The following is a 112,223-nucleotide window of genomic DNA, read 5'->3' as shown; positions in this document are numbered from 1 at the left end:
ACCTGAGCGCGCTCACCGTCGGAGAGATCGAGAGGGGGATAACGAAACTCAGGAATCGAGGAGACCGGGACCGCGAACGGGCGGACGCCTTGGCCGACTGGCTGGCCGGGCTCACCGCGCAGTTCTCGGAACGGATCCTTCCGGTGACCGCCGAAATCGCGGCCGAATGGGGCAGGCAGTACGCGCCGCGGAAAGTGCCGTCCATCGACGGACTGATCGCCGCGACCGCCCGGGTCCACGAGCTGACCCTGGTCACCAGGAACCTGGCCGATATGGCCGGGCTCGGCGCGCAGGTGCACAACCCGTTCGACTGAGCTGTATTCGACCGAGCTGTACAGGCTTCAGCCGGGTTCGGCCCCGGCCTCAGCTGAGCGGTGCCGCCGGGGTCCCCTTGCTCTCCGTGACGTCCGGCTTCTTCCAGCGGCGGTCGCCGCGGGCGTCGTCGAAGTCGACGACGAAGGCGCCGGCGGCCATGGCCACCAAGAGTGCGAGACCGAGAATCGAGCCGACCCAGGTCAAGATGATCGAGAGCATCATGACCCTCCTCCCTGCTCAAGGTCCGTTTAGAGACCTCTTGTTCCCCTGACACAAGGGTCACCTCGGGGGGCTGTAGCCGGTATCGGCCAACCGGTTACACGTACTGAGCGTGGATCGGCCGATCGGCCGAGGAAATCCGGCCATCGGTCGCGGCGTGCGACCGGACGGCGTCGGCGCCTCGCCGGTGGTGCGAAGGCTGCTGCTTGTGAGGGAACGGCCGGAATTCGTCCGGGTGATCGGCTTCCGGTGAAATGATCTTGGATGTCGTCGTGAAACGCTCGCCGTGAGTAGAGATTCCGTGAGTATCCGGTTACCCAGCGTCCATGCGCGGAGCTTGCCTCAGAGTTTGCGCAGCCGGACCCGGTTGATCGTGTGATCGGCGTCCTTGCGGAGAACGAGGGTCGCGCGGGGCCGTGTCGGCTTGATGTTCTCCATCAGGTTCGGCTCGTTGATCGTGCGCCACAGGTGGCGCGCCTCGGCTCGTGCCTCGTCGTCCGGGAGGCCGGCGAAGTGGTGGAAGTGTGACGCAGGGTCCGCGAAGGCGGTGTGCCGCAGTTTGAGGAAGCGCTCGATGTACCAGCGCTCGATGTCGGTCGTCGGCGCGTCCACGTAGATCGAGAAGTCGAACAGATCGGAGACGGTGAGCCGAGGGCCGGGCTGGAGGACGTTGAGCCCCTCGAGGATCAGGATGTCGGGACGCTGAACGACCTGTTCCTCGCCGGGAAGGATGTCGTAGGCGAGGTGTGAGTACACCGGCGCGCTGACCCGTTCCGCCCCGGACTTCACCTCGGTGACGAAGCGCAGCAGGGCCCGGCGGTCGTAGCTCTCCGGGAAGCCCTTGCGATGCATGATCCCGCGCCGGACCAGTTCCGCCCGCGGGTGGAGGAACCCGTCGGTGGTGACCAGGTCGACCCTGGGGTGATCCGGCCAGCGGGCGAGCAGTGTCCGCAGGATGCGCGCGGTGGTCGATTTGCCGACGGCGACGCTTCCGGCGATCCCGATGATGTACGGCACCTTGGTGCCCCGACTGTCTTCACCGAGAAAGGTGGTGGTGGCTTCGTGTAACCGTTGCCGGGCGGCGACCTGGAGATTGATCAGCCGGGACAGCGGAAGATAGACCTCAGCGACCTCGGCCAGATCCACCTGCTCGCCCAGACCACGCAGCCGCAGCAGTTCCGCGGCCGTCAGCGGCAGTGGGGTCGACCTGCGCAGCTCGCGCCACTGTTCACGGTGCAGCTCCACATAGGGACTGAGCTCACGGACCCGCGGCATCGCACACTCCTCGCCCGTCGCCTGCGCTGGCGCCGTACAAAACCGTGTTGACGAGTTCTCGGCGGGAAATGAGCCTCGAACCGGATGAATCCGCTTTAACGGTAGGGCTTACGGCTCGTGAACGCGCTGCGATGTGATGTAGCCCGCGTCGGGGCGTTACCGTCCGTTACGGGGGCGGGGAGTCGAAAAGACCTCGTCCCAGGCCGCGGCGACCTGCCGGGCGCAGGTGGCGGGTGCGACACCGCCGACACCGGTGCCGAGCCCGGGCATCGCGATCGTGTGCACCAGGTCACGGACCCGGCCCTGATCGACGCTGCCGTCGCGCCACTGCCGGAACACGGCGCGGGCGGCCAGGTACGGGTGCACGGTGTCGCGCGGGAGACGTTCGCCGGGTTCCCGCATCGTCGGAGCGCTGATCAGCCAGGCGGGTTCCGCCTCGCCGGTGGGCACGATCACCGTTTCCCCGATCGGGAGCTCCCCGCCGTGGTAGGCGAGTACGGCGCTGCGCACGTTCTGCTCGACCTCGGGGTAGGCGCGGGCGTAGACGGCGTCGATGCCACCGCGCATCCAGCCGTAGGAGTTCGCGGGGCTGACGACGGCCTGCGCGACGACGTCGAGCACCGACCCGCGGTGCACGAAGACCCGTCCGTCCACAGTGTCCGCGACGGTGGTCCAGGCTTGCGCGAGCAGGTCATCGACGGCGCACAGCACCAGCTCGGGGGTGGGATGGTCCGGCAGGGGAGCACGAGAGGAGCCGACATCCGCGTGGCTGGTGTGCGTGCCCGATTCGGCGGTCACGCGCTAAGCATGGCAAAAAAAGCCACCCGGCGTAACCGGTTCGCGTACCGGCTGTCCGAGTGAATGTCGCCACTCGCGGCGTGCGTAATCTGGCGAGGTGTCACGGATCGCTTACTTCGGCCCACAAGGAACCTTCACCGAACAGGCCGCACGCCGGCTCGCCCCCGGCGAGGAGCTGACCCCGGCGGAGACCATCCCGGCGGCGTTGGCCGCGGTGCGCGCCGGCGAGGCCGACGCGGCCTGCGTCCCGATCGAGAACTCGGTGGAGGGCGCGGTCACCGCCACCCTCGACAGCCTGAGCGACGCCGAGCCGCTCGTCGCGGTGGCGGAGGTGCTGCTGCCGGTCCACTTCAGCGTGCTGACCCGGCCCGGGACGACTGATATCCGCACCGTCGCCAGCCACCCGCACGCGCTCGCGCAGGTCCGTCACTGGGTCGAGGCGAACCTCCCCGGCGCCCGTCCGGTCGCGACGTCGTCCACCGCCGCCGCCGCGGTCGCGGTCGACGCGGGCGAGTTCGACGCCGCCGTCACCGCGCCGGTCGCCGTCGAGCACTATCCGCTGGAGGTGCTGGCCACGGAGGTCGCCGACGTTCGCGACGCCAAGACCCGGTTCCTGCTGGTCCGTCCGCCCGGCGAACTGCCGTCGCCGACCGGCGCCGACCGCACGTCGATCGTCGCCGCGGCGACGAACCGCACCGGCGCGCTGGCGGAACTGCTCACCGAACTGGCCGTCCGCGGAATCAACCTGACCAAGCTGGACGCTCGTCCGACCAGGAACAACTTCGGCGAGTACCGCTTCTTCATCGACTTCGAAGGGCATGTGACCGAGCCCCGGATCGGCGACGCGCTGGCCGCGTTGCGCCGCCGGTGCCGCAACGTGCGGTTCCTCGGGTCGCACCCGCGCGCGGACGGCGGCACGACCGAAGTCGAACAAGGCGCCGCCAATGAGGACTTCACCGACGCGATCGACTGGGTCGAGTCGGTCCGGAATGGAGTACAGGCGTGAAACTTCTCCTCGTCCGCCATGGCCAGACCGACGGCAACGTCCGGGGCGCGCTCGACACCGCTCTGCCCGGCCCGCCGCTCACCGAACTGGGCCGCGAGCAGGCCCGTGACCTCGCGACGAGGCTCGGCGGGGAGCCGATCGTCGCGGTCTACGCTTCGCAGGCGGTTCGCGCCCAGCAGACGGCCGCGCCGTTGGCCGCCAAGCTCGGCCTCGACGTCCAGGTCGTCGACGGTGTGCACGAGGTCGCCGCGGGTGATCTCGAGGGCAAGACCGACAAGGACTCGGTCGCGGTCTACATGAGCGTCGTGCGCCGGTGGACGCTCGGCGAACTCGACCCGCCGATCCCCGGCGGCGAGACCGGCGCGCAGGTGCGCGCCCGATTGCTCGACGCGGTCGCCCGGCTGCGCGCCAAGCACGAGCAGGCCGACCCCGACGGCACGGTCGTCTTGGTGAGCCATGGCGGCGCGATCCGGCTCGGCGGCGAGTGGCTCGCCGGGAACGTCACCGCCGAGGTCGCCAACCAGGGCCTCGTCCCGAACACCGGCATCGTCGAACTCGTCGCGACCGACGGTGGCTGGAATTGCCTGACCTGGGCGGACGTCCCTCTCGACCGCTGACCCGGGGCTCATGCGGTAATCCCGTTTGCCTCCGCTCCCGCCGGGGAATACACCCCACGAGATCAATTAACACCTTGTGGGGAATTAACCGGGGGAGCGCAACCCCGGTGCCGGACAAGACGTCTACTGATCGGTGGGTCACCCGGCTACAGGGAGGCGAATGACCATGGTTCGTTCGAAGACGATCTCCATCGGCGGTCTCATCGCGGGTACCGCCGGGCTCCTGCTGATCAGCGCGTGCGGTTCGGAAACCGCCCCGGTCGCGCAGAGTTCGTCCGCGTCGCCGTCCAGTTCGGCACCGGACACCTCGGCCGCGCCCAGCGCGAGCCCGTCGAGTTCCACACCGGCCCCGCAGCCCGCACAGGGCGGGGATCCGGCGCCGAAGAACGACGGGCTGTGCAAAGCGGGAGACGTGAAGCTGTCCGTCGCGGGCGGTGACGGGGCGGCGGGGACGGTGTACCGGCAGCTCGTCATCACCAACACCAGCGGACACGCGTGCACCATCCAGGGCTTCCCCGGCATCTCCTACGTGACCGGCGCGGACGGCCACCAGGTCGGTGAGGCCGCGTTCCGCGACGGCACCAAGGGCGAGCCGGTCAAGTTGAACACCGGCGAGAGCGCGTCCGCCGACATCGGTTTCGTGAACGTCCGCAACTACGACGAGGCGGTCTGCAAGCCCACCGAGACCCGGGGACTGCGGGTGTACTTGCCGCAGGAGACGGCGTCGAACTTCGTGCCGGTGCCTGGGCTCGGCTGCGCGGGGAAGATCCCCGGCAACCAGCTGACCGTCAAGACGGTCCACAAGGGATCCTGACGGGTCAGAGCTGGGTGCAGAGCTGTTCGGCCTGCGCCAGATGCCGCTGGCCGGAGATCTGGTTGAAGTGCAGGCTGAACACCATCCGGCTGACGCCGTCGATGTGCTCGGCCAGCGGCCGGTAGGTGTCGTTGGCGGCGGCCGCCGCCGCCGAGAGTTCGCGGGCGGCCGCCATCCGGTGCAGGATTTCGGGGGCCAGTACCGCCACGGGCCGCTGTCCCGGCGCCGAGTCGGTGGTGTCGGGGATGGTGCCGACCCTGGCCAGGGCCTGGCAGGCGTCTTGAGCGTCTTCGAGCGCTCCCGCGTTGACGCCCGAGAGCGCCCACAGCATGCCGATCACGCCGGCGCCGATGACGAACCCGGCGACCGCGGTGAGCACTTGCGGGCGTCTGGAAGGTCCTGCTGTTCCCACGCCGCCCTCCGGCACCAGTGTCTGCTGCATCGCGGACCTCCCTCACCAGCTGGCGGTGATGGGCTATTTCAGCACCAAAGGCCCCGGTTTTCACCGGTCTTGCTGGAGTACTCGCAAGGCCGTGGCCGATTCGTCATCGAAGGCGCCGGGGCGTAACGAGACGAACGCGAAACCGGCTACGCCGAACAGCAAGACCCCGGACGTCAGGAACGTCCGGGCCGGGGAACCCAGCGCGTGGGTGAGGACGCCGCCGAGCAGGGCCCCCACCGGAATCGCACCCCAGACCACGGTGCGCCACACACCGAGGACCCGGCCGAGCAGTTCCCCGGGGACGAGCGTGTGCCGCGCCGTCCCCAGCACGATGTTCACCGCGACCACGGCCGCCGCGAACAGGCCGAACAGTGCCGCTCCCGCCACCGCCGAACTCGTCAGGCCCATCCCGGCGAACGCCACGCCGCAGCAGGCCGTGCCCCCGAGGAGGACCGCGCGACGGCTGGACGTCTTCACCAGCCGCGGGGCGATGCCCGCGCCCAGTAACCCGCCGATGCCGCCCACGAACGCGAAGAGCCCGAAGGCCGCTTCGCTGAGACCCAGGTGCTCGATCGCGTACAGCACCAACTGCGCCTGTGCGAGTTCGCTGACCAGGCTGATCAGCCCGGCGACCACGACCAGGCGCGACACCAGCCGGTGGTTCTTCAGCCACCGGAAACCCTCCGCCAGTTCGGCGCGTAGCTCGGTCGACGCCCTTTCCGCGGGCCTCGGTCGATAGCTCCCGGCCAGTCCGAGCAGTACGGCCGCCGCGATTGCGAAGCCCACCGAGTTGAGCAGGAACGGGAACGTCGCGAAGAGCGCGAAGGTGGCGCTACCGACCGGCCCGCCGAGGAAGGTCTGGCCGACGATCTCGCAGGCCTGGAGTTTGCTGTTCGCGCTGTCGAGCGAACCCTTGTCGACGACCGCCGGGATGAGCACGTTCGCGGCGCTGTCGGCGACCACCTCCGCGAAGCCGATGAGCAGAGCGGCGGTGTAGACCACCCAGATCGTCACCCCGCCTGCCGCGACCAGGACGGCCATCCCGCCGACGACCACCGCGCGGGCGCCGTTCGCGAAGATCATCGCGCGTTTGCGGTCGATCCGGTCCAGCAGCGCGCCCGCCGGGAGCGCGAACAGCAGCCACGGCAGGAACTGGGTCGCCGAAAGCCCGGCGATGAGCAGCGGATCGCGGGTGAGGGTGACCGCGAGCAGCGGAAAGGCGACCTTGCCGATCCCGTCGCCGAGATTCGACGCCGCACTGGACGCGAGCAACCAGCGCAACCGCCGGTCACCCCTGCTGCGCGCCGTCGACTCGGCCATTGCACGCCTCCCCAGGCATTCGCCGGCGCCGGCCGACGACAACGTGGCGAAAAGTTTAGCGGGGTTGTCGCCCAAAGTGGCGGGCTTGTTACGCCCAGTTAAGAATCCGAAGAACCCGTGGTGTCCGGCGCACAAAAATCACCGACTACGCGGCCCTCGGCACGAAATCCGCCGAAAGGGAGCAAGGGACCTTTGCTATCGCCTGTGCCGCGGTTCAGCCCCAGCCGAGTTCGTGTAGCCGCGCGTCGTCGATGCCGAAATGGTGCCCGACCTCGTGGACCACCGTGATCAGCACCTCTTCGACGACGTCCTCCTCGGTGTCGCACATCTCGAGCAGCGGCCGCCGGTAGATCGAGATCCGGTCCGGCAGCACTCCGCCGTACTCGTGGGTCCGCTCCGTCAGCGCGACACCGTGGTAGAGCCCGAGGATCGTGGGGGATTCCTCGTTGTACTCCTCCACGAGGACCACGACGTTGTCCATCGCGTCCGCGAATTCGGGCGGGAGCTCGTCCAGCGCCTCCGACACCAGTTCCTCGAACCGCTGCTGGGTCATCTCGACGGGCACGCGCTCATCCTCCGGTCTTCGGGGCCGAAGAAGACGATGGCGGAGTCGACTGCCCGCCGTCGGACGGCGGGGCTTCGCCGTTGCCGACCTTGACGCTCCCGGTGACCGGTGCCAGCCCCTTGTTGTCCGGCAGGACCGCCGCCGCCTTGCAGTTCACCAGCGTCGACCCGGCGTCCCAGCTCTCCTGCTCACGGACGTCCCAGCTGAGGATGAGCTTCTTCGCCGCCAGGTCCGCGTTGCCGGAGTACTCCTGCGCCGCCGTCGAGCATTCGGTGTCCAGCCAGGTGTTCTGCTGCTCCTGTGACGGGTAGCCGTCCTTGAACTTCGTCTTGAGGTCGAGCATCGCGATGATCTCGTAGGAGTGCGGCTTGGCGCAGTCGATCGGGTCACCGAAGCTGTTGTTGAGCAGCGCGAGGCAGGTGCCCGCCTCCCACACCATGGACTGGTTCTGTTCCTTCGCCGGTCCGGTGGTCGGCTGCAGCTTGCCGCCGGGGCCCGCCCACTGCAGACCGCATCGCAGCTGCCGGTCGCCGTCCTCCCACTGCGCGGGCGTCGGCCGGAGCAGGTTCATGCTCAGCCTGCCGTAGGGATCCAGCGTGCGGCCGAGGTACGGCTTGACGTCGACGGTGCAGCGTGACCGGGCGATCTCCTGCCACTGGTCCAGGTTCGGGCTAGGCACGCCCGCCGGGTACTGCGCGCCGATGTCGACGACGCTGGTGACCTCGAACAGGTGGGACTCCGTGCACGGCACGCGCCGCGCGTCGGTGGCATCCGGGTTGTTCCAGGTCAGACAGGTGCCAGGGGGAGATTGGAACGCTTCGGTCGCGGCGGGCGACAGCTTGGGGGCACCGCCACCCACGCCGCCCTCCGGGCCGACATTCCACGAGAACGCCACACTCAGCGAAAGCGCGATGATCGCGCCCACGAACACACCGGCCATGATGAGCCGGGTGCGCAGGGTGCTCAGCGCGTTTCGCGGGTCACGGAACCGCTCGGCCTGTTGAGACATCCACTCCATGATGCCCGCGCCGCACGTAAGGTGCGCGTACCGGGTGGTTAGTGTTGGACACGGGTTCGTGCTGGCGGGCGATTACGGAGCTTCGATGACGCAGGATGACAACCGAGGGGGACAACCTCCCCAGGAGCCGCCGAAGCGCGGCTCGATGCGGTTCCAGGACGAGACGACGCAGGCGCGTCAGCCGTCGCTGGCTGAGCAGCGCGCGCGGCAGCAGGCGCTGGCGGAGCAGGAGCGGCAGGAGGCTCTTGCCGCCGAGGCCTCTCGTGCTGCCGAGAAGAAGTCGTCGACCAAGAAGAAGATCTTGATCGGCACCGGGGTGACCGTCGGGCTGGTCGGGCTGGTCGCGACGTTCTACACCGTCGCGAAGCCGGAGAACGTCACGGCCGTCTGCACCACCAAGGACGAGATCGTCGACAACGACCAGAACTGCGACGAGAACTACGTGCGGTCGCACGGGGGTCACGTCAGCGGCGGCTTCTTCTTCATCCCGATCGGCGGTTTCGGCGGGCCGATGCAGAGCTACCGCTACAACTACGGCGGCAGCGGCGCGATCGGGCAGCGCGTGTCCGGCGGTTCGTACACGGCGCCGCCGAACGCGAACGTCAGCACCAAATCGGGCAAGACCGTCCAGCGCGGCGGTTTCGGCATCAGCGGCAAGAGCGGCTCCGGCGGCAGCGGCAAGAGCGGGGGCTCGTAGGTGTACCGGGATTCCAAGCCGCCCCGGCGGGACTGGCAGAACATCGTCGAGGAGCAGGGCCTGGTCTTCGGCACGCCCGCCCGTGACGGGGCAGGCAAGTCCAGGCCGTACTGGGACGAGTCGGTCCACTACGTCTTCGAGATGGACGAGATCCTGTCCGTCGAGGCGGACGTGGAACTGCTGCACTCGATGTGCCTCGAAGCCGTCGACAACGTGGTGACCACCGAGCAGTACCACCGCTTCGGCATCCCAGAGTGGGTCTGGCCGCATATCGCCGAGTCGTGGAAGCGACAGGATCCGCACGTCTACGGCCGGTTCGACCTGCGCTACGACGGCAAGAGCCCGGCGAAGCTGCTCGAATACAACGCCGACACCCCGACCTCGTTGCTCGAGGCCGCGGTCCTGCAGTGGCACTGGAAGACCGCGGTCTTCCCGGAGAACGACCAGTGGAATTCGATCCACGAGAAGCTGGTCGAGCGTTGGGGCGAACTCGCCGACAAGCTGCCCTCCAACGAACTGCACTTCACCTGGTCGTCCGCGGATCCCTCCGGTGAGGACCACGTGACGACGGCGTATCTGCAGGAGACCGCCGCCGAGGCCGGACTCGACACCGTCGGGTTGTCGATCGAGGAGATCGGCTGGGATCCGGTGCTCAAGCGGTTCGTCGACCTCGAAGAGGCGCAGATGGCGACCGTGGTGAAGCTCTACCCGTGGGAATGGGTGGTCGACGAGGAGTTCGGCCGCTTCGCCGTCGAGACCATGCCGCGCACGCTGTGGGTCGAGCCGCTGTGGAAGATGATCCTCTCCAACAAGACGCTGCTCGCGATCCTGTGGGAGAACTACCCCGGGCATCCGAACCTGCTGCCCGCCTTCGCCGACGACCCCGGCCTGCTGACCGAGTACGTCCGCAAGCCGAAACTCGGTCGCGAGGGCGCGAACGTGCAGATCGTCGCCACCGGCTACGAGACGCAGACCGACGGCGTCTACGGCGCCGAAGGCTACGTCTACCAGGCGTTCGACCCGCTCCCGGAGTTCCAGGGTTACCGGCCCGCGCTCGGTGCGTGGATCGTCGGCGACCAGGCCGCCGGCCTCGGCATCCGCGAGACGGCAGGACTCGTCACAGACGACGGCGCGGCGTTCGTCCCGCACCGCATCGTCGAGTCGTGATAGAAGCAACCGCACAAACCTGACATTCCTGACCAGCTCGTACTTCTGGGAGAACCCTGTGACCACCACCCTTGCGCTGTCCGACACGTTCGGCTCCGACCTCGTGCGAGGGATCGGCGCGATCCTGTTGTACGGCGTCGTCGGCCTGCTGCTGATGTTCGCCGGCTTCTGGGCGATCGACTGGACCACGCCCGGCAAGCTTTCCCAGCTGGTCTCGCGCGGCCTGCCGAACGCGGTGATCGTCACCGCGTCGGGTCTGCTGTCGATGGCGTTCATCGTCGTCGTGGCGATCGCGAACTCCGCCAGCGACCTGACCGAGGGCCTCATCACGTCGCTCGTCTACGGCCTGCTCGGCATCGTGGTGCAGGTGCTGGCCGTCCGGCTGCTCGAGTGGGCGACGCGGATCGACGTCCGCTCGACCATCGAGAGCGAGAAGTTCGCCCCGGTCAGCGTCGTGGTCGCCGCCGCGCACCTCGCCCTCGGCCTCGTCGTGGCCGTCGGTATTTCGTAAATCCTTGTCGCACTGAAAACGGCATAGGCGCACGATTCCCACTACCGTGGGAGCCGTGCGCCTTTTGAGGACACCGGACGACCGGTTCTCGAACCTGCCCGACTTCGACTTCGAACCGCGCTACGCGGAACTCGTCGACCTTCACGGCGGCGTGATCAGAGTGGGCTACGTGGAGGCCGGACCCGAAAACGGGCCGCCTGTGCTGCTGCTGCACGGCGAGCCCACCTGGTCCTACCTCTATCGCAAGGTCATCCCGGTGCTCGCCGATGCCGGGCTGCGGGTCATCGCGCCCGACCTGGTCGGCTTCGGCCGCTCCGACAAACCCGGCGACATGGTCGACCACACCTACCAGCGGCACGTCGAGTGGATGCGCGCGTTCGCCTTCGACGTCCTCGATCTGACCGAGGTCACGATGGTCGGCCAGGACTGGGGTGGCCTGATCGGCCTCCGGCTGGTCGCCGAGAACCCCGACCGCTTCTCCCGCGTCGTCGCGGCCAACACCGGCCTCCCCACCGGCGACACCGACATGCCGGAGATCTGGCACAAGTTCCGCGAGACGGTCGAGAAAGCCCAGGTCCTCGACGTCGGCCGCTTCGTGCAGGGGGGATGCCAATCCCAGCTGCCGCCCGAGGTCCGCGCCGCCTACGACGCGCCGTTCCCGAACGAGATGTACAAGGCCGCGCCGCGCGCGATGCCGTCGCTGGTGCCGACCACCCCGGACGATCCGGCCTCGGCCGCCAACCGGGCCGCGCTGAAGGTGCTCGCCGAACTGGACAAGCCGTTCCTGGTCTCGTTCTCCGACGGCGACCCGATCACCGCGCCGTGGGGCCTCGAACTGCGGGGCGCGATGCGCGGGGCCCGCGAACTGGAGCATCCGACGATCACCGGTGCCGGTCACTTCCTGCAGGAGGACGCCGGCGGGCGACTGGGCGAGGTCATCGCGCGCTTCGTGAAGTCCTGACGCGCGCCAGGAAAGGCTCTTTCCTTGCAAAATTTGCAAGGAAAGAGCCTTTCCTGGCATCGGGCGGAGCTCGGAGAGGGCGTGGGTCAGGACACGGCCGCCAGCGCGTCCACGACGATCTCCAGCCCCTCCGCGGCCTCCTCCGCGGTGAGCGTCATCGGCGGCGCGATCCGCAGCACGTTGCCGTGCAGTCCGCCCTTGCCGATCAGCAGCCCCCGCGCCTTGGTCTCCTCCATCACCCGCGCCGCCGCCCGCGGGTTCGGCTCCATGCCGCCCGGCTCGACCAGCTCCACGCCGATCATCAGGCCCTTGCCGCGCACGTCCCCGACGAGCGGGTTCCCCGCCGCGCGCAGCCCGGCCAGCAGTTCGTTGCCCCGCGCCAGCGCGTTGGCCTGGAGATCGTGGTCGGCGATGTGGTCGAGCACCGCGGCCGCGCCCGCCATCGCGACCGGGTTGCCGCCGAAGGTCGAGATCGAGTTCGCGGTCAAGCAGTCGACGAGGTCACCGCGTGCCACGAGACCGCCGATCGCGAGCCCGTTGCCGAGGCCCTTCGCGAAGGTCATCGCGTCGGGGACGACGTCGTGCGCCTGGATCCCCCAGTAGTGTTCCCCGGTCCGTCCCCAGCCGGTCTGGACCTCGTCGGAGATGAACAGGATCCCGTACTGGTCGAGGACCTCCTTCATCGCCTTGAACAGGCCGTCCGGCGGTGAGCTGAAGCCGCCGACGCCCTGGATCGGCTCGGCGATCATGCAGGCGACATCACCAGAGGTGCCCGTCTCCAGGACGTCGACCAGGTCCGCGACGCAAGCGTCGATGTACTCCGTGTCCGACAGTGCGCGGAACGGGCTGCGGTATCGGTAGCCGCCGTGGACGTAGCTCACCTTCACCGGGCTGAGCGACGACGCCGACCAGCCGCGGTTGCCCGTTATGCCGACCGTCGCGAACGAACGCCCGTGATACGAGTTCCGCATCGCCAGCACCTGGTTGCTGCGCCGGTACTGCGTGGCGAGCATCAGCGCGGTGTCGTTGGCCTCGGTCCCGGAGTTGGTGAAGAACACCTTCGCGTCCGGGATGCCGGAGAGCTTCGCGATGCGCTCGGCCAGCTCGACCTGCGAGCGGATCAGGTACAGCGTCGACGTGTGGAGGATCCCGGTGTCGAGTTGCTTGCGTACGGCGTCGCTGATCGCCGAGACGTCGTAGCCCATCGAGTTCGTCAGGATGCCCGCGAAGAAGTCGAGATAGGTGCGTCCGGTCGAGTCGATGACCCGGCGGTCCTGCGCGTGCACGATCTCGATCGGCTCGTCGTAGTAGAGCGCCAGCCAGGACGGGAGTACCGCCTTGTGCCGCGCCAGCAGGTCCGCATCGGTCATCGGGTTTCTCCGTCCGCAGCAGGGAGATCTCAGTATGGGGACGGCCCGAAACGGGCGGCAACGATCAGACTGTCGGGTTATCCGCGCGGACCCGCACATTTTGTGCGGCTCGCACGGACTACTCTCAGCACTCGTGATTGACCCCAGGACTCTGCGCGATGACCCGGACGTCGTGCGCGCTTCTCAGCGCGCCCGTGGCGAGGACGAAGGAGTGGTCGACAAGCTGCTCTCCCTCGACTCCCGGCGCCGGTCTTCGATCGCCGCCGCCGACAAGCTGCGCGCCGAGCAGAAGTCGCTGGGCAAGCTCATCCCGAAGGCACAGGGTGACGAGCGGGCCGAACTGCTCGCCAAGGCGAAGGAGCTCGCCGCCCAGGTCAAGACCGCCGAGGTCGAGCAGACCGAAGCGTCGGAGGAGTTCGACCAGCTGCACCGCCTGGTGCCGAACCTGGTCCACCCCGACGCGCCCGAAGGCGGCGAGGACGACTACGCCGTGCTCAAGCACGTCGGCGAGCCGAAGAAGTTCGACTTCACGCCGAAGGATCACCTCGAACTCTGTGAGGGTCTCGGCGCGCTCGACATGGAGCGCGGCGCGAAGGTCTCGGGTTCGCGGTTCTACTTCCTCACCGGCATCGGCGCCCAGTTGCAGCTCGGGCTGCTGAACATGGCCGTCGCGCAGGCCACGGCGAACGGCTTCACGCCGATGATCACGCCGACCCTCGTGCGCCCGGAGATCATGGCGGGCACCGGCTTCCTCGGCGCGCACTCGTCGGAGGTCTACCGGCTGCGCGACGACGACCTGTACCTCGTCGGCACCTCCGAGGTCCCGCTCGCCGGCTACCACGCCGACGAGATCCTCGACCTGACGAAGGGGCCGAAGCGCTACGCGGGCTGGTCGTCCTGCTACCGCCGCGAGGCCGGTTCGTACGGCAAGGACACCCGCGGCATCATCCGCGTCCACCAGTTCGACAAGGTCGAGATGTTCGTCTACACGCGTCCCGAGGACGCCGAAGCCGAGCACGCGCGCCTGCTGGACTGGGAAGAGCAGATGCTCGCCAAGATCGAGGTCCCGTACCGGGTGATCGACACCGCCACGGGCGACCTCGGCACCTCCGCGTACCGGAAGTTCGACTGCGAGGCGTGGGTGCCTTCGCAGGAGACCTACCGCGAGCTGACCTCGACCTCGAACTGCACGACGTTCCAGGCCCGTCGCCTCGGCATCCGCTACCGCGACGACGACGGCCGTCCGCAGACCGTCGCCACGCTGAACGGCACGCTCGCCACCACCCGGTGGATCGTCGCGATCCTGGAGAACCACCAGCTCGAAGACGGTTCGGTCCGGGTGCCGGAAGCGCTGCGTCCCTTCCTCGGCGGAACCGAGCTGCTCGAACCGACATCGAAGTAGCGTTTCGCGCGGAAGGGCGGAGGGACAGGGGACGCATGCGGTTTCGGAATTCGCTCGCGATCGGACTGGCGGTGCTGGCGCTCGGCGGCTGCACGTCGACGATCGGCGGCTCCGCCTCGCCGGTGCCGGGACAGGGGCCGGTGATCACGAAGGCCGACCCCTGCGCACTGCTTTCGCAGCAGCAGGCGGACGAGCTGGGCGTCATGTACCCCGGCAAGGAGCGTCCGGCGAAACCCGAACAGAAGGTCCCCGCCGTCTGCCGGTTCAGCGAACTGGAGGACGCGCCCGACGGTGTCGCGCTCGAAGTGTCGCAGAGCCTGAACCTGTCGGCTGTCGACTACTACGCGGGCGCCCTGCCCGGTGAGAAGTTCGGCATCGGCGGGTTCACCTGGACGCGGTACGCGACCATCCTCGGCCCGAGCTACTGCTCGCTGGCCACGGAACTGGACGCGAAGACGTTCGTCGAGATTTCGAGCGACGCCCCGGGCGACGACAACAGCAAGGCGTGCGACCTGGCGAAGGCCGCCGCACCCGCGATCGCGTCGCATCTGCCCGGTGGTCAGCAGGATCCGCAGATCACCGCGCCGCCAGGGCAGAAGCCGATCGAACCGTCCGGGCCGCTGGTGAACGTCGACCCGTGCACCCTGCTCAAACCGGAGCAGGTGGCCCCGTTCAACCTGCAGCCCGCGCGGCCGATGAACGGCTCGTCGAGGGACCCCAAGAACGGCTGCCAGTGGGACGATACGGACGGCGACGCGGGCAAGAAGGCCCTCGACCTGTGGGTGTACACCGCGACCAAGACCGAGGACGTCCCGGGACTGGAAGGCACTCCGGCCGAACAGGTCGTGAACGGCAGGAAGTGGATCGTCTACTCGGCCGCGGACAGCCCGATCTGCGTCGCGCTCTTGCCGGTCACGGAGACGTCGTCGATCAAGATCGACACCGGTGACCTCACCGACAAGGCCAAGGCCTGCGAGATCTCTCAGGCCGTGATGCCGCTGGTGACCGCGAACGCTCCCGCGTCCTAGCCGACTTCCAGCTGGGTCGTGAGTGGCGGTTCGGGTTCTAACCCGAATCGCCACTCACGACTGTGCGTCAGGCCACCTCGTCGGCGATGTGCTTGGCGATCTCCAGTGCGCTGGTCGCCGCCGGTGAGGGCGCGTTGAGGACGTGCACCTGGTTACGCGCGGTTTCGATCAGGAAGTCGTCGACGAGCGCGCCGTCCGGGCGCAGCGCCTGTGCGCGGACCCCGGAGCCGTGCCGCACGATGTCGTCCTCGGTGACGGCGGGGACGAGCCGCGCGAGGCTTTCGGCGAAGCGGCGGCGGGAGAAAGAGCGGCGGACCTCGTCGAGTCCGGTCGGGTAGGCGTACTTGCGGGCGAGCCGCCAGACGCCGGGGAAGCGGGCGACTTCGGCGAGGTCCTTCGCGGAGATGTCGCGCCAGGTGTAACCCTCGCGGCGCAGCGCGAGCACGGCGTTGGGGCCGGCGTGCACGCTGCCGTCGAGCATGCGGGTCAGGTGCACGCCGAGGAACGGCAGCGACGCGTCCGGGACCGGGTAGATCAGGCCGCGGACGAGGTGACGGCGTTCGGGCTTCAGTTCGTAGTACTCGCCGCGGAAGGGCACGATCCGCGCGCTCGGGGTGAGCCCGGCGAGCCGCGCGACGCGGTCGGCGTGCAGGCCCGCGCAGTTGACGAGGGCGTCCGCGTGGATCACCTCGTCGCCGGTCGCCACCTCGACGCCGCCGGTGCGGCCCGCGCGGATGCCCAGGGCGGGTGTGCCGAGGCGCAGGTCGGCGTCGGACTCGTCGAGCAGGCGCACCAGCGCGGTGCAGACGGCGGGGAAGTCGATGATGCCGGTGGACTCCACGCGCAGCGCGGCGACGCACGACACCTCGGGTTCGTATTCGCGGGCTTCGCTCAGGGTGATCAGCTTGGCCGGGACGCCGTTGGCTTCGGCTCGTTCGGCGAGCATCTTCAGCGCCGGAAGCTCGGCTTCGGAGGTCGCGACGACCAGTTTGCCGCAGACCTCCACCGGCACTCCGTACTGCCGCGCGAAGTCCACAATGGACCGATTGCCGGCGGTGGACATCCTGGCTTTGAAGGAACCCGGCTTGTAGTAGAGCCCCGCGTGCACGACGTTGGAGTTGTGCCCGGTCTGGTGGGCCGCCCAGCGGTCCTCCTTTTCGAGCACCGTGACGTCCAGGCCCCGTTTGGTCAGTTCCCACGCCACGGCGAGACCGACGATCCCGCCCCCGATGACTACGACTGTACGCACGATCGACCAGGCTACCCGGAGCCTAACCTGACAACTGTCAGGTTAGGTGGTAGCGTACCTAACCGATGTCAGGTAAGCGGCTCAGCAAAGACGAACGCCGGGAGCGGATCCTCGCCGCGGCGGCGCGGGTGTTCGCCGCGTCCGGCTACGACGGGGCCGGGATGCGGGAGGTCGCGACGGCGGCCGGGATCAGCACTCCCGTGCTCTACGACCACTTCCCGTCCAAGGCGGAGCTGTACGCCGGGCTGCTGGAGTCCGAAGTGGACAGTCTGCTGGCCGGCTGGGCCGAACTTCCGCCGTCGGACACCGCCGAGGAATTGCTGCGTGGCCGGGTCGAGGCGATCTTCGCCTGGATGGAGACGAACGAACGCGGCTGGCGGATGATCTTCGCCGAGACGCCGTCCGACGAGGGCGTCGCCGAGGTGCACCGGCGCGGGCAGGCCAGGGCCACCGGACAGCTCACCGAGGTGTTCGCGCGGGTCCCCGGTCTGGCGCTGACCGCGGACCTGCCGCGCGAACGCGCGAACGAGGTACTCGCCGAAGCGGCGAAAAGCGCACTGAACGCCATCGCCACCTGGTGGTGGAGCAACCGCGACATCCCGCGGGAGCAAGTCGTCGCGATCACGGCCGATCTGTTGTGGCGCGGTCTGGGAGCCCTGATCCAGGAGGACACATGAGCATCGAAACCATCGAGCGGTACCGCCGGGCCCTGGAGACACGAGACGTCGAACTCGGGCTGAGCGCCTACGCGCCGGACGCGGTGGTGCGGTCACCGCTGACCAGCCGGGTCCGGTTCACCGGGCACGCGGAACTCCGGCCGCTGCTGGAAGTCGCCTTCTCGCATCTGCGCGACGTCCGCTTCAGCACCGACACCGGCGACGCGTCGACGCGCGTGGTCGTCTACTCCGCGCGCATCGGTGATGAAGAGATCGAAGAGGCGGCGGTGCTGAAGCTCGACGAGGACGGGCTCATCGCCGAAGCGACGTTGTTCGTGCGGCCGTTGCCCGGCCTCGTCGCGCTCATGGACGCCTTCGGCCCCGACATCGCGCGCCGCAACGGCCGCACCTTCGCGGCCCGGCTGTTGAGTGTGGCCACCAAACCGTTGCTGGCCATGGTGCGGTCGGGCGACCGCCGCGCCGTCCCCCTGGCCGGGCCCCGCCCCTGACCGCATTCAGAGGACTAAACGCGGTGGCATTTAGAGGACTAAACGCGGTGTGAGGCGTGCGGCGCTTCCGCATTTAGAGGACTAAATGCGGGAGTGGGGGCGGTGTCGTCGGGATCTTCGAGCACCTTCGGCACACCGCGCAGCGTGAACAACGCGCTGATCGCCAGCAGTGCCATGAGCCCCGCCGAACACAGCATCGTCAGCTGCAGCCCGTCGACGAACGCCAGTTTCGCGTTGGTGAGGACCAGCGCTCCTTGCTCGGGCGGCAGCTGCGCCGCGACCTGGACGGCACCACCGAGAGTGTCCGAGACCGCCTCGGGCGGCACCCCGGCCGGGACGACGAGTTCGCTCCGGTAGAGCGCGCCGAGCACACTGCCCAGCACCGCGATCCCCAGCGCTCCGCCGAGTTCCGTCGCCGTCTCGGAGATCGCCGACGCCGCACCGGCCCTGGCCTTCGGGACGACACCGAGCACCGTGTCCGTCGCGACCGAGAGGATCAGCGCCAGCCCGACGCCGAAGATGATCATCGCGGCGAGCAGTTCGGAGTAGACGATCGTCACGCCGATACCCGAGTACAACGCGAAGCCGACCGCCGAAAGACCGCATCCCAGCGCGATGGTGACCGCCCGGCCGAAGAGTTTGATCCCCAGCGGGGCGAGTACGCCGCCGAGGATCGCGCCGCCCATCCCCGGCAGCCCGGCGAGCCCGGACTTCAGCGGCGACCAGCCCGCCACCAGCTGCAGATACTGCGCGAACATCACGGAGACCGCGAGCTGCGCGAACATCGCCAGGATGGTGGTGCCGATCGTCGCCGAGAACGCGCGCTGCGCGAACAGTTTCAGGTCCATCAGCGGTTCGGCCAGCCGCGGTTGCCGCACCAGGAACGTCAGCAGAGCGCCGAGACCGACCACCGCGGCGACGGCGATGTCCCAGTGCCACCAGCCCTTGTACGCGATTTCCTTGATCGTGTAGACGATCCCGACCAGACCGGCGACGGACAGCAGCACGCTGAGCACGTCGATCCGGCCGGGTGCCGGATTCTTCGACTCGGGCAGGATCAGCGCGCCGGCGATCACCAGGACCACCACCACCGGAACGTTGACCAGGAACACCGAACCCCACCAGAAGTGGTCGAGCAGGACCCCGCCGACGAGCGGCCCCAGCCCGAAACCGAGGATCGTCAACCCGCTCGAAACCCCGATGGCGGCCGCGCGTTCCTTGCCGGTGAACACGTTCCGCACAATCGACAGCGTCGAGGGCATCAGCGTCGCGGCCGCGATCCCGAGCAGCACGCGGGCGGCGATCAGGAGTTCCGCGGTCGGCGCGTACGCCGTGATCACCGAAGCGGCCCCGAACAGCGCCGCTCCGATCAGCAGCAGCTTCTTCCGCCCGATCCGGTCGCCGACGTTCCCCATCGTGATGAGCAGCCCGGCGAGCGCGAAGCCGTACGCGTCGGCGATCCACAGCATTTCCGTCGCCGACGGACGCAGTTGTTCCGACAAGGACGGCAGCACCAGATGCAGCACGGTGAGATCGATCGCGATCAGCAGTTGCGCGAGGACGCAGACCACGAGCGTGCCGATCTTGCGGCCGCGGCCGATGGTCATCGCGTCACCCCGAAGGTGAGTTCCGGCGAGTGACGCGCGGTGCCGTTCTCCCCGTCACCGAGGTAGAACCGGGTGCTCATGGTGCGGGCCGCCGGGTCGAGGACGCTGCGCCACAAAGTCCGCCACGGCGCGCCCGGCTCGATCGCGAAGGACACCGCGTCGAGCGCGCCACGCGGTCCGGCGTCCGCCTCCTTGGTGAGGGTGCGCAGACGCTGGTAGGTGCGGAAGCTGTCCGGGGTGTCCTCCGGCAGCGCGTCGAGGTCCGGATGCCGGTGCAGCGGGTGGTTCGTGACGCACAGCGGCCCGTCGGCGACCTCGACGAAGTACTCGACGTCGTGCTCGCCGCGCTCGTAGACGAAACCGCGGCCGGAGGCGTCGGCGACGATGTAGTGACACGGCGCGCCGTGCGCGTACTGCTTGGCGAGCATCAGGGCTTCTTTGGCCTGGTCGACGTTCTCGCACGTGTCCAGCAGGTACCGGCACACCTGCGTCACCGAAAGACCCGCCTGCGGGCCGGGGTCGTCCCTCAGCGGCGCGGCCGTTTCGACGTCGGCCATCAGCAACGCGACGACGAGCCCTGCCTCGTTGACACCTTCCATCGCGCCGTCCATTGTGGACATCGAAAGCGACGTCGACGCGATGCCGTCGCCGGGGATCGTGGTCAGGACGTAGGGTCGCGAAGCCATCGGCACGGTTCCGTCGTCGACGGGTTCCTCGCCCGCCATCACCGCGCCCAGCTGGCTCCAGCTCAGGGTGAAGAAGTCGTAGTTCCGGCCGAGCGCGCTGCCCGTCCACAGCGCCGAACAACCCGAACCGGCGGGCAAGGCGCTGGCGTCGTCGAAGGAGACCGCCGCGTCGGCCGGGAACCCGTAGGCCTCGGCGAACCCGGTCGTGCGTTCGGCGTACTGCGGCCAGTTCCTGGCGAACCAGGTCCGCCGTGCCTTGGCGGTGATCGGGTCGATCGGCGGCGGCGTCCACTCCGAAAGAGCCTTCGTTTCGGCGCCGAGGGCGTGGCCGATCTCGGCCTGCGTGCCGCGCAACGTCAACTGCCGCACGGCGAGGAAGTCATCGGGAGATCCCGCTAGGTAGGTCATGGCCGGGAGCGTGACCGCCACCGCTGACCGGCCGCGCACCGAACGCTGACGGCTCGTGCTTGTCATCGGAATGTCATGTGCTCCGCGCGAAGCTTTCGGCACACAGGAACGAAAGCGAGGGATTCCATGCTCGGCAACAAGGTGTACATGATCGCCGGAGGCGTGTTCAGCGTCCTCTTCGTCGCGCTCGCGATGATCGAGTTCTCCACCGGCTACCCCGAGGACGGTCTGCAGGACCTGTTCTACGCCGCCCTGAGCGCGGGCGCGGGCGTGCTGCTGTACGTCCTCGACCGCCGTCAGCGTGAGCGCCGCGCAGCTGCCGAAGCACAGCGTGATGCCCGATGAGGAACATCGACGGCGGCTTTCTCGCCGCCCCGGACCAGGCCGTGCTCGAACAGCGGGACCGCGACATCCGCAAGGCCAAGCTCGCGCTGGCTTTGACCGTCGTCGGCGGCTTCGTCACGCTGATCGCCGGTTACCAGGTCTTCGTGGACTTCTCCCCGGGCGCGCTCGTGGTGACGTTGATCGCGCTGGCCGTCGCCGTCGGCGGCGGGATGCTCACCAAACAGCTGAACCGCACCGTTCGATTCCGGGTGCACAAGCCGAACGCGGGGCTGGTCGCCGCCGCGAAGCTGACCGGAATCCTGGTGGTCTTCTTCGCGATCGCCGCCCTGCTCGGCTCGATCGACGCTCCCGGTCCGCTGCGCCTCGTCCTGATCGCCGGAGTCTGCGGTGTCCTCGCCTACGTGCGGTCGCTGCACGACCAGCAGTGGGTGCTCTTCGAACTGGACGCGGTCGGCGTCCGGGTCGAGCGGACGGTCGTGCCGTGGCGCGACGTCACCCGGCTCACCATCGATCCGGTCGGCCCCGGCATGACCCGGCTGGGCGCCGTCCCGGTCAACGCGGAGCCGCTGTACGTCGCGGTGCAGGACAGCGAGCTGGACTCGCGGCTCCTGACCGAGGCCGTCGCCCGGTTCGCGCCGAGGGGAGTCCTGCTGACCGGCGTTCAAAAACCCGTCAGTTGAGCGGCGTTCCGCAGGCCGAGGCCCCGGCGGTAGGCCCGGTCGAAGTCGTCCCCGAGCCGCTCCCGAACGGTCGCCCGGAGCAGGGCGGCGTCCAGATCGACGGCGAACGGGGTGCCCCGCACGGTCACCGCGGCGCCGATCAGGACCGCCGCCCGCTCGGGATCGCCCCGGAGCAGCGCGACCCCGGCGAGTCCTTCGACGGCGCAGGCCATGGTGGTGCTGTCGTGCCACCGGTCCGCCGAGACGAGCGCCGACCGGTGCAGTTCCTCGGCACCGTCCGCGTCACCTTCGGCGGCCGATACCCAGCCCAGCGAGATCCTCGCTCCGGCGCGGACCCCTTCGGCCGCGAACGAGCCGCCAGTGCACTCCGAAAGCGCGAGTTCGCTCAGCGCGCGGGCCGTGGCCAGGTCACCTTCGTGCCGGGCGAGGAAGGCGAGCCCGATGTACCCGGCCGCTCGGCTTTCCGGCATCCCGGCGCGACGCGCGATCTCGACGGCGAGTTCGAAATCCGCCCGCGCCCCCGCCGCGTCGCCGTACAGCAGCTTGCTGCCGCCGCGACGGCACAGCAGGTCCGCGTTGTCGTCCGCGGCCCCGAGTTCCCGCATCAGCCGGAGCGCCTCGTTCATCGTTTCGAGTGCTTCGGCCTGCCTGTCCGTCCAGATCAGGATCTGTGCCAGGTGATCGAGCGCCATCGAGAGCCCCCAGCGTTCCCCGAGCCGTCGGAACGCCGCCGCCCCCTGGCGCAGGAACTCTTCCGCCGGCTCGAGATCGCCCCGCATCAGCGCGCGGAGGCCGTACCCCGTCGGCGCGAGGGCGAGACTCCAGGCGTCGCTGTGCGCCAGCAGGGCCTGACTGCGTCTGATCAGCGAGTCGTCGTCACCGGGCGGACCGGTCACGACTCCCATCAACAGCAGGAGTGCCGGATTCCGCGGCGCCTTGGCCAGGTCGCGCACGAGATCGTCCACCGCCGGGAAATGGCGGTCGAGGGCTTCGTGGCCGCGGAGACCGGCGGCGGCGTTGAGCACGCAGAGCTGGTACTCCTCTTCGAGCCCTTCCGGCGGTCGTGAACCGAGCTGTTTGACCACTTCCAGGCACAGCGTCGAGCCTTCGAACCGGCGCCCGCGCATCCACCAATACAGCACCATCGAGGCCGAAAGCCGCAGCGCGATCCGCGCGTCCGCCTCGGCCGACCACCGCAACGCGGCCAGGAGGTCGTCGTAGGCGTCGTCGACGCGGTCCAGCCAGATCAGCTGCTCTCCGGTGCGGATGAGCGGCTCGGCCTTTTCGGCGAGGGTGAGGAAGTGTTCGGCGTGCGCGAGTCGCATCCGCTCGGTCTCGTCGGCTTCGGCGAGCTTCTCCGCGAAAAAGGCTCGGATGGTTTCGAGCATCCGGTACCGGTTCCCGGTGCGTTCGACGAGTGATCTGTCCACAAGGGACGGAAGCAGCTCCTCGGTGTCCGGCACGGCGCAGACCGCATCGGCGTCGGCAAGGGTGGCGCCGCCCGCGAAAACGGTCAGCCGCCTGCCGAGCCGTCGTTCGTCCTCGTCGAGCAGATCCCAGCTCCATTCGACGACGCCGCGCAGCGTGCGATGCCGGTTCTCGGCGACGCGGCTGCCACGGGAGAGAAGGGCGAAGCGGTCATCCAACCGGGTGGCGATCTCGCCGACCGGCAGGGCCCGGACGCGCGCCGCGGCGAGTTCGATGGCCAGCGGCAGCCCGTCGAGCGCGGCGCAGACGCGCTGGACGTCGCCCGCGGTGGTGTCGTCGACGGCGAAGCCCGGATCGTTGGCCCGCGCGCGCTCGGCGAACAGCCGTACCGCGGCGAACTCCATCGAACGCGCGGGCGGCGTCCCCGGCGGCGGTACGGCGAGCCGCGGCACCGGGGAGACGACTTCGCCGGTGATGCCGAGCGGTTCGCGACTGGTGGCGAGCACGCGCAGTCCCGCGGCCGCGCCGAGCAGCCGCGCGGCCAGCTTCGCGGCGGCGTCGACCAGGTGCTCGCAGTTGTCGAGCACCAGCAGCAGCGCCCGGTCGGCCAGCGCGTCGATCAGCCGCTCGACGGGTTCGTTCTCCACCGGCGCGGTCGCCACGCCGAGCGGGGTGGTCCGCAGGCCGAGCCCGGTCAGCACGGCCTGGGCGACGTCGGCGTCCTCGGTGTAGGGCGCGAGTTCGACGAACACCACGGGCAGGTCCACGACGGCCGCGACCTCGATGGCCAGCCGGGTCTTGCCGGTCCCGCCGGGCCCGGTGAGCGTCACCAGCCGGGAGCGGTCCAGCGTGCCGAGTAGGTGCCGGAGGTCGTCTTCGCGCCCGATAAGGCTGGTGAGCTGCGCCGGGAGCGGCGTCGTCGTTTCTTTGGCGGGAGGCGCCTCGCCGCGCAGCACGGCCAAATGCGCGGCCGCGAGCTCCGGCCCCGGATCCGCGCCGAGTTCGTCGGCGAGGACCCGGCGGGCGTCCTCGAACGCGGTGAGCGCGTCGGCGTGGCGTCCGGAGGCGTGCAGCGCGCGGATCAGCAGCGCGCGCGGCCGTTCGCGCAGCGGCTGGGCGGTGACGATCTCGCGAAGGTCGGTGAGGACGTCTTCGTGTCGTCCCAGCTTGAGATCCGCTTCGGCGCGGTCCTCGATAGCCGACATCTTCAGTTCGACGAGCCGCGTGATCTGCGGCTCGCGGAACGGCGCGTCGGTGATGTCCGCGAACGCAGGGCCACGCCAGAGACCGAGAGCGTCGCGAAGCAGTTCAGCCGCCTTCGTGGCGTCTCCGGCCGCGAGGACACGACGTCCTTCGGCGGCGAGCTGTTCGAACCGGTGGACGTCGACGTCGGCCGGGTCCACGGCCAGCCGATAACCCGCCGGAGTGAATTCGACCGGCGCGAGATCCTTCAGCGCACCGCGCAGCCGGGAAACCTGCGATTGCAGCGCGTTCGCCACTCCTTCGGGTGGTCGTTCGCCGTAGAGACCGTCGATGAGCCGCTCGGCCGGGACGACCCGGCCCGCCTCCAGCGCGAGCAGCGCGAACAGCGTCCGGACCCTGGGCCCGCCGATCGGCACGAGAGCGCCGTCCGCACGGCGTACCTCCGTCGCCCCCAGAACGCCGAATCGCATGGGTCAGAGATTAGGGCGTCACTGACCTGGGTGGATCCAGCCCGCCCGAACTACGCCGATCGGCGTCTATACACTTCGCCGGGTCCCCACGCAACGGGAGTGGTATGTCTGAGCTCGAACCTGTGGTCCTCGGTCAGCCGACCGTCGGCGACGAAGAACTCGCCGCGGTGGCGGAGGTGTTCCGGTCCGGCTGGCTGGCCGGCGCCGGTCCCGCGTGCCGCCGTTTCGAGGAACGCTTCGCGAAGACCGTCGGCACCGCGCACGCCCTGACCACCAGCAACTGTGGCTCCGCACTCTTCCTCGGGCTGCGTGTACTCGGTGTGAAGCCGGGTGACGAGGTCATCGTCGGCGACTACACCTTCCCCGCCACCGGCCACGCCGTGCTGCAGGCGGGCGCGACGCCGGTGTTCGCGGACATTCGCCCGGACGTGTGGAGCGCCGACCCGGCGTCGATCGAAGCGCTGATCACCCCGCGCACGGTCGGCATCCTCGCCGTCGACGTCGCCGGGCAGCCCGGTGACTTCGACGAATACCGCGCCATCGCCGACAAGCACGGCCTGTGGCTTTTCGAAGACGCCGCCTGCGCCGCGGGCGCGACCTACAAGACCCGGCCGGCGGGCAGCCTCGCCGACCTGGCCGCGTTCTCCTTCCACGGCCGCAAAGGCATCACCGCGGGTGAAGGCGGCGCGCTGGTCTCGGACCGCGAAGACCTCATCGCGCACGCGCGCAAACTGCACACCTACGGCATCGAGCCCGCCATCACCCGTGAGGGTTCCCCGGAGGCGGGGGTGGGCCCCCGAAGGGGGGCTGGAATCAACACAGCCCTGCCGATCCCGGAGTTCCACGAGCTGGGCTACAACTTCCGGCTCTCGGACGTGCAGGCCGCGATCATGAACGTCCAGCTGGACCGGCTCCCGGATCTGCTCTCGGCCCGCCGGTCGGTGGCCAAGCGCTACCACGAGGCGTTCGAGAATTTGCCCGGCCTCGACGTCCCGGTGGAACTGCCGGACCGGGAGCACCCGTGGCAGGCCTACATCCTCACCGTGGCCCCGGAAATCGACCGCGACGCGCTCGCGCTGCGAATCCGCGAGCAGGGCGTGCAGTGCAACTTCGGCACCTACGCCTCGCACCTCCAGCCCATCTACGGCAAGAAGCAGACCTTGCCGGTCTCGGCGGACCTCTTCGCCCGTCATCTCGCCATCCCGATGCACGCCAACCTCACCGATACTCACGTAGACCGGGTCATCGAGACCGTCAGCGCCGCGTGGGCGAACTAGGAGAGAAATGCCCGACAAGAAGGTCCTCTTCACCGGGGGCGGCGGTTTCATCGCCGCGCACGTGATCCCGATGCTGATCGAAGGCGGCTACACCGTCCGTATCTTCGACAACATGACGCGCGGCGACCGCGCCCGGGTGAACGACTTCATCGCCACCGGCAAGGTCGAACTCGTCGAGAAGGACGTGCGCTACGGCGGGGCGGTGCGCGAGGCCATGCGCGGTTGCACGCACGTGATCCACTTCGCCACCGTGTCGATCAACAAGTCGGTCGCGGATCCGCACGAGTCCATCGACATCAACATGGTCGGCAATCACAACGTCTTCGCCGCCGCGGCGGACGAAGGTGTCGAGCGGGTCGTGTTCGCGTCGACCGCGTCCGTCTACGGCGACCCGAAGCGGCTGCCGATGCACGAGGACGACGAGCTCAAGCCGCTCACGCCGTACTGCATCTCGAAGCGCGCCGGCGAAGACATGCTGGGCTTCTACGAGCGCACCAAGGGACTGTCCTGGAACGCGCTGCGGTTCTTCAACGTGTACGGCCCCGGCCAGAAGATCGAGGCCTACTACACGTCGGTGATCAACCACTTCATCCAGCGCCTGCGCGCCGGTCAGCCGCCGGTCATCGACGGCCGCGGCGACCAGTCGATGGACTTCGTACACGTCACCGACCTGGCCCGTGCCGTCGTCGCGGCGCTCGAATCGGAGCAGGGATGCGTGCCGATCAACATCGGCACCGGCATCGACACCTCGATCGCGACGCTGGCGAAGATCCTCATCGATGCCGTCGGGGTCAACGTCGAGCCGCTGTTCAACGAGCGCGACGTGCTGGTTTCGCGCCGGGCGGCGGACATCACCCGCGCCCGCGAGATCCTCGGCTGGGAGCCGAAGATCTCCGTCGAAGAGGGAATGTACGAACTGGTGAAGGCTTCGGAGTGACTTCCGCCGGGCCAGGGGAGAGCCGCCCCATGCGCATCGCGGTCGTCAACAACTTCTTCCCGCCGAGGGTGGGCGGAAGCGCGCACATGGCGGCGTCCCTGGCCGAGCAGTACGCGGCGCGCGGGCACGAGGTGCTCGCGATCACCGCGGCCTACGCCGACGCCCCGGCCGACGAGACGAAGGACGGCTACCGCGTCGTCCGCCTGCCCGCGGTGAAGATGCCGCAGCTGGGCCTGTCGATCGACTTCGACATGAGCTTCGCCTCGCTGCGGCCGGGGAACTGGCGTCGGCTGTGGAAGCTGCTGAACGAGTTCAAGCCGGACGCCATCCACTTGCACGGCCAGTTCTTCGATCTGTCGTGGCTCGCCGGGCTGTACGCGCGGCGGCACAAGCTACCGATGCTGCTGACCATCCACACCCTGCTGATCAGCGACAACAAGGTGTACGGCGGCGTGTTCCGGTTCCTGGACACCGTGCTGGTGAACCCGATCCTGCGCTACCTCAAGCCGCGGTACGTCATCCTCGACAAGCTCGGGGTCGATTACTGCGTCGAGCGCTACGGAACCAGCGACGCGAACTCGGACTACTTCCCGATCGCCGTCGACACCGGGAACTTCGAGAAGCCGCTCACGCTCGACGTGCGTGCGGAACACGAGCTGGGCGACGGTCCGGTGATCGTGTCGCTCGGGCACGTGATCCCGCTGCGCAACCGGCTGCCGCTGGTCGAGGCGCTTCCGTCCATTTTGGACAAGCACCCTGACGTGAAGGTGGTCGTCGTCGGCCGGGTCTACCACGACGTCTTCCTGAAGCGGGCCGAAGAACTCGGCGTCGCCGACGCCATCATCGTCACCGGCGCCGTGCCGAAGGCGGACGTGCCCGCGTACTTCGCCGCGGCCGACATCGTCACGCACGACCTCAACGGCGGCTGCGGCACCGCGTCGCTGGAGGCGATGCTGTCGGGCACCGCCACCATCGCGTCGGTCACCGAGGACAACTACCCGGGCATCGAACTGCGCAACGGCGAGAACATCCTGCTGGTGCGGCCGGACGACAGCGAGGCGGTGGCGGAAACCGTCATCGAACTGCTCGACGACCCCGAGAAGCGGGCTTTGGTGGCACAGCGGGAAAGCGCGATGGTGCGGGCCAACTTCGGTCTCGACGTCGTCGCCGACGAACACCTGCGCACCTTCGAGAAACTGGTGACCGAGGCCGATGTTCTTCGATGACGAGCGCAGCAACCGGCTGCGCCCGCAGATCCTGACCGAACTCGTTTCGCAGTACATGAACGACGCCGAGCGCGCGAAGTTCTATGGCCTGCCGGAGACGACACGGGTCCGCGAACGGGTCAAGATCATCAGCCCGGAGAACCTGAAGATCGGCGAGCACTGCTGGATCGGCGAAGGCGCCGCGCTCGACGCGAGCGGCGGACTGGAGATCGGCGAGCACACCAGCATCGGCCTGAACACGCTGATCTTCACGCATTCCAGCTGGCTCGCGAACATGACGCTGCAGAACCACTCCGGCAGCGACCTCATCGAACGCAAACCCGTGAAGATCGGCAAAGGCTGTTTCATCGGCGGCCTCGTCGTGATCATGGCGGGCGTCACGATCGGCGACTTCGCCACCGTGCAGCCGAATTCCGTGGTCGCCAAGGACGTCCCGCCGCGGACACTGGTCGCGGGCAACCCGGCGCGCGTGTTCCAGAAGTACGACGACGACTACATCCAGTCCGAAGTGGAGCGTGTGCGCGGCGAGAACGCGCGGCGGCGCGCGCTGGCGGAAGAGCGCGGGGACACCCCCGGGTCTTGGGGCGCCCCGGCAGGGGACTTCACGGAGTAGTCAGAGGCGCTGCGCGAGGAGTTTCGCGATCGTCTCGTAGGTCTCGGGCCGGGTTTTGACGATGTCGAGGACGGCGAGCCGGACTTCTCCTCGACTGAGCTTGCCGACGAGCAGGACGGCCTTGGTCGGGTCCTTGCCCGATTCGCAGTACACCGTCTTGTCTCCGACACCACCGACAACGGTCAACGGTTCGCGGCAACTCGCCTTCGCCGTTTCGTCCACGGACGCGACGCTGGTCGAACCGGGCTTCAGCGGAATGACGATCTGCAGATGTGGTGCGACGGCGGCCGATTGATCGGCGTTTTCGTACAGGCAGCCGTATCGCTTTTCCACGGACCCACCTACGTGCGCTTCCTGTTCCAGTGGCTTGATCTCGGCGGAGATACCGGTGAACTGAGCGACCTCGGCGACCGCGAGGAACGGGCAGGCGTCGAGAACGAGGGCGGGCGACGCGGGCAGCGGGGTCGTGGGAACGGTGGTCTCGTACGGAGCGGGCGACGGCGAACGGGCGGGCAACGTGATGGTGACGGTACAGGCGGTGACCGAAAAGAGCAGGCCGACGACCAGGAACCCCCAGGTTCTCTTCATCGCCACAATGTATCCGACCTGCGGAAACTTACGTAGTGGCAACTTGGCCCATCGACTTCTCGCTACCGTGTGTAGCGCTACCGTTTCGGCGAAACCGTGGGAAGATGGTCTGGCGATCACCGGCGAAGGAGGAGTTCGATGAGTGTCGTGCAGTGGCCTCACCGCCTCCTGACCCTCGACGACTGGGCCGCGTTGCCGGAAGACCCGGAACACCGCGCAGAAGTCGTCGAAGGAGTCTTGGTCGTGGCCCCTCGGCCGATGTCGTTCCATCAGCTCGCGGTCACCCGCCTGGGATACGTGCTCAACGAGCAACTGCCTGAGTCCCTCATGGCTCTCTCGGAAGCCGAGTTCGTCGTCGCGGAACTCCCGTTGACGGTTCGCGTCCCGGACGTCCTCGTCGCGGCGACCGAGCTGGTGGAAGGGAATCCGGCTCGTTATGCCGCTCAAGACGTGCGTCTCGTCATCGAGGTCCTTTCCGAAGGCTCGGTCCGCACCGACCGGGTCACCAAGTTCTCGGAGTACGCCGAAGTCGGCATCGAGCACTACTGGATCGTCGACCTCGACGACCCGCCGAGCATGATCACCTACCGTTTGGTCGACGGCGAGTACGAGAACTTCGGCGAGCACACCGGCAAGGTGTCACTCGACTTCGAGGGCACCCCGGTCACCCTCGACCTCGACGCCCTCACCACCCGCCACGCGCAGCGCCCCTGAGCACCCCTCGCGAGTGGTAATGACGGTTATTGAGAAGAAAGACAAAGGTGTCGTGGTTGCGGGCGGGCCTGTTCGCCGAGGTGAGGGGCTAGGCGAAGGCGTAACGCGCGTGCTCAGAGACGTAACTCGCGTGCCTGAATTCCGCACTCGGGTGTTACGTCTCCAAGCACGCGAGATCCGGCTCCAAGCACGCGAGTACGGCGCCACGTCACCCAAGCCACCATCCCGCCCGAACACGCCACGTTTGCCTTAACCCTCGTTAGAACCGTCATTACCCCTCACGAGGCTCGTGAGCTGCCGCGTCCGGCCACTAGGCTCACCGTGGGAATTTCCGCGTGAAGGGTGTCTGATGAGGTTCAAGCGGTTCGGTGCGTCCCTGCTGGTCGCCGGGGTTGCTCTGCTGGGTGCCGCGACCCCGGCGATGGCCCACACGGAGCTGAAGAGCAGCGATCCGGAGAGCGGCGCTTCGCTCGCGACGCCGCCGACGCAGGTCCAGCTGACGTTCTCCGGCCCGGTCACCCTCACCGACGACCCGATCCAGATCACCGGGCCCGAGAACGCTTCGTGGACGGTCGGCCGGGCGGAAGTCGCCGGAACCGTCGTCACCGCGCCGGTACAGGCCGTCGGGCCCGCGGGCGAGTACACCCTGCGCTACCAGGTGGCCTCCGAGGATTCGCACGTCGCGAGCGGTTCGGTGAAGTTCAACCTCAGCTTCCCCGCGTCCTCGCCGTCGTCCAGCAGCGCGGCGGCTCCGGCGAGCAGCGCGGCCCCCGCGACCAGCGCCACCCCGGCCCCGCAAGCAGAGGAGACCACTCCCGAAGGCCTGTTGCCGGTCTGGGTGTGGATCGTGCTCGCGGTCGCCGTGGTGCTCGCCGGTCTCGTCGTCGCGTTGCGCCTCACTCGACGCAAGAACTGACCTCAGCCGTGGCCGACATCGGGGTTGCCGGCGGGCAGCTTCTTGCCGGAGGCGTCGAAGGCGGCCAGCTTCAGCGGGTCCGCGGCGGAGTCGAACCAGAACACGACGATGTTCGGGTCCACGCTCCAGGCGGCCTGGTGCGCGGTGACGGTCTTGCCGTTCACCTTCGCGGTGATCTTCGCGGCCGGGCCCGCGTAGTAGCCGAAGGACGGGATGCCGTTCAATCCGCCGGACACCGCGTGGAAACCAGGTGACTTGTCGGGGCCGGAGTACTCGTTGGTGACGGTGCCGGCGGTCACCTTGCCGTCGGCCGACCGGTGCCCGGCCATGATCCCGAAGGTCGTCTGCGGGAGCTGCTCGATGTCGATCTTCACGCCGTAGAACACCAGCTCACCGCCGTCGCCCTGGACGCCGGTGCCGATGACGTCACCCCACGGTGTGTTGGCCGGTTCCTCGGCGTCCCGCACCGGAACGGGTGCCTCCACGACCTCCGCCGCCGGTGCGGGCGCGGGTGCCGGTGCGGGTGCCGCGTTCGCGGTCAAGGTGGTCGAAAGGACGACCGCGAGGCCGACGGCGGCGATTCCGCCGCCTGCCAGCGTCGTCCGCTTCCCGGGTGATTTCATTTGCGGTGCCTCCCAGTGGTCGAAGATCATGCGAAGACCTCTACGGGGGAGCGGCCGAAAAGGTTGAGGCAACCTTTCGGGTGGTCAACCGTCGAACGGAGATGAGGACCAGCGTGGCTCGCGGCGATGACGAGTTCGTCGAGTTCGTGCGGAACTCGTCGACCCGTCTGCAGCATGCCGCCTACCTGCTGACCAGCGATCGGCATCAGGCCGAGGACGCCGCTCAGACCGCGCTCGCCAAGACGTACGCCGCCTGGTCGCGGGTACGCCGCAAGGACGCCTACGCCTACGCGAGGCAGGTCCTGGTCAACCACATCATCGATGGCTGGCGGCGCCCGATGCGCGAGAACGCCACCGAGGAGGTTCCCGAACGGCCGAGCGGCGCGGACGTCGCCGGGGCCGTTGTCCAGCGGAAATGGTTGCTTGACGCGTTGCGTACGCTCACAGACCGGGAAAGAGCGGTTGTGGTGCTCCGGCACTTCTTCGACCTGAAGGAGTCCGATGTGGCCGGCGAGCTGGGGGTCTCGGTGGGCACGGTGAAGAGCACCAACTCCCGCGCACTGACGAAGCTGCGGATCACCGCGGAGGACGGAACGGAACTGATCGGGGGGCTGGGACGATGACCGACCTCGAGACGCTGCGCTCGGCTCTGCGGGAACCGCCCGCCGAGGAGTTCGCCGCGCCCGACCTCGCCGCGATCATGACGAAGGGCAGGCGCATCCGCCGCCGTCGCCGTCTCGCGACGGGCGCGGGCGGGGTCGCCGCCGCCATGGTGACGGTGCTGGTCATCGTCGGCGCGGTCGCGCTGAAGGAACCACCGCCCGACCGGCAACCGCTTCCACCCGCCGCGAGCGCGACCGTCCCGGCGTCAGCGCCGGTTCCGGCGCCGACTTCGCCGGCACCGTCGGCCACCACGGCGCCGGCGGACCTGCCCATGGGCGACGTGATCTCGCTCGGCACGCGCGGTGAGGGCGGCCGGGAACTGGTGATCTACGCGTCCGCGCTCGACGAGCCGGTTCTGCCGGACATCCGGTTCAGCCTGCAGGTCGCCTACCGGAACGGCGACGGCACCTTCGAAGCGATCATGAGCACCAACGAGTACAAGGGATCCGACCGGTCCTTCGGCTTCCACGCCACGGACGGCGGCGAGGTGGTCGGGGGCACGTTCGTCCCCGTGTTCGGCTACTTCTCCGGTGCCGCGGCGCGGATCACCAGCACCGTGCGGGGAAAGTCGGTCGAAGCGAAGACGGCCGTCTGGTCCGAAGACCCGGCGGTCGTGATCTTCTGGTTCGACCCGGCCGACGTGGAGTCGGCGAGCGTCCTGAGCCCGCTCGCCGCCTACAACGTGAAGGGCCAGCGCCTCACGAAATAACGCGTTCAGTCCTCTAAACGCGGTAGTTGCGCTGGGCAACTACCGCATTTAGAGGACTGAACGCGAGAGATCAGGCAGCGGCCTGGGTCAGCACCTGGTCGACGACGGTGTGCGACGGCAGGATCAGGTCACGCTCGGTGTCGGCGTCGACCTTGCCTTCGAGCAGTTCCAGGAACCGGTCCAGCTGGGTCGCGAGCGGCTCGCGCGCGGTGACCAGTTCCGGGATCTCGATGACGGTCTGCTGCCGGTAGCCGAGGCCGTCGGGGGTGACCGAGTCGTGCGAGACGTGCCGGTAGATGGTGACGTCGCGGCGGAGCAGGTCGATCTCGATCATGCGGTCCAGTTCGGACACCCACAGCGAGCGGACCTTGCGCTGGCCGAGGCGGGACGCGGAAACCGTGGCCAGCCCGGACTCGAACGACAGCACCGTCTCGATGGTGTCTTCGGCGCCCTCGACCGAATTCGGGTGGAAGTAGCCGGCACCGGAGGCGACCCGCGCCGGGGTCGCGCCGCCGAAGAACTGGATCGCCAGGTCGACGTCGTGCACCAGCAGGTCCCACGCCACACCGGTCTTGATCCGCGGCGCGTACGGGCCGTGGCGGCGGGCCATCAGGTGGATCGGCTCGTTGATCAGCGCCCGCGCGGTCATCACGGCCGGGTTGTAGCGCTCCAGGAGCCCGCACATCAGCGGGATGTCCTTCTTCGCCGACAGCGCGACGATCTCCTGGGAGAATTCGAGGCTGTTGCAGACCGGCTTCTCGACCAGCAACGGCTTGTCCTGGCTCAGGATCTCCTGCGCCAGCTCGTAATGCGCCTCGGTGGCCGAAGCGAGCACGACGGCGTCCACATCGGACAGTGAGCCGATTTCGGGCGTCCACTGGGTTTCGTAGCGTTCGGCGACCTTGCGGCCGGCCTCTTCGCGCGGGTCGATCACGCGCACGAGGTCCACGCGCTCGTTCGCGGCGAGGACACGGGCGTGCAGCGAGCCCATGTTCCCGGTGCCGATGAGAGCGATCTTGTGCGTCGTCATGCGCCGAGTACCTCGCGAACCGTTTCGATGATGGTGTCCAGGTCGGACTCGGAAAGGTGCGGGTGCACCGGCAGGGAAAGCGCCTGCGCGGCGACGGAGGCGGCCACCGGGAAGTCCTCGACGCGCGCGTCGGGGATCAGCGGGTTGTTCCGGTAGCAGTCGTAGTCGAAGACGATCTTCGGGTAGTAGATCCCGTTGCCGATGCCCCGCTCGGTGAGCGCGGCGGCGAGTTCGTCACGGGAGAGGAAGGCGTGCGGGCCGACCAGCACGGTGTACTGGTGCCACACGTGCTCGCGGCCCGGGAGGACCTGCGGGAGGTCGAGACCCGGGGTGCCGGCGAGGCCTTCGGTCAGGCGCTTCGCGTTGGCCTGGCGGGCGGCGGTGAGCTGGTCCAGCTTCTCCAGCTGCGGGATGCCGACCGCGGCGTGCAGATCGGTCATCCGGTAGTTGTGCCCGGCGACCTCGTACTGGTACCGGGCGCGCATGCCCTGGTTGCGGAGCACGCGCAGGCTGTCCGCGAGCCCATCGTCATCCGTCGTGATGACGCCGCCCTCGGCGGTGGTGACGTTCTTGGTGGCATACAAGGAGAAGCAGCCGATCCCGAAGGATCCCGACGGCTTGCCCCCGAACGACGCGCCGACGGCCTGCGCGGAGTCCTCGATGACCTGGAGACCGTGCTCGGCGGCCAGCGGCGCGAGCTTGCCCATGTCCGCGGTCTGCCCGTACAGATGCACCGGCATGAGGACCTTGGTGCGGTCGGTGATCACGGCGCCGACGGCGTCCGGGTCGATCGCGAAGTCGTCGCGCCGGATGTCGGCGAAGCGGACGGTCGCGCCTGCCTCCAGGATCGCGTTCAGCGTCGCCACGAAGGTGAACGGCGAGGTGATGACCTCGTCACCCGGCTGGAGGTCGAGCGCCTGGATGGCGGCGACCAGCGCGGTGGTGCCGTTGTTGACGGCGATCGCGTGCTTCGTGCCGGAAACGTTCGCGAACGCGTCCTCGAAGCGCTTGACCATCGGTCCCTGTGCGATGGCGCCGGATCGCAGCACCTCGACGACGAGGTCCTCCGCGTCACGGACGTCGACCACGGTAATGGGGATCATCTGCAAGTCTCTCTCGACTGGGCATTCGTGAATCAGGCACTGCGGTGCGTCCGGTACAGTGAACCGCCGGTTCTGCGCCCGGCCGCCCTCTCTGGCGCGGGCCACACGTTACCGGGACCGCCGAAGCGCCCAATACCCCAGGCTGCCTCCAGCAACGACGAACGGATCTTCACGTGGCGAACCGCATCCACCCGACAGCGATCATCGGCGAGGGTGTCGAGCTCGGCGACGACAACGTCATCGGACCGTTCACCCTCATCGTGGGGCCCACGCGGATCGGCGACGGCAACTGGATCGGCCCGCACGTCACCATCGGCACCCCCGGTGAGGACCGCGGCCGCGAGCACCCCGCCGCCTGGGAAGCCGCGCCGAACGGTGATCCCGATCACGACGGCCACGGTGTCGTCATCGGCAGCCGGAACCGGATCCGCGAGTACGTCAGCGTCCACCAGGGCACCTGGCGCCCGACCACCGTCGGCGACGGGGGCTACTTCCTCCGCGGCTCCCACATCGCCCACGACTGCCTGGTCGAGGATGCCGTCACGGTCGCGTCGAACGTCGTCACCGGTGGCCATTGCCACCTCTGGTCCGGGGCGAACCTCGGCATGGGCGTGATCCTGCACCAGCGGGTCGTGATCGGCCCCGGCGCGATGGTCGGGATGAGCTCCGCGGTCCGCAAGGAGGTGGGCGCGTTCACCATCGCGGTCGGCAACCCCGCCCGCGTGACCGGCGTCAACACCGTGGGCCTGTCCCGCCGAGGGCTGGACGAGGCCACCATCGAGGCACTGGGACCGTGGCTGAAGGGTAAGGCCGGTCTCCCTGAGGACGGGCTGACCGACCGGCTGCCCGGCGACCTCTCTACCTTGGTGAAGGCGTGGGACGCCCGTCCACGCGACGATCATTAGGAGTACGGACATGGCGGAAGTCGCCGGCAAGCTGCGTGAGGTCTTCGTCGAGGCGCTGGACCTCGATGGTGACGTCGACGTCGAAAACCTGAAGTACCGCGACATCGAGGCGTGGGATTCGGTCGGTCACATGGCGCTGGTCGCGGCCATCGAGGACGAGTTCGACGTCGAGTTCGACACCGACCAGGTGATCGACATGTCGAGCTTCAAGGTCGCCGTGGACATGGTGACCGACCTCCAGTCCAAGTGATGCTGGACGGTAAGACAGCCCTGGTCACCGGGGGTACCCGGGGCATCGGGCTCGCCACCGCGCGGGCGCTCGCCGAGGCGGGCGCCACCGTCGTGCTGACCGGCCGCGACGAGTCGAAGGCCAAGGAAGCGGCGGCCGCGGCGGGTGCCGCGAGCGGGCTCGCGCTGGACGTCACCGACGCCAAGGCCGTGTCGACGCTGATCCGCGGCGTGGCCAAGGAGCACGGCAAGCTCGACATCGTGGTCGCCAACGCCGGGATCATGGAGGACGCGCTCCTCGGCATGATCCGCGAGGAACTGGTCGACACCACGCTGAGCACGAACGTCGCCGGCACGCTGCACACCGTCCAGGCCGCGGCCAGGGCGATGATGCGCAAGAAGACCGGCGCCATCGTGGTGCTGGCGTCGATCGTCGGCGAGCACGGAAGCGCCGGTCAGACGGTGTACGCGGCCTCGAAGGCGGCGGTGGCGAACATCGCCCGTTCGGCGGCGAAGGAACTCGGCCGGTCCGGGATCCGGGTCAACGCGGTGGCGCCCGGCGTCATCGACACCGATCTGACCTCGGGGCTGAGCGAGGACGCCAAGGCCGAGAACATCGGCAAGACGCCGCTCGGACGGCTCGGTACGCCCGAAGACGTGGCGAACGCGATCCGGTTCCTCGTCAGTGATGACGCTTCGTTCATCACCGGGCAGGTGCTGGGCATCGACGGAGGCTTGGTTCTCTGATGACCCTCTTGGGTGTGGGTGCACGGCTCATCGACGTCACGAGCGGCAAGACGCTCGCGGGCGAAGAACTCGACACCGAGGTCACCCGTGTGGGGGCCGCGTTGTCGGAGCTGCCGCCGGGCGCGCTGTTCGCCCGGATGTCGGTGGACCTCGACAGCGTGCTGAACTACCTCGGCGCGTTCGAGGCAGGCCGCGCGATCGCGCTGATCGACCCGGCGCTGGACGCCGACGTCCTGTCGGGGCTCATCGAGCGCTTCCGCCCGGCCGCCGTGCTGTCGGCGCCCGACGCGCCCGCGCCCGAGGGGTACGGCGTCACTGACGGACACTGGGTCCGGAAGTCCGCCGAAGGTGTCGAGCCCCATCCTCAGCTGGCTGTCCTGCTGCCGACCAGCGGATCCACCGGCAATCCCAAGCTGGTCCGGCTCTCGCGCGGGGCGGTGCTGTCGAACGCCGACGCGATCGCGGAGGTGCTCGGCATCGACCGCGACGAGGTCGCGCCGACCAGCCTGCCGCTGCACTACAGCTACGGCCTGTCCGTGCTGAACTCGCATCTCGTCCGCGGCGCGACCGTGGTCATCGAGCCTTCCGGCGTCCTCGGGCGCGGGTTCTGGGACGCGGTCAACGAGCACGAGGTCACCTCGCTCGCGGGCGTGCCGTACCACTACGAGATGCTGCGGCGGCTCAAGTTCGACCCGGCGAAGTACCCGTCGCTGCGCACGCTGACCCAAGCGGGCGGCAAGCTCCGCGACGACCTCGTCGCCCAGTTCAACGACAAGATCCGCGCGGTCGGCGGACGGATGTTCGTGATGTACGGGCAGACCGAGGCCGCGCCGCGGATGACCACCGTCCCGGCGGAGCGGCTCGCGGAGAAGCTCGGTTCCGCCGGTCCCGCGCTGCCCGGCGGCTCGTTCGCCGTCCGGCGCGAGGACGGCTCCGAGACCACGCACCCGAAGATCGTCGGCGAGGTCGTCTACCGGGGGCCCAACGTGATGATGGGCTACGCCGACGACGAGACCGGGCTGGCCGCGGGCGACGAATGCGGCGGCGTGCTGCCCACCGGCGACCTCGGCTACCTCGACGAGGACGGGTTCCTCTACATCACCGGACGGCTCAAGCGGATCGGCAAGGTCTTCGGCAACCGGGTCAGCCTGGATGATCTCGAGCACGCCGTGCGTTCCGCTTCGGTGGGGATCGACGTCGTGGCCGCCGTCCCGGCCGGGGACAAGGTCGTCCTGTTCGCCGAGGCGGCCGACAAGGAGATCTGCAAGGACGCCGCGAAGGCGCTGTCCGAACGGCTGCACCTGCACACCAGCGGGTTCGACGTCCGCCCCATCGACACCGTGCCGCTGCTGGCCAGCGGCAAGATCGACTACCGGTCGCTGGAGGCCCAGGTATGAGTGTGTTCACGCTTTCGCAGGCTGAGCGCGAGAAGCAGTTGCTTCCGCAGCTCGCCGAACTGACCGCGCACCATCGCGAGAACTCCGTGGGTTACGACCGCATCCTGTCCTCGCTGGGCATCGCGCGGGACGCGGAGTTCGCGTCCATCGCGGACCTGCCCTGGCTGCCGGTGCGGATGTTCAAGACGCACGACCTGCGCAGCATCCCCGAGTCCGAGATCTTCAAGACGCTGACGTCCTCGGGCACCACCGGAGCGGGCGCGTCGCGGATCTACCTGGACAAGGCCGCCGCCGGGGCGCAGACCAAGCAGCTCGGCGCGACGCTGCAGGAGGTCCTCGGCGGTGAGCGGCTGCCGATGCTGATGGTGGACACCATCGGCATCATCAAGAACCGCCGTTCGTTCTCCGCTCGCGGCGCGGGTGTGCTCGGCATGGCGAACTTCGGCCGCAAGCACACCTACGTGCTCGACGAGAACGACCAGCCGGACGTCGAGGCCGTCAAGCAGTTCCTCGCCACCTACGGCGACAAGCCGTTCCTGATCTTCGGCTTCACCTTCATGGTTTGGCAGTACCTCTACGAGGTCGCGCGCGAGCACGAGCTGGACCTGTCCAACGGGATCCTGATCCACTCCGGCGGCTGGAAGAAACTGATCGACCGCGCGGTCGACAACACCGAGTTCCGCCGCCGGTTCAAAGAGGACACCGGCCTCACCCGGATCCACAACTACTACGGGATGATCGAGCAGATCGGCACCGTGTTCCTCGAAGGACCTTCCGGGAACTCCCTGTACTGCCCCGATTTCGCGGACGTCGTGATCCGGAATCCGGAGACCTGGGAAGAGCAGCCGGTCGGCGAACCCGGCGTGATCGAGGTCGTCAGCACGTTGCCGCACTCGTATCCGGGGCACGTCCTCCTCACCGAGGATCTGGGCGTGTACAACGGGATCGACGACGGCGACTGGCCGGGCAAGCATTTCTCCGTGCACGGCAGGCTGCCCAAGGCCGAGGCCCGCGGCTGCTCGGACACCTTCCAGGGGGCGGCGGCATGAGCATGCTGAACCAGCGTTTCCCGCTCGGCGACGGCATCGAGGTCTCCTCGTTGGTCGAAGAGCTGCGTGCCGAGCCCGTCGGTGGACGGCTTCGCGTCGGTGACCCGCGTGTCGTCGAGTTCCTGACGAAGTTCGCGCGCAAGCTCCTCGCGCCCGCCATCGCGCGCCGGTTCCCGGAACTGGCGTCGCTCGGTTTCTTCCTGCGCAAGGGAGAGATCGCCAAGGCACTGTCCACTTTGGAGACATCGGGTGACGCGCTCCGCTTCCCGCGCGGGCTGGTCTTCCACGTCCCGCCCGCCAACGTCGACACGATCTTCGTGTACTCGTGGGCACTTTCCGCACTGGCGGGCAACCACAACGTCGTCCGCGTGTCGTCACGTTCGGCCGGCGCCGCCGAAACGGTGCTGGAGGCGCTGAACGCGGCACTGTCCGAAGTGGACGCCGACACCGCCGCCGCCATCACCGCGACACAGCGCATGGTCACCTACGACCGCAGTGACGCGATCAGCGGTGCGCTGTCGGTCGCCGCGGACCTGCGGGTCATCTGGGGCGGCGACGCCTCGGTCGCGGCCCTGCGCAAGTACCCGCTGGCGCCGCACGCGCGCGACCTGACCTTCCCGGACCGGTCGTCGTTCGCGGTCGCGTCGGTACGCGGCTGGCGGAACGCCTCCGAAGCCGAACGTCGCGGCGCCGCCGAGGGCTTCTACAACGACTCGTACTGGTTCGATCAGGCCGCCTGCTCGTCACCGCGCGCGGTGTTCTGGGTCGGCGACGAGGACGGCGCTCGCGAAGCCGGACAGGAGTTCCGAAAGCTGCTCGCCGAGGTCTTGGCGACCAAACAGCACGTCACCGAGCCCGCGATGGCCGTCCAGAAGCGGGTTTCGGCATACGGCGCGGCCGTTGACGGGCTCGTCAACGGCATCGAGTTCCAGGGCAACGGCATCGCGACCCTCGAACTGGCCGACCCCGCGATCTTGCCGCGCGAGTGGCTCGGCGCGGGTACTTTCGCCAACGCGCGGGTCGACACGCTTTCCGACCTCGTCCCGATCGTGCTCCGCAAAGATCAAACCGTCGGTCAATTCGGGTTCACCAAAGAAGAATTGACGGAATTCGTGACGGAATTGGCGGGCCGTGGTGTCGACCGTGTCGTTCCCTTCGGATCGGCCCTGACGTTCTCCGCGATTTGGGACGGCTACGATCTGCTGACCGAGTTCAGCCGACTGGTGACCGTACAGGTCTGACCAGCGGCGACAGCAGTACAGCGGAGGAGGTTCAGTGACGACCGTCGAAACGCCCGAGGAGGAGTCTCCGGTTGCGGTAAAGCAACCGAAATCCACCAAAGCGAAGATCCTCGACGTCGTCCGCTGGATCGCCATCATCGCGGTAGTCGGTTTCGCCGCGAAGACGCTGGTCGTCAATTGGGGCGAATTCTGGCGGACGTTGTCCGACGTCGCCTGGGAATCCTCCACGTTGAGCCTGCTCGCGCTGATCGCCGCGATCATGGTGTCGACCTACGGCTGGCAGGTCATGGTCGACGACCTCGGGAAGCCGATCGGCTACGCCCGCGGCGCGCAGATCTGCCTCGTCGGTTCGCTCGGCAAGTACGTGCCGGGTTCGGTGTGGGCGTACCTGCTGCAGATGGAACTGGGCCGCAAGGCCGGGCTCGCCAGGGCCCGGATCTTCACCGGTTCGCTGATCCAGCTCGGCGTCGGCGTGGTCTCCGCGTTGGTCGTCTCGCTGCTCGCGGCTCCCGCCGTGTTCAGCAACAGCCCGCGGGCGCTGTGGTTGTTCGTGCTGATCCCGGTCGGCCTGGCGATGCTGCATCCGCGCGTGCTCACCTGGGGCACGTCACTGGTGCTGCGGATCCTGCGCCGCCCGCCGCTGGACCACCGGCTGAGCTGGTCGGTCGTCGGCAAGGTCTTCGGCTCGTCGACGGCGGCGTGGGCGCTGCAGGGCGTGCACCTGTGGCTGCTGGCGAACTCCGTCGGCACGCCCGGCTTCAGCGGCTTCGTGCTGTGTGTCGGCGCGATGGCCGTCGCGATGACCGTCGGGACGTTCGCGTTCATCCTGCCCAGCGGGGTCGGTGTCCGCGAGGTCGCCCAGGTCGCCGTCCTCACCGCGTCGGGGCTCACCGTCGTCCAGGCGACGGCGTTCGCCATCGCTTCGCGCGTCATGTTCACCGTCGCCGACCTGATCACCGCCGGCGCCGCCGCCCTCTCGGCCCGCCTCGCCACTCGCTCCACCCCACGCGTTTAGTCCTCTGAATGCGGTAGTTGCACGCGCAAGGACCGCATTCAGAGGACGAAACGCATCAGGGGGTCAGCCGGTAGATGACGGCGTCAGCGTTGCGGTAGACCTCGGTCACGAAGTTCAGGCCGTCCAGATCGCGTAGCCCGGCCTGGCGCGGCGCGCCCGGCGGGTAGCCGTACTGCCCGAGGATCACCCAGCGCACGTTCAGCCGCTGGACGGCCGCCCGGACGTCGGGATTCGCCGGGTACTCGCGGAAGTGCCACTCCAGCAGCCGTGCGTCCGACGGCGACAGCGTCTCGTCGAAATGCGCGGAAGTGGTGCGGACGCCGGAGAGCGCGTAGGTCCACACCGTCCCGTCCAGCCGGTCGTTCACCGCGCGCTCGCCGGGCTTCACGAACTCGGCGAGCTTCTCCATCGCCACGACCTCGTCCGGGCTCACCGGCAGCTTGTGCTGGTTGATGCCGGGCGTGTTCGCGTAGCCGGGCGCGACCATCGCCGCGTTCGACCGCGCGTAGAAACCGTTGCTCACGAACGCGAACCCGACGAAGACCACCACCGCGACGACGAACGCGGGCATCTTCCGGTGCGCCACGGTGTCCCGCAGCCACGCCTGCGTCTCGGCGAGCCCGTGCGCCGCGATGACGGACAAGGGGATCGCCGCCATCGCCATGAACCGGTACGGGTCGTTCCACCATGGCCGGGACAGCGTCAGCACGACCGGCTGCTCCGACGACGTCACCGCGATGTAGGCGAACCCGGTGAGCAACGCCGTCACGCCGATCCACCGCAGCGTGCCGGCCCGCGCGAAGAAGATGAAGCCCAGCAGCAAGGCCGCCGAAAGCCAGATCTGCGGATAGGGCGAGTGATGCTGGAAGCCCAGCAGCGCGCCGAGCGCCGTCGTCGCCCGCCACTCGACCGGCCAGCCGCGGTAGGGCACCTCGCCATTCGCGAGCCCGAGTGCCCCGAACAGCTGCGGCCAGGCCACGACGATCGCGAGGACACCGACGATCGCCAGCGCGCGCAGGTCCAGCCCGATCCGGTGCCACCGCTCGCCGGGCGCGACCCAGCGTTGAAGCAGCAGCGGGCCGGCGAACAGGAACGCGCCGAACAGCGCCGACGAGTGCACGCACAGCAGCCCGGCCGCGCCGAGCAACAGCACGAAACCGGTGTCGGGCGCGGGGCGGTCGAGGTACCGCTTCACCGCGACGGCGGCCAGCGGGGTCAGCGCGAGCCCGAGCAGGAACGGCAGCAGCGGTCCCCGGTTCATCGATTCGTACAGGCCCATCGACGGCGCGATGGAGACAAGCGCGACCGCGCCGGCGAAGACCGCCCGCCCCCGGAACACCCGCACCATCGTGACCAGCGACAACGCCAGCAACGCCGGGAGCAGCGCGGTGTGCACGTCCAGCGTCAGCGGGATGCTCGCCGGGCTGAGCAGGTACACCACGGACGCGAGCAGGTGATAGGCGTTGGGGTAGAACACCGGTGCCGCGTCGCCGTACCAGTTGACCTTGCCGGTGCCGAACAGGCCGCCGTCACCGGTTTCGGCGAGTTCCCGGACGCCGTTCGCGTGATAGACCGCGTCGAAACCCTGTGGAATGGCGTCCAACCTGCCCATGCCGCGCACGACTGCGTACATCCCGATGGCGGCCGCGACCAGCAGACACGCTACGACGGCGAGGTGGCCGGTCCGCTCCCACAGCGGTTCCTCCGGCGCGGGAGGCCACCGTCGCAGGGTGAGCCGTCGCAGACCGTAGGCGACACCGGCGAACAAGGCCGTCGCCACCGCGTACGTCACCGGGGTGAACGGGATCCCGAGCGCGGCCGCCCACGGTCCGGCGAGACCGCCGACGGCGTAGCTCAGCAGGGGCGCCATCCCGGCCAGCACCCAGCCGCGCAGCCCGGCGGCGAGGCCGGTGAGCACGCCGGGGAGGCCGATGACGAGCAAGGCGACGCAGACCGTGACGACGTCGGTCAGTGCGGAGGTCTGGGTGGGCACGAGCTTCCTCGGGGCTGGGGAAACCGCACAGAACCCCCGAGGTGCGGAACGGAATGGACAGCCAGATTAACCCGCGGGGACCGTTACTCGAACAGGTCACATCAGGATGGGGAAATCGCGGGCGAAATCGCCTACTCCCGGCAGACTCCACTCGCCCATTCGTGTCGAGTCACTGCGCCAAAAGAAACACCTTGGCGCGGTGATCGATACTTCACCGTAGTCTTTTCGCCAGGGGAGACGCTCGGCCCGGAAGGGTGGGGATCAGGTGGTGGTCGCGGTCGTCGGCGCCTGGCTTGTGGTCGCCGCCTTCGTCATCGTGGCCTGGCCCAAGATCAGCGTCGACGAGAACTGGCGCGCCGCCGCGCTGGCATTGACTCTCGGGTTCTCACTCGTGCACCAGCTGGTGTACTCGACCGTCGCGGAAGACGCGTACATCACCTTCCGTTACGCGCAGAACATCGCCGACGGCAACGGTCCGGTGTTCAACACCGGCGAACGGATCGACGGTTACGCGAATTTCCTCTGGATGATCGCGATCGCGTTGCCGAAGGCCGCTTTCGGGGCCGATATCGAGACGTCGGCGATCGTGCTCGGAATCCTCGCCACGCTCGGCGCCGTCCTGCTCGCGTACGTGACGGTGAACCGGGTGGTCGCGCGGGCGGCAGGCGAGCCCCGTCCGGCCTGTGGCGTGGCCGCCGCGGTGCTCGTCGCGGCCGCCGGAGGGCTCGCCGCGTACGGCGGATCCGGCACCGAGACGCCGCTGTTCGTCCTTCTCCTGCTCGGCGTCTTCGCGTCGCTCGCGGCACGGCGTCCGGTGGTCGCGGGCGTGCTCGTCGCCTTCGCGATGATGACGCGCCCGTCGGGAACGTTGCTCGCGGTGCTCGTCGGCTGCTGGCTGGTCATCGCCGCGCTGCGCGGCCGGTACACCTGGTGGTCGCCGGTGGGCTGGCTGCTCGGCGGGCTCGTCTTCGTCGCACCGTGGACGGCGTGGCGGGCCACCTACTACGACCACGTCCTGCCGACCTCGGTCCTCATCCCCTTCGACATCGGCATCCCGGCGCGGATCGACCGCGGCTGGCAGTACCTGTCGGGATTCTCGGTGGTCCACCAGGGATTCCTGTTGCTCGGCCTGGTCGCGGCGGTGGCGCTGCCGCTGCGTCGCAACGGCCGTCCGCCCCACGAGGCCGAGGCCAGAGCACTGATCTGGCTGATGTTCGTCACCGCCGTCGTGTTCACCGGGTTCGTGGTCTTCTTCGGCGGTGACGCCGCCCCGGCGTGGCGCCTGCTGGCACCGATCCCACCGCTGCTGGCGGTGGCGGCGGTCTCGGTCTACGGCGTGCTCACCGCGGCTCTGAAACCGAGCCCTCGCCCGAGGCTGTCCGGACGGCGGCTGATGCCCGCCGCCGCGGTGACGTTGTCCGGGCTCGCGGTGCTGGCCTCCGTTTTCAGCCCGGACATGCTGGCCGGCGTGCGCGCCTGGCACGACCACGGCGCGCAGATGGAGGAGATCGGCCGCTGGCTCGGCGTCTATTTGCCGCCCGGTTCGGTCGTGAGCACGTCCGAACCAGGGGCGTTGTCGTATCACGCCGGGACGCAGCTGCAGATCGTCGGCGTCCGCGGGCAGTCCGAGGAAGCGGGCGAGGCCGTCGTCTCCCGGCGGCATCCGACGATCGCCGTCATCACCGACAGCGGTTACTCGGCGACGCAGTTCTGCGTGATCGACCCGGCGTACGCGGCGAGGTACCGCGTCGCGACCTTCGTGCGCGAAGGCACGTCGTCATGGCTCACGGTGTTCTTGCGGGCCGATGTCGAGCGATCGGTCACGCCCGCCCTCGACTTCTCGCCCGAATTTCGCCACGTACCGTGCCCTTCGTGAGTGTCGACGAACGCGTTTCCCCCGGCCGTCCAGCAGCGCTCGAAGCGTCCTCGCGGCTGTTCGGCTTCGGCGTGTTCGCCGCGGCTCTCACCGTGCTGCTGGTCCGCTTCCTCGTGCCGAGGCCGGTGGCGATGTCCGACAACGGCGACGGCTTCCGGGTGCTGTGTGGCGCGGGCATCCCGTGGAAGGGGAAACCGGAGCCGTTCGTGCGGCTCGAGTACACCGTCCCGGCGGGCGAATGCGACGCGACGTATCTGCTGAGCCAGAGCTGGTTCGCGAGGATCGCCCGCTCACTCGGCGGACTGCTCGGGCTGGATTCGACACTCAGCCTGGTCGTGCTCGGTGTGCTCATGAGCGTCCTCGCCGCGGCGGCGGTCGCGCTGATCGTCGTCGGCCTGCCGTACTCGCGGCGCGTCCGCGCCTTCGCGACCGCCGGGCTCTTGGTGGTCGTCGCGGACTCCGCGTTCTTCGGCTACTTCGCGTCCGTACTGGGCGAAGGTGCCGCGTTCCTCGGTCTTCTGCTCGCCGTCGGTGGCCTGCTGGTGGCCGCGCGGCCAGGTTGGTGGCGCTACGCGGGACTGGCCGTACTGCTGTTCGGCGGCATCATCGCGGTCAACGCCAAGGTGCAGACGCTGATGATCCTGCCGTTGCTGGCGCTCGCCGCCCTGCTCGTCCGCCCGGCGGGCGTACGAGGCCTGAAGCGGTGGCTGCCCGTGGTCTTCGCCATCGGCGCGCTCGCCGGAGGAACGGCCTACGCGCAGCAGACCGTCGAACCGGCGAAGCTGCCCGACGGCTCGATCGCCGAGCGCCCCGGTGACGATTCACGCGAGATCAACATGTTCAACACGATCTTTCTGACCATTGTGGACGGTCAGCACGACACCGAAGCCGACCTCGCCGCCTTGGGGCTGCCCGCCTCGTTCGGTCAGTACGCGGGCAACGGCTGGTGGCATCCGCGGCCCGCCACGCTCGATCCCGAGTACCCGAAGTATCGCGAACAGATCAGCAGGCGCAACGTCGTCGAGTACTTCGCGACGCATCCCCTGCGCACCATCGGCATCCTGCACCGCGCGGCGGGCGACCTGCTCACCGCGCGACCGCCCTACCTCGGCAGCTTCGACCGCTCGGCCGGATTCGCGCCCGAAGCACAGGAATACCGGGTCCCGGTGGCGTCCACCCTCACGAAACTCTTGGCGCCCTTGGGTTTCTTCGCGCTGTTGCCGACCTGGTCCCTGATCGCCGCACAGGGCTGGAAGACCCGGCGCGACGCGGTGGGCGTCGCGCTCGGGTTCCTGCTCGCCGTCGCCGCCGGGCAGTTCGCGCTGGCGGCGCTGGGTGACGGCCTGGAGAACGTCAAGCACCAGGTGATCGCGCTGTACTGCACGCTGCTCGGCGTCGTCCTGGCGCTGGTGACCTTCGCGCGTCAGAAGGACTTGCGTTCCCCGACGTCCAATGTCCCTTGATGCGGCCGGAAACCGTTGAAGCCCTTGCCCCCTGCCCAGCGCGGTGTTGCCGGGAACGACACCAACGCGGCGAAGATCAGTAGTGCGACGGCGTCGACCCAGAACACCGCGGCACCCCCGACGAGCCGCAGGTTCACCGCGATGTAGAGGAAGAACAGCGCGCCCACCCAGAGCCGCCGTCCCTCTCCTCGCTGCTGGTCGAGCACGACGGCGGTGAGCGCGACGATCAGCGGCGCCATCATCACGAACACCCGCGAGGTATCGGTCGCGACGAGCCGCCCCGCCAGACAGCAGGCGAACAGCCAAACGCTGGAGGTCAGCAATTCCGCGCGCAGGCCATGGCGACGGTACTGCTGGTAGAGGCCGTAGCCGAAGATCAGCCAGAAGAAGTGGAACGTGGTGAACAGTTCGACCTGGCCGGTGCCCTTGCTCGCGTTGAGCGCGAAGCGGATGTTGTCGAGCAGGCCGCTGTTGGACTGGCCCGCGCCGAAGCCGTAGTCGCCGCCGATGAGGTTCTGCGCCCAGATCCGGTAACCGACGTAGATACCGGTGGCGACCACGAACACGCCGATGCCCCCGAGGACGTCGCGATCGCGGAAGGACCGGCCGCGCGTCCACGCGATCAGCGGGTACAGCGGCGCCAGCAGAAGCGTCGTCTCCTTGTTGATCGCGCCCAGCACGATGACGACCGCGAACGGGATCAGCTTGCGCTTGAGGATGAACCAGATCGCGAGCAGGTAGAGCAGGTTGTTGAGCGGGTCCACCAGCCACGGGTTGCTGAAGGCGTACGGCGCGTACCAGAACGTGCAGGCCAGCGCGACGGAAGCGAGTACGGCGGTGAACAGCTGCAGCTTCAGCTGCGAGCGCAGGAATTCGAAGAAGACGATGATCGTGGCGAGCGTGAGCACGAAGGTGAAGCCGACCCAGAGGACATCGAGGGAGAGCCCGGTCAGCAAGTTGCCGCGGTGGACGACCCACGGGCTCAGCATCCGCAACGCGAACGGGTTGTCCACGGCCGCGCCGGTCTGTTCCGACATGCGGTAGTAGTTCACCGCGTCGCCCCAGGCCTGTTCATGCGGCTTGGGGAACTTGGGCATGAAGGAGATCAGGTTGATCAGGGAAACCGTGCCCAGCGCGAGATACGCCCAGAGACGCTGGGCGCTGGGTCTGCCGCGCGGCATAAGCGTGATTTCGGTGGTCTCGTGCGTCACCGGGCCCAGTTTAGGGGCAGTGACCTGGGGTGATGGCGCGAGTCCGCGCATGTGACCTACGCGACCGTAGGTTGGTCACCCTACGGTCGCGTAACCTGAACGAATGGCTGAGCTCGTTTACCCGCCCGTCATCATGGCGGCGAAGTTGATGTTCCGGGTGCTGGACAACCGCATCCGGGTGGAGGGAGCCGAGCACATCCCGGCCACCGGTGGGGCGGTCATCGCCTGCAACCACGTGAGCTACCTCGATTTCATCTTCTGCGGTCTCGGCGCGCAGCCGGCCAAACGCCTGGTCAGGTTCATGGCGAAGAAGGAGATCTTCAGCAACCGGATCGCCGGGCCGCTCATGCGTGGGATGCACCACATCTCCGTCGACCGCGGCGCGGGTCTCGCGTCGTACCGTGAAGCCGTCGAGCGGCTGAAGGCCGGAGAGGTCGTCGGGGTGTTCCCCGAAGCCACGATCAGCCGGTCGTTCACCGTGAAGGACATCAAATCCGGTGCCGTGCGGATGGCCGCCGAAGCCGGCGTCCCGGTCGTCCCGATGGCGCTTTGGGGCACGCAGCGGCTGTGGACCAAGGGCCGCCCGAAGGATCTCACCAAACGCCACGTCCCGATCTCGATCCTGGTCGGCGAGCCGATCCACCCGAAGGCCGACGACGACGCCGAAATCCTCTCGAAGGACCTTCGCGTTCGGATGTCCGCGCTCGTGGACCGCGTTCAGGCGGACTACCCGGAGAAGCCGGGTTCCGACGACGAGCGCTGGTGGCTCCCCGCGCACCTCGGCGGCACCGCGCCGACGCCGGAAGAGGCCGCCAAGCTGGACCGCGAGCGCCGCTAGAACCAGCGTTCGAGCACCTGCGCGACACCGTCCTCGGAATTCGGCGCGGTCACCTCGTCGGCGATGTCCAGCACGTCGCGGTGTCCGTTGGCCATGGCCACGCCGTGCCCGGCCCAGCCGAGCATTTCGAGGTCGTTGGGCATGTCGCCGAACGCGATCACCCGCCCGGCCGGGACGCCCAGCCGGGTGGCGACCTCGGCCAGCCCGGTCGCCTTCGTGATGCCGTGCGCGGCGACCTCGATCAGGCCGGAGTTCGTCGAATAGGTGATGTCGACCGAACCGTCGAGCACCTCGCGCGCCGCCCGCGCCATCTCGTCGGAGCTCATCCCGCGTCTGCTGATCATCAGCTTGATCGCCGGATGCCCGAGCACCTCGGCCCTCGGTGCCTCCGTGCCCTCGTGCTTGCCCCAGGGATTGTGATAGTCCGGCTCGATCACGAAATTGCGCATCTCCGGGTCCCGCGCGGACTCGCCGATCCGCTCCGTGGCGTACCGGCAACCGGGAAGAGCGTGATCAAGAGCACTCACGGTGTCGTGCAGCAGCTGGGGTTCGAGCAGGCCGTGCACCGCCACGATCCGGTCCGTCCCGATCTCGTACAACACCGCGCCGTTCGCGCAGACCGCGTAACCGGTCAGGTCGAGCGGTTCCGCGATCGGGGCGATCCAGCGCGGCGGACGGCCGCTGACCAGCACGAACGGGATCCCGGACGCGGTGACGCGCCGGACGATGTCCACCGTGCGTTCGGTCAGGACCTCCATCGGGCCGAGCAGGGTGCCGTCGACGTCGGACGCGATCAAGAGCGGTTTCTCCACCGGCACATTGTCCCCGAAGATCCGCCCATCGGGCGAAGTGTCGGACGAGACCGCTACCTTCCGGGGTGTGCGCGTAGGCATCGTGATCCTTCCGGAAGATCGTTGGTGGGCGGCAGAGCCGAAATGGCGGGCCGCCGAGGAGTACGGCTTCGACCACGCTTGGACGTACGACCACCTCGGCTGGCGGACCCTCGTCGACGGCCCCTGGTTCAGTGCGATGCCGACGTTGACGGCGGCCGCCATGGTCACGTCGCGGATCAGACTGGGCACCTTCGTCGCCTCGCCGGTCGCCCGGCATCCCGTGCCGTTCTCGCGTGAGCTGCTCACCCTGGACGACGTCTCCGACGGCCGCTTCATCCTCGGTGTCGGCGCCGGCGTGCCGCACACCAACTACGACGCCGCGGTCCTCGACGGGCCGGAACTGTCGGCGAAGGAGCGAACGGACCGGTTCACCGAGTTCGTCGAGGCGCTCGACGGGCTCCTCATGACCGACGGGTTCGACTTCGAGGGCGAGTACTACCGGGCCAAGGGCGCGCGGAACCTCCCCGGTTGCGTGCAGCGGCCGCGACTGCCGTTCCTGGTGGCCGCGAACGGACCGCGCACGATGACGCTCGCCGCGCGGTTCGGCGCGGGCTGGGCCACCACCGGCGTCAAGGCGGAGACCCAGGACGAGTGGTGGAAGGGCGTCGCGGAACTCGTGAAGACCTTCGACGAGCGGGTCGAGGCCGTCGGCCGGGACAAGGCGAGCGTGCACCGGTTCCTGAGCCTCGACGCGGCGCCGGTCTTCTCACTCTCCAGCGTCGGCGCGTTCACCGACGCGGCAGGGCGGGCCGAAGAGCTCGGATTCACCGACATCGTCACGCACTGGCCTCGGTCCGGCGACTACTACGTCGGCCGCGAGTCGACGCTCGAAGAGGTCGCCGGCGACGTACTCCCGGTACTCCAAGAAAAAAGTTCTTAGGCCGAACGGGTGACGTCGGCGGCATGGGTAAACCGGTTCCGCCTAGCGGTCGTCTGAAGAGGAGTACAGCGAGTGGGCGCGGCCGACGACGGCTGCCCCTCATGGGTCACCCCGGGGGTGAATGGGGGACGAAGGCTCGCGTGGTCGCGGCAGGGGCAGTCCGCGACCACGCGAGCCTTTATCTTTGGCCGCGATTCGCGTGTCCGGACACGGGAGTCGCGTGCTTGAAGGCGCAACTCGCGTGTCTGGACGCCGAACTCGCGTGATGCGGCTTCAAGCACGCGAGGTGCGGGTTCAAGCACGCGTGCGCGGCTCAGCGCGAAGCGGTGTCAGCGGGTCAGGGTGTAGATCGACGCGCCCGGGTTGCTGTAGTCCTTCCGCAGGAAGTCCAGCCCGTCCAGATCCCGCAGCCCCGGCGCCGGTGGCTCACCGATCTTGATCGGCGTGCTCCCGATCAGCACGTGCTTGACGTTCAGCCGCCTGACCGCCGCCCGCACCTCCGGGTCGGTATCGTAGTCGCGGAAGTGCAGCGCCAGGTACTTCGCGTCCGGCGGCGGCACACCCGGGTCGTAGTGCCCGGCCACCGGATGGATGCCGGTGAGCGCGTACAGCCACGCCGTCCCGTCGAAGCGCTCGTTGAGCACCTTCTCGTCCGGCCCGATGTTCATCTTGGCCAGCTGGTCCATCGCGGCGAGTTCGTCGGCGCTGACCGGCGGCGTGACCTCGCCCTCGGGTCCGTTGTAGTACAGGAACGACACCGCGTGCGCGTTCGACTCGGTGTAGAAACCCTTGGTCAGCACCGCCGAGGCGGCCACCACGAACACCGCGGTCGCCAGTCCGAGCCGGGCGGGCAGGGCAGGCCTGCTCTTCACCCAGGACCGGCCGCTCGCCCACTTCGCGAACCAGCGCTGCAGCTCCGCCATCCCGTGCCCGGCGAGCAGGCAGAGCGGGATCGCGGCGAGCGCCATCAGGCGGTAACGGTCGTTCCACCACGGCCGCGACAGCGAGATCACCCACGGTTCGGCGCCGAACGAGGCGACCAGCACGAACAGCACCGAGAAGCCCAGCGCCGAGAGCCCGATCCAGCGCATCCTGCCGAGCTTGAACAGGCTCAGCACGCCGATGACCAGCAGCACCGTCAGCCACACCTGCGGGGCGCTCAGCACCTGCCGGAACGTCACCAGCAGCGCGAGCGACTTCACGACCGGCAGGTCCGAACCCCACGCGTAATAAGGGTATGAACCCGAAGTGAATTTCAGGGCGCCCAGGATGTGCGGTGCCGCGAGCAGCCCGCTGGCCACCATCACCGGCACCATCTTCCCGACGTCGCCGCCGATGACCCGCCAGCCGCCGCGGCCTTCCGGCACGCCGTCGAGCGGTTTGTGCCGCAGCGCGCGGTACCAGCGCTGCACGACCACCGGGAAGGCGAACAACAGCGCGCCGAACAGCGCCGACGAGTGCGCCGCCAGCAGCCCGACAGCGGTCAGCGCGAGCACGTAGCCGGTGTCGAGGCCGGGCCGAGCGAGGAACCGGGCCAGCGCGACGACCGCCAGCGGGGTCAGCACGATGCCCAGCGCGAACGGCAGCAGCCCGCTGGACACCGACTCGTACGCGCCGGTCGTCGCGGCCGCGGCCACCAGCGCCGCGCAGCCCGCGAACACCGCCCGTCCGCCGAGCTGGCGGATCAGGGCGACCATCGACAGCGCGAAGATCCCGGCGACCGGCATCGTGATGGCGTTCAGCGTGACCGGGATCGTCGTGCCCGAGATCGAGTACACGAGCGAGCCGACCAGGTGATACGCGTTCGGGTAGAACGAGCCGTCCGGGTACCAGTTGATGGTGCCCATGCCGGTCAGCGAGCCGTCGCCGGTCTCGGCGATGTAGCGGATGCCGTTCGCGTGGAACACGGTGTCCCAGCGCTGGAACACCGCCGTCGTCCCGCCGCGGGCCGAGAGCACCACGAGGATCGAGATCCCGATGGCCAGCGCCACACAGGCCGCGACGGCGTAGTGCGCGCGCGGATGCCACTTCGTCGGCGGCTCCTCGGCGCCCGGCTTGCTCCAGCCGAGCCTGGAGCCCAGTCTCCGCAGGCCGAAGCCGACGCCGGCGAGCACGGCCGTGACGGCCGCCACGGTCAGGGGGTTGTACGACACGCCAGCGAGTGCCAGCCACGGACCGGCCAGTCCGGTTACCGTGTAGGACAGCAGCGGGGCCAGCCCCGCCAGGGCCCAGCCGCGCAGGCCGGCGGCCCGGCCGACGAGGCCGCCGGGGATCGCCAGCACGGCCAGGTAGGTGACGGTCGCGCCGAAGTACGACCAGAAGGTGTCCGGAGTAGGCACTGCTTCCTAAGTGTTTCGAAGGTGAAAACCGGTGCTCGGTGCAGGGCACGGAGGCGACGTGCGTACCCTCGACGCCCGTGAGCGCGCACACGAACCCCGACAAGATTACTGAAGCCGATTTCACCGGCTACGACCTCATCGTGGTCGGGTCCGGTTTCTTCGGGCTGACCGTGGCCGAACGGGCCGCGGCCGAGCTCGGCAAGAAGGTCCTCGTGCTGGAGCGGCGCCACCATCTCGGTGGAAACGCCTACTCCGAGGCCGAGCCGGAGACCGGAATCGAGGTGCACCGCTACGGTGCGCACCTGTTCCACACGTCGAACAAGCGGGTGTGGGAGTACGTCAACCGCTTCACCGAGTTCACGAACTACCAGCACCGCGTGTTCGCACGGGTCAAGGACCAGGTCTACTCGTTCCCGATGAACCTGGCGCTCATCAACCAGTTCTTCGGCAAGTCGCACACGCCGGACGAGGCCCGCGAGCTGATCGCGAAGCAGGCGTCGGAGTTCGACACCGCGGACGCGCAGAACCTCGAAGAGAAGGCGATCTCGCTGGTCGGCCGCCCGCTATACGAGGCGTTCATCCGGGGTTACACGGCCAAGCAGTGGGAGAACGACCCGAAGAACCTCGGCGCCGACATCATCACCCGGCTCCCGGTCCGCTACACCTTCGACAACCGGTACTTCAACGACACCTACGAGGGCCTGCCGGTCGACGGCTACACCGCGTGGCTCGAGAAGATGGCCGAGCACGAGAACATCGAGGTGCGGCTGAACGTCGACTACTTCGACGTCCGTGAGCACATCCCGGCGGGCACCCCGACCGTCTACACCGGTCCGCTGGACCGCTACTTCGACTACTCCGCCGGCCGGTTCACCTGGCGCACGGTGGACTTCGAGTCCGAGGTCGTCGAGACCGGCGACTTCCAGGGCACCTCGGTGGTCAACTACAACGACGAGGAAGTGCCCTACACCCGGATCATCGAGTTCCGGCACTTCCACCCGGAGCGCAAGCACTACCCGAACGACAAGACGGTCGTGTTCCGCGAGTACTCCCGGTTCGCGGGCGAGGCCGACGAGCCGTACTACCCGATCAACACCCCGGACAACCGCGAGAAGCTCGAGGCCTACCGCGAGCTGGCCAAGAACGAAGCCAAGGAGCGCAACGTCCTGTTCGGTGGGCGGCTGGGCACGTACAAGTACCTCGACATGCACATGGCGATCGGTTCCGCGCTGACCGCGTTCGAGAACAAGATCGCGCCGCACCTGACCGATGGCGCGCCTATCGACGGGTCCCTCGATGCTTGAGAAGGGCGCTCCCACCGGCGAGGTGGCCATTCTCGCGAAAGCACAGGGCGTCTTGAAGAGTGACGTCACCGTCAAGGCGGCACGGGGTCTTTCGCACTTCGGCGAGCACAGCGCGGGATGGTTCGCGCTGGGGCTCGTCGGGGCGGCGGTGGACAAGAAGCGGCGCAAGGACTGGCTGGTCGCCGCGGTCGGCGTCGTCGGCGCGCACGCCGCGTCCATCGCGGTGAAACGCGTGGTCAGGCGGCCGCGGCCGGATCACCCGAGCGTCGAGGTCTTGGTCGGGACGCCGAGCAAGCTGAGCTTCCCGTCCTCGCACGCCACCTCCACTACGGCGGCGGCGGTGCTCTACTCCGGATTGACCGGGCGTAACCTGGTGCCGGCCCTGGTACCGCCGATGCTCGCCTCGAGGCTGGTGCTCGGCGTCCATTACCCGACCGACGTTCTGGCCGGAGCAGCCCTGGGGGGCCTCGTCGGTGGTCTCATACGACGGAAGCTGAAGAAACGACAATGAGCGAAACGACCGAGAAGGCCGATTCCAAGCCTGAAGACGTAGGACCCGTGGCCGGGGCCGCCGAACCGAAGAAGGTCGCCGGCGGTCTCGTCGGCGGCATCATCAAGACGGCACGCCCGCGCCAGTGGGTGAAGAACGTGCTCGTGTTCGCCGCCCCGTTCTTCGCTTTCTCCAAGTCGACGGATCGAACCGGCCTGCTGATCGCCGCGCTGATCGCCTTCGCGGCGTTCTCGCTGGTGGCCTCCTCGGTCTATCTCATCAACGACGCGATCGACGTCGAGGCGGACAAGGCCCACCCGACCAAGCGGAACCGGCCGATCGCGGCCGGGATCGTGCCGGTCCCGGTGGCCTTCGTCGCGGCGGGCTTCTTCTTCGCCGCCGGTCTCGGCATCTCGTTCCTCGCCAGCTGGCAGCTCGCGATCGTGCTGGCGGTCTACGAGGCCGTCCAGCTCGGCTACTGCTTCGGGCTCAAGCACCAGCCGGTGGTCGACCTCGCCATCGTCGGTTCGGGCTTCCTGATGCGGTCGATCGCCGGTGGGGTCGCCGCCGGTATCGCGCTTTCGCAGTGGTTCTTGCTGGTCACGGCGTTCGGCTCGCTGTTCATGGTGGCCGGTAAGCGCTACGCCGAGATCATGCTCTTCGAGCGGACAGGGGCGAAGATCCGGTCTTCGCTGAAGAAGTACTCGGCGAGTTACCTGCGGTTCGTGTGGGCGACGTCCGCGGCGATCCTGATCATGTCGTACTGCCTGTGGGCGTTCGAGATCCGCCAGGTCGAGCACAACTCGGTCTGGGCCGTCGTCTCGATGGTCCCGTTCGTGGTCGCCGTCCTGCGCTACGCCGTCGACGTCGACGGCGGCAACGCGGGCGAGCCGGAGGAGATCGCGCTCAAGGACCGCGTGCTGCAGGTTCTCGGCGCGAGCTGGGTCGTCACGCTGTTCCTGTCGTTCTATCTCTGAATCGACAGGTCAGGCACAGCGCATCCACAGGATGCGCACGCATTCTCGGTGACGGGGGCGGGCACCGCGCCCGCCCCCGTCGACCGAGGAGTGAAAGATGAGCGACCCGCAGCGGCCGTCCGAAGACGAAGACAAGACGGTCGAACAGCAGCAGGCTCCGCCCGCGAAGGGCGGTTTCCGCCGGTTCGCCGGGCACCGCGCGACGCAACTGGTGGCGGTCGGCGCCCTCGGCTTCATCCTCGGCGGCGGGATCATCGGGACCGCCGTCGGCCTCGCCTCCCGCGACGCGGACCGGCCCGGTTTCTCCCGCGAACACCATGGGTCGGCCGGTCCCGGCGGGCACCGCGACTTCCGCGACGGCCACGGCGACCGTGGCCGTCGTGACGAGCCCAACGGACGGTAGATAACGGAATCATCACGGCGCCGTGTACGGTGTTCGGGATGCGAAGCGCCTCCGCTGAATTACCCAAGGCCACCGGTGCGCTGCCGGTAGCCGCCGTCCTCACTCGTCCCTGGGTGCTGCCTGCCGGGGCGGCGGTGGCGTCGTCTCTGGTGTTCGTCCTGGTCAGCGGGCATTTGATCGACGACACGTACATCACGCTGTCGTATGCGAAGAACCTCGCCTTCCACGGCCATTGGGGACTGATCGAGGACGGCACCGCCAACACCGCGACGTCGCCGCTGAACGTCCTCGTGCTGGCGCTCCTCACGTTCATCGTCCGGGACGCCGTCTTCGCCGCCGGGATCGTCTTCGTCGCGAGCCAGGTACTTCTCGTGCTCGGCCTGCGTCGTATCGGCACCGCGACCGGCCTTCCCGGCGGGTTCGCCCCGCTGGCGCTGGGCCTGTTGCTGGTGAATCCGCTGCTGCTGTCGTCGGTCGGACTCGAAGTCGCCCTCGGCGCGACGGCCGTCGTCTGGCTGATGGTGTTCCTGCACGAACGCCGCCCCGCCGCCGCGGGTGCGGTGATCGGCCTGATCGCGCTCATCCGGATCGATCTGCTGCTGATCGCCTTCGTGCTGTTCCTCGCACGCCGCGAGTTCTGGGCGGGTATCTGGCGCATGACGTTCGCCGCGCTCGCGGTGATGCTGCCGTGGTTCGTGTTCAGCTGGCTCGCGCTGGGTTCGGCGGTGCCCGACACCCTGGTCATCAAGATCATGCAGCGGTCGTGGGGACCGTTCAGTTTCACCAACGGCCCGCTGTTGTACTGGCGTAATTTCCCCGTCGCGTCGACGCTCGCGTTCCTGCCGCTCGTGATCGGCGGCCTCGCCGGTCTACTGTGGACGTTCCACTACCGGCGTGGTTCGGATCGGGCGAAGCGGCTCGTGCCGTTCGCCACGCTCGCGATCGCCGGCGCGGCGCACTATCTGGCTTACTGCTGGCTGAACGTTCCGCCCTACCACTGGTATTACGCGCCGAGCATCATCGGCGCGACGATCTTCCTCGCCGCCGGTGCCTGCGCGGTGCCTGGCCGGGCCCGCATCGGGACGGGGATCCTCACCGGTGCGTTCCTCCTCGTGAGCGTCGCCGCCTACGCCACCCCTGAGCTGCCGCGCCGGTTCGCGCCCATCACCAGCAACCACGCCGCGTCCGACGAGTACCGCGAGATCGGCTCGCAATTGGCCGCACTCACCAAGGGGCGCAAGGTGGAAAGCGCCGGCGAGGTCGGCGCGCTCGCTTACGCCTGCGACTGCGACATCGTGGACCAGTTCTCCGACCGCGGCTCGGTCGACCCGGCGATCGTCGAGACGAAGAACCGCAGCGGCGATCTCGGCAAGGCGCTGCTGGAAGCGAACTTCCGGTACTTCGACCACAGCGTCCCGCCCGCGACCCCGGATCTGATGCTGGCCACCACCCGGAAGACGCCGCCGCCGAACGCGCTGGCCGCCTGGACGATCAGCTCGCCGTGGATGGGCACGCAGCAGCTCTATCTCCTGTCCGCGCGGTAGAACCCCGTCACGAACGGGCGGACGACCTCGCCGCCGAAGCGGTCGACGACCAGGTTTTCGATGGCGTCGAGTATCCGCACGCGCTCTTCCGGCGGATGACTCAGCACGAGTGCCATCGAGGCGTACAACGTGCGTAGCCGGACGGCGTCCATCCGTGCTTCGGAGCGGATCACCTCGCCGTGGAAACCGGTGAAGCCCGCGGCGGTCAGGTACTCGCGATGGGCGTCGATGTCCAGCTGGAACGGCGGCCCGCCCGGATCCATCACGGTCCCCGGTGACATCCCGAGGATCTCTTCGGCGGCCGCGTCGAACTCGTGCGGCCGGGCCGGGTCCTCGAACATCATCCACCAGAGCGCGACATGTCCGCCCGGCTTGACGATCCGCCGCAGCTTCGCGGCGCCGACGTCGGGCTCGACCCAGTGAAAGGACGTGGCCGCCACCGCGAGGTCGAAGGCGTCATCGGGGAGTTCGGCTTCCTCGAAAGGGGCGGTGATGACGTCGAGGGCTTCGGTGGGGTGTGCGGTGCGAAGGAAGTCGGCCAGGGGAGCGCTGGGTTCGACCGCGGTGACCGTGGCCTGGTGGGCGAGCAGCCGGGCGGTGACCAAGCCGGTCGCCGGTCCGATCTCGACGACGCGTGCGCCGGGGGCGAGGCCGCACTCGGCGGCGAGGATTTCGTAGACGCGGTCGGGATAGTCGGGGCGCCCGGCGTCGTAGGACTCGGGGTCCTGGCCGAAGAGGTGCCTGCCTTGCCGCGTGCTGAGGGGCTTTCGCAACGTCGTCTCCGCGGCGGACCGGATCGGGTCGAGGGGGTCGTGAGTGGCGATTCGGGTTCTAACCCTATTCGCCACTCACGACGGCCGCCTCGTGCCGTTCCCTAGATCGGCAGCTTCCGGAAGATCGGCCTGGGCACGTGTCGCAGAGCCGACATGACCAGGCGGAACGGCGCGGGAGCCCACACCAGTTCCTTGCCCGCCCGCGAGGCGTTGACGGCGATCTCGGCGACCTGCTCGGCGGTCTGCGCCAGCGGGGCGTCCTTGAGGCCCTCGGTCATCTTGGTCTTCACGTGCCCGGGCCGGACGACGGTGACCTGCACGCCGGAAGGCGCCAGCGCCTCGCCGAGGCCCAGGTAGAAGCCGTCGAAACCGGCCTTCGTGGAGCCGTAGACGAAGTTCGACCGGCGGACCCGCTCACCGGCGACCGACGACAGCGCGACGACCTTGCCGTGGCCCTGCTTCTTGAGCTTGTTCGACAGCGCGACCCCGACCGAAACCGCGGCCGTGTAGTTCACGGTCGCCGCCTCGACGGCCTTCGCGTGGTCCTGCCACAGCTCTTCCTGGTCGCCGAGCAGGCCGAACGCCACGACGGTGACGTCGATGTCGCCCGCCTCGAACGCCTTGTCCAGCACGGCGGGGTGGGTGTCCATGGCCTTCGCGTCGAAGTCGACAGTGGACACTTCGGCGCCCTTGTCCTTCAGACGCTGAGCGGCGGCGTCGAGCCGCGGCGACCGACGTCCGGCCAGCACGACCCGGAGAGGCTTCTCGGCCAGGTACTTCTCCGCGATCGCGAGCGCGATGTCGGAGGTACCGCCGAGCAGCAGCAGGGACTGGGGGTTGCCCACAGCGTCGATCACAGTTCCAACCTTCGGGACATGTCAGAGGCGAAAACGCCTTCGGGGTCTACGGAAGCGCGGACCTTGCGCCATTCCTCGAGCCGCGGGTACATCTTCGCGAAGTTCTCCGCGGAGGTGCGGGAGTCCTTCGCCGTGTACAGACGGCCTCCGAGCGCGAGCACGTCCTCGTCGAGTTCCTGGCAGAACCGGCTCAGGCCGTCCTTGATCGGGAAGTCGAGGCAGATCATCCAGCCGGGGTGCGGGAACGACAGCGGCGCCGCGTTGCCCTCGCCCATCCGCTTGAACACGTTGAGGAACGACACGTGCCCGGAGTCGGCGACCTTCTGGATGATCCGGCGCAGCGGCTCGTGCGCGTTCAGCGGCGTGCTGAACTGGTACTGCAGGAAACCCTTGGAGCCGTAGGCGCGGTTCCACTCGCCGAAAAGGTCGAGCGGGTGGTAGAACGCCGTCAGGTTCTGGATCTTGCCGACGGCCTTCTTCGGCGTCTTGCGGTAGTAGAGCTCGCCGATGGAACCGAAGGTGAGCTTGTTCGCCAGCCCGTTCGGGAACACGTCGGGCAGCGTCACCAGCTGCGGCGCGTCGAACTTCAACGGGTCGGCACGCAGCTTCGGCGGCAGCTCGTCGAGTTTCGCCAGCGAACCGCGGCCGAAGGCGGCGCGACCCAGCTTCGAACCGGTCGAGATCGTGTCGAACCACGCCGACGAGTAGGTGTAGTCGTCGTCGGAGCCGTTGCTGACCAGTTCCAGCGTCTCGTCGAGGTTCGCGGTGCGCTCAAGATCGGCCTTGAAGTAGGCGGTCTCGGTCTTCGTCATCCGGACCCTGGCCCGGACGATGATGCCGGTCAGGCCGATGCCGGCGACGGTCGCCCAGAACAGTTCCGCGTCGGGGCCGTCCGGCGTGATCGTGCGCACCTGCCCGTCGGCGGTGACCAGGTCCATCGACACGACGTGGTTGCCGAAGCTGCCGGCCGAGTGGTGGTTCTTGCCGTGGATGTCGTTCGCGATCGCGCCGCCGATGGTGACCTGGCGCGTGCCCGGCAGCACCGGGACCCACAGGCCGTAGGGCAGCGCCTCGCGCATCAGCTTGTCGAGGCTGACCCCGGCGTCGAGGTCGACGATGCCGGAATCCGGGTCGATCGAGTGGATGCGGTCCAGCGCGGTCATGTCGACGACCAGGCCGCCCGCGTTCTGCGCCGGGTCGCCGTACGACCGGCCGAGACCGCGCGCGATGACCCCGCGTGCCCCCGCTTGCGTCACCGCCCGCGCGATGGTTTCCACGTCGGGCGTGCTCAGGACGTCCGCGATGCTCGGCGACGTCCTTGCCCAGCCCATGAGCGACTGCCGCTGTGTCTTGGGTGCTTGGGTCACGCCGACCAGGGTAACCACGCCGAACACTGCCCGGAACGTGACCCTGAAGTGGCCGCTTCTACACTTTGACCACCAGCCCCAGTAGTTTATGAGGTAGAGCAGTGGTGGCGACCGACCCGCAAGCCGGCCTGACGGCAGCAGCGCCGTCCTCTCCTGGGCTGCTCGGGCAGCTCATCCGCTTCGGCCTCATCGGTGGGTTCTGCGCCCTGATCGATTTCGGCGTCTACCAGGGGCTGCGTGCCCTCGGCATGGACGCGACGCCGTGGGTGGACATCGCCCGCGCGCTCAGTTTCATCGTGGGCACCACGACCGCCTTCTTCTTGAACCGCAAGTTCACCTTCGCCGGTGGCCGCCAGGAGGGCGCACGTCAGATCGGCGGCTTCGTCCTCCTGTACGCCGTGACGTTCCTCGTCGCCGTGGGCGTCAACCGGACGATGCTGCACGTCCTGCCGGAGTCGTCCTGGAAGGCCACTTTCGGTTGGGTCGTTTCGCAGGCAACCGCGACCGTGATCAATTTCGTCATGCTCAAGTGGGTCGTCTTCCGTGAGCCCCGCGCCACCGCCATAAGCACAGAGGAGAACTGAGGATTCATGCCCGGTAAAGCCGCCGTCACCGGAGAGGCCCCGAGCGCCATGGTGAGCACTATCGACGACACCCGCTTCGCGGAACGCACCCCGCAGGGCCGTCTCACCGCGCAGCGAGGGCTCTACGCCGGCCCGGCCCCCATCGTCAGCAAGGACCTCTACGCCGAACTCGAATGGGGCTCCGCCGTGCGCGAACGCGCGGGCATCACCATCGAGCCGGCGTCGAAAGTGTCCGGCAACACCTACTTCGGGCGCTTCCCCGCGAGCTACTGGCAGCGTTGGACCGACGTGACCGAGGTCGCGGTCGAGGCCGTCGTCACCGGTGACGGGCAGCTGTCCGTCGGCGCTTCCGACGTCGAGGGTGACTCGCGAGTCGTCGCCGCCGAAGTCGTCACGGGTGCGAAGCAGCAGAAGGTGTCGCTGACCGCGAAGTTGGACAAGTTCTACGACGGCGGCGCGCTCTGGCTCGACCTCGAAACTGAGGGTGGCCAGTCGCTGCGCGTCGAGAACGTCCGCTGGACGGTCGAGGCGCCGGAGAAGATCCGCCCGACCGCGGTGACCATCTGCACGATGAACCGCGCCGACGACTGCCTGTCGAACCTGCAGGCGCTCGCGGCCGACGTCTCCTCGCTGGAGACGCTCGACGCGATCTACGTCGCCGACCAGGGCACCGACCTCGTCGAGTCGCGCGAAGGCTTCGAGCAGGTCGCGAAGGACCTCGGCGACAAGCTGCACTACATCAAGCAGCCGAACCTCGGCGGCGCCGGCGGCTTCACCCGCGGCCTGTACGAGGTCGCCGGGCACACCGAGACCGAGCACGCGAACGTCCTGTTCATGGACGACGACGTCCTGCTCGAGCCGGACCTGGTGATCCGGATGACCGCGTTCTCCAACCGCACGGTCAACCCGGTCATCGTCGGCGGGCAGATGCTGAACCTGCTGCACCCGAACCAGCTGCACGTCGGCGCCGAGTACGCCCGGCTGAACACGCTGGAGCCCGGCCAGCCGGTGACGCACTCGCTCTCGACCGCCGACCTGCTCGGCGTCGACGAGGAGACCCTCAAGCCGAACCGCCAGGAACGCCGCCTCGACGCCGGGTACAACGGCTGGTGGTCGTGCCTGATCCCGTACGAGGTCGTCAAGGCCACGGGCTACCCGCTGCCGTTCTTCTTCCAGTGGGACGACGCGGAGTACAGCTACCGTGCCCGCGCGCACGGCTTCCCCACGGTCACCCTTCCGGGCGCCGGCGTCTGGCACGCCGACTTCCACTGGAAGGACTGGGACGAGTGGCACCGCTACTTCAACCTGCGGAACTCGATCATCACCGCCGCGCTGCACTCGCCGTTCAACCTGAACCTGCTCTCGCGCGTGCTCATCGCGCAGCTGGTCCGGTACCTGCTCGGCATGCAGTACGGCCTGTCCGCCACGCTGATCAAGGCCGTCGAGGACTTCCTCGAAGGGCCGGAGGTCCTGCGTGACGGCGGTGTCGCCGCGATGAAGGAGATCCGCCGGATCCGCGACGAGTACCCCGAGACCAAACGGCACAAGGCCACCGACGTCCCGGGCATCGCGTCCAACGACATCGGCATCGTCAACAGCGCGCCGCGGCCCAGCATGCAGCGCCTGGTGCTGATCAAGCGCGTCCTCGACCGGGTGCTCGGCCGCAGCCGCCACTCGCTCGGGGCGATCCCGATCGACGAGGCCCACTGGTGGCACGTCGCGACCTTCGACACCGCCGTCGTCACCGACGCTTCGCAGGAAGGCGTGCGGGTCCGCTCGTACGACCGCGCGAAGATGTTCGACCTGGCCCGGAAGGGCGCGAAGGTCATCCAGCGGCTTCGTAAGGAAGGCGCCGCGGTGCAGGAGCAGTACAAGCGCGCCATGCCCGAGCTGTCGTCGCGGGACAACTGGAAGCGGCTTTACGAGCTGTAGGGCCGCTTCGCTCTCTGAAGTGTCATGAGGGGTCCCCATCGGACGAGATTCGTCCGATGGGGACCCCTCATGACATCCGGCGGCACCTAGTGGAGACCGAAGACCCGCGTCTTGCGGTTCAGGTCGTCGATGTAGGCCGCGGCGACGTGGGAGAAGTTGATCGCCACTTCGGAGTCGTCCTTCGTCTTGACCGTCTGCACCGAACCCGTGCGGACGAAATGCGAAAGGTCCTTGGTCAGCCGTTCGGTTTCGTCCGTCGTGAGGGCGAAGAGCAGTGGCTCCCCACCGGCGACGAGATGAAGTACGAGCGCGGGTTTCTGGTCTGCCATGAACCCATCGCACCAGCCGTGATCACGGCCGGGCAAGCGGGTTCGCTGCGGGCGTACCGGGTGAGTGGACTACGTTCATCCCGACGAACAAGACACCCGCGGGGGGAAAAGGCGATGCCGCATTCGTTCTCGCTGTCGCTGGCGGCGGTGGACATCCTGCTCGAACACGGCAGGCTCGGACCGGCTCCGGTTCCGTTCGATGTCCCGCACATCGGCACCACGACCGACCAGCGCGCGATGGTGCGCGAGGCCGTCTTCCGCGATCTCGAGGGCCGCGGCCTGATGCGCGGCGGCAGGCTCGACGCCGACGTGGAACTCGCGCTCGCCACGTTCGTCCAACCGCAGCTCGCCGTGTGGGCGGTCGCGCAGATGGACAAGGACAAGCAGCTGTTCGCGAGGGCGGCGACGAACGGCCAGTTCGCGGTCCTCGCGCGCCAGGACGAAAACCTGCTCGTGTTCGAGGTGACCAGGCCGACCGCGATCGTCGCGTCGATCGTCGACCTGCTGCCGCTCACGCCGCCCGGTCCCGGCCAGTCCGTCACCATCGCGAAGCCGGCGAGCACGCCGAAGCGCTCTCGCAACGACGACGCCTACGACCCCTTCGCCGGTGTCAGCGGCCCCCGTTCCCACGGGTCGAACCCGCAGCAGCGGCAGGTGGAACGGATCTTCGAGAAACCGAAGACGCGGGTAGGCCAGTTCAGCGTGTTCATCCGCGGTGGCCAGGTGTTCCCCCCGCTGGCGTGGTTCGACACCGAAGCGGGCCGATTCATGATGACCTCGCGCCAGGCGGCCGACGGGCAAAGCTGGCTGACCTACGCTCCCGCCGACAACGCGAGGATCGCGCAGCAGCTGTACGCCCAGCTCGAAGGCCAGTTCTGAACGAGCCGGAACCAGGGCGACGCCCGTTTCGTCACACTTGCCGGAGCGGTCTTCGGTGATCGGAGAATCACCGTTGCGCTGAGTGCCCGGCTAGTAGACTGCCGGGCGGTACGCACGGGCTGGAAGACGATGCAGTGGGGCGGGCGATGGCTTTCGAAGCGGACGGCGGACAGGCGGCACCGAACTACGCGATCCGTGACCTGGGGGCCGCGGTGGGGGCGGCGGCCAACTACGTCGAAAAGGGCGGCCTGAACGAGGCGGCGGTCGCCAAGGTCAGCGCCGAGACCCAGAAGTTGGTCTCCGCCGCCAAGAACGGCGGCTTCACGATCACCGAGAAGGGCGTGGAACCCCTGCGCAAGGCGCTGGCGGACATGTCCGAGCACCTCGACACGCTCAAGGCGAAGACGGTGCACCTTTCGCAAGCGCCGAAGCTGGGCGGGCACCCGTACGGCAAGGCCGTGGCGGCGCACGACCAGAAGGGCGCCTCCGAGTCGGCAGGCTCCGCCGCCGTGGTGCTCGAACAGTTCGCCAAGGTGGTCAAGGACGCCGACGAGGCGCTGGCCAGGGCGGCCGGGCTGTACAAGGGCGTCGAAGATCGCGCGGTCGAAGCCACCAAGAAGATCCAGGCTTGAGGACGATGAAGAAGTTTTACGCCTTGCCGCTCGTCGCGGCCGCACTGGTACTCGCCGCCTGCTCCAGCGAGAAGCCCGGCACACCCACCGCCGCGCCGACCTCGGCGCCGGGGCAGCCGGCGTCGTCCGCCGCGCCGCCGTCCACCGGCGGCGGGAACACCGCGTCGCTGGACCCCTGCTCGCTCGTCAGCGCGGCCGACCTGTCTTCGTACGGGACCTTCAAGGCGCCGGAGACCGGTGAAGACGGCGGAGCCCGCACCTGCACCCTCACGAAGGACAAGGCCACCGCCAGTGAGGAATCGCTGAGCGTCAGTGTCGGTGTCCGTGACTCGCAGGGGCTCGACAGCGTCAACGACGCCGGCAACGGCAAGACCAACGGCAACGTCCAGGGCCGCAAGGCGGTCCTGGTCCCGACGCCGCCGACGAACTGCCTGATGGCGCTCGAAGCGGGCGCCACCGCACGGGTGGACGTCGTCACGGTGTCGACCGATCCCGAGAAGGCCTGCGGGATCGCGGAGAAGGTCGCGGACATCGTCGCACCGAAGCTTCCGAAGAGCTAAGGGGAATCAGGGATGACCAAGACACCGAACCTGAGCGAGAAGCAGGTCGCCGACCTTTCGCCCGCGGCACGTGACGCCTATTTCCAGCAGAAGGCGAACGAAGGCGTCGACCCGAGTGACGGCTGGCTCTTCGGCGCCGTCAAGCAGTTCATCGCCACCGGACAGGCGCAGCAGCAGGCGCAGGAGGTCGGCGACAAGAACGTCGATCAGCTGACCAAGAACGGCGAGGTCCAGTACGTCGAGGGGCTGGAGCCGTCGAACGCGGATTACCAGGGCTACGACCACGAGAAGCTCAAGCAGTTCGTCAGCAGCGACTTGAACGTCGAGCAGGTCACCCAGGTTTCCACCGCCTACCACGACATCCACAAGGCTTTCGAAAGTTTCGCGAACACGATGACCCAAGCGGTCAACGCGTCGCAGGGCACCTGGGACGGCGAGGCGGCCGCCAACGCGAAGGGCTATTTCCAGAGCCTCAGCAAGTGGTCCGAGGCGAACTCGCAGAACGCGAAGCTCGCGTCCGAGACCATCTACGACCAGGGCACCGCGGCTTCCAACGTGAAGAACGTGATGCCCGAGCCGATCCCGTTCAGCTGGAAGGACGAGGTCGGCGGCTGGATGACGTCGAACCCGTTCAACCTCGGCGAGAACATCGACAAGTCCATCCAGAAGCAGCAGGACAGCCAGGAGGCACACACTCAGGCCGCCTCCGCCATGCACGAGTACGACAAGTCCTTGTACGAGGCCGCGTCGAAGCAGCCCGTGTTCGCCGAGCCGCCGAAGTTCGGCACCGGCGGCGGTGAGGGGACGGGCGACCGGAGCGACATCTACCGGCTGCCTCCCGGGTCGAACCCGCCAGGCTCCACCCCGCCCGGCAACACCTACATCCCGCCCGGTAACGGAGGCGGCGGTGGTGGCGGAGGCGGCGGCACTGGGGGCGGGGGCGCCGTCATCCCGCCGGGCACGAGCCACATCCCCGGCCCCGGGTCCACCACGGGGTCCGGCAGCATTCCCTCGGGCACGACGCCTTCGGGTTTCCAGAACACCCCGCAGCCGATCAGCACGCCCGGGCCCAACAACAACATGAACGCGATGCCGATGAGTCCCATGCCGATGTCGCCCATGATGGGCGGCGGTATGGGTGACTCCGACCACAACAGCCGGACCGGCCGCGGCGGTGGCGGCAGCGGGTTCGGCCCCGGTAGCGGCGCGAGCTCCACGCCCGGTTCGGGTTCCGCGTCCGGCGCGGCCCGTCCGGGTGGGGTCGGCGCGGCCGAAGCGGCGGCCGGTCGCGGTATGGGCGGTCTCGGCGGTGGCGCCGGCGGCCGTGGCGGCCCGGGTATGGGCGGCGGCATGGCCGGCCGCGGTCAGAACGCCGAGGGGGACGAGGACACCGAGCACCAGCGTCCGACGTACCTCGTCGAGGGCGACCCGGACGAGGTCTTCGGGACCGACATGCGCACCGCACCGCCGGTCATCGGCGAGTAGGGCGGCTCACGACGAAAATGCCATGAAAGGTCCTTTCCTTGCAGAATTTGCAAGGAAAGGACCTTTCATGGCAAGTGGGGCCCGCCTCAGTAGCGGAAGAACTTCTCCTTGCGGCCCTGCCGCACCAGCTTGAGCCACTGCAGGAACGCCTTCGGATCCCGCTTCACACCGATGAAGTACAGCCCGAACCGCGCCACTTCGAGCGCGCCGATCTTGCGCATGCCCGGCTGCGAGAGCAGGTACCCGCGGTTGCGGTAGGTGTAGTAGCGCTTGACCTCGTTTTCCGGGTCCTGCGCGTGGAACCGGCCGCCGAGCATCGGCTTGAACTCGTCCGAGCCGTCCGGGTGCAGGTACGCGGTCTTGAGCGAGGTGCCGAACGGCAGCCCCGAGCGCACCAGGCGCCGGTGCAGTTCGACCTCGTCGCCGCGGAAGAACAGCCGCAGATCCGGCACGCCGACGACGTCCAAAGTGGACGCGCGGAACAACGCGCCGTTCATCAGCGAAGCGATGCCGGGCAGGAAGTCGACGCCCAGTTCCGAAGACGAACGCTTCCAGGTCAGCCCGCGCCGCAACGGGAACGCGAGTTTCTCCGGTGAGTCGATGTTCGTGACCACCGGGGAGATCTCGGCCAGATCCCGTTTCTCGGCCTCTTCCAACAGGATCGCGAGGACGTTCTCGTCGGCGGGACGGCCGTCGTCGTCGGCCAGCCAGATCCAGTCCGCGCCCAGCGACAGCGCGTGCAGCATGCCGAGCGCGAACCCGCCCGCGCCACCGAGGTTGCGGTGCGAAGGCAGGTAGGTGAAGGGAAGCGGGTAGTTCTCGACGATTTCGCGCGCCGACTGGTCCGGCCCGTTGTCGACCACGACCAGGTGGTCGACCGGCCGGGTCTGGGTGGCGATGACCTTCAGCGATTCCGCGAGCAGCTCCCGCCGATGGCGCGTGACGACGACGCCGACGACGGCGCCTTCGGGCAACTGCCGGGTCTCGCTGGTCATCCTTGACCGCCGTTCGTCGTGGCCATCGGCTCGGGTTCGACGCCGAACCGCTCCAGCGTCTCCTGGCTCATGTTCTCGAACGGGTCGCGCCCCTTGTAGCCGGTGAGCACCTCGCGCAGCGAACCGCGCTGCTTGACGTGCCCCTCGTCCATCCAGATGGCGGAATCGCAGAGTTCGAAGAGGAACTCGTCCGAGTGGCTGGCGAACACCAGGATGCCCGACCGCTTCACGAGGTCCTTCAGCCGATCCTTCGCCTTGGTGAGGAACGCCGCGTCGACCGCGCCGATGCCCTCGTCGAGGATCAGGATCTCCGGGTCGATCGACGTGACCACGCCCAGCGCCAGCCGGACGCGCATACCGGTCGAGTACGTCCGGAGCGGCATCTGGAGGTAGTCGCCGAGTTCGGTGAATTCCGCGATGTCGTCGACGCGTGCTTCCATCTGTTTCGCGGTCATCCCGAGGAACAGACCGCGGACGATGATGTTCTCCAGCCCGGAGATCTCCGGGTCCATGCCGATGCCGAGGTCGAAGACCGGCGCGATCTTGCCGGAAATCCTCGCCGAGCCGCGCGTGGGCTCGTAGATCCCGGACAGCAGTCGCAGCAGGGTCGACTTCCCGGCGCCGTTGTGGCCGACCAGGCCGACGCGGTCGCCTTGTTTCAACGAGAGCGTCACGTCGTGGAGGGCTTCGATGATCGGCACCTTGCTCTCGGTGCCGATCTTGCCGCCGACCTTGCCCAGCACCCGTTTCTTGAGGGAACGGGTCTTCGCGTCGAAGATCGGGAAGTCGACGTAGGCGTTGTGCACATCAATGCTGACCATCTGTCACACCCAATAAGAGACGCGGGAACGGTAATTGCGCATCGCGACCAGGGCGAGACCCCAGCCGACGATGGTGATGCCACCGACGACGACCCAGCTGTAGGGGCTGACGGCCTGTCCGATCATCGGTGCGCGCACGATCTGGATGAAATGGAACAACGGGTTGCCGTAGACAAAGGGCAGCGCCCACGAGGTGGCGGCCCGGAAGCCACCCGCCATCAGCTGGTCGATCGGCCACACGATCGGCGTCATGTAGAAGAGCAGCTGGATGATCGAGTTGATCACCTGCGGGATGTCGCGGTACCGCGTCGAGATGATGCCCAGCAGCAGGGTCACCCAGCCGGCGTTCAGTGCGAGCATGAAGAAGCCGGGGATCGCGGTGAGCGAGTACCAGCCGATGCCCGGGTGGCAGATCCCGGAGAAGTTCGGCTCGCAGACGCCGCTGTTCAGCGTGTACTGGTGGTTGAGCGAGGTGAAGAAGATCGCGATGACGATGACGTAGACGATCAGGTTGTGCACCAGCATCAGGGTCTGGCGCCACACCGTTCGCAGTACGTAGACCGAAAGTGGCGCGGGGAGCTGTTTGATCAGCCCCTCGTTGGAGATGAAGGTCTCCATGCCCTCGGACAGGCAGCCGCTGATGAAGCCCCAGATGATGAAGCCGGTGCTGATGTAGGGCAGGAACGTCGCCGTCGGCATGTGGAACAACTGTGAGTACAGGAGTCCGAGGCCGAGTGCGATGACACCCTGGCTGATGGTGATCCAGAACGGGCCGATCACCGAGCGGCGATAGCGCTGCTTGATGTCCTGCCAGCCGAGGTGTCCCCACAGCTCTTTGGCGGCGAAACCGGTCTTGATGTCGGCGAACGCGCGCGAAAAGGTCTTGCTGTCCGAAATCGGCGGAACCGAGGTCGGCGCAGCACCGTCGGCGGCGTGAACCGTGCTGGTGGCATGCACGGGAACGAGGGTACCGATGGAGCCGATGGTGCCTGGGCCGCCCCGGTCTGAGCCCGGGACCCGTCCGGCTCTGGTAACGGCGGGTGCGGCGTTACGATGCACGAATGCCGGTCCCCGACAGTACGGCTCCGGTCCCGGAGCCTGCCCGGCGCGCGTTGTATTACCTCGTCGCGCCGGTCGGTCACCCCAATTACGGTGACGAGCTCATCGCCGCGAGCTGGCTCCGGCATCTGGCTGAAGTGGCCCCGGACGCGGACGTGTGGGTGGACACCCACTCGCCCGGCCCGGCGGCCGTGCTGCTCGACGGCCTGCACCCGCGCGCGAAGTTCACCGACACCCTCTGGCGGCTCTGCTGGGAGGTCGCTTCCGAGGATCCTTGGCAAGCCGCCGCGTGGGTCCGGGAGGCCGTCCACAACCCGGGGATGATGCCGAGGCTGCACCATGGCATCGAGCTGCTGGCCGAGGTGGACGTCATCCATGTCGTCGGCGGTGGCTACATCAACAAGCTCTGGCCGAAGCAGATCGGTCTCTTGGCAGGTGCCGCCGCGGCCGTCGAACGGTCCGGTGGCCGCGCGGCCATGACGGGTCAAGGCCTGCTGCCCGCCTGCGACGACGTCGCGCCGTTGCTGCGCGCGCTGGCCGACCGGTTCGAGATCGTCGAAGTCCGTGACGACGCCTCGGCGGAGCTGCTGGACGTCCCGGTGGGGCTCGACGACGCCTTCATCGGCATCGGCCCGCACCTCTACGAGGCCGCCGAAGACCTGCCCGAGGTCATGCTCTGCCTCCAGTCCGACCTCGTCGAGGTGGGGATCGGCAAGCTGGCGGGCACGGTGCTCTCGATGCTGCGCTCGTGGAAGATCCCGCCGGAGAAGGTCGGCGTCGTCGAAGGGGTCCCTCGCGTCGACCGTGAGGTGTTCGCGCTTTTCGAGCGAGAGCTGCCCGGCGCCCGCTTTTATCCGTTTTCGCACATCTGGACCCACGGGCTCCCGGTCGCGCCCCACCAGACCTGGATCTCCACCAGGTTCCACCTGCACATGCTGGCGTCGGCCGCGGGGGCATCGGGGGTCGCGGTGTCGATCCGCCCCGACTACTACGCGACGAAACACCGTTCCTTGGCCGCGCTCGGTTCCAACTGGACCCTGCTGGAAGACCTGAACCAGGTGCCGGATCGGCCGAAGGCGGGCGGTTACGCCCCCGAGGTGCTCGCGAACTTCAAGAGAGCGAAGGTGGAGCTGGCGAAGTCCGTTTACGCCCCCGTGATCCGCCCCGAGCCGGAGCCCGAAGCGCCTGCGGAAGAACCCCCGGAGGCGCCCCCACGACGTCGGCGCTGGTCTCGCATCATCCGAGGTTGAGGACCGTAACCGTCCTCGATCCTCCCTAACGTCGGCTTCATGACCGAAGACATCACGCCGTTCGAGATCGCGGTCCCGCGGCGAGACCTCGACGATCTCGCCGCCCGCCTGGCGAACACCCGCTGGCCCGATCAGCTCGACGGGGTGGGCTGGGGTCTCGGTACACCGCTCGGGTACCTCCAGGACCTCGCCGAGTACTGGCGGCTCCGCTACGACTGGCGGACGCACGAAGAGCGCCTCAACGGCTTCCCCGGCTTCATGACGAACATCGACGGCGCGAACGTCCACTTCCTGCACGCGCGGTCACCGGAGCCGGACGCGACGCCGCTCGTGCTCACGCACGGCTGGCCGGGGTCCATTGTGGAATTCCTCGACGTCATCGGGCCGCTGTCCGATCCACGCGCGTACGGCGGCGACCCCGAAGACGCGTTCCACGTCGTCGTGCCCTCGCTGCCGGGGTTCGGGTTCTCCGGACCGACGACCGAGGCGAACTGGGGCCCTGACCGGATCGCCGACGCGTGGCCGGTACTGATGTCGCGGCTCGGCTACGAGCGCTTCGGGCTGCACGGCGGCGACTGGGGCGCGATCGTGTCGCGTCAAGTCGGCGTCCGGTCCCCGGAACGGGTGATCGGCGCCCATCTGACGATGCTGCCGAGCGCGGTGCCGGAAACGGAAGCCGATCTCGAAGGACTCACCGGCGGCGAACGCGCGCGGGGTGAGGCCGCGCTGGCGCGCGGGCGGGAGTTCCAGTACGGCGAGCTGGGTTACGCGATGATCCAGGGGACCAAGCCGCAAACGCTTGCCTACGGGCTCACCGACTCGCCGGCCGGGCAGCTCGGCTGGCTGGTGGAAAAGTTCAAGTCCTATTCGGACTCACGTGACGTTCCCGAAGACGCGATCGACCGCGACGATCTGCTGACCAACGTGATGCTCTACTGGCTCACCGGCACCGCGAACTCGTCGTCGCGGATCTACGCCGCGCTGGGCGGCGCATGGGGCGAGGAGCCGCCGAGGTCCACTGTGCCCACCGGGGTCGCCGTGTTCCAGAAGGACACCGGCCTCCCGATCCGGCGGCTCGCCGAGCGGACCGACAACATCGTGCACTGGTCCACTCTGGACCGCGGCGGTCACTTCCCGGGGCTGGAGGTGCCGGACCTGCTCATCGGGGACCTGCGCGCCTTCTTCGGCCCGCTGCGCTAGCCCCGGCCGCAATGAAGGGGCCTTTCATCGCAAAATTTGCTATGAAAGGCCCCTTCATTGCGCGCTGGTGAGGTGTCAGCGGTCCGGTGACACCTCAGAGGTACTGACCCGGCCCGTGTGACTCGCCGGGACCGGGTCCGCCCAGGGCGCCGCCGGCGGAAGGCCCGGCCGGGAGCCCGCGGCGCATCTGCTCCAGCTGCACCCGCGCGGCCATCTGCTGCGCGAACAGCGCGGTCTGAATGCCGCTGAACAGCCCTTCCAGCCAGCCGACCAGCTGAGCCTGCGCGATCCGCAGTTCGGCGTCCGACGGCGTCGAATCCTCGGTGAAGGGCCGGACCAGCCGCTCCAGCTCGTCCTGCAGCTCCGGTGCCAGAGCCTGCTCCAGCTCGCGGATCGAGGTCTGGTGGATCTCGCGCACCCGCGTGCGGCTGGCGTCGTCCAGCGGTGCGGCGCGGACCTCCTCCAGCAGCTGCTTGATCATCGTGCCGATCCGCATCACCTTGGCGGGTTCTTCGATGAGGTCGCCGACCGACTCCTCGCCACCGCCCTCGCCCTGCTCTCCGGAGGAGGCGAGGCGCGCGGTGCCGACCGGAGTGCCGTCGGGACCGACGACCACCACGTGGGGTGAGGAGTCTCCGCCGCTGTCACCGGGGGAGTTCGATTCGCGGGAAACTGGGTCGGTCATGTGCTCCATCCTGGCTTACGTCGGGCACAAAGCGCAGCGCGGTTTTCGGCGTCGTCTCCGAGCGTAGCGGGAATCGTCGCACCCCGTGGTCGGGCACCCAACCCCGGGTAAAACGCCAAACCGCACGTCCGTACGGTGTCCCCATGGCGTTCGACGTCGCTCGTATCCGTGGGTTGTTTCCCGCGCTGGGTGACGGCTGGATTCACTTCGACGGCGCCGCCGGAATGCTCGTGCCTGAACAGGTCGCTTCGGCCGTATCCACGGCCATGCGCGCTCCGGTGTCCGGACCGGGCGGAGCGTTTCCGGCCTCCCAGCGCGCGGAAAGCATTGTCACGGCCGCTCGCCGGGCGGTCGCCGACCTCGTCGGCGCCGACCCGGCCGGAGTCGTGCTCGGGCCCAACGCGCCCGACCTCATCCGCCGTCTCGTCGACGCGATGGCCGACCGCTGGACGATCGGCGACGAGGTCGTCGTCTCCCGGCTCGACGAAGAGGCCAACCTCGCGCCGTGGCGCCGCGCCGCCAAACGCGTCGGCGCGGTCGTGCGCTGGGGCGAGATCGACATCGAGACCTGCGAGCTGCCCGCGTGGCAGTACGAAAACCTCGTCTCCGCGCGCACCAAGGTCGTCGCGGTCACCCTGGCGTCCGGTTCGGTCGGCACCCGGCCCGACGTCCCGACGGTGATCGAGTTCGCCAAGCGTGTCGGTGCGCTGGTCGTCGTCGACGCGACGTACGCGGCGCCGTTCGTGCCGCTGGACCTCAACGCGCTCGGCGCCGACGTGATGGTGGTTTCGGCGCAGGCCTGGGGCGGGCCGTCGGTGGGGGCACTGGTCTTCCGCGACCCCGAACTGCTCGAACGACTGCCGTCGGTCTCGCTCGACCCGGCCGCGCGCGGCCCGGCCAGGATGGAGCTCGGGCCGCACGCGTATCCGTTGCTGGCGGGCTTGATCGCGTCGATCGACTATCTGGCCGGTCTGGACGACGCCGCGATGGGCTCGCGGCGCGAGCGGCTGGTGACGTCGCTGGGGTCGGCGAAGTCGTACCACGCGGGACTTCTGGCGCAGCTGTCCACGGAGCTGCGTTCGCTGCGGCACGTCATGGTCATCGGCGACGCCATGCGCCGGATCCCCGCGCTGGCGTTCGCCGTCGCGGGCAAGAAGGCGCCCGAGGTCGCGGAGTACCTGGCGTCCCAAGGGCTCTGCGCGTTCGCCGACGACGGCACCAGCGGCGTCTTCGGCTCGCTGGGCGCCGCCGAAGTCGGCGGCGCCGTGCGGATCGGCCTCGCGCACTACTCGAACGTCTTCGAGGTCAATCAGCTCGTCCGGGTGCTGGAAGAGATCCGCTAACTCTTGGCGGCGAGCAGAACCTTGCCGAATACCGTGCCGTCTTCGAGCGCGCGGTGCGCGGACGCCGCTTCGGCCATCGGGAGGACCTGTCCGACGATCGGCTTCACCGAACCCTGCTCCACCAGCGGCCACAACCGTTCGCGGACGTCGGCGACGATCGCCGCCTTCTGCGCCAACGGCCGCGCCCGCAGGCCCGCGCCGTACAGGCTGCAACGTTTGCCCAGCAGCTTGCCGATGTCGAGCTCGCCCTTGACCCCGCCCTGCATGCCGATGATCACCAGCCTGCCGTCCATGGTCAGCGCGTCGACGTTGCGGTCGAGGTACTTCGCGCCCATGTTGTCGAGGATGACGTTCGCGCCGCCGGTCTCGGCGCGCAAGACCTCGACGAAGTCCTGCTCCTTGTAGTTGATCGCGATGTCGGCGCCGAGCTGACGGCAGCTCTCCAGCCGCTCCTCCGACCCGGCGGTCACGGCGACCGTCGCGCCGAGCGCCTTGGCGACCTGGATCGCGTGCGTGCCGATCCCGCCGGCGCCACCGTGGACGAGCAAGACCTCGCCCTCGGACAACCGGGCGTGCATCACCACGTTCGCCCAAACCGTGCACGCGACTTCGGGCAGCCCGGCGGCCGCGAGCAATTCGACTTCGGCGGGAAGCGGAAGCAGTTGTCCGGCCGGGACGGCGACCTTTTGCCCATAGCCGCCACCGGCGAGCAAAGCACAAACCTCGTCCCCGATTCGCCATCCTTCGACGCCTTCGCCGATTTCGGCGATCGTGCCCGAACATTCGAGGCCGAGAATTTCGCTGGCACCCGGCGGGGGAGGGTAGTGACCCTGGCGTTGCAGCAGGTCAGCCCGGTTGACCGCGCTCGCGGCGACGTCGATGACCACTTCGCCTTCACCCGCGGTGGGATCAGGCACTTCGGTCCATTCGAGAACGTCGGGATCCCCGGGCTCACGGATGGTGATCGCATACATACAAACGACCCTATCCCGGTGTCGTAAAGTCCGCCGAACGTCGGTTGACCTGTGGCACAAACCACATGAAAGTGACGCCCATGTCATATTCGCGAAGAAGCATTGTTCCCTCGATCGTGGTGATGGCCACCACCGCGCTCACGGTCGGGATGGCTCCCGCTGCGACCGCCGCCACGGGGATCGACGGACCCGCGCTGGCCAAGCAGCTCGTCACGAAGGTCGACGTGAACAACGTCAACCGGCACCTGATCGCGTTGCAGCGGATCTCGGACGCGACCGGCGGCCGCCGCGCGGCCAGCACCGAGGGCCACAAGCGGTCCGCGGAGTACGTCGCCACGAAGCTGGAGCAGGCCGGGTACACCGTCACCCGGCAGGAATTCCCCTTCACCTACGCGGAAACCCTCGCGGAGAAGCTGACGGTCGCGGGCGCCGACGTCCCGGTCATCATCATGTCCTACAGCCCGTCCACGCCCGCCGGTGGCATCACCGCCCCGCTCGCGGTGGTCCCGGTCGACGACACCAGCGGCTGCGAGGCGGCAGACTACGCCGGCGGGGTGACCGGCAAGATCGCGCTGATCCAGCGCGGCGGTTGCTCCTTCGCGCAGAAGCAGGCGACAGCCGCCGAGGCGGGCGCCGTCGGCGCGATCGTCTACAACAACGTTCCCGGTCCGGTCAACGGCACCCTGGGCGACCCGGCCGCGGGCAAGATCCCGACCGGTGGCATCACCCAGGCCGACGGTCAGGCGCTCGCCTCCAAGAACGGCGCCTCGGTCACCCTCGACCTGCGTGCCCTCCAGGAGGCGCGGACCAGCTACAACGTCATCGCCGAGACCAAGACCGGTCGCAAGGACAACGTCGTGATGCTCGGCGCCCACCTCGACAGCGTCACCGAGGGCCCCGGCATCAACGACAACGGCACCGGCTCCGCCGCGCTGCTGGAAACCGCGCTCCAGCTGGGCAGCAAGCCCAAGGCCAACAACGCCGTCCGCTTCGGCTGGTGGAGCGCCGAGGAGTTCGGGCTGGTCGGCTCGACGCACTACGTCAACTCGCTGAGCTTCGAGCAGCAGCTCGACATCGCGCTCTACCTGAACTACGACATGATCGGCTCGCCGAACGCGGCGTACTTCGCCTACGACGGTGACGACTCCGACGGTGTCGGAGCGGGCGCGGGCCCGTACGGCTCCGCGCAGCTCGAAAAGACCCTGGTGGACTACCTTGAGAAGGGCAAGGGCGTCCCGGTCGAGGGCACGGACTTCACCGGTCGTTCGGACTACGGCGAGTTCATCGCCGTCGGCATCCCGGCGGGCGGCCTGTTCACCGGCGCCGAAGGCGTGAAGACCGCGGCTCAGGCGGCGAAGTGGGGCGGTAGCGCCAACGTGCCTTACGACAAGTGCTACCACCAGGCCTGCGACAACCTCGGCAACGTCGACCGCGTCGCGCTGGAGCGCAACTCCGACGCCGTCGCCTGGGCGCTGGGCGTGTACGCGACCAGCACCGAGAACATCAACGGTGTCCCGGCGGGCAAGGCCGCGAAGGCGACCGCCGTTCGCGCGGCCGAGCGGTCCGCGCAGCGGAGCATGACGGCTTCCGTCCACGCTGACGACCACCATGGTGTGGTCGCCGCGTAGTAGCTCTCTCAAGTGCAAATGAAGGGGCCTTTCATCGCAAAATTCGCGATGAAAGGCCCCTTCATTGCGTCTCCGAAGCGCGAAACTCAGCCCAGGCTGTTGGTCGCGAAGGTGTCGCACCGCGCCGGCTCGCCGGTCTGGAAGCCGGTGGTGAACCACTTCTTCCGCTGCGCCGACGTGCCGTGGCTGAACTGCGACTCGTCGACCCGGCCGCCGCCGAGTTTGGACTGGATGTAGTCGTCACCGATGCGCGAAGCCGTGTCCAGCGCGGAATTGACGTCTTCCTGGGTGATCTCGCTGATCAGCGGCCGCCCGGTTTCGGTCGGCGTGGTCGTGGCGTGGTTCGCCCAGACACCGGCGTAGCAGTCGGCCTGCAATTCGAGCCGCACCGATCCCGACGTCGGCCCGCTTCCGGTGCCCTTCTTGGAAACGCCGGTCAGATTTTGGACGTGGTGGCCGTACTCGTGTGCCAGCACGTACGCCTCCGCGAACGGCCCGCCCTGCGCGCCGAACTTGGTGCGGAGCTCGTTGAAGAACCCGAGGTCGATGTAGACCTCCGAGTCGCCGGGGCAGTAGAACGGTCCGACGTCCGAAGTCGCGTTGCCGCAGTCCGTGTTCACGCCGCCGTTGAAGAAGTTCGTGACGGCCTTGCGGTAGGTCGAACCGGACCGCTGGAACTCGCTTCCCCAGTAGTCCTGGATCGAGTTGATGATGGCGACGATCGCGCAGTCGTGGTTCCGGTTCGCGTCCGCGCCGGTCTTGCATTCCTGCGACAGCGTCGTGTTGTCCACCTGCTGCCCGGAACCCACGTCGCCAAGACCGCCGAGCCCACCCGAGGACGGGTCGAGGCTCACGCCGCCGAACTGGGAGATGAGGAAGTAGATGACGAGGCCGACCACGCCGAGCCCGCCGCCGCCGAGCGCCACCCGGCCGCCGACACCGCCACCGCCACCGCCCCGCATGTCCTCGACTTCGGAAGTGTCCAGGCCCGCGCCTTCGTCGAATCGCACGAGGAAAGCGTAACCGGAGTAGCCCGGATATGCCTGGGTGCGGCCACTTCGCCATGGCCGCACCCAGTACTACCGATGTTGTCTTGCTCTGATCGTCGGTCGGCCGCGATCACCGGGCCGGCGTCCGGCACTGCCGAGGCGGTCGAAGAGGCCGCAACCCGAAACAGGCACGAGTGACGCCGAATGCGCGAGAATTGTCGAGCGCATCTCCAGATGCCCGCGCTCGTCGCTGTTCACAGTCGCGACCGACCCGGATCTTTGCCGTTCCGGTCGCGGGACACAGCAGGCGGTCAACCGCGAGAATCACCCGCCATACCACCACCTGAACCTTTCCCGGCTGGGAGCAGGTCCGGCGCCCTTCCTACGGTGCGCCCGGTACTTGCCCGACCATCCGCTGACAAGAAGAATGCGCCTTTTCTCGCCGAGTCTCAACCTTTTCGTAACCCTCCTTCGGGCGAATGTCCCGTCGGATTTTTCAGGGACCGAAAAGTGACCGGTGGGTCTGCGCCTCGTTCGATCAACGATCTACTCTGCGTGGATGGCGGTGGAGCAGAAGAATGTGCGGTGGCTGAACGAGTCCGAGATGGTCGCGTGGCGCTCGTACATCGTCGCCACCATGCGGCTGCGACAGCGCCTGCACCGCGAACTCGCCGAGCGTCACGACGTCACGCTCGCCGACTACGAGGTCCTCGTCTGCCTTTCGCTCCAGCCCGACGATCGGATGCGGATGTCGGAACTGGCGAGCGTGCTCGGCTCGACCAAGAGCAGGCTTTCGCACCAAATGGTCCGGCTGGAGGCCGAGGGGATCATCCGCCGCACCCGCGACCCGGCGGACAAACGCGGGGTCGTCGCGGAGCTGACCGAACGCGGCAGGGAACTGCTCCAGGGCGCGGCACCGACGCACGTCGAAGGGGTCCGGGAGCACCTGATCGACCTGCTGAGCCCGGAAGAGCAACAGGTGCTGGGGCAGGTCTTCGGACGGGTGCTGGATCACCTGTCGGAGATCGACGGTCTTCCGCGCTTACCGCCGGTCACCTGACCACGGTGCTCGACGAACCGCCCGGTCTTCTCGAGCCTGAGGCGAATGGGTGATTTCATCCGACCTCAAAAAGGATCGCGGGTGAACATCAGTCGAATGATGTGCCGGTCAGCGGTAAAAATCGGCCAGCTGATCTTCGCGTCTGGTGCGCTATACATCCGATCTCTAGGCTTCTTATCGCGAGAAAGTGTGAGTCCATCGCGAAAGGAAGAGCCCTTGTCCAAGGCGAAACGGCGATACGCCGGCCTGCTGGTGACCGTCGGCCTCATCTGTGGCTTGTTCGTGGGGGAAACGGCCGGGGCCGCCCCCACCGGCGACTTCGCCGCCAAGGACCACAGCAGACCCCTGCCACCCGGAGCGGCCCCGGTGGCCCCGCTCGCTCCCGCCGTCGCTCAGGCGCAGATCGCCGCCAACCCGGTGATCTGCGAGGGTGACGGGGTCTCCGGCAAGCGCGTCGAGCTGGTCTACGTCCGGGAGGCCGGTCAGCCCGACCGGTACGCGGCCGTCGTGCCGTCCCTGCGTGCCTACGCGTCCGGGATCGACGACGCGTTCAACGACAGCGCAGCGGTGACGGGCGGCAGCAGGCATCTCCGTTACGTGACGACCGCCGGCGCGGGCTGCGAGGTCGCCGTCGGCAGCCTCGTGGTCCCCGACGGCACGTACAGATCCGGCGCGATCCGCGAACGGGCCATCGAAGCGGGCTTCCACCACGCCGATCGCGACTACATGCTGTTCTCCGACAATCCCCTCACCTGCGCCGGCACCTGGGGCGACAACGACGACCAGCCCGGCCCCGCCAACGCGTTCAACAACGGCAGGCACTACACGGAGATCGCCGTCCCCTGCTGGGGTGTCAACGCCGCCGCCCACGAACTGGGCCACATGCTCGGCGCGGTACTCCCGGGCGCCCCGCACTACCAGGGCGGCGGGCACTGCTCCCAGGAATGGGACCTGATGTGTTACGGCGACACCCAGTCCTTCGACTGCACGCAGCGCGATTTCGATCGGCTGCTGGACTGCGGCAACGACGACTACTTCAGCACCGCCCCCACCCCCGGCAGCTGGCTCGCCACCCACTGGAACGTCGCCAACAGCGCCTTCCTGATCAAGAAGGACAGCCCCGACAACGACGACGGGCATGCTCAGGGCGGAAAGACCTACGTCATCACCGGCAGCAGCGGCAACGCCATCGACGTCGTCGGTTCGTCGACGGGCGGTCTCGTCAAGCTCAGTCAGCGGGCCCGGAACGACTCACTGAGCCAGAAGTGGATCCTGGGATACGACACCGGTCTCCAGGTCGTCAACGCCAACAGCCAGCTGTGCGCCGACAGCGCCCAGAGCGGGACGGCACCCGGCACGCAGATCCTCCAGTACAACTGCAACGGCCAGAACGGCATGCGGTGGGCGGTCCAGCCGCTCGGCAACGGCCGCGTGGCGATCTTCAACTACCTGACCGGCTACGCGATCACCGACGGCGGCGCGTATCCGGCCCCGCTGGTCCAGCAGCCCTACACCGGGGCGGCCAACCAGCAATGGACGCTCAACCCCGTCGCCGACCCGGGTCCGAAGGCGGGCAAGAAGTACTACCTCTCCGTCGCCACCAACGGCAACAGCGCGGCCGTGGTCGACGGCTCGACGTCGGCCGGGGCGAAGATCACCAACGTGGCCAGGCAGAACGACAACGGCCAGAAGTGGAAGCTCACCGACGCGGGTGGCGGTTACTGGAAGATCGTCAACGAGCGGAGTGGTCAGTGCCTGCGGCCGGTCTCCGGCAGTACCGCGGAAGGCGCGCACCTCGAACAAACGCACTGCGGTTCGTCCGGCGATCAGCAGTGGAAGCTGCTCCGGAGCGCCGACATGCGCTACGGACTGGTGAACCGGGCGAGCAAGCTGGCGGTGCGGCAGGTCGACGACGGCACGGCTTCGCTCCTGGAGCAGCGGCCCTTCGTGGGTGGCCGTAGCGACGAGACCGTCTGGGCTCTCGTGCCCGCGTGATCCGGTGCCGGAAGGCGAAGCTCCCCCGGTCCGCGGGCCTGGGAGCTTCGCTTTTCGGAACCGGCTTTCAAGACTGGCGGTAGCGGTGGGATTCGAACCCACGGAGGACAGAGCCCTCGCATGTTTTCAAGACATGTTCCTTCGGCCGCTCGGACACGCTACCGCCGTCGAGGATATCCGACGGCTTGCGCCCGGACCTTTCGGATCTAGTCGAAGTCCCAGTCGGTCGAGATTCCGATGATGACGACCAGCAGCGCGAGACCGACGATGATCGCGACGCCGATGTAGCCGATGATGATCGCCGCGAGCGCCATCCCCTGTCCGCCCGCTTCACCGCGTTTGGCCTTGGAGTGCGCGACATGCCCCATGATGACGCCGATCAGCGACGGCAGCCCGCTGCAGACGACCAGGCTGGCGATCGACACGACCAGCGCCGCGATCGCCAGGCCTTGTTCCTGCGGCGGCATCGGCGGGCCGTATCCGTAACCCGGCTGTTGGTACGGCTGTCCGTAAGGCTGCTGCCCAGAGGGCTGCTGCTGGCCGTAGGGATCCTGCGGATATGTCACCGACACACCGTAACCGCCCCAGCGCGGTTCAGGAGGCCGGACTCTTCGCGGCTTTGGCGGCGATGCGTGCCTGAACCTCCGGACGGCGCAACGGTGGCACCGTCGGCGGCGGCTGACGGCGCGCGGGCAGTTCGGAGAGCAGCCGTTCGGTGATCCGGGTGACCTCGGCGACGGCGGCCTCGAACGGGTCGCGCGTGGCGTCCGAGAGGCTCTGCACCCCGGTCACCTTGCGTACGTATTGGCGGGCGGCGGCCTCGATCTCTTCCGGCGTCGCCGCCGGCTCCAGGCCTCGAAGCGTGGTGATGTTCCGGCACATGCCCCGATCGTACGTCCGGCCACCGACGCTTCCGGGCGCTTCGATCACACAGTCGGTTAGAAGCTGCCCCGGTTCGTTGACGCCGAAAAACGCGTTTGGGCACTCTCGGCGGAGTGCCCCTCAGATCCCGCTCGCTACGCCGTGCCCCCGTCGAGCCGACCCCCGAACCGGCCGAACCCTCATCGATACCCGAACAGGTCTGGCAGCGCGTCCCGATCGACGCACTGATCGACCTGGTCACCGAGATCTTCACCGCGCACGATCTGCCGTGGTCGCGTGCCCGCATGGCCGCCGAGGCGGTGTGCCACGGCGATCTCACCGGCACCCCGGAGACCGGGGTCGCCGAGCTGACCCGGCTGCATCTGCCGATGCTGGTCAACGGCATGGTGCGGCCGAGGGCCGAACCGCTGATGATCGCCGACCGCGGCGCCGCCGCCCTGATCGACTATCGCCGCGCGCCCGGACTGTGGGCCGTCGGCGACGCGATGGACCGGGCGGTGACCCGGGCGGGCCGGTACGGCGTCGGGCTCATGTCGGTCCGCGGCGTCGGACCGTTCGGCCGCGCCGGGCATCATGCCGCGAGGGCGTTGCCGCACACCATGATCGGTCTCGTCATGGCGGCGGGCGGGGAACGCGGGACGGCCGCGAATCCGCTCGGCATGGCCGCCCCCGCCGGCGCGTATCCCGAATTCGTCCTCGATCTGGACACGCTGACGGACGTCGACAGCGCCGCCATCGCCGGATTCGCTCTGCTGGTCGAGATCTTCGCCGGGGTGCTGTCCGGCGTCGGCGATCACGACCACGACACCGGCCTGATGGTGATGGCCATCGCGCCGACGACGCTGCGCAGCGCCGACGGTTTCTACAAGGCCGCGAGCGCGTTGTTCGGGAGCCTGCTCGGCTGGGAGGGCGGGACGCCGGTCCGCTATCCCGGCTGGCGGGAGGCGCAGTACCTCGAACAGTGTCAGGCGCTGGGTGTCCCGCTGAACGAGCCGGTGCACCGCGAACTGGAGGAACTCGCCAGAGCGTTGCGCCTGCCGCCGTTGCAGGGCCGCTAGACCCCTAGGTCAGGACGACGCGGCCGCCTTCGCCGCCGACCTCCACGACGTCGCCGTTCGTCAGCTGCCGACCGCGCCGGACCTCCACCTCGCCGTTGACCGTGACCTCTTCGGCGTCGAGGAGGTCTTTGGCGTGTGAACCGTCTTCGGCGAGGTTGGCCAGTTTGAGGAACTGGCCGAGGCGGATCGGCTCGCCGGTGATCGGGACGTCGTGGATGCTCATGGGGAGATCATCCCCGTGCGTCCATCTTCCGGTACAAGGTGGCGACGTCGGTGTCGAAGTAGCTGCTGTAGGACGTGTCCGGATCGTCCCCGCCGTAGAGGTAACCGCCGATCACCCCGACTACCGTGCCGAGTTCGGTCGTCGGGTCGGGGTTCACCACCCACGGGCCGCCGCTGGTGCCGGTCGTGAAGCCGGGGCAGTCGACGCGCATCTGGTAGGTGTCGGCCTGGCCGCTGGTGCCGTGGCAGACGATCGGCGCTTCCCGCTCGTCGGGATAGCCGGTCAGGGTGATCGTGTGGGCGAATCCGCCGCTCGCCAGCAGGGTGTTGGCGCCGGTGACGCTTTCGAGGGTTTTCGGGTTGCCGGCCTGATGCGCGGTCGCGAACCCGACATCGAGGTCCGGATCGGACGAGTCGGCCCAGCCGTCGGGAACCTGCGGGTCCGAGACCTCCCAATAACCGTAAGGCGCGACGCCGTCGTGATAGCCGGGCGCGAACGAGATCCCCGTCGCGTATTCGCCGCCTTCGCCGTCGTGGAGGCAATGAGCCGCGGTGAGCAGGAGATCGCCAGGGCCGCTGTGGACGACGCTGGCCGTGCAGAAGTGGGAGCCGTCGAGGAAGAGCGCGCCGATCGCCGGGTTGTACCGAGGCGAGGCGGGGGTGACTTCCACCGGCGCGGCGGTGTCGTCGGCCGCGGGGCCACCGGGGTCCGACGCGGCGGAGCAAGCGGTCAAAACGACACAGAGCACGACCAACAGGGCGCGGCGCATCGCCTTCCTTCCGCTCGTCCACGGCTGTCTTGGCTACAGATCACCATAAGCGGCCCGCTGACACAGCCCGAATCGATCAACGCACAGCAAGCTCACAGCCGTAGTATGTGTTACTTCCGGTAACGGTCGAGCTGGATGGGATGGAGCGGGCATGAAGTCGTTCACGGACAAGGTCGCGGTGATCACGGGCGCGGGCTCGGGGATCGGCAGGGCGCTCGCGATCGAACTGGCGGGGCGCGGGGCGAGGCTGGCGCTTTCCGACGTCGACGCCCTCCGCGCGGCCGAAACCGTCGCGCTCTGTGCGTCCGCCGCCGGAAAGGCGGACGCGAAAGCCTACGAACTGGACGTCGCGGACCGTGACGCCGTTCTCGCCCACGCCGAGGAGGTCGCGGCCGATTTCGGGGGCGCCAACCTCGTGGTGAACAACGCCGGGGTCGCGCTCGGCGCGACGGTCGAGGAAATGACCTGGCAAGACTACGACTGGCTGATGGGGATCAATCTCGGTGGCGTGGTCAACGGCACGAAGGCTTTTCTGCCGCAGGTGATCGCTTCGGGCGACGGGCACATCGTGAATCTTTCGAGTGTGTTCGGCTTCATCGGCGTGCCTACGCAGAGTGCCTACAACGCGGCGAAATTCGCGGTGCGCGGGTTCACCGAGGCGCTGCGGCAGGAAATGCTGATCGCCCGGCATCCGGTCGCGGTCAGCTGCGTGCATCCCGGCGGCATCAAGACGAATATCGCCCGCGACGCGCGCGGCGGGGCCGAGCAGGATCTCGACAAAGCCGCGGAGGGATTCGAAAAGATCGCGAGGACGACGCCGGAACGGGCCGCGCAGACCATCGTGCGTGGTATCGAACGGGGGACGCCGCGCATCCTGATCGGCGCGGACGCCTATGTCATCGACGCGATTCCCCGCGTGCTCGGGTCTTTTTACCAGCGGCCATTGGCACTTCTGGGCCGGTTGGGGATGCGGAGGGTGCAGAAATGAGCAACCTCTGAACGGAGTAACCCTCCGTGGTCCGGACGGCCCGGCATAACTCGATCGGGGTGCATTACTTACGGCGGCGTCGGAAATGCACCACAATGCTCACGTTCGTGATTCCCCTTCCGGAGGTCCCCATGCCGCGCGCCGCCCAGCGCCGTCCGTCGGCCGATGCCGCTTCCAGCGCGGCCGTCGAGACAGTCGAATTGCTGGACCGGACCGGGATCATCGCGGCGAGCCTGCCGAAACGGCGGCGCAGCCCGGAGAACGAGCGCGAGCCGGAGCCGCTGCCGATCCGGCCGCCGGTCTGTGAACCGGTCGTCGACAAGGATCTGCGGCCCAAGGCCGTCGTCATCCACCGTCGGGCCAGGTCGTGGTTGGTCGGCGGGGCCGGGGTGGCGCTGCTCGCGATCGGCTGGGTCGCCGGTATGACGACCCTCGCGTCGCCGGTCGACGACGCCCTGTCCGAGCAGCCGTTGCCCACCGTCGCGACTCAGCAGGCCGCGCCACAGCCGCCCGTCGCGCAGCCCGCGCCGCAGCCCGCTCCGGTGACCGTCTATGTCCCGGTCACCGTGAAGCAGCAAGTGCCCGCGACGACGAAGAAGAAGGACGCCAAGGAACAGGTCGTCGCCTTGCCGCCTGCCCGGACGAAGGCGCCGGAGCAGCCCCGCGCCGACACCGGGTCGTCGGACAAGGCCGCGGAAGACTTGCGGAACATGATGGATCCCACCGTGGCGAGCTCGCTGGCGGTGCGCATGGCGCAGGGGATGATGACCTACAGCTCCGGTCGCTGAGATCTCTTTCGGTCCAGATGGTCGTGAGTGGCGTTTCGGGTTCTAACCCGAAACGCCACTCACGACCAACCTGCGCGTCCGGCGTAAATCGAGCCTCCACAAGGGACACTGACCGTTGTCGTGGGCCGGATGGATGCTGACACAGCGGAATTGATCGACTACCGTGAGCCAAGGGGAGGGGCTCATGGAAGAGGGGGATTCCGCACGGGGCACCGCGTTCAAGGCCGCTTTCGCGGTGGGCGAGTTCCGTGCGCTGTGGGCGGCCGAGGCGCTTTCGCAGGCCGGTGACCAGCTGGCGAGGGTCGCGTTGTCGGTGCTGGTCTGGGAAAGGACGGCGTCGGCGGGGCTGACCGGGCTCACCTACGGCCTGACGTATCTGCCGACGCTGATCGGCGGCACCCTGTTCGCCGGGCTGGCCGATCGGTATTCGCGACGGACGGTGATGATCGTCTGCGATCTGCTGCGGGCGGCGATCGCCGCGCTGATGGCCGTACCCGGGACGCCGCTGCTCGTGCTGGCCGGGCTGCTGGTGATCCTGACGATGGCAGGCGGACCGTTCCGGGCGGCGCAGCTCGCGTTGCTCCCGGACGTCCTCGAAGGCGAACGGTACGTCGCCGGGCTCGCGGTGCGCACGATCACCATCCAAACGGCACAGCTGGCGGGTTTCGGTGGTGGCGGACTGGTGATCGGGCTCGTGACGCCCTACTGGGGACTGGTGATCGACGCGGTGACCTTTGTGGTCTCGGCGCTGCTCGTGTCCACAGGGGTCCGTCGCCGGACACCGGCCGTCACGGAATCCTCGGTGAAAAGCCGGGTAGGGCGGGCATTCAGTGGTGAGGGTGCCCGGGAACTGTGGCGGGGCAAGGGAATCCGGGTGCTGTTCGGGTTGAAGATGCTCGCCGGGTTCGCCATCGCGCCGGAAGGGCTCGCTGCGCCGCTCGCCGGTGAACTCGGGGCCGGGAGTTTCGCGGTCGGTCTCATTCTCGCCGCCGATCCGGTGGGTTCGGTAATAGGATCGTGGATCTTCACGAAATGGGTTCCGGCGCGGCGGAAAACGCGTATCGTCGGTATTCTCGCCATTGCATCCGTTGTTCCATTGCTCTTTCTTTTCTTTCGTCCTCCGCTGCTGGTTTGTCTCGCCATGATCGGGCTGAGCGGGGCCTGCGCGGCGCCGTACCACCTGCAGGCCGTCGCGTTGATGGCCCGCGCGGTCCCGGATGGTGTCCGGGCGCAGGTGATGGGCCTGACCTCGACGAGTTTGGTGACGGTGCAAGGGATCGGGATCATGCTGGCGGGCGGGCTGGCCCAGTTGACCGGCCCGTTCGTGGCCGTCGGGGTGGCCGCGGCGGTCGCCGTCGCCTCGGCGGGTCCGATGGCGATGGCGTGGAAACGTGCCATCGCCACCGGGTCCGATGTATGGCTCCCGGCCGGGAGCCGAACGGGTTGATTCGATGGGATCAGTCCTCGCGACCGTTCATGATGGTCCTCCCTCCCACTGCTCCATCTGTGTGTTCCGGAATTGACTCAAGCCACCCTCAGTACCACCTCGGATACATTGAAATGCGTACGGAAGGGGGACCGGTGACGATGATTATGGGGGATGCGGAACTCGCCGGAGAAGGGGCCGGTACACGTCTGAGAGCCTGGGTCGGACACTGGGAATTATGGTCCGGACCACGCGGCGTACCCGCGATTTTTCTTGTCGTGGAAGGACTCGCGGCGGCGGTCGCGGTCATGGCCCTACTCCGGTCGAACTACGAAGTTACGGAATTCGTCCGATTCGGAACACTGCTCGGCCTCGCTTTCGTCCAGGCCGAGCTTTCCCGTTCGGTGGAACGGTTGCGTCGTACGCTCTGTGACCGGCCACACATCAACATGACTTCGGTGTGGACGTTCGCGGGGGTGCTCGTCCTCCCGTCTGGCCTCGCCGCCACCCTCGGCCTGCTCATCTACCTGCATCTTTGGCTCCGGGTGTGGCGGGGGATGAGCCACCGCCCGGCTTACCGTGTCGTGTACTGCGCGGCGGCGATCGTGCTCTCCTGCCTGGCTTCGGGAGTCATCGTCGCCGGCTGGAACGGCTTGCCGGTCGGGTTCACCGGATCGCTGCGGATCGTCGAGGCGGCGGCCGTGTTCACCGCCGCGAACGCGGTCATCGTGGCGCTTTCGGTCTATCTGCACACGGGTGGCCGTTCCCCGCGCTCCCTGTTCGGCACCGGTGACGACAACCTGCTGGAAGTCACCACCCTGGTGCTCGGGACCTCGACCGCGCTGGGCATCGTCCACGCGCCCGCGCTCGTCCCGTTCGTCCTGCTGCCGGTGCTGGTGCTGCATCGCAGCGTGCTGGTGCGGCAGCTCGAGATCGCGGCGAACATCGACGGCAAGACCGGGGTGCTCAACGCGCACGCGTGGCATCTGCTGAGCGAACGGGCGCTTTCGTCGGCGGCCAGGACGAAGAGCAAGCTCGGGGTGCTGATGCTCGACCTCGACCACTTCAAGCAGGTCAACGACGGCTACGGCCATCTCGCGGGCGACGACGTGCTCAAGGCCGTCGCGACGACGATCTCCGAGCACGTACGCGATTACGACTCCGTCGGGCGCTTCGGTGGCGAAGAGTTCGTCGTGCTGTTGCCCGGCGCGACGGAGACCGAGGTGATCCCCGTGGCCGAGCGGGTCCGGCAGGCGGTGATGGCGCTCGAAGTCGAGGTCGCGACGGCTTCGGGGCCTCGGATCGTGCGAGGACTTTCGGTGTCGATCGGCGTCGCGGTCTACCCGTCCGGTGGGACCGTCCTGGAGCGGCTGCTGCACGTCGCCGACACCGCGCTTTATCAGGCGAAGAACAGCGGCCGGAACCGCGTCGTCAGCTTCGCCGCGGCCTGAAGACCGCGCATCAAGACCTCGCGTTTAGTCCTCTGGATGCGGTAGTTGCACACGCAAGGACCGCATCCAGAGGACGAAACGCGGGACGTCAGTCCACGTCCATCGCGTTGGGGTCCTTCTTGCCGGTGTCGAGCGGGCCGAAGCCGCCGGCTTCGAGCTTCTCCCAGTCCTCCTTGGTCGGCTTCTTGTACGTCTCTTCGTGGATCCGGTCGACTTCTTGTTCGTAGGTCTCGCGGTTCTGCCGCTTCATCTCCTCGGGCCAGTCCCCGTCCCGGATGGTGTCCCGGGTCATGTGCAGTTCCTTGACGTCGTGGCTGCTCAGCGGCGGGGTGGTCGCGGTCGTGCCCGGGCCGGTCGAGTAGGTGAGGCCCTTACCGCTGGCGTGCGCGTCGTCGATCATCTTGTGGTACGAGTCGTCCGAGATCTTCCCGTCGAGGGTGTTGTCGGTGTTCTTGAACCCGTCGCGGAAGGCGTAGTCGAGCTGGTTGAGCTGGATCGCCGTGTTCGGGTCACCGCCCTCCAGCGCGTTGCGCTCGGAGTCGCGGTACTCCTGGCTGTTCTTGAAGCCGCTCGGGTTCTTCGAACCCTCCGTCAGGTCCTGGTCACCCTTGTTGCCGGTACCGATATGCGACGCGTGCGCGGGTTTGGCCTCCTGATAGGCCCAGGCGTGGTTCTCCAGATCCTTCTGGTCGTCACCCGAACCCCGCTTGCCGCCACTGCCGCGGCCGATCGCCTCGTAAGGGACCGGGTGCTCGGACTCGTGGGACTTCCCGGAGACCTTCTCCCGGCCGTCGTTCTTGAGTTCGTTGTCGTACTTCGTCGTGAGCCGGTTCTGCTCACGGGTCTTCGCGCCGTGCGTCCCGTCGAGGTAACTCTGCGGAGGACGCCGCGGCTTCTTCGGTCCCGGCGTCGGCTTCGGCTTGGTGACGCGGTTGCCCGAGGACTTCGTCTTGCCGCCACCACTACGGCCCGGTCCCTTGGGGCAGGGAGCCTTCTGCGGCCTCGTCGGGGCGAGTCCGAGCGGGTCGATCATGTCCGTCGGGTTGCCCACGTACGCCAGGGAGTCCGACGCCGGTTCGAGGCCGAGTGGGTCGTGCGAGAGGTACCGCCCGGTGTCCGGGTCGTAGTAGCGCTTGAAGTTGTAGTGCAGTCCGGTTTCCGGATCGTGGTACTGGCCGGGGAAGCGCAACGGCGTGTACGCCTGCCCCGGCGGGGAAAGCACCTTGCCCCACAACGACGTGTGCAGATGCCAGGCGACATTGCCCGCCTCGTCGAGCAGTTCGCTCGGCGAGCCGACGAGGTCGGTGACGATGGCGTGGAAACGGGCGTCGTGGCCGGACATCCGTTCGACCTGGGTGATCGGCCGTTCCGCGCCCGGTTCCCAGTCCCAGACGACGGCGGTGCCGCCGCGGATCTCCTCGGCGAGGTTCGTGCCGTCCCAGGTGAAGTCGATCTGTTCGAGGATCCGGCCCTGGGTGTCGAGATGCTGTTTGGCGATCCGCCGCCCGAGCGCGTCGTAGTGGTAAAGCCAGCGCTCACCGTCAGGGGTGACGACGCCGGTCAGCCGGTCGTCGGAGTTCCACTGGTACGTCCAGTCCCGGCCGAGTTTGCGGCGGGCGATCGTGCGGCCTTCGCTGTCGTGCAGGTACGACGTCGAACCGGCACCGGTCGTCAGGGTGCCCTGGTAGCGCCGCGGTCCGACGGCGGGATCCGCGCCGGGCCAGCCGGCCTGCGTGATCGCGCCCGCGAGGTTGTAGGCGTAGCTCTCCCGCCAGCCCTGCCCCTGGATGTCGACGACGCGGCCCGCGCGGTCGACCTGCAGCGATCGCGGTCCGGACAGCAGGTCCGCGATCGACGAGACGAGCCCGTCCCGCAGATAGCCGTACTCGCGGCGCTGCACGATTCCCCGGTCGTTCGAGACGATCTGCGAGGTCAGCCTGTCGGCGGCGCCCCAGTTCTGCCGCAGTTCCACCGACGTGCCGTCCAGCCGTCGCAGCACTTCACGGCCGGAAGGGTCGTATTCGAAGCGCAAGGTACGGCCGGCGGTCCGGAGCGCGATGGGGCGATTGGCGGCGTCGTAGGCGAAGAACGACTCGGCGCCCGACGGCGTACGCCGCGCGACGCGACGGCCGACGGCGTCGTATTCCGAGTGGACGGTCCGGCCGTTGAGGGATTCCGCGACGATCCGGCCCAGCGCGTCGTAGGTGATGGTGACTTCGGAATGCGCGTTGCGCGCCGAGGTCATCCGGTCGGCCGCGTCGTAGGTGAACGTGGCGACGTCGTCGCCTGCCCGGCGGCTGACGACCCGGCCGAGCGCGTCGCGTTCGATGGCGACCGTCTGGCCGAGACTGTTGGCGCGCAGCACCAGTTGCCCGGCCGCGTCGTAGCCGTAGCGAGTGGTGCGGCCGTTGAAGTCGGTCTCGCTGATCAGGTTCCCGGCGGGATCGTAGTCGTAGCGCCAGGAAAGGCCGTGTTCGTTGGTGACCGACACCAGGCGCAGCTCGGTGTCGTACACATAGGACAGCCGGTCGCCGTCCGGGCCGATCTCGGCGACGGGCAGGTCGAATTGCGAGTACTCGGTGCGCACCGCGAGTCCACGGGCGTCCACGGCTTCGTCGGTGTAGCCCTCGGTGGTGCGGTTCCAGCGCCAGACGGAGCCGTCGGGGTCGATCTGTTCGGCGATTTCCCCGAAGCCGTCCCACTTCGTCCGCGTGACCCCGCCGAGCTGGTCGGTGACCGAGGTGGTCTGGCCGAACTCGTCGTAGGTGTACCGCGTGACCCCGCCGAGCGGGTCCGTGACGGCGACCGGCAGACCGGCCGCGTTGGACTCGATCAGCGTGATCCCGCCGAGCGCGTCGGTCACGACCGCGACGTTGCCCGCTTCGTCGTAGCCGTAGGTGGTGGTGGCGCCGGTCGGATCCGTGGTGCGGACGAGCTTTCCGCGAGTGTCGTACTCGCGGCGCCAGACCGCGCCGTCCGGTCCGGTCATGCTGGTCCAGCGGTTCAGCGCGGAGTACTCCGCGAGCGCGCGGCCGCCGTCCGGCTGGATCACCGCGACGACGTTGCCCTCGTCGTCCATCTCCCACCGCGTCGTGCGGCCCAGCGCGTCGGTGCGGCTGAGCAACTTGCCGAAGCGGTCGAGTTCGTAGCGGGTGGTGTTGCCCAGCGGATCGGTCTCCGCGACGACGCGGTGCAGTTCGTCGAGCTGATAGCGGGTGACGTGCCCGAGCGAGTTCGTGACCGAGGTGAGCAGGTTCTCCCGGTCGTACTCGATGCCGACGTCGAGGACGCCGTCGGAGCCCTGCGCGCGTACGACGCGGCCTTCGGAGTCGAAGCCGTAGCGGTACCAACGGCCGTTGACGTCCTCCCAGCGCACGATCCGGCCCTCGGCGTCATAGGTGAACCGCAGGGGCGAACCGGCGGCGTCGACGATCTCGACCAGCCGTCGCCGCTCGTCGTACCGGTAGTTCTGCAGCGCGGTTTCCGCGCCGGGCAGCCGAAGCGCGGTGACGAGTCCGTCCTTCGACTCGATGAGCAGGCGGTAGCCCGCGGTGTGCACCAGTTCGCTGGGGACGCCGTTGTCGTCGTAGTGCAGGAAGATCCGGTGCCCGTCACCGTCGGCGATCGCGCGCAGCGGAAGGGTGTTCCCGGTGCCGGAGAAGAGCAGGACACCGTCCGGTGTGGACACGACGTATCCTCCGTCCACTTTGGACAGCGCGAGTCGCTGCCCGAAAGCCGGGTAGACGGGGGAGTCGGACACCGGGACCGGGTAGGTCAGCAGTGTCCCGTCGGCGAGCGCGAGATGCAGGCCGTCGTCTTCGACCTCGATCCGCTGGTCCACAGTGGACGCCCAGGACGAGCCGAAGAACCGGCCGTAGCCGTACGAAGAGAGATGTGTCCGCGACAATGTCAGCGGCAGGACTCCGGCGAACACGACGTCGTCCTGGGTCAGCATCATCGAACCGGTCGCGACGTCGATCGGGTCGCCGCAGTCGTTGCGGTTCTTGGGCGGGACGGCGTTCCCCGGATCGGTGTTCCCGTCCTTGATGCGCTTGTCCGGCGGCGGTGTCGGCCCGCCCCGATCCTTGGGCCGCGGGGGCGGCGAACCCGAGGGCGTGGTCGGCCCGTCCGTGGTCTCGTTCTTCGGTGGTGGCGGCGGATCCGACTTCGCCGGCGGCGGCGGATCGTTCTTCGGCGGCGGCGAGCCGGACGGTGTGGTGCCGTCACCGCCGCCCGGGCTGCTCTTGGGCGTGGTGCCTTCGTCCAGCTTGTTCGGCTTGGGCCCGGGCGCACCCTTGCCCGGCTGCAACTTCTTCAACGCCTTGGCCGCGTCGCCGAACAGGTCGTCCGCCCGCTTCAGCAGCGGCATCAGCGCCTGCAGCGCCTTGACCGTCTTCTTCGTCAGGTTCGCGATCTTGCTCGCGGTCTTCGCCACGGCGTTGACCACCTGCGGGACCACCCAGGTCAGCCCGATGCCCAGGGTGAACAGCACCTGCAACGCCCAGCTGATCATATGCCCGATCAGTTCGGCGATGATGTCGCGGACCAGCGCGCGTACGGCGGCGACGACCTCGCCCGCCGTCTTCACTCCGCTGGAAGCGCCTTCACAACCCTCCTTCGCCGCGTCCAGCAGCGTGACCGTGTCCTTGGCGCGGCCACGGTAGGCGTCGGCAGCGACCCCGGTCCAGCTCTGCAGATCGGCGGAGACCATCCCGGCCAGATCCGCGCCGACCGCGCCGAGTTCGGTCGCGATGTTCTTCCAGGTCTCGGCGTTCGCGGCGATCTCGTCGGCGTTGCCGGTGAGCGCGTCGAGCGCCTCCTTGAGCGGCCCGACGTGCTCCATCAGCCAGCCGACGCCGTTCGCGAGGATCGCACCGAAGGGATCCATCGCCATCGACAGCGCGTCGAGCGCGGTCCCGACCGCGCCCAGCGCGACCGAGGCCCAGTCGCCGCTTTCGATGGCCGACTTCAGCTCGAACGCCGATTCCAGCAGTGACGAGCCGGTGTACGCCTTCGTCGAGTCCTTGACCTCGGCGACCAGCGGGTTACCCACAACGACCTTCTTCGTGGTTCGGGAAAGAAGGTCTCACCAGGGTGAGTTGCCTTCGTCTTCCGGGGCTTCGTGACGCTTCTCGCGAGGCGCCGATGACGGCGGAGTGTCGGCGGGGGGAGCGGGTGGCGGAGGCTCTTCCTCTTCCATCTCGGGGAAGCGGCTGCGCAGGGTGCCGATCATCAGCGACCGGGTCTCCTGGTCCTCGTCACCGAGCGTTTCCTGCATGACCTCGGCGACCTGGCTCGCGATCCCGGACTGCGCCTGGTGCATGGTCGCGAGGATCTGCCGAGACAGCTCCTCCAACGGGTACGTCCTGGCCTTGTTCCCGAATTCGAGATCGGTCACGCCGCCGTCCGCCCCGACGGTGACCTTGACGGCGCCGTCGGAGCTGGCCGCGGTCAGCCGCAACTGCTCGGTTCGCTCTTGGGCGGCCGCGTAACGCTGGGCCTTGTTCTCCAGTCCTTCGGCCCACTGGTCCAGCTTGCGCTGAGCCTCTTCGGGGTCCCGCATGAGCTCCCCGAGCCCGTTCGCGCCGGTCACTTCACTCCTCCGATGTGCAAGGCCTTGAAGTCGGCCTCGAACGGTTCCGCGTTGTCCTTGTCACCGTCCACATAGGACTTCGACGCGGTGCGGACGTTGTCGGCCAACGCCTGGATGCCTTCCGCGCCCGCTTTGATCGCCTCCGCCGCGCGTTCGCCGGTCGGGTTGACGATCGGCGGGAGGAACGCGCACAGCAGGCCGTACGCGTCCGCCGACATCGCCGAATCGGTCGCGCCGTGCGCGGTGCTCAGCCGGTCCACGAGTCCTTCGAGGTGGCTCGCGTGCGCGCTCAGGTCGTCCGGATCGACCTCGAACGAAGCCGTCATTTCCAGTCCTTGTTCTTCCAGTCACCGATCACCGGCGGTGCCACCACCTCGTCCGGGGCGAAGAAGGACGGGTCGTCGGACTCGACGTAGTCGGCGACCTTGTGTTCCTTGTCGTCCTCGCCCTTTCCCCTGGCGCCGCCGGGTGCCATGCCGCCCATCGGGCCCATGGCGCCGGGGGTGCCGGCCTTGCTGGAACCGGCCGCCCGGGCCGCGGCCGCTTCGGCGTCCATCGCGCCCGCGCCGACGGCTCCTCCCATCCCGAGTGCACCCGTCGCCCTTCCGGCCCCGGCGAGGCCGCCGCCACCCGCGCCGGCGCCGCCACCGCCGATGCCACCGAGGTTGCCGCCGCCGCTACCGCCGCCACCCGGGATGTTCGGCATGGTGGGGAGCTTGGGCGGGGTGTACGGCGTGCCCTTGTACGAGCCGCCGTCCGGGATCGAGGGCAGTCCGCCGAGCCTCCTGCCGATGTTGTCTCCCGAGCCGCCGGGGTTCCCGAGCGGCGGGATCTTCGGCATGACAGGCCCGCCGGTCGGCCGGTTCGGGAGGGGGATGTTCGGCGGGGTGTACGGGAGGCCGCCACCGGGACCGGTGCGCGGACCGCCGCCGTCGGGGATGGTCGGCATCTGCACGTTGGGCGGCTGGTACGACGGGGGCTGGAGCGACGGCGGCGTGTAGCCCGTGGTGTGCGTCCCGTCGTCGAACTTGGGCAGGTTCGGCATGGGGCCGGACGCCGCCGCGGGACGGTAGCCGTCACCACCGGCCGGCAGGTCCGGGACGGAGATGCCGGGCGGATTCGGCTGCGAACCGGGACCGCCGCCACCGGGGAAGCCGCCAGGGCCGCCACCACCGGGTGTTCCGCCGGCGGGACCGTTCGGCGAGTTGAACGGCGACACGCCGCCGGGACCACCGGCTCCGCCTCCGTGTGTCGTCCCGTCCGTCGAAGCGGCGATGCCGTCCGGGCCCACGCCGTTCGAGCCCACCTCGAAGGGGCTGGGACGCTGCGTCCCGTCGGCGTTCTCGGGCGAGTCGGGGTCGCGAAGGGCACGGGCTGGCGAACCCGCGCCACCGCCGGCCGGAGTCCCCTGCAACTGCCGGGTCGCCTGCGCGGAAGGCAGCTTCGGCGGAGGCGGGAACGCCGGGGTCGCGATCGCCGAGCCGACCGTGGTGTCGAACTGCGTCATCACCTGAGCGGCCCGGTCACGCGCGTCCTGCTGCTTCTTGAAGGTTTCGAGATCCTTCCCGAGCTGCGACATGTACTGGTACGGGTCGGTGATCGTCTGCAGGTTGGCGTTGGCCTCCCGCACGTCGAACGGCACCGGCGGATTCGCCGCCATCTGCTTCTGTGTCTCGTTCAACGTCTGCGAGTGGATCTGCTGCTGGCGTCCGGTCAGCGTCGCGCCGTTCGCGGTCGAGCCGAGCCATTTACCGACTCCCGCGAGGTGCTCGCGTGCCGCGTCACCGCCCTCGCCCTGCCAGTTGGCCGTGCTGGCGTTGATCGCCTTGGCCAGGTTGCGCTGGTGCGTCGCGAGATCGTTGCCGACCCGAACCCATTCCTCGGAGGTCTCGCCCACCGCGGCCGAGTCCGCGTCGTCCACGATCGCGGCCTGCATCTGCTCGTGGGTGGCGTTGGCCCAGACCGTGGACGGCGGCTGGCCGGGGTTGCGGAGCTCGAGGTCCTTCTCGAGACCTTGGCGTGCGTTCTCCAGCTGCTTCTCGTACATCCGCTGGGTGAACATGTCCTTGAACCCGTTGAGCGCGGTGTCGCCCCAGCCGAGGATGTCGAACAGCAGATCGGTCCCGACCGCGGCGCCGGCGCGGATTTCGTCACCGGACGCGGCCTTGTCCGCCAGCGGACCGACGTAGTACTCGGACGACGAGTCGGCCGTGACATCGTAGAACGGGCTGTTCGGGTCGTAGTCCTTGGAAGTGGGATCAGAGACCTTCGTGGTCTTTTCTGCGGAGTCGCTCACTGGTCTCCCCTAGATCTCCGTGTCGATCCGCGTCAGATTGCGCTGGTTCTCGTCGTCGCGTTCCCGGTAGTTCCGCTTGGCGAGTTCGATCGCCTCGATGTAGGTCGGGAACTCGGCGCGGGCCGCCTCCAGCTGCGTGAGCAGGCCCTGCGCGTCGGTCGCGGTGCCCCGCATGTGCCCGGACACCCAGCGTGCGGTGGCGGTGCCGCTCATCGGTGGTGACTTCTGCAGCTTGGTCAGCGCGACCCAGCGCTCTTCGAGGCTGTCGATCACCCCTTGGAGCGAGCGGATCATCTCCGCGCCGGTGGTGTCGTCGACGGCGAAGCCACCCTGCTTGGCCATCCGCATCAGTTCCCGGCCCGCGAGCATGCGCATAGGCTGGAACGGCTCCACTGGTTGTGCTTCCTCGGTCAACAGAGGATCCTCTCGCCGGGTTCAGGAAGGTCAGTAGATGTCCGCGATGGCGTCCCGGATCGCGTTCGCCACCCGGGACTGGCCGGCCGGTTCGTAGTGCCCGACCACGGCGCCGGAGGCCTCGTCGGTCTCGGTCCAGACCAGGTACCGGCCGTCCTCGGTGTCGAGCCAGCTCAACGGCGTCGACCGGAGCCGTTCGCCGCGGCGGCCGATGCCGCTCACGATGATGTGCCCGCCGCCGAGGCGGGTCCCGGACAGCACCTTCTCCAGGACCGCGACATCGCCTTCTTCGCCACGCGGCTGAGCCGGTGGCTCGGGCCGGGCACGGACGACGCCGGTGAACTGGAGGTTGCCGAACGCGTCGGTCTCCTCTTCGTCGAACTCCGCCTCGGCCTGACGGCGCGCGGCCATCGCGGAGACGGCGCGCTCCTCCTTCCGCACGATCGTGCGGCGGCCCGTCGACGCGGGCCGCATCCGGGGCAGGACCCCGGCGAGCACCTCGACCAGCTCCTCGTCCGCGAACAGCGCGAACTGGAGGACGTCCTCCCCGTGCGCCTGCGTGATGCCGAGCGCCTGCGCGCCGTCGGTGACGGTGAGGACGGCGATGTCCTGGCCGATGCCGTCGATGCCGTTGATCGAAACGGTGATCCGGTGGTTCGCGAGCAGCGCGAACGCGGTCCGGATGGCGGGGTTCAGCTCGCCGTTGACCGACAGGCGGCGCTGTTCGAGATCGGTATAGACCTTTCGGATGATCGCGGTGTAGCGCTCCGGGTCGATCGAAGTATTGCGGACGCGTAAGGGAAACAACCGGACATCGACGCCGAGCGCCTGCCCGACCACGGTCGCCTCCACCGTCCCCAGCGCGAAATCGGCTCGTTCAGCCATGCTTCTGCGCTACTCCCTCACGGGGGTGCGACCCCGTCCCGATCGGCTGACCTGCAAAAAGAGGGCCGACTTTGTTAATGGCGAAAACAAACTAGCACAGCGCACGACTGTACGGAACCATACGACCACCGTGCGGCCGATGGAATGGATCACAGTGCCCGATCGGGTAGCTTTTCTTGCCCCTTAAGGAAAACTGGTCACCGGCGGTAGGAACCGGGAGGGCGCGGCGGAGGGTGGCGGCGGCCGTTCGGAACAGGTGGTCGTGAGTGGCGATTGCGGCCGTGCCGTTCCCCTCACCGGCTCGGCCCACCACCACCAGCTTCACCCCTTCCCCATCCTGTACTGGGGGGAGGGGGGAACGTGGCGCCGTATCTCGCGTGCTTGGAGCCGTATCTGGCGTGCTTGGAGACGTAACACCCGAGTGCGGGGTCCAGGCACGCGAGTTCCGTCTCTAAGCACGCGCGTTACGCCTTAGCCCTGCCCCTCACCTCGGCGAACAGGCCCGCCCGCAACCACGACACCTTTGTCTTTCTTCTCAAGAGAACGACCCAAATCACTCACGAGCTACTCACGGCGGGGGCGTAAGTCGACATCCGGCGGGCGACGTCCGTCCGCGAACGCGCGCCGAGTTTCCGCAGGACCTTCGCGACATGCTGTTCCACGGTGCGCGGGGACAGGAACAGCCCGTCCGCTATCTCGCGGTTCGTGCGCCCGTCGGAGAGCATCCTCGCGACTTCGAGTTCCCGGGGCGAAAGTTCCTGGCCGTAGCCGCGCCGCCCGCGTTGCGAAGGCGCCCACGCGCCATGCTCACGCAGCTGATGGCGGCATCGCCCGGCGTCCCGGGTCGCGCCGAGTCGTTCGTAGGCCTCCGCGGCCGCGGCGAGGTCCTCGATCGCGGGGCGGTCGCCAGCGGTGAGAAGGCCCGCGTTGAGACGACACAGTGCTGCCCTCTCCCGGGCGCCGATGGCCTGGTACGGCATCGGCAACGCTTCGTAGCGCGCCGCCGCCTCGTCGAAAACCGTTGCCGCGGCGGGATGTTTGCCGCGCGCGTCGAGCAGGATCGCCTGTCCGGCGAGCAGCGCGGCCCCGGAGACGGGTGAGTCCTTGCCGTCGACGCCGCGGGCGAATTCCTCGACCACGGCGTCCGCCTCCGACCAGCGTCCGGCCCGCGTGTAGGCCTCGGCCGCGGCGGGGACCAGGCCGGCCGCCCACACCCAGACGCCCTTGCGCCGGGCCGCGGCGACCGCGTTGTCGGCCGCCGCGCACGCACCCTCGACGTCGTCCGTCGCGAGGAGTACCCGGATCAGGACCCCCGCCGCCGAAAGGACGACGGGGATGGGCCCGTGTTCCGGAGCGTGCACACTCGCCGCGGCCAGATGTCGTTGTGCGGCAGCGAATTCCCCGCGGACGGCGGCCAGGCCGCCGAGAACGAGCGAGGACTCCATGACGATCGGGCCGAGGTCCGGATAAGTGTCGCGAAGCCGTTCGGTGGCCTCCGCGAGCCCGGACCACTCGCCGCGCACCCAGTCCAGTCGGACGCGGGTGCCTTGCGCGAGTCCGGCGGCGTAGAGCGCGCCGGCGTCGGTCGCGCGGCGGATCCCTTCGGTGACCAGCTTTTCCGCCCTGGTCAGATGTCCGGCCCAGGACTGCGCGTCGGCGAGGTTGCACCACAGCCGCGCGAGCTGGACGCGTTCGGCCACGCCGCTGCCCTGGTCGGGCAGCTCCTGGAATTCGGCCCAAGCCGAGCCGTCGCCGATATGCGCCCTGGTCGAGATCCGGTCGCCGATGAGCGCCAGCCGCAGTTCCGGGTCTTCGAGCCGGTCGAAGACCTCACGGGCGCGTTCCATCCAGACTTCGTGCCAGGACAACGGGGTCAGCCCGTCGATCGGCTGGGCGAGCAGGTTGATCCCACGGGCGGCCAGTGCGGGCTCGTCGACCAGTTCGGTGATGGCCTTCTCCACCTCGACCCGGCCGCGGCCGAGTCGCCCGATCGTGCGGACCAGCAGCATCCCGAGGCTGAGCCGGATCGTCCCGCGCACACTCGGGCGCAGGTCGGTGAGGTCTTCGAGGATCCGCTCCAGGGTCTCGATGACGTCCGGGCGGAATCCGCGCAACGCGACCTGGCTGAGTTTCGTGGCCAGCCGGGCGATGTCGTCCTCGCCGAGCCCCGCCTCCGCCAGTACGGACTGGAGCAGGTCGATCGCGCGGGACGTGTCACCGTGGGCGATGGCCTCGTCGGCGGCGGCCTCGGCGTAGTGGCGCCACTGTTCGGTCCGTCCGGCCGCGCGGGAGTGGTTCGCCAGCAGCGTCAGCGGGGGAACCGACTGGCCGGAAAGCACTTGGATGGCGCGTGCATGCAGCAGGGTCCGCTCGGGCCCGCTGATCGTGTCGTAGACGGCCTTGCGTGCCAAGGGATGCCGGAAGCCGTAGCGGTCGCCGCCGAGTTCACCGAGTACCCCGCCATCCAAAGTGGACAGAAGAGCCGAGCGGAGGTCGTCGCCGGTGAGGCAGGCGAGTTCGCCGAGCACCGAGGGTTCGGACGGGACGGCGAGCACCGCCGCCGCGCGGGCCAGCCGGATCGCGGGTTCCGGCAGTGTTTCGAGCCGTTCGGTGATGGCCTCACGCAGGGAGATCGGAACTTCGAGGCTTTCCAGCAGCCGGTCCGAGAGCACGTCGCCGATGGGCAGCCGTCCGGCGGTGTCGCGCAAAGCGCGCAGGGTCTCCTCGGCCACGAACGGGATCCCGGCGGTGCTTTCGTGGAGTTTCGCGGTGAACGACGCGGAAACCCTCGGCAGGTCCAGCAGTTCCTCCGCCAGCTTTCCGACGGCCTCGACGTCGAGCGGGCCCAGTGTCACGCGCGCGGTCTGGACGTTTGGCGGGGTGCGGAACGGGATGCCCGCGCCTCCGTGCCTGGACGGCGAGCCGGTCCGGTAGGCCGCGACGACGGCCAGTTCGGCCGGCATGGCCGCGGCGAGGAATCGCATCAGGTCACGGGTGCCCTCGTCGGCCCACTGAAGATCGTCGATCAGGACGAGCGCGGGTCCGCAGGCGATCAGGAGTTCCCGGACGGCGCGGAACTGGCGGTGCCGTTCGGCGCACGGGTCGGCGAGTGGTTCCGGTTGGGGCGGAAGGCTTTCCGCGAGTTCGGGCAGCAAGGGTCTCAGCACCCCGGCGACCGGGCTGAGCGGGCCGAGCGGCCGGTCGCCCGCCGACCGCAGCGCTTCCAGCACCGGCCCGAACGGGAACGGTTCGCGCATCGGCTGACACGCGCCGAAGAGCACCCGGCCGGCCGCGAACTCGCGGCGTCCCGCCAGTTCTGCGAGCAGCCTGCTGCGGCCCATCCCGGGTTCGCCCTCGATCAGCACGGCGGCGGGACGGCGCAGCAGAATCTTCACGATCGCCGAGACCTCGACGTCGCGGCCCACCAGTGCCGTCGATCCGGCGCGGACCGAAACCGAGGTCGGGCGAGGGGTGGCAAGCCACATCATGCGCTCCTCGGTTGGGAGTTCCCGGTGAGCCCGACACGATCTTGTGCGTTGTCCTGCGGAGCCTAAGCACTGCCTACCTGGTCGTAAACCTCCCAACCCGGACAGCACGGGCACCCGATGAGGCTGTCCGCGGACGCACCGTCACCGGTTGGCTGACGGATCGTCGGTTGGAAAATCACCGGGCACCCGAAACATCGGCGAGAAACCCGATTCGGCGATTCATCCCACGTTCAGGGGGTGACAATGACTACGCACGGTATTCGCTCGAAACCCTACTTACGGACGTGTCCGTCCGGGTGCCATCTCTAGGTGACCGCCCCTGGAGCAGGGGATACGGCTCCCGAAGAATGGGTATACCTATCCCGCGCCGACCCGGATTGCGGGCGGTCTCCGGTTCCAGAACTCTCACCCGTCAGGGGAGGGCAATCGCATGGCGAACCGGAGCCGTGCGTGATGACGAGGGAGAAGCATGAAGATCACGAAGCTCCTCGGTGTGGCCGCCACGGCAGCACTGGCCACCGGCGCGCTCGTCACGGGTACCCCCGCGGCGGCGTCCTCGGACACCCTGCTGAACGCCGAGATGGTTCCCGCCCTGCAACGGGACCTCGGCCTGACCGCCGACCAGGCACTCGCCAGGATCCAGAGCGAGACCGCCGCCGGCACGCTCGAACAGAAACTCGCTTCGGCACTCGCCGGCAGCTTCGGTGGCGCGAGCTACAACGAGGCCACCGGCAAACTGCGCGTCGGCGTCACGGACGCGGCGAAACTGGGCCAGGTGCTGGCCAGTGGCGCGGAGGCGGAACTCGTGCGCTTCTCGGCGACCCAGCTCGATTCCACTGTGGACAAACTGAACGCGGGTGAGCGCGCGGCGGACGGCGCGATCACCGGCTGGGGCGTCGACACCAAGACCAACCGCGTGACGGTGAACGTCCTGCCGGGCAAGAGCGGCACCGTCGACTCGTTCCTGGAGAAGACCGGCGTCGACAAGACCGCCGTCTCGGTGGTCGAGACCGCGGGGGCACCGACGTTGAAGTACGACGTCCGCGGTGGGGACGCCTACTACATCAACAACTCTTCGCGCTGCTCGATCGGCTTCTCGGTCAACGGCGGCTTCCTCACCGCCGGGCACTGCGGCCCGGGCACGGTGACCGGCTCCAACCGGGTCGCGATGGGCTCGTTCGCCCGCGTCAGTTTCCCGACCAACGACTACGGCCACGTCCGGGTGAACAGCAACTGGGTGCCGCGCGGCGTCATCAACAACGGCACCCGGGTGAGCGGCTCCAGCGAGGCCGCGACCGGCGCCTCGGTCTGCAAGTCGGGTTCGACCACCGGCTGGACCTGCGGCACCGTCGGCGCCAAGAACCAGACCGTCCGCTACGCCGAAGGCACGGTCTACGGCATGACCGCCACCAACGTGCGCTCCCAGGCAGGCGACTCCGGCGGCTCGTTCATCGCGGGCAACCAGGCCCAGGGCATGCTGTCCGGCGGTAACACCTCGGTGACGTACTTCTTCCCGGTCCGGCCGGCGTTGTCCGCGACCGGGACCACCCTGGTCCTTGGCTGACCCCACCCCTGGCCACCGAGAACCACCGAAAAGGACGAAGGGCGGGCCGAGTGCCTCCAGCGCACTCGGTCCGCCCTTCGCCTTTCCTCTACCGCGGGCTGCTCTAGACGTTGCTGATTTCTTCGATCAGCGCGTCGATGTCGAAGTACTCGCTCTCGGAGCCGAGCGGGACCAGGTCGCACGTGGAGTCGAGGAAGGACTCGACGTCCTCGCGTTCGAGCTCGAACGACGCATAGCCGTCGGGTGACTCGATTTCCAGCGTCAGCATCGCCTCGTCCTCGGAGAGATCGGGGCGGACGCGGACGTCACCCAGTCCGGCGGGGTCGGTGAGACCGGCGGCGAGCAACTCACGCGCGAAGGTCCACTCGACCCACCGGCCGCGCTCGGTCCGGAACGACACGGTGACGGCGTAGGGCTCGTCGACGTGGAAGGACAGGCGGGAGAGAACGGGCGTGCTGCTGTTGTTCAGCAGTACGAACTGGCTCTGGTGAACGGCGTCGGTGTGCACGGCCACTCCTAAGTGCTCGTGGTTCGCGCGGCGCGAACTTTTCGTCTCGCCAAGGAGATGCCCGGGCACACGGCGAATGACGCGACTACGGGCACGTTCACGCTATCGGCTGCACATGTCCATAGTGGTGTAACGCCGGGCACAGACCCCTTGCGTTCAGGTCGATACCCGTTGTGGCGGCTTGTCCGGCAGCCTTTTCTTCAGGCCGAGGAGGGCGGGAACGGCGAGCAGTGAGATCGCGGTGAGAGACGTCCACAGTAATGGCCCGCTCACGGAGAGCAGGCCGCCGAGGATGGCCGGGGCCAGCGCCATCGGCAGTCCCCACGACAGCTGGAACAGCGCACTGGCACGGCCCTCGGCTCCGCGTGGCGCGGCTTCGGCGGCGGCCGCCGTGGACAGCGGCGCGAACATCGCCTCGGCGACCGAGAAGGTCGAGCTCGTGAAGAGGATGAGGCAGATCGCCACTTGCAACGGGACCGAGGTGACCGGAATGAGCAGCGCGAACGAGACGGCGAAGACCGCGGCGGCGGCGATGAGCCCGGTGGTCCTGGAGTATCCGGCGAGTACGCGGATCACGAGGTTCTGGCCGAAGACCACCGTGACCGTCCCGATCGTGATCGCGGTTCCGGCGATCCACTGTGGACCATGTAGGAAGTCGCGGACCAGGATCGGCAGGATGGCGAACTTGCTCGCACTCGCCAGGGTGAAGCTCATATGCGTCAGGCAGAACCCGACGTAAGGGCGGTCGAAGAGAACGGCCTTCCATCCCGCTGGGCTGTCCTTTTCGGACACACCGGCCGCGGCGGGCAGGAACCTGATGAGCACCGCGGCCACCGCGAAGGTGGCGGCGTTGACGTAGGCGATGAGGTGGAACGCCGCCGGACTCGTGATCTCCGGCAGCACCGCGCTCGCCGCCGCGCCGACGCCCGCACCGGCGAACCGGCCGACCGTCTGGGTACCGAGGACGCGCTCGGCGTCGCGGCCGGTGGTGAGCGCGGCGACCATCGGGGCATTGCAGGTCCAGAACAGCCGGTCGCCGACGCCTGCCACGAGGGTGACGGCGACGACCTGCCAGAGCGAGGTCAGCAGCGGATAGCAGCCGAAGGCGGCCAGTCGCAGCAGGTTGCCCGCGATCAGGAGCGCGCGCGGGCCGAACCGGTCCATCGCGGCTCCCGCCAGTGGCCCGGTCGCCAGCGCGAGCAGACCGCCCGTGCTGAGCGCCGTACCGGCTTCGATCAGGCCGAAGCCCTGGCCGTGGACGAGAAAGAGCAGCCCGAACGGGAGCCAGATCCCGCTGCCGAGCGCGTCGATGAAAGTGGCGGTGAGAAAGAGGCGGAGCTGTCTCTGCATGGCGGCTGTGGTCCTTCCCCAGAAGGCAGCAGGCCAGAATAGCGAAGATCGACTCCCGGTCAAGGCTCCAGCGGCAGCGTCAACCCCGTCTTGACCCGGTCCATCGCCACCGACGTCGTGAAGTGCCGCACGTTCGGGTTGTCGAAGAACATCCGCCGCGTGAACGCCTCGAAGCCCGCCATGTCCCGGCAGGTCACCACGAGCACGAAGTCCGCGTTGCCGGTCACGTAGTAACACTGCTGGACGTTGTCGTCCGCGAGCACCTGCCGCCGGAACCCGTCGAGGACCGCGAGGCTCTCCCGTTCCATCTCGACCATCACCACGAACGTCATCGTCAGCCCGAGCGCCTGCGGCGACAGCACCGCCACCTCGCGCTCGATCACCCCGGCCTCGCGCAACCGCTTGATCCGCCGCTGCACGGCGGCGGCGGACAGCCCCACCTTCGCGCCGATGGACTCGGCGATCGTGCGGGCATCGGCCTGCAGGCAGGAGAGGATGGCCACGTCTAGGCGGTCGAGGTCGGGTGTGTGCACCTGATCAGGCTAACCGGACGACTCTCCGGGCCGCCCGATCTCCGGCCGCGCGCCACGCGGTGTGCCCCGTCACCCCGTCCGCCCAGGTCAGTCGTGGTTGCCGCTGGTCCGCCCACGACGCGCCGGGAAAAGTGAGAATTCTTTGAAATGTGACCCGGAACACAACTGACGGGTCTACTGAATGGTAGCGCTTACAAGTGAATGACAGACCTCTCTTTTTCCGCGCGAAAGGATTCCTTGGTGCCCTCATCTCAGGCGGCCGTTATCGCCGGTCTCGGCTCTTGGCTGCCGCCGCGCGTGGTGGGCAACGAGGAGATCGCCCAGCGGCTGGACACCTCCGATGAGTGGATCCGCTCGCGTACCGGCATCGCCGAACGCCGGGTCGTCGATCCCGGAACGTCCACTGTGGACCTCGCGGCCGAGGCGGGGCGCCGGGCGCTGGCCTCGGCGGGGGAGGACGGCGCGGACGCCGTCGTGCTCGCGACGTCGACGGCCGACCAGGTGTGCCCGGCCAGCGCGCCGCAGGTGGCGACCAAGGTCGGGCTGAACGGCGTCGCCGCGTTCGACGTCAACGCCGTCTGCAGCGGGTTCATCTACGGGCTGGCCACCGGCGCCGGGCTGATCGCCGCCGGGATCGCGCGCCGCGTGCTGGTGATCGGCGCGGACGTCTTCACCTCGCTCGTCGACCCCGACGACCGCGGCACGGTGCCGATCTTCGGCGACGGCGCGGGCGCGGTCCTGCTGCGCGCGGGCGAAGCCGGCGAACTCGGCGCGCTCGGCCCGTTCGACCTGCACAGCGAAGGCGCACTCGCGGAGCTGCTCTGGGTCGACGCCGGCGGCGCGAAGAACCGCCGCTCGGACGACCCGCGTGACCACTATCTGGTGATGCAGGGCCAGACCGTCTTCCGGCACGCCTGCGCCCGGATGGCGGAATCGGCTCGCACGGTGCTGGACTCTGCGGGCTGGGGAGTCGGCGACATCGACCGGTTCATCGGGCACCAGGCGAACATCCGCATCCTGCAGACCTGCGCGAAACAGCTCGGGCTCGCCGAGGACGTGATGTATTCGAACATCGAGAAGGTGGGCAACACGAGCGCGGCGTCGATCCCGATCGCGCTGGCCGACGCGGCCAAGGACGGGACCCTGCAGCCGGGGCACCGCGTCGTGATGGGCGCCTTCGGGGCCGGGCTGACCTGGGGTTCGACGCTGCTGCGCTGGCCGGACGTCATTCCGGGCTGAGCGCGCTCGCCGCCCAGGCGTGCGTGGGTTCCCGGCGGCCACGCAGCTCGAGTTCCGCGAACGGCTCCCAGTGCGAGCGCTCGCTTTCCAGTGCCGCCTTGAGCACCGCCTCGCTCGCCAGGATGCGGCCCTCGGCGGATTTCGCGTACTCGGTCAGGCGTGCGGCCTCGTTCACCGCGTCGCCGATGACGGTGTACTCGAACCGGGTGCTGGTACCCAGCTGACCGGCGAAGACCCGCCCGCTCGCGACGCCGATGCCGAGGTCCAGCTCGCCGGTCTCCTGGACGGCGTCCCGGATCGCCCGCGCGGCCGAAAGCGCGGCCGTCGGCGCGTCCGCGAGCCGGGTCGGCGCACCGAAGACGCAGAGCGCGGCGTCACCCTGGAACTTGTTGACCAGCCCGCCGCGCGCCCCGACGGCGTGCACGACGCTGGTGAAGAACCGGTTGAGCATCTTCACCAGGTCTTCGGGTGGGGTCCGGCTCGCCAAGGCCGTCGAATCGACGACGTCGACGAACAGCGCCGTCACCTCGCGCACGTCACCCGAAAGGGAGGCGCCGTACTCGAGGGCGTGCCGGGCGACTTCGTCCCCCACGTGCCTGCCGAACAGATCGCGCATCCGTTCCTGCTCGCGCAACCCGGCGGCGAGGTCGTTGACCGAGCTCTGCAGCAGACCGATCTCACTGGAGTCGTCGACGTCGACCACGATCTCCTTGTTGCCACGCGCGATCTCGTCGAGCGCGACGCGGAGCCGGTGCAGCGGGGTCGCGACGGCCTTCGCGAGCAGGCCCGTGCCGATCGCGCCGACGCTCAGCCCGATCACCGAAAGCATGATCAGGCTCGCGACGTGGTCACCCTGGCCGAGGTCCGGCGGCGTGGCCACCAGCAGCACACCGAGGAACGGGACCCCACTCGCCAGTGACCAGGTGACGACCACCCTGGTCCGCACGGTGACCCGGAGCGTCCCCTTCGGCGGGGTGACCTTGAGCGCGATCGTCATCACCGGACGCGCGACCCATTCCGCGGCGAGATAGGTGAGGCCGACCGTGGTCAGCCCGCCGAGCCCGATGACCAGCGCCATTCCGAGGGAGTCCATCCACGACCCGAGCACCCTGGCGAGTGAGCCGAGCACGACTGTGGCGATCAGCCAGAGGGTCCCGCTGACGATCGCCATGTCGACCGGGAGCCGCAGCGCCCGCTCGGCCTCGGCCTTCGTCGGCGGGCGGCCGAAGACGAACCAGACCGCCGTGCGCCGCTGCAGCCAAGCCGTCCACAGGGTGCCCACGACCAGCGACAGCGCCACTATCCCGGCCGCGGTGACCGAGAGGATCCAGCCGCGATCGCCGACCTCGCTCGGCAGACCCTGCACGAGCAACAGCAACGCCACGACTCCGGCACCGCACACGCTGGACCCGATGCCGAGCGCGGCGAAGCCCAGGCTGGTCCTGAGCACCAGCCGGAACCGGCTCGACATCGTCTTCCCAAGCACCCGGTGATCGTAGGACCTCCGGCGGAAAACGGTTGGCCAGTTCTCGCGTGCGATGGCTACCTTGCAGACATGGAACCGCTGGGCCAGGACGAGATCAGGGCGTCCTTCGTGAACTGCACGCGTGGCGAGGCCAAGGGGGTCACCCTGCCCGCACGGCCCGACGAGATCCCTTGGGAGAAAAGGGAATTCCTTGGCTGGCGCGATCCGAAAGCGACCTCCCGCGCCTATCTCGTGTTGCCCTACCAAGGGGAAATCGTGGGGCTGTCCCTTCGTGCCGCGCCCCGGCCGAAGGGCCGGGTCCTGCTGAGCAACATGTGCGGACTGTGCACGACGACACATCCGCTGTCCGACATCGCGCTCTTCTCCGGCCGCCGGGCGGGGAAACCCGGGCGCGAGGGCAACACGCTCGGCATCTACGCGTGCGCGAATCTGGCGTGCAGCCAGTACATCCGCGGCGAACTGACCTCGGACGTGCCGCAGCCGTTCGAGTCCTTGACGCTGGAGGAGCGCGTCTTCCGGCTGGAGGACAAACTGCACCGGTTCGTGGAGCGAGTACTGGAGTCCCGCTGACGCCCGGCGGTAAAACGCATTTAGAGGACTAAACGCGTTCTACCGCGCCTCAGAACCGGAACCGCAGGATGCGTCCCATCTTCTTGAACGCCGGGATCAGCCCCACGAGCCATAACTGCGCCCGCATCGACGCCGAGAGACGCTCCTTCGCCTCAGGCGTCGCGTAGTCCGTCGCGTCGAGCTTCGTGACCAGCGTCAGCCCGAGCCGTTCCAGCTCGGAGATCTCGTCGATGCCCCAGTACAGCGTCGCGTTCGCCTTACGGACCACAGGATTCAGCTTTTGCAGCTTGATGCCGAGCCTGCTGAAGGTGTCGAAGACCATCTCACCGCCCTGCGGGAAATGCGCGATCAACCGCCTCAGCAGCTCTTCGCCCTCGGACGGCCGCAGATACATCGTCAGCCCCTCCGCGATCACCAGACCGGGCTTGTCCGACGGGATCTCGTCGATCCACCCGAAGTCGGTCACGGACGAGCCGATGGTCCGATATCCCTCCCGGTCCGGATAGATCCGGCCGCGCAGGGCGACGACGTCGGGGTAGTCGACGTCGAACCAGCGCACGGAAGGCGGCGGGTCGACCCGGTAGACGCGGCTGTCCATCCCGCAACCGAGTTGCACGACCGTCGCGTCCGGATGCTTCCGGAGGAAGTCCGTCGCCCACTCGTCCATCGGCTTCGCCCGCAGCGCGACGGTCAAGCCCATGTCGCCGGTGACGCCGAGTGTCGAGAAGTCGTAGTCGATCTGCTTCACGGCCTCGTCGGCGGCCTGGTCACCGAGGATCGGCCGGTCGCTGCGGGCGTCGAGCGCGCGGCCGTACAACGTGGCCAGCATCGTCGCCTTCTCTTCGGTGAATCGGACCTTCTCCACCGCGCACCCCTATCAGAAGTTTCATAATCTTCTGAAAACTCTACTCGCGTGGTCTCGGGTCCGCCATCAAGGAAGTGTCAATCCCGCGTCGTGTAGTCGTGGACGTAGGTCTTGGCGTCGAGCAAATGCTTCCGGGTGATCTCCCGTGCGGCGGCCGCGTCCGAACGGCGGACCGCTTCGAGGATCGCGCGGTGCTCGTCGACGGCTTTGCGGATCTGGCCGGGAAGCCGCAGCGCCGCCCGCCGTTCCTCACCGACCAGCGAGAGCACCGAACGCAGCAGGTCGGTGACGTCGTCGTTGCCCGCGTTGCCGGCGATCACCCGATGGAATTCCGCGTCGGCCGCGATCACCCGCAGCATGTCACCGTCGGCCGCGGCCTGCTCCATCTCGTCGACGGTGCTCTCCAGCCGCGCGAGCACCCGCGGCGTGTGCTGGAGCGCGAGCCGCTCGGCGAGCGTCGGTTCGACGGTGGTCCGCAGGTCGAACAGCTTCTCGACCAGTTGCTCGTGTTCGGAGAACCAGCCGCGCAGCGGTTGTTCGTCGAGGTTCTCGCGGACGTACGTGCCCGAACCCGGCCGCACCTGCACGTAGCCGATGGAGTCCAGCACCCGCAACGCCTGCCGCAACGAACCGCGGCTGATGCCGAGCTGCTCGCAGAGCGCCCGTTCGGCGGGCAGCCTCGACCCGGCGGGGAGCCTGCCCGAGTCGATCATCGAGCGCAGATGATCGACCGTCGCGCTCCACACCTGCTCCGCGCGGACTTCGCGCTCGTCGTCGGCCACGGCCCCATCCTCGCAGGTTCGGCGAACCGGCCGGGATTGTCGGTGGCCGGTGTCATCATCGGACGATGACTGGGGTGGCAGGGCTGATCAAGGCATGGGTGCACGGCTGGGCGCTTTCCCGCGGCGTCGGGCTCCCGGTGGCCGAACCGGACGGCTACCGGCTCGACGTCGGGCGTCCGGGGCATCGCGTGAGATACGTGCTGGCGGACGCGGAGTCGGCCGCTCACCGGGCTCGCGCGCTGACCGAGCCCGGCACGTGGCTGAAGGTGAGCGGTTCTCGTGAAGAGGTGGCGGAGACGGTGCCGCCGAACTGGCAGGTCGGCCCGCCGGAGTATCTGATGAGCACCCCGCTCGCGATGCGGCCCGTCATGGCCGCGCCCGAGCCGTACCGGGCCGAACTGGTGGGCGACGGCGTGGTCACCGACGTCGTGGTGCGCGCGCCCGACGGCTCGCGCGCCGCCACCGGCCGGGTCGCGATCGCCGGCGGCACGGCGGTGGTGGATCAGGTGGTGACGGAGCCCGAACACCAGCGGCGAGGGCTGGGCCGGTTCGTCATGCGACGGCTCGACGAAGTGGCGGTCGCCGCCGGGGCGGAACGAGCGGTCCTGGTGGCGACGGAAGAGGGGCGGGCGCTGTACCTGGCGCTCGGCTGGACGGTCGCCGCGGAGATCACCGCGGCCCATCTGCCGGAGGAGGACTCGAAGACCCGGCAGGCGACGGATTCCGCGTGGCAGCGCCGAACCGGGGCATAACGGGCAGAGGAATGTTCGACTAGACACATCCAGAGCGCGAAAGGAGGTAACCCTGTTTATGGTGCGCGAGTGAGTGCTTTATGACGTGGTGGCACGCGGTCCTGATCTTCATCGCGGGGCTTTGGGCGGGCACGATCAACACGGTCGTCGGCTCAGGCACGTTGGTGACGTTCCCGGTCCTGGTCGCGCTCGGCTACTCGCCACTCACGGCGACGACGTCCAACGCGATCGGCCTCGCCCCGGGCACCGTCAGCGGGGCGATCGGTTACCGCCAAGAGCTCAAGGGTTACTGGCCGGAGGTCGTCAAACTCGCCGTGGCGTCGTTCTTCGGCGCGATCTGCGGGACGATCCTGCTGCTTTCGCTGCCCAAGGACGCCTTCGAGACCGTCGTGCCCGCGCTGGTCGGGCTCGCGGTGGTGCTGGTGATCGTCCAGCCGCGAGTGTCGGCCTGGGTCGCGAAGCGCCGCGAGGAGAACGGGAAGGTTCACAAGATCGGGCCGCTCCTGCTGTTCCTGATCTTCTTGATCGGCATCTACGGCGGATACTTCACGGCCGCGCAGGGCGTGATGATGGTCGCTGTGATGGGGATGTTGCTGTCCGAGTCGCTGCAACGGCTCAACGGCGTCAAGAACGCGCTCTCCGCCGTGGTGAACATCGTCGCCGGCACGATCTACGCCTTCATCGCGCCCGTCAGCTGGCCGGTGGTCGCGTTGCTCGCGGTCGGGTCGACGATCGGCGGCCAGATCGGCGCGAAGATCGGCCGCAAGCTCTCGCCGAAGGTGCTGCGCGGCGTGATCGTCGTGGTCGGCCTCGCCGCGATGGTGCAGTTGCTCCTGAAGTAGGAAAGCCCGCCTTCAGTGTCCGCGTGGGGTCGTGGGGGGGGAGTCGGGGTTTCACCCCCAACGCCACCCCCCAACCCCCCCAGCCCTCCCCGCCCCGGCTCTCCCCGTGTTGGGAA

General features: G+C 68.5%; 107 protein-coding genes and 1 tRNA gene (1 of these 108 cut by a window edge). 60 read left to right on the top strand and 48 right to left on the bottom strand.

From position 1 onward, the window contains the following. A protein-coding gene (locus tag ACZ54P_RS00870; RefSeq protein WP_465459503.1) for a PIN domain-containing protein crosses the window boundary here: on the top strand, positions 1-314 show its 3' portion. Its footprint begins 103 nt before the window's first position; 314 of the gene's 417 nt are visible here — the last part of the coding sequence; its start codon lies off the left edge, out of view; the stop codon is at positions 312-314. Positions 315-363: 49 nt separating this feature from the next. Here the strand turns inward: ACZ54P_RS00870 and ACZ54P_RS00865 are convergent, their stop codons facing one another. From ACZ54P_RS00865 to ACZ54P_RS00855, 3 genes are all read right to left on the bottom strand, one after another. Continuing rightward, the gene (locus tag ACZ54P_RS00865) at positions 364-537 is read right to left on the bottom strand and encodes a hypothetical protein (RefSeq protein ID WP_465460243.1); all 174 of its coding nucleotides are present in this window, start codon (positions 535-537) and stop codon (positions 364-366) included. Positions 538-876: 339 nt separating this feature from the next. Then, a complete protein-coding gene (gene coaA / locus ACZ54P_RS00860) occupies positions 877-1,809 on the bottom strand; it encodes a type I pantothenate kinase (protein ID WP_465459502.1) in 933 nt (310 codons plus the stop codon). A 156-nt stretch (positions 1,810-1,965) separates the two neighbouring features. Further along, positions 1,966-2,607 (bottom strand): macro domain-containing protein, encoded by a 642-nt coding sequence (locus ACZ54P_RS00855; protein WP_465459501.1) that lies wholly within the window; start codon positions 2,605-2,607, stop codon positions 1,966-1,968. Positions 2,608-2,704: 97 nt separating this feature from the next. Here ACZ54P_RS00855 and pheA point away from each other — a divergent pair, with 97 nt between their 5' ends. The 3 genes from pheA to ACZ54P_RS00840 all read left to right on the top strand — a co-directional run bounded on the left by pheA (position 2,705) and on the right by ACZ54P_RS00840 (position 5,044). Further along, positions 2,705-3,613 carry a prephenate dehydratase gene (gene pheA, locus ACZ54P_RS00850; RefSeq protein WP_465459500.1) on the top strand — a complete coding sequence of 303 codons (909 nt, stop codon included), beginning with the start codon at positions 2,705-2,707 and terminating at the stop codon, positions 3,611-3,613. Then, complete coding sequence (locus ACZ54P_RS00845; RefSeq protein ID WP_465459499.1) at positions 3,610-4,230, top strand: histidine phosphatase family protein; 621 nt, start codon at positions 3,610-3,612, stop codon at positions 4,228-4,230. Before pheA ends, ACZ54P_RS00845 begins: the two co-directional genes overlap by 4 nt. A 160-nt stretch (positions 4,231-4,390) precedes the next feature. Then, positions 4,391-5,044: a DUF4232 domain-containing protein gene (locus ACZ54P_RS00840; protein WP_465459498.1), complete on the top strand. Its 654-nt coding sequence runs from the start codon at positions 4,391-4,393 to the stop codon at positions 5,042-5,044. 4 nt (positions 5,045-5,048) lie between these two features. On the opposite strand, the gene ACZ54P_RS00835 is transcribed toward ACZ54P_RS00840, so the two are convergent. From ACZ54P_RS00835 to ACZ54P_RS00820, 4 genes are all read right to left on the bottom strand, one after another. Further along, entirely contained in the window at positions 5,049-5,486 is a 438-nt protein-coding gene (locus tag ACZ54P_RS00835) for a hypothetical protein (RefSeq protein WP_465459497.1), read from the bottom strand. 60 nt (positions 5,487-5,546) lie between these two features. Then, positions 5,547-6,806, bottom strand: a complete 1,260-nt coding sequence (locus ACZ54P_RS00830; RefSeq protein WP_465459496.1) for an MFS transporter — start codon at positions 6,804-6,806, stop codon at positions 5,547-5,549. Positions 6,807-7,020: 214 nt separating this feature from the next. After that, positions 7,021-7,371 carry a metallopeptidase family protein gene (locus ACZ54P_RS00825; protein WP_465459495.1) on the bottom strand — a complete coding sequence of 117 codons (351 nt, stop codon included), beginning with the start codon at positions 7,369-7,371 and terminating at the stop codon, positions 7,021-7,023. 4 nt (positions 7,372-7,375) lie between these two features. Further along, positions 7,376-8,380, bottom strand: a complete 1,005-nt coding sequence (locus ACZ54P_RS00820) for a septum formation family protein (RefSeq protein WP_465459494.1) — start codon at positions 8,378-8,380, stop codon at positions 7,376-7,378. Between the two features lie 94 nt (positions 8,381-8,474). Here ACZ54P_RS00820 and ACZ54P_RS00815 point away from each other — a divergent pair, with 94 nt between their 5' ends. The 4 genes from ACZ54P_RS00815 to ACZ54P_RS00800 are packed head-to-tail and all read left to right on the top strand — an operon-like array spanning position 8,475 to position 11,725. Continuing rightward, positions 8,475-9,086, top strand: coding sequence for a hypothetical protein (locus tag ACZ54P_RS00815; RefSeq protein ID WP_465459493.1), 612 nt, complete (start codon positions 8,475-8,477; stop codon positions 9,084-9,086). Beyond that, positions 9,087-10,253, top strand: a complete 1,167-nt coding sequence (locus tag ACZ54P_RS00810; RefSeq protein WP_061980369.1) for a glutathionylspermidine synthase family protein — start codon at positions 9,087-9,089, stop codon at positions 10,251-10,253. A 58-nt stretch (positions 10,254-10,311) separates the two neighbouring features. Continuing rightward, positions 10,312-10,764: a DUF350 domain-containing protein gene (locus ACZ54P_RS00805; RefSeq protein WP_061980368.1), complete on the top strand. Its 453-nt coding sequence runs from the start codon at positions 10,312-10,314 to the stop codon at positions 10,762-10,764. A 55-nt stretch (positions 10,765-10,819) separates the two neighbouring features. Then, on the top strand, positions 10,820-11,725 hold the full coding sequence (locus tag ACZ54P_RS00800) for a haloalkane dehalogenase (RefSeq protein WP_465459492.1): 906 nt from the start codon (positions 10,820-10,822) through the stop codon (positions 11,723-11,725). A gap of 86 nt (positions 11,726-11,811) precedes the next feature. Here ACZ54P_RS00800 and ACZ54P_RS00795 read toward each other — a convergent pair whose 3' ends face one another. After that, positions 11,812-13,095 carry an aspartate aminotransferase family protein gene (locus tag ACZ54P_RS00795; RefSeq protein WP_465459491.1) on the bottom strand — a complete coding sequence of 428 codons (1,284 nt, stop codon included), beginning with the start codon at positions 13,093-13,095 and terminating at the stop codon, positions 11,812-11,814. 133 nt (positions 13,096-13,228) lie between these two features. On the opposite strand from ACZ54P_RS00795, the gene serS reads away from it, so the two are divergent. Beyond that, positions 13,229-14,497 carry a serine--tRNA ligase gene (serS, locus tag ACZ54P_RS00790; protein ID WP_465459490.1) on the top strand — a complete coding sequence of 423 codons (1,269 nt, stop codon included), beginning with the start codon at positions 13,229-13,231 and terminating at the stop codon, positions 14,495-14,497. Positions 14,498-14,532: 35 nt separating this feature from the next. Beyond that, positions 14,533-15,525: a DUF3558 family protein gene (locus ACZ54P_RS00785; protein ID WP_465459489.1), complete on the top strand. Its 993-nt coding sequence runs from the start codon at positions 14,533-14,535 to the stop codon at positions 15,523-15,525. A gap of 67 nt (positions 15,526-15,592) precedes the next feature. Here the strand turns inward: ACZ54P_RS00785 and lhgO are convergent, their stop codons facing one another. Continuing rightward, positions 15,593-16,774 carry an L-2-hydroxyglutarate oxidase gene (lhgO, locus tag ACZ54P_RS00780; protein WP_465459488.1) on the bottom strand — a complete coding sequence of 394 codons (1,182 nt, stop codon included), beginning with the start codon at positions 16,772-16,774 and terminating at the stop codon, positions 15,593-15,595. A gap of 65 nt (positions 16,775-16,839) precedes the next feature. Here lhgO and ACZ54P_RS00775 point away from each other — a divergent pair, with 65 nt between their 5' ends. Together ACZ54P_RS00775 and ACZ54P_RS00770 are read left to right on the top strand one after the other, a co-directional pair. Continuing rightward, a complete protein-coding gene (locus ACZ54P_RS00775; RefSeq protein ID WP_465459487.1) occupies positions 16,840-17,451 on the top strand; it encodes a TetR/AcrR family transcriptional regulator in 612 nt (203 codons plus the stop codon). Continuing rightward, entirely contained in the window at positions 17,448-17,939 is a 492-nt protein-coding gene (locus ACZ54P_RS00770) for a nuclear transport factor 2 family protein (protein ID WP_465459486.1), read from the top strand. Before ACZ54P_RS00775 ends, ACZ54P_RS00770 begins: the two co-directional genes overlap by 4 nt. 38 nt (positions 17,940-17,977) lie before the next feature. Here the strand turns inward: ACZ54P_RS00770 and ACZ54P_RS00765 are convergent, their stop codons facing one another. Next, on the bottom strand, positions 17,978-19,546 hold the full coding sequence (locus ACZ54P_RS00765) for an MFS transporter (protein ID WP_465459485.1): 1,569 nt from the start codon (positions 19,544-19,546) through the stop codon (positions 17,978-17,980). Continuing rightward, on the bottom strand, positions 19,543-20,640 hold the full coding sequence (locus ACZ54P_RS00760; RefSeq protein WP_465459484.1) for a C45 family autoproteolytic acyltransferase/hydolase: 1,098 nt from the start codon (positions 20,638-20,640) through the stop codon (positions 19,543-19,545). The genes ACZ54P_RS00765 and ACZ54P_RS00760 overlap by 4 nt, the downstream gene beginning before the upstream one ends. A gap of 126 nt (positions 20,641-20,766) precedes the next feature. On the opposite strand from ACZ54P_RS00760, the gene ACZ54P_RS00755 reads away from it, so the two are divergent. After that, positions 20,767-20,985, top strand: coding sequence for a hypothetical protein (locus ACZ54P_RS00755; RefSeq protein ID WP_465459483.1), 219 nt, complete (start codon positions 20,767-20,769; stop codon positions 20,983-20,985). Beyond that, positions 20,982-21,665 carry a hypothetical protein gene (locus ACZ54P_RS00750; protein WP_465459482.1) on the top strand — a complete coding sequence of 228 codons (684 nt, stop codon included), beginning with the start codon at positions 20,982-20,984 and terminating at the stop codon, positions 21,663-21,665. The genes ACZ54P_RS00755 and ACZ54P_RS00750 overlap by 4 nt, the downstream gene beginning before the upstream one ends. On the opposite strand, the gene ACZ54P_RS00745 is transcribed toward ACZ54P_RS00750, so the two are convergent. Next, the gene (locus ACZ54P_RS00745) at positions 21,647-24,766 is read right to left on the bottom strand and encodes an AfsR/SARP family transcriptional regulator (RefSeq protein WP_465459481.1); all 3,120 of its coding nucleotides are present in this window, start codon (positions 24,764-24,766) and stop codon (positions 21,647-21,649) included. The two genes, ACZ54P_RS00750 and ACZ54P_RS00745, sit on opposite strands and share 19 nt — an antisense overlap. A gap of 104 nt (positions 24,767-24,870) precedes the next feature. Between ACZ54P_RS00745 and ACZ54P_RS00740 the strand changes: the two genes are divergently transcribed. Genes ACZ54P_RS00740 through ACZ54P_RS00725 form a run of 4 tightly spaced genes read left to right on the top strand, consistent with a single transcriptional unit; the run spans position 24,871 to position 28,819 of the window. Beyond that, the gene (locus ACZ54P_RS00740; protein WP_465459480.1) at positions 24,871-26,043 is read left to right on the top strand and encodes a DegT/DnrJ/EryC1/StrS family aminotransferase; all 1,173 of its coding nucleotides are present in this window, start codon (positions 24,871-24,873) and stop codon (positions 26,041-26,043) included. A gap of 7 nt (positions 26,044-26,050) precedes the next feature. Next, entirely contained in the window at positions 26,051-26,980 is a 930-nt protein-coding gene (locus ACZ54P_RS00735; protein ID WP_465459479.1) for an NAD-dependent epimerase/dehydratase family protein, read from the top strand. A 29-nt stretch (positions 26,981-27,009) separates the two neighbouring features. Then, a complete protein-coding gene (locus tag ACZ54P_RS00730) occupies positions 27,010-28,206 on the top strand; it encodes a glycosyltransferase family 4 protein (protein ID WP_465459478.1) in 1,197 nt (398 codons plus the stop codon). Then, the gene (locus ACZ54P_RS00725; RefSeq protein WP_465459477.1) at positions 28,193-28,819 is read left to right on the top strand and encodes an acyltransferase; all 627 of its coding nucleotides are present in this window, start codon (positions 28,193-28,195) and stop codon (positions 28,817-28,819) included. Before ACZ54P_RS00730 ends, ACZ54P_RS00725 begins: the two co-directional genes overlap by 14 nt. Here the strand turns inward: ACZ54P_RS00725 and ACZ54P_RS00720 are convergent, their stop codons facing one another. Continuing rightward, positions 28,820-29,407: a hypothetical protein gene (locus ACZ54P_RS00720; protein ID WP_465459476.1), complete on the bottom strand. Its 588-nt coding sequence runs from the start codon at positions 29,405-29,407 to the stop codon at positions 28,820-28,822. A gap of 138 nt (positions 29,408-29,545) precedes the next feature. Between ACZ54P_RS00720 and ACZ54P_RS00715 the strand changes: the two genes are divergently transcribed. Together ACZ54P_RS00715 and ACZ54P_RS00710 are read left to right on the top strand one after the other, a co-directional pair. Further along, positions 29,546-30,121, top strand: a complete 576-nt coding sequence (locus ACZ54P_RS00715) for a Uma2 family endonuclease (RefSeq protein WP_465459475.1) — start codon at positions 29,546-29,548, stop codon at positions 30,119-30,121. Between the two features lie 349 nt (positions 30,122-30,470). Beyond that, positions 30,471-31,037 (top strand): copper resistance CopC family protein, encoded by a 567-nt coding sequence (locus ACZ54P_RS00710; protein ID WP_465459474.1) that lies wholly within the window; start codon positions 30,471-30,473, stop codon positions 31,035-31,037. A gap of 2 nt (positions 31,038-31,039) precedes the next feature. Here the strand turns inward: ACZ54P_RS00710 and ACZ54P_RS00705 are convergent, their stop codons facing one another. Next, positions 31,040-31,660: a hypothetical protein gene (locus ACZ54P_RS00705; protein WP_465459473.1), complete on the bottom strand. Its 621-nt coding sequence runs from the start codon at positions 31,658-31,660 to the stop codon at positions 31,040-31,042. A 113-nt stretch (positions 31,661-31,773) separates the two neighbouring features. On the opposite strand from ACZ54P_RS00705, the gene ACZ54P_RS00700 reads away from it, so the two are divergent. Both ACZ54P_RS00700 and ACZ54P_RS00695 read left to right on the top strand, forming a co-directional pair. Beyond that, on the top strand, positions 31,774-32,283 hold the full coding sequence (locus tag ACZ54P_RS00700; RefSeq protein WP_465460194.1) for a SigE family RNA polymerase sigma factor: 510 nt from the start codon (positions 31,774-31,776) through the stop codon (positions 32,281-32,283). Then, the gene (locus ACZ54P_RS00695; protein WP_465459472.1) at positions 32,280-33,032 is read left to right on the top strand and encodes a hypothetical protein; all 753 of its coding nucleotides are present in this window, start codon (positions 32,280-32,282) and stop codon (positions 33,030-33,032) included. Before ACZ54P_RS00700 ends, ACZ54P_RS00695 begins: the two co-directional genes overlap by 4 nt. A 70-nt stretch (positions 33,033-33,102) precedes the next feature. On the opposite strand, the gene ACZ54P_RS00690 is transcribed toward ACZ54P_RS00695, so the two are convergent. Continuing rightward, entirely contained in the window at positions 33,103-34,062 is a 960-nt protein-coding gene (locus ACZ54P_RS00690) for a Gfo/Idh/MocA family protein (protein WP_465459471.1), read from the bottom strand. Continuing rightward, positions 34,059-35,165: a DegT/DnrJ/EryC1/StrS family aminotransferase gene (locus ACZ54P_RS00685; protein ID WP_465459470.1), complete on the bottom strand. Its 1,107-nt coding sequence runs from the start codon at positions 35,163-35,165 to the stop codon at positions 34,059-34,061. Before ACZ54P_RS00685 ends, ACZ54P_RS00690 begins: the two co-directional genes overlap by 4 nt. Positions 35,166-35,338: 173 nt before the next feature. Here ACZ54P_RS00685 and ACZ54P_RS00680 point away from each other — a divergent pair, with 173 nt between their 5' ends. The 7 genes from ACZ54P_RS00680 to ACZ54P_RS00650 are packed head-to-tail and all read left to right on the top strand — an operon-like array spanning position 35,339 to position 41,747. Beyond that, positions 35,339-36,070: a UDP-N-acetylglucosamine acyltransferase gene (locus ACZ54P_RS00680; RefSeq protein WP_465459469.1), complete on the top strand. Its 732-nt coding sequence runs from the start codon at positions 35,339-35,341 to the stop codon at positions 36,068-36,070. Positions 36,071-36,080: 10 nt separating this feature from the next. Next, a complete protein-coding gene (locus tag ACZ54P_RS00675; protein WP_034309750.1) occupies positions 36,081-36,320 on the top strand; it encodes an acyl carrier protein in 240 nt (79 codons plus the stop codon). After that, positions 36,320-37,045 carry an SDR family NAD(P)-dependent oxidoreductase gene (locus tag ACZ54P_RS00670; protein WP_465459468.1) on the top strand — a complete coding sequence of 242 codons (726 nt, stop codon included), beginning with the start codon at positions 36,320-36,322 and terminating at the stop codon, positions 37,043-37,045. The genes ACZ54P_RS00675 and ACZ54P_RS00670 overlap by 1 nt, the downstream gene beginning before the upstream one ends. Continuing rightward, the gene (locus ACZ54P_RS00665) at positions 37,045-38,442 is read left to right on the top strand and encodes an AMP-binding protein (RefSeq protein ID WP_465459467.1); all 1,398 of its coding nucleotides are present in this window, start codon (positions 37,045-37,047) and stop codon (positions 38,440-38,442) included. Before ACZ54P_RS00670 ends, ACZ54P_RS00665 begins: the two co-directional genes overlap by 1 nt. Continuing rightward, on the top strand, positions 38,439-39,491 hold the full coding sequence (locus ACZ54P_RS00660) for a LuxE/PaaK family acyltransferase (protein WP_465459466.1): 1,053 nt from the start codon (positions 38,439-38,441) through the stop codon (positions 39,489-39,491). Before ACZ54P_RS00665 ends, ACZ54P_RS00660 begins: the two co-directional genes overlap by 4 nt. Beyond that, positions 39,488-40,732 (top strand): acyl-CoA reductase, encoded by a 1,245-nt coding sequence (locus ACZ54P_RS00655; protein ID WP_465459465.1) that lies wholly within the window; start codon positions 39,488-39,490, stop codon positions 40,730-40,732. Before ACZ54P_RS00660 ends, ACZ54P_RS00655 begins: the two co-directional genes overlap by 4 nt. A gap of 34 nt (positions 40,733-40,766) precedes the next feature. Further along, a complete protein-coding gene (locus ACZ54P_RS00650) occupies positions 40,767-41,747 on the top strand; it encodes a lysylphosphatidylglycerol synthase transmembrane domain-containing protein (protein WP_465459464.1) in 981 nt (326 codons plus the stop codon). Positions 41,748-41,802: 55 nt separating this feature from the next. Here the strand turns inward: ACZ54P_RS00650 and ACZ54P_RS00645 are convergent, their stop codons facing one another. Beyond that, entirely contained in the window at positions 41,803-43,740 is a 1,938-nt protein-coding gene (locus tag ACZ54P_RS00645) for a DUF6541 family protein (protein WP_465459463.1), read from the bottom strand. A 265-nt stretch (positions 43,741-44,005) separates the two neighbouring features. Between ACZ54P_RS00645 and ACZ54P_RS00640 the strand changes: the two genes are divergently transcribed. Continuing rightward, positions 44,006-45,616, top strand: a complete 1,611-nt coding sequence (locus ACZ54P_RS00640) for a hypothetical protein (RefSeq protein ID WP_465459462.1) — start codon at positions 44,006-44,008, stop codon at positions 45,614-45,616. Then, positions 45,613-47,079, top strand: a complete 1,467-nt coding sequence (wsfD, locus tag ACZ54P_RS00635) for a glycan biosynthesis hexose transferase WsfD (protein WP_465459461.1) — start codon at positions 45,613-45,615, stop codon at positions 47,077-47,079. Before ACZ54P_RS00640 ends, wsfD begins: the two co-directional genes overlap by 4 nt. Here the strand turns inward: wsfD and ACZ54P_RS00630 are convergent. Further along, positions 47,040-48,290 (bottom strand): hypothetical protein, encoded by a 1,251-nt coding sequence (locus tag ACZ54P_RS00630; protein WP_465459460.1) that lies wholly within the window; start codon positions 48,288-48,290, stop codon positions 47,040-47,042. The genes wsfD and ACZ54P_RS00630 overlap by 40 nt on opposite strands. 103 nt (positions 48,291-48,393) lie before the next feature. Here ACZ54P_RS00630 and ACZ54P_RS00625 point away from each other — a divergent pair, with 103 nt between their 5' ends. Beyond that, complete coding sequence (locus ACZ54P_RS00625; RefSeq protein ID WP_465459459.1) at positions 48,394-49,128, top strand: lysophospholipid acyltransferase family protein; 735 nt, start codon at positions 48,394-48,396, stop codon at positions 49,126-49,128. Here ACZ54P_RS00625 and ACZ54P_RS00620 read toward each other — a convergent pair. After that, entirely contained in the window at positions 49,125-49,925 is an 801-nt protein-coding gene (locus ACZ54P_RS00620; RefSeq protein ID WP_465460193.1) for an HAD family hydrolase, read from the bottom strand. The two genes, ACZ54P_RS00625 and ACZ54P_RS00620, sit on opposite strands and share 4 nt — an antisense overlap. 82 nt (positions 49,926-50,007) lie before the next feature. On the opposite strand from ACZ54P_RS00620, the gene ACZ54P_RS00615 reads away from it, so the two are divergent. After that, a complete protein-coding gene (locus ACZ54P_RS00615) occupies positions 50,008-50,901 on the top strand; it encodes an LLM class flavin-dependent oxidoreductase (protein WP_465459458.1) in 894 nt (297 codons plus the stop codon). A gap of 329 nt (positions 50,902-51,230) precedes the next feature. On the opposite strand, the gene ACZ54P_RS00610 is transcribed toward ACZ54P_RS00615, so the two are convergent. Then, on the bottom strand, positions 51,231-53,240 hold the full coding sequence (locus ACZ54P_RS00610) for a DUF6541 family protein (RefSeq protein ID WP_465459457.1): 2,010 nt from the start codon (positions 53,238-53,240) through the stop codon (positions 51,231-51,233). Between the two features lie 77 nt (positions 53,241-53,317). Between ACZ54P_RS00610 and glf the strand changes: the two genes are divergently transcribed. The 5 genes from glf to ACZ54P_RS00585 all read left to right on the top strand — a co-directional run bounded on the left by glf (position 53,318) and on the right by ACZ54P_RS00585 (position 57,958). Continuing rightward, positions 53,318-54,544: a UDP-galactopyranose mutase gene (glf, locus tag ACZ54P_RS00605; protein ID WP_465459456.1), complete on the top strand. Its 1,227-nt coding sequence runs from the start codon at positions 53,318-53,320 to the stop codon at positions 54,542-54,544. Further along, a complete protein-coding gene (locus ACZ54P_RS00600; protein ID WP_465459455.1) occupies positions 54,537-55,055 on the top strand; it encodes a phosphatase PAP2 family protein in 519 nt (172 codons plus the stop codon). Before glf ends, ACZ54P_RS00600 begins: the two co-directional genes overlap by 8 nt. Next, positions 55,052-56,011, top strand: a complete 960-nt coding sequence (locus tag ACZ54P_RS00595) for a decaprenyl-phosphate phosphoribosyltransferase (protein WP_465459454.1) — start codon at positions 55,052-55,054, stop codon at positions 56,009-56,011. The genes ACZ54P_RS00600 and ACZ54P_RS00595 overlap by 4 nt, the downstream gene beginning before the upstream one ends. Before the next feature lie 97 nt (positions 56,012-56,108). Further along, positions 56,109-56,414: a hypothetical protein gene (locus tag ACZ54P_RS00590; RefSeq protein WP_465459453.1), complete on the top strand. Its 306-nt coding sequence runs from the start codon at positions 56,109-56,111 to the stop codon at positions 56,412-56,414. A gap of 38 nt (positions 56,415-56,452) precedes the next feature. Next, positions 56,453-57,958 (top strand): hypothetical protein, encoded by a 1,506-nt coding sequence (locus tag ACZ54P_RS00585; RefSeq protein ID WP_465459452.1) that lies wholly within the window; start codon positions 56,453-56,455, stop codon positions 57,956-57,958. On the opposite strand, the gene ACZ54P_RS00580 is transcribed toward ACZ54P_RS00585, so the two are convergent. The 3 genes from ACZ54P_RS00580 to ACZ54P_RS00570 form a co-directional block, all read right to left on the bottom strand. Beyond that, positions 57,937-58,731 carry a class I SAM-dependent methyltransferase gene (locus tag ACZ54P_RS00580; RefSeq protein WP_465459451.1) on the bottom strand — a complete coding sequence of 265 codons (795 nt, stop codon included), beginning with the start codon at positions 58,729-58,731 and terminating at the stop codon, positions 57,937-57,939. The genes ACZ54P_RS00585 and ACZ54P_RS00580 overlap by 22 nt on opposite strands. Positions 58,732-58,832: 101 nt before the next feature. Further along, the gene (locus ACZ54P_RS00575; RefSeq protein WP_465459450.1) at positions 58,833-59,588 is read right to left on the bottom strand and encodes a decaprenylphospho-beta-D-erythro-pentofuranosid-2-ulose 2-reductase; all 756 of its coding nucleotides are present in this window, start codon (positions 59,586-59,588) and stop codon (positions 58,833-58,835) included. Beyond that, positions 59,585-60,919 (bottom strand): FAD-binding oxidoreductase, encoded by a 1,335-nt coding sequence (locus ACZ54P_RS00570; protein ID WP_465460192.1) that lies wholly within the window; start codon positions 60,917-60,919, stop codon positions 59,585-59,587. The genes ACZ54P_RS00575 and ACZ54P_RS00570 overlap by 4 nt, the downstream gene beginning before the upstream one ends. A gap of 137 nt (positions 60,920-61,056) precedes the next feature. Between ACZ54P_RS00570 and ACZ54P_RS00565 the strand changes: the two genes are divergently transcribed. Further along, complete coding sequence (locus ACZ54P_RS00565) at positions 61,057-61,539, top strand: GtrA family protein (protein ID WP_465459449.1); 483 nt, start codon at positions 61,057-61,059, stop codon at positions 61,537-61,539. 6 nt (positions 61,540-61,545) lie between these two features. Next, the gene (locus tag ACZ54P_RS00560; protein ID WP_465459448.1) at positions 61,546-63,471 is read left to right on the top strand and encodes a glycosyltransferase; all 1,926 of its coding nucleotides are present in this window, start codon (positions 61,546-61,548) and stop codon (positions 63,469-63,471) included. Between the two features lie 86 nt (positions 63,472-63,557). Here ACZ54P_RS00560 and ACZ54P_RS00555 read toward each other — a convergent pair whose 3' ends face one another. Continuing rightward, positions 63,558-63,800 (bottom strand): hypothetical protein, encoded by a 243-nt coding sequence (locus tag ACZ54P_RS00555; RefSeq protein ID WP_465459447.1) that lies wholly within the window; start codon positions 63,798-63,800, stop codon positions 63,558-63,560. A 114-nt stretch (positions 63,801-63,914) separates the two neighbouring features. On the opposite strand from ACZ54P_RS00555, the gene ACZ54P_RS00550 reads away from it, so the two are divergent. From ACZ54P_RS00550 to ACZ54P_RS00535, 4 genes are all read left to right on the top strand, one after another. Next, positions 63,915-64,679: an ESX secretion-associated protein EspG gene (locus ACZ54P_RS00550; protein WP_465459446.1), complete on the top strand. Its 765-nt coding sequence runs from the start codon at positions 63,915-63,917 to the stop codon at positions 64,677-64,679. Positions 64,680-64,825: 146 nt separating this feature from the next. Beyond that, positions 64,826-65,311, top strand: coding sequence for a hypothetical protein (locus ACZ54P_RS00545; protein WP_465459445.1), 486 nt, complete (start codon positions 64,826-64,828; stop codon positions 65,309-65,311). 5 nt (positions 65,312-65,316) lie between these two features. Beyond that, positions 65,317-65,871, top strand: a complete 555-nt coding sequence (locus ACZ54P_RS00540) for a DUF3558 domain-containing protein (RefSeq protein WP_465459444.1) — start codon at positions 65,317-65,319, stop codon at positions 65,869-65,871. Positions 65,872-65,883: 12 nt separating this feature from the next. Next, positions 65,884-67,356: a WXG100 family type VII secretion target gene (locus ACZ54P_RS00535; protein WP_465459443.1), complete on the top strand. Its 1,473-nt coding sequence runs from the start codon at positions 65,884-65,886 to the stop codon at positions 67,354-67,356. A gap of 86 nt (positions 67,357-67,442) precedes the next feature. On the opposite strand, the gene glfT1 is transcribed toward ACZ54P_RS00535, so the two are convergent. The 3 genes from glfT1 to wzm are packed head-to-tail and all read right to left on the bottom strand — an operon-like array spanning position 67,443 to position 70,129. Continuing rightward, positions 67,443-68,351 (bottom strand): galactofuranosyltransferase GlfT1, encoded by a 909-nt coding sequence (gene glfT1, locus ACZ54P_RS00530; protein ID WP_465459442.1) that lies wholly within the window; start codon positions 68,349-68,351, stop codon positions 67,443-67,445. Further along, a complete protein-coding gene (wzt, locus tag ACZ54P_RS00525; protein WP_465459441.1) occupies positions 68,348-69,172 on the bottom strand; it encodes a galactan export ABC transporter ATP-binding subunit Wzt/RfbE in 825 nt (274 codons plus the stop codon). Before wzt ends, glfT1 begins: the two co-directional genes overlap by 4 nt. 3 nt (positions 69,173-69,175) lie before the next feature. Further along, positions 69,176-70,129 (bottom strand): galactan export ABC transporter permease subunit Wzm/RfbD, encoded by a 954-nt coding sequence (gene wzm, locus ACZ54P_RS00520; protein WP_465459440.1) that lies wholly within the window; start codon positions 70,127-70,129, stop codon positions 69,176-69,178. Positions 70,130-70,233: 104 nt separating this feature from the next. On the opposite strand from wzm, the gene ACZ54P_RS00515 reads away from it, so the two are divergent. Both ACZ54P_RS00515 and ACZ54P_RS00510 read left to right on the top strand, forming a co-directional pair. Continuing rightward, positions 70,234-71,481, top strand: a complete 1,248-nt coding sequence (locus ACZ54P_RS00515; RefSeq protein WP_465459439.1) for a polysaccharide pyruvyl transferase family protein — start codon at positions 70,234-70,236, stop codon at positions 71,479-71,481. Between the two features lie 39 nt (positions 71,482-71,520). Next, positions 71,521-72,681 (top strand): epoxide hydrolase family protein, encoded by a 1,161-nt coding sequence (locus tag ACZ54P_RS00510; RefSeq protein ID WP_465459438.1) that lies wholly within the window; start codon positions 71,521-71,523, stop codon positions 72,679-72,681. A gap of 94 nt (positions 72,682-72,775) precedes the next feature. Here ACZ54P_RS00510 and ACZ54P_RS00505 read toward each other — a convergent pair whose 3' ends face one another. Beyond that, positions 72,776-73,375 carry a bacterial proteasome activator family protein gene (locus ACZ54P_RS00505; protein WP_465459437.1) on the bottom strand — a complete coding sequence of 200 codons (600 nt, stop codon included), beginning with the start codon at positions 73,373-73,375 and terminating at the stop codon, positions 72,776-72,778. Between the two features lie 134 nt (positions 73,376-73,509). Here ACZ54P_RS00505 and ACZ54P_RS00500 point away from each other — a divergent pair, with 134 nt between their 5' ends. Then, a complete protein-coding gene (locus tag ACZ54P_RS00500; protein ID WP_465459436.1) occupies positions 73,510-74,709 on the top strand; it encodes a cysteine desulfurase-like protein in 1,200 nt (399 codons plus the stop codon). Here ACZ54P_RS00500 and ACZ54P_RS00495 read toward each other — a convergent pair. After that, complete coding sequence (locus ACZ54P_RS00495; RefSeq protein ID WP_465459435.1) at positions 74,706-75,683, bottom strand: NAD(P)H-quinone oxidoreductase; 978 nt, start codon at positions 75,681-75,683, stop codon at positions 74,706-74,708. The genes ACZ54P_RS00500 and ACZ54P_RS00495 overlap by 4 nt on opposite strands. Before the next feature lie 80 nt (positions 75,684-75,763). Here ACZ54P_RS00495 and ACZ54P_RS00490 point away from each other — a divergent pair, with 80 nt between their 5' ends. Next, complete coding sequence (locus ACZ54P_RS00490) at positions 75,764-77,311, top strand: M28 family metallopeptidase (protein ID WP_465459434.1); 1,548 nt, start codon at positions 75,764-75,766, stop codon at positions 77,309-77,311. Positions 77,312-77,397: 86 nt separating this feature from the next. Here ACZ54P_RS00490 and ypfJ read toward each other — a convergent pair whose 3' ends face one another. Further along, positions 77,398-78,321: a KPN_02809 family neutral zinc metallopeptidase gene (ypfJ, locus tag ACZ54P_RS00485; protein ID WP_465459433.1), complete on the bottom strand. Its 924-nt coding sequence runs from the start codon at positions 78,319-78,321 to the stop codon at positions 77,398-77,400. A gap of 538 nt (positions 78,322-78,859) precedes the next feature. On the opposite strand from ypfJ, the gene ACZ54P_RS00480 reads away from it, so the two are divergent. Together ACZ54P_RS00480 and ACZ54P_RS00475 are read left to right on the top strand one after the other, a co-directional pair. Further along, positions 78,860-79,360 (top strand): MarR family winged helix-turn-helix transcriptional regulator, encoded by a 501-nt coding sequence (locus ACZ54P_RS00480; RefSeq protein WP_465459432.1) that lies wholly within the window; start codon positions 78,860-78,862, stop codon positions 79,358-79,360. Positions 79,361-79,576: 216 nt separating this feature from the next. Further along, a complete protein-coding gene (locus ACZ54P_RS00475; RefSeq protein ID WP_465459431.1) occupies positions 79,577-81,355 on the top strand; it encodes an RICIN domain-containing protein in 1,779 nt (592 codons plus the stop codon). Positions 81,356-81,429: 74 nt separating this feature from the next. Here the strand turns inward: ACZ54P_RS00475 and ACZ54P_RS00470 are convergent. The 3 genes from ACZ54P_RS00470 to ACZ54P_RS00460 form a co-directional block, all read right to left on the bottom strand. After that, positions 81,430-81,518 (bottom strand) — tRNA-Ser (locus tag ACZ54P_RS00470). A gap of 43 nt (positions 81,519-81,561) precedes the next feature. Then, positions 81,562-81,921 (bottom strand): DUF4190 domain-containing protein, encoded by a 360-nt coding sequence (locus ACZ54P_RS00465; RefSeq protein WP_465459430.1) that lies wholly within the window; start codon positions 81,919-81,921, stop codon positions 81,562-81,564. Positions 81,922-81,949: 28 nt separating this feature from the next. Continuing rightward, positions 81,950-82,237: a DUF2277 domain-containing protein gene (locus ACZ54P_RS00460; protein WP_465459429.1), complete on the bottom strand. Its 288-nt coding sequence runs from the start codon at positions 82,235-82,237 to the stop codon at positions 81,950-81,952. A 113-nt stretch (positions 82,238-82,350) separates the two neighbouring features. Between ACZ54P_RS00460 and ACZ54P_RS00455 the strand changes: the two genes are divergently transcribed. Continuing rightward, positions 82,351-83,295, top strand: a complete 945-nt coding sequence (locus tag ACZ54P_RS00455) for an Ldh family oxidoreductase (RefSeq protein WP_465459428.1) — start codon at positions 82,351-82,353, stop codon at positions 83,293-83,295. Positions 83,296-83,299: 4 nt separating this feature from the next. On the opposite strand, the gene ACZ54P_RS00450 is transcribed toward ACZ54P_RS00455, so the two are convergent. Then, complete coding sequence (locus tag ACZ54P_RS00450; RefSeq protein WP_378343770.1) at positions 83,300-83,518, bottom strand: RNA-binding S4 domain-containing protein; 219 nt, start codon at positions 83,516-83,518, stop codon at positions 83,300-83,302. Between the two features lie 7 nt (positions 83,519-83,525). After that, a complete protein-coding gene (locus tag ACZ54P_RS00445) occupies positions 83,526-84,287 on the bottom strand; it encodes a trypsin-like serine peptidase (RefSeq protein WP_465459427.1) in 762 nt (253 codons plus the stop codon). Between the two features lie 151 nt (positions 84,288-84,438). Here ACZ54P_RS00445 and ACZ54P_RS00440 point away from each other — a divergent pair, with 151 nt between their 5' ends. The 4 genes from ACZ54P_RS00440 to ACZ54P_RS00425 all read left to right on the top strand — a co-directional run bounded on the left by ACZ54P_RS00440 (position 84,439) and on the right by ACZ54P_RS00425 (position 88,940). Further along, entirely contained in the window at positions 84,439-85,275 is an 837-nt protein-coding gene (locus ACZ54P_RS00440) for an SDR family NAD(P)-dependent oxidoreductase (RefSeq protein ID WP_465459426.1), read from the top strand. Positions 85,276-85,382: 107 nt separating this feature from the next. Beyond that, positions 85,383-86,063, top strand: coding sequence for a hypothetical protein (locus ACZ54P_RS00435; protein WP_465459425.1), 681 nt, complete (start codon positions 85,383-85,385; stop codon positions 86,061-86,063). 184 nt (positions 86,064-86,247) lie between these two features. Next, a complete protein-coding gene (locus ACZ54P_RS00430) occupies positions 86,248-87,510 on the top strand; it encodes an MFS transporter (RefSeq protein WP_465459424.1) in 1,263 nt (420 codons plus the stop codon). A gap of 287 nt (positions 87,511-87,797) precedes the next feature. Continuing rightward, positions 87,798-88,940, top strand: a complete 1,143-nt coding sequence (locus ACZ54P_RS00425) for a GGDEF domain-containing protein (RefSeq protein WP_465460191.1) — start codon at positions 87,798-87,800, stop codon at positions 88,938-88,940. An 88-nt stretch (positions 88,941-89,028) separates the two neighbouring features. Here ACZ54P_RS00425 and ACZ54P_RS00420 read toward each other — a convergent pair whose 3' ends face one another. From ACZ54P_RS00420 to ACZ54P_RS00390, 7 genes are all read right to left on the bottom strand, one after another. Next, complete coding sequence (locus ACZ54P_RS00420; protein ID WP_465459423.1) at positions 89,029-93,993, bottom strand: RHS repeat-associated core domain-containing protein; 4,965 nt, start codon at positions 93,991-93,993, stop codon at positions 89,029-89,031. A 33-nt stretch (positions 93,994-94,026) separates the two neighbouring features. Continuing rightward, entirely contained in the window at positions 94,027-94,533 is a 507-nt protein-coding gene (locus tag ACZ54P_RS00415; RefSeq protein WP_465459422.1) for a YbaB/EbfC family nucleoid-associated protein, read from the bottom strand. Beyond that, positions 94,530-94,859, bottom strand: coding sequence for a type VII secretion target (locus ACZ54P_RS00410; protein WP_465459421.1), 330 nt, complete (start codon positions 94,857-94,859; stop codon positions 94,530-94,532). Before ACZ54P_RS00410 ends, ACZ54P_RS00415 begins: the two co-directional genes overlap by 4 nt. Further along, positions 94,856-96,829, bottom strand: a complete 1,974-nt coding sequence (locus ACZ54P_RS00405; protein WP_465459420.1) for a hypothetical protein — start codon at positions 96,827-96,829, stop codon at positions 94,856-94,858. Before ACZ54P_RS00405 ends, ACZ54P_RS00410 begins: the two co-directional genes overlap by 4 nt. A 9-nt stretch (positions 96,830-96,838) precedes the next feature. Next, on the bottom strand, positions 96,839-97,243 hold the full coding sequence (locus ACZ54P_RS00400; protein WP_465459419.1) for a hypothetical protein: 405 nt from the start codon (positions 97,241-97,243) through the stop codon (positions 96,839-96,841). 30 nt (positions 97,244-97,273) lie between these two features. After that, positions 97,274-98,128 (bottom strand): ESX secretion-associated protein EspG, encoded by an 855-nt coding sequence (locus tag ACZ54P_RS00395; RefSeq protein WP_465459418.1) that lies wholly within the window; start codon positions 98,126-98,128, stop codon positions 97,274-97,276. A gap of 557 nt (positions 98,129-98,685) precedes the next feature. After that, a complete protein-coding gene (locus ACZ54P_RS00390; protein WP_465460190.1) occupies positions 98,686-101,613 on the bottom strand; it encodes a helix-turn-helix transcriptional regulator in 2,928 nt (975 codons plus the stop codon). A gap of 472 nt (positions 101,614-102,085) precedes the next feature. On the opposite strand from ACZ54P_RS00390, the gene ACZ54P_RS00385 reads away from it, so the two are divergent. Further along, a complete protein-coding gene (locus ACZ54P_RS00385) occupies positions 102,086-103,180 on the top strand; it encodes a S1 family peptidase (protein WP_465459417.1) in 1,095 nt (364 codons plus the stop codon). A gap of 103 nt (positions 103,181-103,283) precedes the next feature. Here ACZ54P_RS00385 and ACZ54P_RS00380 read toward each other — a convergent pair whose 3' ends face one another. From ACZ54P_RS00380 to ACZ54P_RS00370, 3 genes are all read right to left on the bottom strand, one after another. Next, on the bottom strand, positions 103,284-103,688 hold the full coding sequence (locus ACZ54P_RS00380; RefSeq protein WP_465459416.1) for an SsgA family sporulation/cell division regulator: 405 nt from the start codon (positions 103,686-103,688) through the stop codon (positions 103,284-103,286). Positions 103,689-103,844: 156 nt separating this feature from the next. Next, positions 103,845-105,038, bottom strand: a complete 1,194-nt coding sequence (locus ACZ54P_RS00375; protein ID WP_465459415.1) for an MFS transporter — start codon at positions 105,036-105,038, stop codon at positions 103,845-103,847. Between the two features lie 59 nt (positions 105,039-105,097). Continuing rightward, complete coding sequence (locus tag ACZ54P_RS00370) at positions 105,098-105,571, bottom strand: Lrp/AsnC family transcriptional regulator (RefSeq protein ID WP_061980299.1); 474 nt, start codon at positions 105,569-105,571, stop codon at positions 105,098-105,100. 240 nt (positions 105,572-105,811) lie between these two features. Between ACZ54P_RS00370 and ACZ54P_RS00365 the strand changes: the two genes are divergently transcribed. Continuing rightward, entirely contained in the window at positions 105,812-106,810 is a 999-nt protein-coding gene (locus ACZ54P_RS00365; RefSeq protein ID WP_465459414.1) for a beta-ketoacyl-ACP synthase III, read from the top strand. Here ACZ54P_RS00365 and ACZ54P_RS00360 read toward each other — a convergent pair. Next, positions 106,797-108,281, bottom strand: a complete 1,485-nt coding sequence (locus tag ACZ54P_RS00360) for an adenylate/guanylate cyclase domain-containing protein (RefSeq protein ID WP_465460189.1) — start codon at positions 108,279-108,281, stop codon at positions 106,797-106,799. The genes ACZ54P_RS00365 and ACZ54P_RS00360 overlap by 14 nt on opposite strands. An 84-nt stretch (positions 108,282-108,365) precedes the next feature. On the opposite strand from ACZ54P_RS00360, the gene ACZ54P_RS00355 reads away from it, so the two are divergent. Continuing rightward, on the top strand, positions 108,366-108,866 hold the full coding sequence (locus ACZ54P_RS00355; RefSeq protein ID WP_465459413.1) for an FBP domain-containing protein: 501 nt from the start codon (positions 108,366-108,368) through the stop codon (positions 108,864-108,866). Positions 108,867-108,915: 49 nt separating this feature from the next. Here the strand turns inward: ACZ54P_RS00355 and ACZ54P_RS00350 are convergent, their stop codons facing one another. Together ACZ54P_RS00350 and ACZ54P_RS00345 are read right to left on the bottom strand one after the other, a co-directional pair. Beyond that, positions 108,916-109,731 (bottom strand): class I SAM-dependent methyltransferase, encoded by an 816-nt coding sequence (locus tag ACZ54P_RS00350; protein ID WP_465459412.1) that lies wholly within the window; start codon positions 109,729-109,731, stop codon positions 108,916-108,918. A 77-nt stretch (positions 109,732-109,808) separates the two neighbouring features. Continuing rightward, complete coding sequence (locus ACZ54P_RS00345; RefSeq protein WP_465459411.1) at positions 109,809-110,513, bottom strand: FadR/GntR family transcriptional regulator; 705 nt, start codon at positions 110,511-110,513, stop codon at positions 109,809-109,811. A gap of 74 nt (positions 110,514-110,587) precedes the next feature. Between ACZ54P_RS00345 and ACZ54P_RS00340 the strand changes: the two genes are divergently transcribed. Together ACZ54P_RS00340 and ACZ54P_RS00335 are read left to right on the top strand one after the other, a co-directional pair. Next, positions 110,588-111,265: a GNAT family N-acetyltransferase gene (locus tag ACZ54P_RS00340; RefSeq protein ID WP_465460188.1), complete on the top strand. Its 678-nt coding sequence runs from the start codon at positions 110,588-110,590 to the stop codon at positions 111,263-111,265. Positions 111,266-111,345: 80 nt separating this feature from the next. After that, the gene (locus ACZ54P_RS00335) at positions 111,346-112,107 is read left to right on the top strand and encodes a sulfite exporter TauE/SafE family protein (RefSeq protein ID WP_465459410.1); all 762 of its coding nucleotides are present in this window, start codon (positions 111,346-111,348) and stop codon (positions 112,105-112,107) included. The last annotated feature ends 116 nt before the right edge of the window (positions 112,108-112,223 follow it).

The organism is Amycolatopsis sp. NPDC034160 (genome assembly GCF_055575355.1).
The sequence above is the reverse complement of the archived record's forward strand: the minus strand, read 5'-3'. Positions and strand labels throughout refer to the sequence as shown.

Bases quoted from the DNA above. Each gene is read 5' to 3' on its own strand.
- ACZ54P_RS00865 (WP_465460243.1), bottom strand. From the start codon at position 537: ATGATGCTCTCGATCATCTTGACCTGGGTCGGCTCGATTCTCGGTCTC.
- coaA (WP_465459502.1), bottom strand. From the start codon at position 1,809: ATGCCGCGGGTCCGTGAGCTCAGTCCCTATGTGGAGCTGCACCGTGAA.
- ACZ54P_RS00840 (WP_465459498.1), top strand. From the start codon at position 4,391: ATGACCATGGTTCGTTCGAAGACGATCTCCATCGGCGGTCTCATCGCG.
- ACZ54P_RS00835 (WP_465459497.1), bottom strand. From the start codon at position 5,486: ATGCAGCAGACACTGGTGCCGGAGGGCGGCGTGGGAACAGCAGGACCT.
- ACZ54P_RS00830 (WP_465459496.1), bottom strand. From the start codon at position 6,806: ATGGCCGAGTCGACGGCGCGCAGCAGGGGTGACCGGCGGTTGCGCTGG.
- ACZ54P_RS00820 (WP_465459494.1), bottom strand. From the start codon at position 8,380: ATGTCTCAACAGGCCGAGCGGTTCCGTGACCCGCGAAACGCGCTGAGC.
- ACZ54P_RS00815 (WP_465459493.1), top strand. From the start codon at position 8,475: ATGACGCAGGATGACAACCGAGGGGGACAACCTCCCCAGGAGCCGCCG.
- ACZ54P_RS00795 (WP_465459491.1), bottom strand. From the start codon at position 13,095: ATGACCGATGCGGACCTGCTGGCGCGGCACAAGGCGGTACTCCCGTCC.
- ACZ54P_RS00785 (WP_465459489.1), top strand. From the start codon at position 14,533: ATGCGGTTTCGGAATTCGCTCGCGATCGGACTGGCGGTGCTGGCGCTC.
- ACZ54P_RS00775 (WP_465459487.1), top strand. From the start codon at position 16,840: ATGTCAGGTAAGCGGCTCAGCAAAGACGAACGCCGGGAGCGGATCCTC.
- ACZ54P_RS00770 (WP_465459486.1), top strand. From the start codon at position 17,448: ATGAGCATCGAAACCATCGAGCGGTACCGCCGGGCCCTGGAGACACGA.
- ACZ54P_RS00765 (WP_465459485.1), bottom strand. From the start codon at position 19,546: ATGACCATCGGCCGCGGCCGCAAGATCGGCACGCTCGTGGTCTGCGTC.
- ACZ54P_RS00760 (WP_465459484.1), bottom strand. From the start codon at position 20,640: ATGACCTACCTAGCGGGATCTCCCGATGACTTCCTCGCCGTGCGGCAG.
- ACZ54P_RS00755 (WP_465459483.1), top strand. From the start codon at position 20,767: ATGCTCGGCAACAAGGTGTACATGATCGCCGGAGGCGTGTTCAGCGTC.
- ACZ54P_RS00750 (WP_465459482.1), top strand. From the start codon at position 20,982: ATGAGGAACATCGACGGCGGCTTTCTCGCCGCCCCGGACCAGGCCGTG.
- ACZ54P_RS00745 (WP_465459481.1), bottom strand. From the start codon at position 24,766: ATGCGATTCGGCGTTCTGGGGGCGACGGAGGTACGCCGTGCGGACGGC.
- ACZ54P_RS00740 (WP_465459480.1), top strand. From the start codon at position 24,871: ATGTCTGAGCTCGAACCTGTGGTCCTCGGTCAGCCGACCGTCGGCGAC.
- ACZ54P_RS00735 (WP_465459479.1), top strand. From the start codon at position 26,051: ATGCCCGACAAGAAGGTCCTCTTCACCGGGGGCGGCGGTTTCATCGCC.
- ACZ54P_RS00730 (WP_465459478.1), top strand. From the start codon at position 27,010: ATGCGCATCGCGGTCGTCAACAACTTCTTCCCGCCGAGGGTGGGCGGA.
- ACZ54P_RS00725 (WP_465459477.1), top strand. From the start codon at position 28,193: ATGTTCTTCGATGACGAGCGCAGCAACCGGCTGCGCCCGCAGATCCTG.
- ACZ54P_RS00720 (WP_465459476.1), bottom strand. From the start codon at position 29,407: ATGAAGAGAACCTGGGGGTTCCTGGTCGTCGGCCTGCTCTTTTCGGTC.
- ACZ54P_RS00715 (WP_465459475.1), top strand. From the start codon at position 29,546: ATGAGTGTCGTGCAGTGGCCTCACCGCCTCCTGACCCTCGACGACTGG.
- ACZ54P_RS00710 (WP_465459474.1), top strand. From the start codon at position 30,471: ATGAGGTTCAAGCGGTTCGGTGCGTCCCTGCTGGTCGCCGGGGTTGCT.
- ACZ54P_RS00705 (WP_465459473.1), bottom strand. From the start codon at position 31,660: ATGAAATCACCCGGGAAGCGGACGACGCTGGCAGGCGGCGGAATCGCC.
- ACZ54P_RS00695 (WP_465459472.1), top strand. From the start codon at position 32,280: ATGACCGACCTCGAGACGCTGCGCTCGGCTCTGCGGGAACCGCCCGCC.
- ACZ54P_RS00690 (WP_465459471.1), bottom strand. From the start codon at position 34,062: ATGACGACGCACAAGATCGCTCTCATCGGCACCGGGAACATGGGCTCG.
- ACZ54P_RS00685 (WP_465459470.1), bottom strand. From the start codon at position 35,165: ATGATCCCCATTACCGTGGTCGACGTCCGTGACGCGGAGGACCTCGTC.
- ACZ54P_RS00675 (WP_034309750.1), top strand. From the start codon at position 36,081: ATGGCGGAAGTCGCCGGCAAGCTGCGTGAGGTCTTCGTCGAGGCGCTG.
- ACZ54P_RS00670 (WP_465459468.1), top strand. From the start codon at position 36,320: ATGCTGGACGGTAAGACAGCCCTGGTCACCGGGGGTACCCGGGGCATC.
- ACZ54P_RS00665 (WP_465459467.1), top strand. From the start codon at position 37,045: ATGACCCTCTTGGGTGTGGGTGCACGGCTCATCGACGTCACGAGCGGC.
- ACZ54P_RS00660 (WP_465459466.1), top strand. From the start codon at position 38,439: ATGAGTGTGTTCACGCTTTCGCAGGCTGAGCGCGAGAAGCAGTTGCTT.
- ACZ54P_RS00655 (WP_465459465.1), top strand. From the start codon at position 39,488: ATGAGCATGCTGAACCAGCGTTTCCCGCTCGGCGACGGCATCGAGGTC.
- ACZ54P_RS00625 (WP_465459459.1), top strand. From the start codon at position 48,394: ATGGCTGAGCTCGTTTACCCGCCCGTCATCATGGCGGCGAAGTTGATG.
- ACZ54P_RS00600 (WP_465459455.1), top strand. From the start codon at position 54,537: ATGCTTGAGAAGGGCGCTCCCACCGGCGAGGTGGCCATTCTCGCGAAA.
- ACZ54P_RS00595 (WP_465459454.1), top strand. From the start codon at position 55,052: ATGAGCGAAACGACCGAGAAGGCCGATTCCAAGCCTGAAGACGTAGGA.
- ACZ54P_RS00590 (WP_465459453.1), top strand. From the start codon at position 56,109: ATGAGCGACCCGCAGCGGCCGTCCGAAGACGAAGACAAGACGGTCGAA.
- ACZ54P_RS00585 (WP_465459452.1), top strand. From the start codon at position 56,453: ATGCGAAGCGCCTCCGCTGAATTACCCAAGGCCACCGGTGCGCTGCCG.
- ACZ54P_RS00570 (WP_465460192.1), bottom strand. From the start codon at position 60,919: ATGGGCTGGGCAAGGACGTCGCCGAGCATCGCGGACGTCCTGAGCACG.
- ACZ54P_RS00560 (WP_465459448.1), top strand. From the start codon at position 61,546: ATGCCCGGTAAAGCCGCCGTCACCGGAGAGGCCCCGAGCGCCATGGTG.
- ACZ54P_RS00555 (WP_465459447.1), bottom strand. From the start codon at position 63,800: ATGGCAGACCAGAAACCCGCGCTCGTACTTCATCTCGTCGCCGGTGGG.
- ACZ54P_RS00550 (WP_465459446.1), top strand. From the start codon at position 63,915: ATGCCGCATTCGTTCTCGCTGTCGCTGGCGGCGGTGGACATCCTGCTC.
- ACZ54P_RS00545 (WP_465459445.1), top strand. From the start codon at position 64,826: ATGGCTTTCGAAGCGGACGGCGGACAGGCGGCACCGAACTACGCGATC.
- ACZ54P_RS00540 (WP_465459444.1), top strand. From the start codon at position 65,317: ATGAAGAAGTTTTACGCCTTGCCGCTCGTCGCGGCCGCACTGGTACTC.
- ACZ54P_RS00535 (WP_465459443.1), top strand. From the start codon at position 65,884: ATGACCAAGACACCGAACCTGAGCGAGAAGCAGGTCGCCGACCTTTCG.
- glfT1 (WP_465459442.1), bottom strand. From the start codon at position 68,351: ATGACCAGCGAGACCCGGCAGTTGCCCGAAGGCGCCGTCGTCGGCGTC.
- wzt (WP_465459441.1), bottom strand. From the start codon at position 69,172: ATGGTCAGCATTGATGTGCACAACGCCTACGTCGACTTCCCGATCTTC.
- ACZ54P_RS00515 (WP_465459439.1), top strand. From the start codon at position 70,234: ATGCCGGTCCCCGACAGTACGGCTCCGGTCCCGGAGCCTGCCCGGCGC.
- ACZ54P_RS00510 (WP_465459438.1), top strand. From the start codon at position 71,521: ATGACCGAAGACATCACGCCGTTCGAGATCGCGGTCCCGCGGCGAGAC.
- ACZ54P_RS00505 (WP_465459437.1), bottom strand. From the start codon at position 73,375: ATGGAGCACATGACCGACCCAGTTTCCCGCGAATCGAACTCCCCCGGT.
- ACZ54P_RS00500 (WP_465459436.1), top strand. From the start codon at position 73,510: ATGGCGTTCGACGTCGCTCGTATCCGTGGGTTGTTTCCCGCGCTGGGT.
- ACZ54P_RS00495 (WP_465459435.1), bottom strand. From the start codon at position 75,683: ATGTATGCGATCACCATCCGTGAGCCCGGGGATCCCGACGTTCTCGAA.
- ACZ54P_RS00490 (WP_465459434.1), top strand. From the start codon at position 75,764: ATGTCATATTCGCGAAGAAGCATTGTTCCCTCGATCGTGGTGATGGCC.
- ACZ54P_RS00480 (WP_465459432.1), top strand. From the start codon at position 78,860: ATGGCGGTGGAGCAGAAGAATGTGCGGTGGCTGAACGAGTCCGAGATG.
- ACZ54P_RS00460 (WP_465459429.1), bottom strand. From the start codon at position 82,237: ATGTGCCGGAACATCACCACGCTTCGAGGCCTGGAGCCGGCGGCGACG.
- ACZ54P_RS00450 (WP_378343770.1), bottom strand. From the start codon at position 83,518: ATGAGCATCCACGACGTCCCGATCACCGGCGAGCCGATCCGCCTCGGC.
- ACZ54P_RS00445 (WP_465459427.1), bottom strand. From the start codon at position 84,287: ATGCGCCGCGCCCTGTTGGTCGTGCTCTGTGTCGTTTTGACCGCTTGC.
- ACZ54P_RS00440 (WP_465459426.1), top strand. From the start codon at position 84,439: ATGAAGTCGTTCACGGACAAGGTCGCGGTGATCACGGGCGCGGGCTCG.
- ACZ54P_RS00430 (WP_465459424.1), top strand. From the start codon at position 86,248: ATGGAAGAGGGGGATTCCGCACGGGGCACCGCGTTCAAGGCCGCTTTC.
- ACZ54P_RS00425 (WP_465460191.1), top strand. From the start codon at position 87,798: ATGGCCCTACTCCGGTCGAACTACGAAGTTACGGAATTCGTCCGATTC.
- ACZ54P_RS00410 (WP_465459421.1), bottom strand. From the start codon at position 94,859: ATGACGGCTTCGTTCGAGGTCGATCCGGACGACCTGAGCGCGCACGCG.
- ACZ54P_RS00395 (WP_465459418.1), bottom strand. From the start codon at position 98,128: ATGGCTGAACGAGCCGATTTCGCGCTGGGGACGGTGGAGGCGACCGTG.
- ACZ54P_RS00390 (WP_465460190.1), bottom strand. From the start codon at position 101,613: ATGTGGCTTGCCACCCCTCGCCCGACCTCGGTTTCGGTCCGCGCCGGA.
- ACZ54P_RS00385 (WP_465459417.1), top strand. From the start codon at position 102,086: ATGAAGATCACGAAGCTCCTCGGTGTGGCCGCCACGGCAGCACTGGCC.
- ACZ54P_RS00375 (WP_465459415.1), bottom strand. From the start codon at position 105,038: ATGCAGAGACAGCTCCGCCTCTTTCTCACCGCCACTTTCATCGACGCG.
- ACZ54P_RS00360 (WP_465460189.1), bottom strand. From the start codon at position 108,281: ATGTCGAGCCGGTTCCGGCTGGTGCTCAGGACCAGCCTGGGCTTCGCC.
- ACZ54P_RS00355 (WP_465459413.1), top strand. From the start codon at position 108,366: ATGGAACCGCTGGGCCAGGACGAGATCAGGGCGTCCTTCGTGAACTGC.
- ACZ54P_RS00335 (WP_465459410.1), top strand. From the start codon at position 111,346: ATGACGTGGTGGCACGCGGTCCTGATCTTCATCGCGGGGCTTTGGGCG.